Annotated in this window: 117 protein-coding genes, 2 tRNA genes and 2 pseudogenes; 59 read left to right on the plus strand and 62 right to left on the minus strand. The window is 72.5% G+C overall.

All coding sequences use genetic code 11. The features are described from left to right. Positions 1-302: 302 nt before the first annotated feature. From NMK34_RS03710 to NMK34_RS03720, 3 genes are read right to left on the minus strand one after another with little or no spacing between them, the layout of a single operon-like run. Positions 303-950: a nucleotidyl transferase AbiEii/AbiGii toxin family protein gene (locus NMK34_RS03710; protein WP_318332209.1), complete on the minus strand. Its 648-nt coding sequence runs from the start codon at positions 948-950 to the stop codon at positions 303-305. 2 nt (positions 951-952) lie between these two features. After that, positions 953-1,519: a hypothetical protein gene (locus NMK34_RS03715; RefSeq protein ID WP_318332210.1), complete on the minus strand. Its 567-nt coding sequence runs from the start codon at positions 1,517-1,519 to the stop codon at positions 953-955. 56 nt (positions 1,520-1,575) lie between these two features. Next, positions 1,576-3,924 (minus strand): TOTE conflict system archaeo-eukaryotic primase domain-containing protein, encoded by a 2,349-nt coding sequence (locus NMK34_RS03720; RefSeq protein WP_318332211.1) that lies wholly within the window; start codon positions 3,922-3,924, stop codon positions 1,576-1,578. Positions 3,925-3,985: 61 nt separating this feature from the next. Between NMK34_RS03720 and NMK34_RS03725 the strand changes: the two genes are divergently transcribed. Further along, a complete protein-coding gene (locus tag NMK34_RS03725; protein ID WP_318332212.1) occupies positions 3,986-4,297 on the plus strand; it encodes a hypothetical protein in 312 nt (103 codons plus the stop codon). 362 nt (positions 4,298-4,659) lie between these two features. After that, positions 4,660-5,454 carry a hypothetical protein gene (locus tag NMK34_RS03730; protein ID WP_318332213.1) on the plus strand — a complete coding sequence of 265 codons (795 nt, stop codon included), beginning with the start codon at positions 4,660-4,662 and terminating at the stop codon, positions 5,452-5,454. Positions 5,455-5,494: 40 nt separating this feature from the next. Here the strand turns inward: NMK34_RS03730 and NMK34_RS03735 are convergent, their stop codons facing one another. The 3 genes from NMK34_RS03735 to NMK34_RS03745 are packed head-to-tail and all read right to left on the minus strand — an operon-like array spanning position 5,495 to position 8,293. After that, positions 5,495-6,031, minus strand: a complete 537-nt coding sequence (locus tag NMK34_RS03735) for a NifU family protein (RefSeq protein ID WP_318332214.1) — start codon at positions 6,029-6,031, stop codon at positions 5,495-5,497. Positions 6,032-6,035: 4 nt separating this feature from the next. Further along, positions 6,036-7,988 (minus strand): ferrous iron transporter B, encoded by a 1,953-nt coding sequence (gene feoB, locus NMK34_RS03740; protein WP_318332215.1) that lies wholly within the window; start codon positions 7,986-7,988, stop codon positions 6,036-6,038. Further along, a complete protein-coding gene (locus NMK34_RS03745) occupies positions 7,985-8,293 on the minus strand; it encodes a FeoA family protein (protein ID WP_318332216.1) in 309 nt (102 codons plus the stop codon). Before NMK34_RS03745 ends, feoB begins: the two co-directional genes overlap by 4 nt. A gap of 128 nt (positions 8,294-8,421) precedes the next feature. Between NMK34_RS03745 and NMK34_RS03750 the strand changes: the two genes are divergently transcribed. From NMK34_RS03750 to NMK34_RS03770, 5 genes are all read left to right on the plus strand, one after another. Beyond that, positions 8,422-9,099, plus strand: a complete 678-nt coding sequence (locus tag NMK34_RS03750) for a response regulator transcription factor (protein ID WP_318332217.1) — start codon at positions 8,422-8,424, stop codon at positions 9,097-9,099. A 2-nt stretch (positions 9,100-9,101) separates the two neighbouring features. Beyond that, a complete protein-coding gene (locus NMK34_RS03755) occupies positions 9,102-10,487 on the plus strand; it encodes a HAMP domain-containing sensor histidine kinase (RefSeq protein ID WP_318332218.1) in 1,386 nt (461 codons plus the stop codon). Positions 10,488-10,589: 102 nt separating this feature from the next. Then, complete coding sequence (locus NMK34_RS03760; RefSeq protein ID WP_318332219.1) at positions 10,590-11,132, plus strand: phosphatase PAP2 family protein; 543 nt, start codon at positions 10,590-10,592, stop codon at positions 11,130-11,132. 33 nt (positions 11,133-11,165) lie between these two features. Further along, entirely contained in the window at positions 11,166-11,855 is a 690-nt protein-coding gene (locus NMK34_RS03765; protein WP_318332220.1) for a DedA family protein, read from the plus strand. A gap of 26 nt (positions 11,856-11,881) precedes the next feature. Further along, a complete protein-coding gene (locus NMK34_RS03770) occupies positions 11,882-12,628 on the plus strand; it encodes an ABC transporter permease (RefSeq protein ID WP_318332221.1) in 747 nt (248 codons plus the stop codon). Here NMK34_RS03770 and NMK34_RS03775 read toward each other — a convergent pair. Continuing rightward, the gene (locus tag NMK34_RS03775; protein WP_318332222.1) at positions 12,621-13,913 is read right to left on the minus strand and encodes a hypothetical protein; all 1,293 of its coding nucleotides are present in this window, start codon (positions 13,911-13,913) and stop codon (positions 12,621-12,623) included. The two genes, NMK34_RS03770 and NMK34_RS03775, sit on opposite strands and share 8 nt — an antisense overlap. A gap of 439 nt (positions 13,914-14,352) precedes the next feature. Here NMK34_RS03775 and NMK34_RS03780 point away from each other — a divergent pair, with 439 nt between their 5' ends. After that, positions 14,353-15,558: an IS110 family transposase gene (locus tag NMK34_RS03780; protein ID WP_318332223.1), complete on the plus strand. Its 1,206-nt coding sequence runs from the start codon at positions 14,353-14,355 to the stop codon at positions 15,556-15,558. Positions 15,559-15,758: 200 nt separating this feature from the next. Beyond that, positions 15,759-15,834, plus strand: a tRNA-Arg gene (locus tag NMK34_RS03785). 8 nt (positions 15,835-15,842) lie between these two features. On the opposite strand, the gene NMK34_RS03790 is transcribed toward NMK34_RS03785, so the two are convergent. Both NMK34_RS03790 and NMK34_RS03795 read right to left on the minus strand, forming a co-directional pair. Continuing rightward, positions 15,843-16,505, minus strand: coding sequence for a DUF6882 domain-containing protein (locus tag NMK34_RS03790; protein ID WP_318332224.1), 663 nt, complete (start codon positions 16,503-16,505; stop codon positions 15,843-15,845). Between the two features lie 108 nt (positions 16,506-16,613). Then, positions 16,614-16,892 carry a hypothetical protein gene (locus NMK34_RS03795; protein WP_318332225.1) on the minus strand — a complete coding sequence of 93 codons (279 nt, stop codon included), beginning with the start codon at positions 16,890-16,892 and terminating at the stop codon, positions 16,614-16,616. 431 nt (positions 16,893-17,323) lie between these two features. Between NMK34_RS03795 and NMK34_RS03800 the strand changes: the two genes are divergently transcribed. Then, positions 17,324-18,100 carry an HAD-IIB family hydrolase gene (locus NMK34_RS03800; protein ID WP_318332226.1) on the plus strand — a complete coding sequence of 259 codons (777 nt, stop codon included), beginning with the start codon at positions 17,324-17,326 and terminating at the stop codon, positions 18,098-18,100. Between the two features lie 120 nt (positions 18,101-18,220). Continuing rightward, positions 18,221-20,020, plus strand: coding sequence for an adenylyl cyclase (locus NMK34_RS03805; RefSeq protein ID WP_318332227.1), 1,800 nt, complete (start codon positions 18,221-18,223; stop codon positions 20,018-20,020). 48 nt (positions 20,021-20,068) lie between these two features. On the opposite strand, the gene NMK34_RS03810 is transcribed toward NMK34_RS03805, so the two are convergent. The 3 genes from NMK34_RS03810 to NMK34_RS03820 form a co-directional block, all read right to left on the minus strand. After that, a complete protein-coding gene (locus NMK34_RS03810) occupies positions 20,069-20,659 on the minus strand; it encodes an ATP-dependent Clp protease proteolytic subunit (RefSeq protein ID WP_318332228.1) in 591 nt (196 codons plus the stop codon). Between the two features lie 125 nt (positions 20,660-20,784). Then, complete coding sequence (locus tag NMK34_RS03815) at positions 20,785-21,426, minus strand: helix-turn-helix transcriptional regulator (RefSeq protein ID WP_318332229.1); 642 nt, start codon at positions 21,424-21,426, stop codon at positions 20,785-20,787. A 106-nt stretch (positions 21,427-21,532) separates the two neighbouring features. After that, positions 21,533-22,714: a hypothetical protein gene (locus tag NMK34_RS03820; protein ID WP_318332230.1), complete on the minus strand. Its 1,182-nt coding sequence runs from the start codon at positions 22,712-22,714 to the stop codon at positions 21,533-21,535. Positions 22,715-22,888: 174 nt separating this feature from the next. Here NMK34_RS03820 and NMK34_RS03825 point away from each other — a divergent pair, with 174 nt between their 5' ends. Beyond that, the gene (locus NMK34_RS03825) at positions 22,889-23,902 is read left to right on the plus strand and encodes a potassium channel family protein (protein WP_013473883.1); all 1,014 of its coding nucleotides are present in this window, start codon (positions 22,889-22,891) and stop codon (positions 23,900-23,902) included. A 25-nt stretch (positions 23,903-23,927) separates the two neighbouring features. Here NMK34_RS03825 and NMK34_RS03830 read toward each other — a convergent pair whose 3' ends face one another. After that, positions 23,928-24,410 carry a MarR family winged helix-turn-helix transcriptional regulator gene (locus NMK34_RS03830; RefSeq protein ID WP_318332231.1) on the minus strand — a complete coding sequence of 161 codons (483 nt, stop codon included), beginning with the start codon at positions 24,408-24,410 and terminating at the stop codon, positions 23,928-23,930. Between the two features lie 83 nt (positions 24,411-24,493). Between NMK34_RS03830 and NMK34_RS03835 the strand changes: the two genes are divergently transcribed. Further along, a complete protein-coding gene (locus NMK34_RS03835) occupies positions 24,494-25,141 on the plus strand; it encodes an FMN-dependent NADH-azoreductase (protein WP_318332232.1) in 648 nt (215 codons plus the stop codon). An 80-nt stretch (positions 25,142-25,221) separates the two neighbouring features. Here the strand turns inward: NMK34_RS03835 and NMK34_RS03840 are convergent, their stop codons facing one another. From NMK34_RS03840 to NMK34_RS03850, 3 genes are all read right to left on the minus strand, one after another. Then, positions 25,222-26,256: a 2-oxoacid:ferredoxin oxidoreductase subunit beta gene (locus NMK34_RS03840; RefSeq protein WP_318332233.1), complete on the minus strand. Its 1,035-nt coding sequence runs from the start codon at positions 26,254-26,256 to the stop codon at positions 25,222-25,224. Next, positions 26,249-28,096 (minus strand): 2-oxoacid:acceptor oxidoreductase subunit alpha, encoded by a 1,848-nt coding sequence (locus NMK34_RS03845; protein ID WP_318332234.1) that lies wholly within the window; start codon positions 28,094-28,096, stop codon positions 26,249-26,251. Before NMK34_RS03845 ends, NMK34_RS03840 begins: the two co-directional genes overlap by 8 nt. A gap of 196 nt (positions 28,097-28,292) precedes the next feature. Next, the gene (locus tag NMK34_RS03850; protein ID WP_318332235.1) at positions 28,293-29,705 is read right to left on the minus strand and encodes a hypothetical protein; all 1,413 of its coding nucleotides are present in this window, start codon (positions 29,703-29,705) and stop codon (positions 28,293-28,295) included. A 125-nt stretch (positions 29,706-29,830) separates the two neighbouring features. Here NMK34_RS03850 and NMK34_RS03855 point away from each other — a divergent pair, with 125 nt between their 5' ends. Beyond that, entirely contained in the window at positions 29,831-30,208 is a 378-nt protein-coding gene (locus NMK34_RS03855) for an NADH-quinone oxidoreductase subunit A (protein ID WP_030273665.1), read from the plus strand. 3 nt (positions 30,209-30,211) lie between these two features. Here the strand turns inward: NMK34_RS03855 and folP are convergent, their stop codons facing one another. Next, positions 30,212-31,081, minus strand: a complete 870-nt coding sequence (folP, locus tag NMK34_RS03860; RefSeq protein WP_318332236.1) for a dihydropteroate synthase — start codon at positions 31,079-31,081, stop codon at positions 30,212-30,214. 152 nt (positions 31,082-31,233) lie between these two features. Between folP and NMK34_RS03865 the strand changes: the two genes are divergently transcribed. The 5 genes from NMK34_RS03865 to NMK34_RS03885 all read left to right on the plus strand — a co-directional run bounded on the left by NMK34_RS03865 (position 31,234) and on the right by NMK34_RS03885 (position 34,483). Further along, the gene (locus NMK34_RS03865) at positions 31,234-31,872 is read left to right on the plus strand and encodes a DivIVA domain-containing protein (protein WP_318332237.1); all 639 of its coding nucleotides are present in this window, start codon (positions 31,234-31,236) and stop codon (positions 31,870-31,872) included. Then, positions 31,869-32,369: an SRPBCC family protein gene (locus NMK34_RS03870; protein WP_318332238.1), complete on the plus strand. Its 501-nt coding sequence runs from the start codon at positions 31,869-31,871 to the stop codon at positions 32,367-32,369. The genes NMK34_RS03865 and NMK34_RS03870 overlap by 4 nt, the downstream gene beginning before the upstream one ends. A 51-nt stretch (positions 32,370-32,420) precedes the next feature. Continuing rightward, the gene (locus tag NMK34_RS03875) at positions 32,421-33,005 is read left to right on the plus strand and encodes a DNA-3-methyladenine glycosylase I (RefSeq protein WP_318332239.1); all 585 of its coding nucleotides are present in this window, start codon (positions 32,421-32,423) and stop codon (positions 33,003-33,005) included. 34 nt (positions 33,006-33,039) lie between these two features. Further along, positions 33,040-33,663 (plus strand): hypothetical protein, encoded by a 624-nt coding sequence (locus NMK34_RS03880; RefSeq protein ID WP_318332240.1) that lies wholly within the window; start codon positions 33,040-33,042, stop codon positions 33,661-33,663. Positions 33,664-33,730: 67 nt separating this feature from the next. Then, complete coding sequence (locus NMK34_RS03885; RefSeq protein WP_318332241.1) at positions 33,731-34,483, plus strand: SDR family oxidoreductase; 753 nt, start codon at positions 33,731-33,733, stop codon at positions 34,481-34,483. Between the two features lie 28 nt (positions 34,484-34,511). Here the strand turns inward: NMK34_RS03885 and NMK34_RS03890 are convergent, their stop codons facing one another. After that, positions 34,512-35,303, minus strand: coding sequence for an enoyl-CoA hydratase/isomerase family protein (locus NMK34_RS03890; RefSeq protein WP_318332242.1), 792 nt, complete (start codon positions 35,301-35,303; stop codon positions 34,512-34,514). A 3-nt stretch (positions 35,304-35,306) separates the two neighbouring features. Further along, on the minus strand, positions 35,307-36,125 hold the full coding sequence (locus tag NMK34_RS03895; RefSeq protein ID WP_318332243.1) for a PaaX family transcriptional regulator C-terminal domain-containing protein: 819 nt from the start codon (positions 36,123-36,125) through the stop codon (positions 35,307-35,309). A gap of 190 nt (positions 36,126-36,315) precedes the next feature. Between NMK34_RS03895 and NMK34_RS03900 the strand changes: the two genes are divergently transcribed. Both NMK34_RS03900 and NMK34_RS03905 read left to right on the plus strand, forming a co-directional pair. Further along, positions 36,316-36,483: a DUF3117 domain-containing protein gene (locus NMK34_RS03900; RefSeq protein WP_013283866.1), complete on the plus strand. Its 168-nt coding sequence runs from the start codon at positions 36,316-36,318 to the stop codon at positions 36,481-36,483. Positions 36,484-36,628: 145 nt separating this feature from the next. Continuing rightward, the gene (locus NMK34_RS03905; RefSeq protein WP_318332244.1) at positions 36,629-38,137 is read left to right on the plus strand and encodes a leucyl aminopeptidase family protein; all 1,509 of its coding nucleotides are present in this window, start codon (positions 36,629-36,631) and stop codon (positions 38,135-38,137) included. Positions 38,138-38,147: 10 nt separating this feature from the next. Here the strand turns inward: NMK34_RS03905 and NMK34_RS03910 are convergent, their stop codons facing one another. Next, complete coding sequence (locus NMK34_RS03910) at positions 38,148-38,798, minus strand: O-methyltransferase (RefSeq protein WP_082171245.1); 651 nt, start codon at positions 38,796-38,798, stop codon at positions 38,148-38,150. A 212-nt stretch (positions 38,799-39,010) separates the two neighbouring features. Between NMK34_RS03910 and NMK34_RS03915 the strand changes: the two genes are divergently transcribed. Together NMK34_RS03915 and NMK34_RS03920 are read left to right on the plus strand one after the other, a co-directional pair. Next, on the plus strand, positions 39,011-40,315 hold the full coding sequence (locus tag NMK34_RS03915) for a S1C family serine protease (protein WP_318332245.1): 1,305 nt from the start codon (positions 39,011-39,013) through the stop codon (positions 40,313-40,315). 72 nt (positions 40,316-40,387) lie between these two features. After that, positions 40,388-40,804, plus strand: coding sequence for a preprotein translocase subunit TatB (locus NMK34_RS03920; protein WP_318332246.1), 417 nt, complete (start codon positions 40,388-40,390; stop codon positions 40,802-40,804). A 190-nt stretch (positions 40,805-40,994) separates the two neighbouring features. On the opposite strand, the gene NMK34_RS03925 is transcribed toward NMK34_RS03920, so the two are convergent. The 3 genes from NMK34_RS03925 to NMK34_RS03935 form a co-directional block, all read right to left on the minus strand. Then, complete coding sequence (locus NMK34_RS03925; RefSeq protein WP_318332247.1) at positions 40,995-42,143, minus strand: Mrp/NBP35 family ATP-binding protein; 1,149 nt, start codon at positions 42,141-42,143, stop codon at positions 40,995-40,997. 73 nt (positions 42,144-42,216) lie between these two features. Further along, positions 42,217-42,825 carry a DUF1003 domain-containing protein gene (locus tag NMK34_RS03930; RefSeq protein ID WP_318332248.1) on the minus strand — a complete coding sequence of 203 codons (609 nt, stop codon included), beginning with the start codon at positions 42,823-42,825 and terminating at the stop codon, positions 42,217-42,219. Further along, positions 42,818-44,104 carry a magnesium transporter MgtE N-terminal domain-containing protein gene (locus NMK34_RS03935; RefSeq protein WP_318332249.1) on the minus strand — a complete coding sequence of 429 codons (1,287 nt, stop codon included), beginning with the start codon at positions 44,102-44,104 and terminating at the stop codon, positions 42,818-42,820. The genes NMK34_RS03930 and NMK34_RS03935 overlap by 8 nt, the downstream gene beginning before the upstream one ends. A gap of 33 nt (positions 44,105-44,137) precedes the next feature. Here NMK34_RS03935 and NMK34_RS03940 point away from each other — a divergent pair, with 33 nt between their 5' ends. Both NMK34_RS03940 and NMK34_RS03945 read left to right on the plus strand, forming a co-directional pair. After that, positions 44,138-45,007, plus strand: coding sequence for a PhzF family phenazine biosynthesis protein (locus NMK34_RS03940; RefSeq protein WP_194798732.1), 870 nt, complete (start codon positions 44,138-44,140; stop codon positions 45,005-45,007). Positions 45,008-45,017: 10 nt separating this feature from the next. After that, a complete protein-coding gene (locus NMK34_RS03945) occupies positions 45,018-45,551 on the plus strand; it encodes a hypothetical protein (protein ID WP_318332250.1) in 534 nt (177 codons plus the stop codon). A 94-nt stretch (positions 45,552-45,645) separates the two neighbouring features. Here NMK34_RS03945 and NMK34_RS03950 read toward each other — a convergent pair whose 3' ends face one another. After that, complete coding sequence (locus tag NMK34_RS03950) at positions 45,646-46,341, minus strand: HAD family hydrolase (protein WP_194798730.1); 696 nt, start codon at positions 46,339-46,341, stop codon at positions 45,646-45,648. Between the two features lie 109 nt (positions 46,342-46,450). Between NMK34_RS03950 and NMK34_RS03955 the strand changes: the two genes are divergently transcribed. Then, on the plus strand, positions 46,451-47,407 hold the full coding sequence (locus NMK34_RS03955; RefSeq protein WP_318332251.1) for a DMT family transporter: 957 nt from the start codon (positions 46,451-46,453) through the stop codon (positions 47,405-47,407). Between the two features lie 114 nt (positions 47,408-47,521). Further along, positions 47,522-49,657: an APC family permease gene (locus NMK34_RS03960; RefSeq protein ID WP_318332252.1), complete on the plus strand. Its 2,136-nt coding sequence runs from the start codon at positions 47,522-47,524 to the stop codon at positions 49,655-49,657. A 3-nt stretch (positions 49,658-49,660) separates the two neighbouring features. Here NMK34_RS03960 and NMK34_RS03965 read toward each other — a convergent pair whose 3' ends face one another. The 3 genes from NMK34_RS03965 to NMK34_RS03975 form a co-directional block, all read right to left on the minus strand. Next, a complete protein-coding gene (locus tag NMK34_RS03965; RefSeq protein WP_318332253.1) occupies positions 49,661-50,305 on the minus strand; it encodes a hypothetical protein in 645 nt (214 codons plus the stop codon). 84 nt (positions 50,306-50,389) lie between these two features. Beyond that, a complete protein-coding gene (locus NMK34_RS03970) occupies positions 50,390-50,677 on the minus strand; it encodes a hypothetical protein (RefSeq protein WP_318332254.1) in 288 nt (95 codons plus the stop codon). Between the two features lie 17 nt (positions 50,678-50,694). After that, the gene (locus NMK34_RS03975) at positions 50,695-51,519 is read right to left on the minus strand and encodes an SDR family NAD(P)-dependent oxidoreductase (RefSeq protein WP_269696076.1); all 825 of its coding nucleotides are present in this window, start codon (positions 51,517-51,519) and stop codon (positions 50,695-50,697) included. A 124-nt stretch (positions 51,520-51,643) separates the two neighbouring features. Between NMK34_RS03975 and NMK34_RS03980 the strand changes: the two genes are divergently transcribed. Next, positions 51,644-52,600 (plus strand): HpcH/HpaI aldolase/citrate lyase family protein, encoded by a 957-nt coding sequence (locus NMK34_RS03980; protein WP_135243191.1) that lies wholly within the window; start codon positions 51,644-51,646, stop codon positions 52,598-52,600. Positions 52,601-52,643: 43 nt separating this feature from the next. On the opposite strand, the gene NMK34_RS03985 is transcribed toward NMK34_RS03980, so the two are convergent. Then, a complete protein-coding gene (locus tag NMK34_RS03985) occupies positions 52,644-53,168 on the minus strand; it encodes a DUF4190 domain-containing protein (RefSeq protein WP_318332255.1) in 525 nt (174 codons plus the stop codon). A gap of 116 nt (positions 53,169-53,284) precedes the next feature. On the opposite strand from NMK34_RS03985, the gene NMK34_RS03990 reads away from it, so the two are divergent. Beyond that, on the plus strand, positions 53,285-54,175 hold the full coding sequence (locus tag NMK34_RS03990) for an SDR family NAD(P)-dependent oxidoreductase (protein WP_036311415.1): 891 nt from the start codon (positions 53,285-53,287) through the stop codon (positions 54,173-54,175). A 4-nt stretch (positions 54,176-54,179) separates the two neighbouring features. On the opposite strand, the gene NMK34_RS03995 is transcribed toward NMK34_RS03990, so the two are convergent. Further along, a complete protein-coding gene (locus NMK34_RS03995; protein ID WP_318332256.1) occupies positions 54,180-54,581 on the minus strand; it encodes a DUF4190 domain-containing protein in 402 nt (133 codons plus the stop codon). A gap of 172 nt (positions 54,582-54,753) precedes the next feature. On the opposite strand from NMK34_RS03995, the gene NMK34_RS04000 reads away from it, so the two are divergent. Beyond that, positions 54,754-55,950 carry an acyl-CoA dehydrogenase family protein gene (locus NMK34_RS04000; RefSeq protein WP_194798722.1) on the plus strand — a complete coding sequence of 399 codons (1,197 nt, stop codon included), beginning with the start codon at positions 54,754-54,756 and terminating at the stop codon, positions 55,948-55,950. Between the two features lie 3 nt (positions 55,951-55,953). Here NMK34_RS04000 and NMK34_RS04005 read toward each other — a convergent pair whose 3' ends face one another. The 7 genes and pseudogenes from NMK34_RS04005 to trxA all read right to left on the minus strand — a co-directional run bounded on the left by NMK34_RS04005 (position 55,954) and on the right by trxA (position 61,969). Further along, complete coding sequence (locus NMK34_RS04005; protein WP_318332257.1) at positions 55,954-56,700, minus strand: hypothetical protein; 747 nt, start codon at positions 56,698-56,700, stop codon at positions 55,954-55,956. A gap of 31 nt (positions 56,701-56,731) precedes the next feature. After that, complete coding sequence (locus NMK34_RS04010; protein WP_318332258.1) at positions 56,732-57,154, minus strand: CoA-binding protein; 423 nt, start codon at positions 57,152-57,154, stop codon at positions 56,732-56,734. Between the two features lie 144 nt (positions 57,155-57,298). Next, positions 57,299-57,523, minus strand: a pseudogene (locus NMK34_RS04015) (IS481 family transposase); the annotation flags it as partial. 10 nt (positions 57,524-57,533) lie between these two features. Beyond that, positions 57,534-58,082 (minus strand): hypothetical protein, encoded by a 549-nt coding sequence (locus NMK34_RS04020; RefSeq protein ID WP_318336470.1) that lies wholly within the window; start codon positions 58,080-58,082, stop codon positions 57,534-57,536. Beyond that, positions 58,079-59,176 (minus strand): XRE family transcriptional regulator, encoded by a 1,098-nt coding sequence (locus NMK34_RS04025; protein WP_318332259.1) that lies wholly within the window; start codon positions 59,174-59,176, stop codon positions 58,079-58,081. The genes NMK34_RS04020 and NMK34_RS04025 overlap by 4 nt, the downstream gene beginning before the upstream one ends. 276 nt (positions 59,177-59,452) lie before the next feature. Further along, positions 59,453-61,507, minus strand: a complete 2,055-nt coding sequence (locus NMK34_RS04030; RefSeq protein ID WP_318332260.1) for an intein-containing Rv2578c family radical SAM protein — start codon at positions 61,505-61,507, stop codon at positions 59,453-59,455. A 99-nt stretch (positions 61,508-61,606) separates the two neighbouring features. After that, positions 61,607-61,969, minus strand: a complete 363-nt coding sequence (gene trxA, locus NMK34_RS04035) for a thioredoxin (protein WP_135243197.1) — start codon at positions 61,967-61,969, stop codon at positions 61,607-61,609. A gap of 548 nt (positions 61,970-62,517) precedes the next feature. On the opposite strand from trxA, the gene NMK34_RS04040 reads away from it, so the two are divergent. The 11 genes from NMK34_RS04040 (at position 62,518) to NMK34_RS04090 (ending at position 70,756) form a co-directional block, all read left to right on the plus strand. Beyond that, positions 62,518-63,033: a MaoC family dehydratase gene (locus NMK34_RS04040; RefSeq protein ID WP_013283894.1), complete on the plus strand. Its 516-nt coding sequence runs from the start codon at positions 62,518-62,520 to the stop codon at positions 63,031-63,033. Positions 63,034-63,129: 96 nt separating this feature from the next. Continuing rightward, positions 63,130-63,621 (plus strand): hypothetical protein, encoded by a 492-nt coding sequence (locus tag NMK34_RS04045; protein ID WP_318332261.1) that lies wholly within the window; start codon positions 63,130-63,132, stop codon positions 63,619-63,621. Between the two features lie 34 nt (positions 63,622-63,655). Then, positions 63,656-64,279, plus strand: coding sequence for a TrmH family RNA methyltransferase (locus tag NMK34_RS04050; RefSeq protein WP_194798715.1), 624 nt, complete (start codon positions 63,656-63,658; stop codon positions 64,277-64,279). 90 nt (positions 64,280-64,369) lie between these two features. Further along, positions 64,370-65,068 (plus strand): DUF6758 family protein, encoded by a 699-nt coding sequence (locus tag NMK34_RS04055; RefSeq protein WP_318332262.1) that lies wholly within the window; start codon positions 64,370-64,372, stop codon positions 65,066-65,068. 118 nt (positions 65,069-65,186) lie between these two features. After that, a complete protein-coding gene (locus tag NMK34_RS04060) occupies positions 65,187-65,345 on the plus strand; it encodes a hypothetical protein (RefSeq protein ID WP_013283898.1) in 159 nt (52 codons plus the stop codon). 6 nt (positions 65,346-65,351) lie between these two features. Next, positions 65,352-66,203 carry a PH domain-containing protein gene (locus tag NMK34_RS04065; protein ID WP_318332263.1) on the plus strand — a complete coding sequence of 284 codons (852 nt, stop codon included), beginning with the start codon at positions 65,352-65,354 and terminating at the stop codon, positions 66,201-66,203. Positions 66,204-66,308: 105 nt separating this feature from the next. Next, positions 66,309-67,001, plus strand: coding sequence for a SigE family RNA polymerase sigma factor (locus tag NMK34_RS04070; protein ID WP_318332264.1), 693 nt, complete (start codon positions 66,309-66,311; stop codon positions 66,999-67,001). Between the two features lie 56 nt (positions 67,002-67,057). Then, positions 67,058-68,275 (plus strand): hypothetical protein, encoded by a 1,218-nt coding sequence (locus NMK34_RS04075; protein WP_318332265.1) that lies wholly within the window; start codon positions 67,058-67,060, stop codon positions 68,273-68,275. Between the two features lie 10 nt (positions 68,276-68,285). Then, positions 68,286-69,152, plus strand: coding sequence for a PHP domain-containing protein (locus NMK34_RS04080; RefSeq protein WP_318332266.1), 867 nt, complete (start codon positions 68,286-68,288; stop codon positions 69,150-69,152). A 31-nt stretch (positions 69,153-69,183) separates the two neighbouring features. Next, positions 69,184-69,798, plus strand: a complete 615-nt coding sequence (locus NMK34_RS04085) for a MarC family protein (protein WP_013283903.1) — start codon at positions 69,184-69,186, stop codon at positions 69,796-69,798. A gap of 124 nt (positions 69,799-69,922) precedes the next feature. Beyond that, a complete protein-coding gene (locus NMK34_RS04090; protein ID WP_318336265.1) occupies positions 69,923-70,756 on the plus strand; it encodes a PD-(D/E)XK nuclease family protein in 834 nt (277 codons plus the stop codon). Positions 70,757-70,769: 13 nt separating this feature from the next. Here NMK34_RS04090 and NMK34_RS04095 read toward each other — a convergent pair whose 3' ends face one another. Next, entirely contained in the window at positions 70,770-71,621 is an 852-nt protein-coding gene (locus tag NMK34_RS04095) for an oxygenase MpaB family protein (RefSeq protein ID WP_318332267.1), read from the minus strand. Positions 71,622-71,697: 76 nt separating this feature from the next. Next, complete coding sequence (locus NMK34_RS04100) at positions 71,698-72,126, minus strand: Fur family transcriptional regulator (protein WP_194798708.1); 429 nt, start codon at positions 72,124-72,126, stop codon at positions 71,698-71,700. Between the two features lie 162 nt (positions 72,127-72,288). Between NMK34_RS04100 and NMK34_RS04105 the strand changes: the two genes are divergently transcribed. Continuing rightward, positions 72,289-72,771, plus strand: a complete 483-nt coding sequence (locus NMK34_RS04105; protein WP_318332268.1) for a DUF2231 domain-containing protein — start codon at positions 72,289-72,291, stop codon at positions 72,769-72,771. A gap of 10 nt (positions 72,772-72,781) precedes the next feature. Here NMK34_RS04105 and NMK34_RS04110 read toward each other — a convergent pair whose 3' ends face one another. After that, positions 72,782-73,378, minus strand: coding sequence for a hypothetical protein (locus NMK34_RS04110; protein WP_318332269.1), 597 nt, complete (start codon positions 73,376-73,378; stop codon positions 72,782-72,784). 186 nt (positions 73,379-73,564) lie between these two features. Here NMK34_RS04110 and NMK34_RS04115 point away from each other — a divergent pair, with 186 nt between their 5' ends. Continuing rightward, a complete protein-coding gene (locus tag NMK34_RS04115; protein ID WP_318332270.1) occupies positions 73,565-73,741 on the plus strand; it encodes a hypothetical protein in 177 nt (58 codons plus the stop codon). 5 nt (positions 73,742-73,746) lie between these two features. Here NMK34_RS04115 and NMK34_RS04120 read toward each other — a convergent pair whose 3' ends face one another. After that, on the minus strand, positions 73,747-74,250 hold the full coding sequence (locus NMK34_RS04120) for a flagellar biosynthesis protein FlgA (protein WP_318332271.1): 504 nt from the start codon (positions 74,248-74,250) through the stop codon (positions 73,747-73,749). Between the two features lie 290 nt (positions 74,251-74,540). Between NMK34_RS04120 and NMK34_RS04125 the strand changes: the two genes are divergently transcribed. After that, entirely contained in the window at positions 74,541-74,750 is a 210-nt protein-coding gene (locus NMK34_RS04125; protein ID WP_318336471.1) for a hypothetical protein, read from the plus strand. A 62-nt stretch (positions 74,751-74,812) separates the two neighbouring features. Here the strand turns inward: NMK34_RS04125 and NMK34_RS04130 are convergent. After that, positions 74,813-74,941: pseudogene (locus NMK34_RS04130) on the minus strand (FmdB family zinc ribbon protein); the annotation flags it as partial. A gap of 27 nt (positions 74,942-74,968) precedes the next feature. Next, positions 74,969-75,616 (minus strand): 5-formyltetrahydrofolate cyclo-ligase, encoded by a 648-nt coding sequence (locus NMK34_RS04135; protein ID WP_412098847.1) that lies wholly within the window; start codon positions 75,614-75,616, stop codon positions 74,969-74,971. An 82-nt stretch (positions 75,617-75,698) separates the two neighbouring features. Here NMK34_RS04135 and NMK34_RS04140 point away from each other — a divergent pair, with 82 nt between their 5' ends. The 7 genes from NMK34_RS04140 to NMK34_RS04170 all read left to right on the plus strand — a co-directional run bounded on the left by NMK34_RS04140 (position 75,699) and on the right by NMK34_RS04170 (position 82,848). Then, a complete protein-coding gene (locus tag NMK34_RS04140) occupies positions 75,699-77,888 on the plus strand; it encodes a diguanylate cyclase (protein WP_318332273.1) in 2,190 nt (729 codons plus the stop codon). Positions 77,889-77,897: 9 nt separating this feature from the next. Further along, positions 77,898-78,887 carry a UTP--glucose-1-phosphate uridylyltransferase gene (locus tag NMK34_RS04145; RefSeq protein WP_318332274.1) on the plus strand — a complete coding sequence of 330 codons (990 nt, stop codon included), beginning with the start codon at positions 77,898-77,900 and terminating at the stop codon, positions 78,885-78,887. Beyond that, the gene (gene glp / locus NMK34_RS04150; RefSeq protein WP_135243213.1) at positions 78,884-80,197 is read left to right on the plus strand and encodes a gephyrin-like molybdotransferase Glp; all 1,314 of its coding nucleotides are present in this window, start codon (positions 78,884-78,886) and stop codon (positions 80,195-80,197) included. Before NMK34_RS04145 ends, glp begins: the two co-directional genes overlap by 4 nt. Positions 80,198-80,306: 109 nt before the next feature. Next, positions 80,307-80,891, plus strand: coding sequence for a GNAT family protein (locus NMK34_RS04155; protein WP_318336266.1), 585 nt, complete (start codon positions 80,307-80,309; stop codon positions 80,889-80,891). 169 nt (positions 80,892-81,060) lie between these two features. Further along, entirely contained in the window at positions 81,061-81,843 is a 783-nt protein-coding gene (locus NMK34_RS04160) for a hypothetical protein (RefSeq protein ID WP_269696085.1), read from the plus strand. A 180-nt stretch (positions 81,844-82,023) separates the two neighbouring features. Further along, a tRNA-Ala gene (locus NMK34_RS04165) sits at positions 82,024-82,097 on the plus strand. Positions 82,098-82,260: 163 nt separating this feature from the next. Beyond that, positions 82,261-82,848 carry a nucleoside monophosphate kinase gene (locus NMK34_RS04170; protein ID WP_318332275.1) on the plus strand — a complete coding sequence of 196 codons (588 nt, stop codon included), beginning with the start codon at positions 82,261-82,263 and terminating at the stop codon, positions 82,846-82,848. Positions 82,849-82,999: 151 nt separating this feature from the next. Here the strand turns inward: NMK34_RS04170 and NMK34_RS04175 are convergent, their stop codons facing one another. The 5 genes from NMK34_RS04175 to NMK34_RS04195 form a co-directional block, all read right to left on the minus strand. Continuing rightward, on the minus strand, positions 83,000-83,695 hold the full coding sequence (locus tag NMK34_RS04175) for a proteasome protein (protein WP_318332276.1): 696 nt from the start codon (positions 83,693-83,695) through the stop codon (positions 83,000-83,002). Between the two features lie 153 nt (positions 83,696-83,848). Then, entirely contained in the window at positions 83,849-84,067 is a 219-nt protein-coding gene (locus NMK34_RS04180; RefSeq protein WP_318332277.1) for a hypothetical protein, read from the minus strand. A gap of 78 nt (positions 84,068-84,145) precedes the next feature. Beyond that, positions 84,146-84,625 (minus strand): SRPBCC family protein, encoded by a 480-nt coding sequence (locus tag NMK34_RS04185; RefSeq protein ID WP_318332278.1) that lies wholly within the window; start codon positions 84,623-84,625, stop codon positions 84,146-84,148. Further along, on the minus strand, positions 84,622-84,969 hold the full coding sequence (locus NMK34_RS04190; RefSeq protein ID WP_318332279.1) for a metalloregulator ArsR/SmtB family transcription factor: 348 nt from the start codon (positions 84,967-84,969) through the stop codon (positions 84,622-84,624). Before NMK34_RS04190 ends, NMK34_RS04185 begins: the two co-directional genes overlap by 4 nt. A 27-nt stretch (positions 84,970-84,996) precedes the next feature. Further along, positions 84,997-85,623: a DUF1963 domain-containing protein gene (locus NMK34_RS04195; RefSeq protein WP_318332280.1), complete on the minus strand. Its 627-nt coding sequence runs from the start codon at positions 85,621-85,623 to the stop codon at positions 84,997-84,999. Between the two features lie 392 nt (positions 85,624-86,015). On the opposite strand from NMK34_RS04195, the gene NMK34_RS04200 reads away from it, so the two are divergent. Continuing rightward, on the plus strand, positions 86,016-86,528 hold the full coding sequence (locus tag NMK34_RS04200; protein ID WP_318332281.1) for a hypothetical protein: 513 nt from the start codon (positions 86,016-86,018) through the stop codon (positions 86,526-86,528). Positions 86,529-86,553: 25 nt separating this feature from the next. Here the strand turns inward: NMK34_RS04200 and rox are convergent, their stop codons facing one another. The 3 genes from rox to NMK34_RS04215 all read right to left on the minus strand — a co-directional run bounded on the left by rox (position 86,554) and on the right by NMK34_RS04215 (position 89,338). Beyond that, the gene (gene rox, locus NMK34_RS04205; protein WP_318332282.1) at positions 86,554-87,981 is read right to left on the minus strand and encodes a rifampin monooxygenase; all 1,428 of its coding nucleotides are present in this window, start codon (positions 87,979-87,981) and stop codon (positions 86,554-86,556) included. A 112-nt stretch (positions 87,982-88,093) separates the two neighbouring features. Further along, positions 88,094-88,360, minus strand: coding sequence for a hypothetical protein (locus tag NMK34_RS04210; protein ID WP_318332283.1), 267 nt, complete (start codon positions 88,358-88,360; stop codon positions 88,094-88,096). Between the two features lie 39 nt (positions 88,361-88,399). Further along, positions 88,400-89,338: a helix-turn-helix domain-containing protein gene (locus tag NMK34_RS04215; protein WP_318332284.1), complete on the minus strand. Its 939-nt coding sequence runs from the start codon at positions 89,336-89,338 to the stop codon at positions 88,400-88,402. 94 nt (positions 89,339-89,432) lie between these two features. Between NMK34_RS04215 and NMK34_RS04220 the strand changes: the two genes are divergently transcribed. The 3 genes from NMK34_RS04220 (at position 89,433) to NMK34_RS04230 (ending at position 93,660) form a co-directional block, all read left to right on the plus strand. Further along, positions 89,433-90,473, plus strand: coding sequence for a saccharopine dehydrogenase NADP-binding domain-containing protein (locus tag NMK34_RS04220; RefSeq protein WP_318332285.1), 1,041 nt, complete (start codon positions 89,433-89,435; stop codon positions 90,471-90,473). Positions 90,474-90,565: 92 nt separating this feature from the next. Beyond that, a complete protein-coding gene (locus NMK34_RS04225; RefSeq protein ID WP_184977385.1) occupies positions 90,566-92,686 on the plus strand; it encodes a cellulase family glycosylhydrolase in 2,121 nt (706 codons plus the stop codon). A gap of 110 nt (positions 92,687-92,796) precedes the next feature. After that, entirely contained in the window at positions 92,797-93,660 is an 864-nt protein-coding gene (locus tag NMK34_RS04230) for an alpha/beta hydrolase (protein WP_318332286.1), read from the plus strand. A gap of 6 nt (positions 93,661-93,666) precedes the next feature. Here the strand turns inward: NMK34_RS04230 and NMK34_RS04235 are convergent, their stop codons facing one another. The 5 genes from NMK34_RS04235 to NMK34_RS04255 all read right to left on the minus strand — a co-directional run bounded on the left by NMK34_RS04235 (position 93,667) and on the right by NMK34_RS04255 (position 97,204). Beyond that, a complete protein-coding gene (locus NMK34_RS04235; protein ID WP_318332287.1) occupies positions 93,667-94,131 on the minus strand; it encodes a hypothetical protein in 465 nt (154 codons plus the stop codon). A gap of 75 nt (positions 94,132-94,206) precedes the next feature. After that, positions 94,207-94,398, minus strand: coding sequence for a general stress protein CsbD (locus NMK34_RS04240; protein ID WP_318332288.1), 192 nt, complete (start codon positions 94,396-94,398; stop codon positions 94,207-94,209). A 99-nt stretch (positions 94,399-94,497) separates the two neighbouring features. Continuing rightward, entirely contained in the window at positions 94,498-95,214 is a 717-nt protein-coding gene (locus NMK34_RS04245; protein WP_318332289.1) for a VOC family protein, read from the minus strand. A gap of 123 nt (positions 95,215-95,337) precedes the next feature. Further along, positions 95,338-96,471 carry a hypothetical protein gene (locus NMK34_RS04250; protein ID WP_318332290.1) on the minus strand — a complete coding sequence of 378 codons (1,134 nt, stop codon included), beginning with the start codon at positions 96,469-96,471 and terminating at the stop codon, positions 95,338-95,340. Between the two features lie 76 nt (positions 96,472-96,547). Continuing rightward, on the minus strand, positions 96,548-97,204 hold the full coding sequence (locus NMK34_RS04255) for a 4'-phosphopantetheinyl transferase family protein (protein WP_318332291.1): 657 nt from the start codon (positions 97,202-97,204) through the stop codon (positions 96,548-96,550). A gap of 127 nt (positions 97,205-97,331) precedes the next feature. Between NMK34_RS04255 and NMK34_RS04260 the strand changes: the two genes are divergently transcribed. Continuing rightward, complete coding sequence (locus NMK34_RS04260; RefSeq protein ID WP_318332292.1) at positions 97,332-97,607, plus strand: hypothetical protein; 276 nt, start codon at positions 97,332-97,334, stop codon at positions 97,605-97,607. An 84-nt stretch (positions 97,608-97,691) separates the two neighbouring features. Here the strand turns inward: NMK34_RS04260 and NMK34_RS04265 are convergent, their stop codons facing one another. The 3 genes from NMK34_RS04265 to NMK34_RS04275 form a co-directional block, all read right to left on the minus strand. After that, a complete protein-coding gene (locus tag NMK34_RS04265; protein ID WP_318336267.1) occupies positions 97,692-98,465 on the minus strand; it encodes a peptidase in 774 nt (257 codons plus the stop codon). A 2-nt stretch (positions 98,466-98,467) separates the two neighbouring features. Next, complete coding sequence (locus NMK34_RS04270) at positions 98,468-99,760, minus strand: VWA domain-containing protein (RefSeq protein ID WP_318332293.1); 1,293 nt, start codon at positions 99,758-99,760, stop codon at positions 98,468-98,470. A gap of 339 nt (positions 99,761-100,099) precedes the next feature. Beyond that, positions 100,100-101,770 carry a dolichyl-phosphate-mannose--protein mannosyltransferase gene (locus NMK34_RS04275; protein ID WP_318332294.1) on the minus strand — a complete coding sequence of 557 codons (1,671 nt, stop codon included), beginning with the start codon at positions 101,768-101,770 and terminating at the stop codon, positions 100,100-100,102. Positions 101,771-101,862: 92 nt separating this feature from the next. Between NMK34_RS04275 and rsmI the strand changes: the two genes are divergently transcribed. Then, on the plus strand, positions 101,863-102,702 hold the full coding sequence (gene rsmI, locus NMK34_RS04280; RefSeq protein ID WP_412098942.1) for a 16S rRNA (cytidine(1402)-2'-O)-methyltransferase: 840 nt from the start codon (positions 101,863-101,865) through the stop codon (positions 102,700-102,702). A gap of 60 nt (positions 102,703-102,762) precedes the next feature. On the opposite strand, the gene NMK34_RS04285 is transcribed toward rsmI, so the two are convergent. After that, positions 102,763-103,593, minus strand: coding sequence for a hypothetical protein (locus NMK34_RS04285; protein WP_318332296.1), 831 nt, complete (start codon positions 103,591-103,593; stop codon positions 102,763-102,765). A gap of 127 nt (positions 103,594-103,720) precedes the next feature. Between NMK34_RS04285 and metG the strand changes: the two genes are divergently transcribed. Further along, complete coding sequence (metG, locus tag NMK34_RS04290) at positions 103,721-105,523, plus strand: methionine--tRNA ligase (protein ID WP_318332297.1); 1,803 nt, start codon at positions 103,721-103,723, stop codon at positions 105,521-105,523. Between the two features lie 58 nt (positions 105,524-105,581). On the opposite strand, the gene NMK34_RS04295 is transcribed toward metG, so the two are convergent. Continuing rightward, the gene (locus NMK34_RS04295) at positions 105,582-106,433 is read right to left on the minus strand and encodes an alpha/beta hydrolase (protein WP_318332298.1); all 852 of its coding nucleotides are present in this window, start codon (positions 106,431-106,433) and stop codon (positions 105,582-105,584) included. A 60-nt stretch (positions 106,434-106,493) separates the two neighbouring features. Further along, on the minus strand, positions 106,494-107,738 hold the full coding sequence (locus NMK34_RS04300; RefSeq protein ID WP_318332299.1) for a hypothetical protein: 1,245 nt from the start codon (positions 107,736-107,738) through the stop codon (positions 106,494-106,496). Positions 107,739-107,819: 81 nt separating this feature from the next. Between NMK34_RS04300 and NMK34_RS04305 the strand changes: the two genes are divergently transcribed. Beyond that, on the plus strand, positions 107,820-108,725 hold the full coding sequence (locus NMK34_RS04305; RefSeq protein ID WP_318336268.1) for a TatD family hydrolase: 906 nt from the start codon (positions 107,820-107,822) through the stop codon (positions 108,723-108,725). Between the two features lie 802 nt (positions 108,726-109,527). Here the strand turns inward: NMK34_RS04305 and NMK34_RS04310 are convergent. Next, on the minus strand, positions 109,528-109,866 hold the full coding sequence (locus tag NMK34_RS04310; protein WP_318332300.1) for a hypothetical protein: 339 nt from the start codon (positions 109,864-109,866) through the stop codon (positions 109,528-109,530). Positions 109,867-109,907: the final 41 nt, after the last annotated feature.

Genomic DNA, 109,907 nt, shown 5'->3' on the forward strand with positions numbered 1-109,907 from the left:
CAAGGTCTACGCTGTGGCACGCGGCCACCGCACGATCTTCGGTTGTCCTCACAAACCATCGATGATCAACGCGGTGGCCGTCTTCATGCCCACACCACGCCCAACGCCGAAGCCAAGTGACGTTGGAGTACTAACCCGACGCTCTGCGGGTGCCCACAGGCCGACGACCTGCTGCTTTCTATCTGCCGTTGCGTGCCGGTCGCTTCGTGGGCTCGCTGCGATCGCTTGCCGAAGATCAGCTGAAACGCTGTGGCTCCTGCGGGTGCAGGCTTAATTAACGCTGCCGCGAGTCGGGAGCCGAGTCATCCGTCCGTGTCGTCGAGCAGGTCGCGGCGCCACTCCGCGAATCGGCTTCGGAGGTCGTCGAGCGCTGGGCCGGTGACGCCGTACTGGGCGAAGTCGTCGGGATCGAGCTGGGTGGCTTGTCCGAGGGCGTCGGCGAAGATGCGCGGGTCGAAGCCGCGGTCGGCGCGCTGCGCGAGGGCGAGAAGGGCGTCGCGGGTGTAGCGGCCGGATCGTAGGGTGGCGTCGATGTCGATGAAGTCCCGGGCGAACGCTCGTCCGTAGAGGGCGCTCATCTTGTTCGCTACCGCGTCGTCGGGGTGGAGGACCGGTCCGATCGCCATGAGGATCGGTTCGTTGGCGCGCCAGTCCACGCCGAGTTCGACCTTGGAGATCCGCATGCCGTCGGTGACGGCCAGTCGGGCGAAGGTGTCGTACTGGCGCTCGGTCTCGACGGTGAGGCCGTCGTCTCGGTAGGCGTGCACGACGGCGGTGACCGCGGCGGTGAATTCGTCGCGGCGGTCCCAGGCGGTGAACAGGTCGACGTCCTCGCTGGGTCGCTCCAGGAGTCCGGCGGCCTGGACCGCGTAGCCGCCGGCCAGCGCGAAGCCGTATCGATGGGCCGCGCCGAGCCCGGTCCGGGCGAGGCGTTCGTGGAAGGGGTCCACCGCTACGCCGCGTTGCTGCGGGTCGCGGCGAGTTCGGGGAAGGCGTCCTCCCAGCGCCGGCGAAGCTGGGGCGGCAGCCAGAGAGTGGGCCAGAGCCGCCGGAGGAGGTCGGCATCGAGCCAGGTGTTCAGATCCTCGACCGTACTGGCTTCGGTGAGCACCACCTTGTACATGCTGGCCAGGCGCGCGGGCCGGTTCAGGTCGTACTCGGCGTGCCTCGACCAGTCGAGATGACGCGGAAGCGTCACCATGCCCTTGGTGGGGCCGTGCAGCGCGGCGAGGGTTTCGGCGATCACATAAGGCTTCCGGTCACCATATGGCCGGTAGTCCGCTGGCGGCTGGGGTGATGTCCTGCGCCGGCTGATGTTGGTCGCCCGCCGGACTTCCGGTCGGAGTGCCTGGCGGATCGTCTCCCGGCTGTATCCGGTGACCCGCTGCAGATCCACCGGCCGCCAGCCGGCCGCGTGAAACGCCCGCAGTTGCTCATCCCGCTCGATCAACGCCTGCGCCCGCGTCGCCTCGTACCGGGAGACGACCGCGTGTAGCTCATCCTCGGAGAACCGGCCCATACCCACCAGCCTACTACGCTAGGCCCAGCACGCTTGGCGTCTCTGCCGTTCGGGGCTTATGTTCTTGCGAAGCCGAGTGCCCGGTATCCGGGCATGCGGCGTGGAAGTGAGGCGGCGAGGATAGGTGTGGCTGGGTCGTGGTAGTCGTGGACCTCGGCGACATCCTTGCCGGGCGCGGCGCGGATGACGCGGCCGGCGCACTGGACGAGTAGGCCGTCGTAGGAGATCGGGCCGGCGAGGAAGAGCGTGTCGAGGGCGGGGGCGTCGAAGCCCTCACCGATGAACGGTGTGGTACCGATGACGAGCAGGCCGTCGCCGGCCTTCGCGCCGTCGAGCCGGTCAACAATGATCCGCCGTTCGCGGGTGCTCATCGCGCCCTGAAGCACGAACGCCTGGTGCCCGCGTGCGGCGAGCAGAGCGGTGAGTGCCTCGACCTGGGCGACCCGTCGGGTCAGCACGAGACAGTTGCGACCGCGGGTCAGGGCCGCGGCGACATCGTCGGCGATCTGGGTGTTGCGGGGCTCGTCGAGGGCCAGTCGCCGGTGTACCTCGGCGAGCGCGCCCGGGGCGTCAAGGTCGATGTCGCCGGGCTGGAATGTGGTCTCGTGGATAAACAGCGCTCGACGGGGTCCGGCGTCGGTGTGCATCGCTGCGGCGAGGGTGCCTTGTTCCTCGTCGGTGAGGGTGTGGCGGACGGGTCCGAGTTGCCAGGTGACGAGTTGGCCGAGTCCGTCGCGTCGGGTGGGGGTGGCGGTGAGGCCGAGCCAGAACTGCGCGGCGATCCGTTTGACCGAGTGCTCGTAGGCTGCGGCGCCGAGGTGGTGGCATTCGTCGACGATGACGTGCCCGTACTCCTGGGTCAGGGTGGCGACGTCGTCGCGCCGGGCGAGGGAGGGCAGCAGCGCGATGTCTACCGTGCCGGTGAGCTTGCGTCGGCCGCCGCCGAGTTGACCGGGCTTGATGTCGAGGAACTGTTGGATGCGGGTGCGCCACTGGTCGGCGAGGGCTTTGCGGTCGACGAGGACGAGGGTGGAGGTGTTGCGTTCGGCGATGACGGCGCAGGCCATGACGGTCTTGCCGGAGCCCGGTGGGGCGACCAGGATCCCGTCGTCGTGGGCGAGAAGCGCGCCGACCGCGTCGGCCTGCTTGCCGGTGAGTTCGGCGGTGAACGCGGTGTCGATCTCGGCCCCGGGGTTTCGTGCGTCCGTGACGGCCAGCCGCGACCCGGCGCGCTCGACGATGGCGGCGATGGAGTGCCGCAGGGCCCGCGGGAGGATCAGGCGGTCGTCGAGGGTGAGGTCGTAGCCCTGGATGAAGCGTGGGGTGTCCCAGGTGGACTTGCGGAGTCGCTGCAACTCGTAGAATTTCGGGTTGGCCATGGCGGCGGCGTGCTTGAACGTCGCCAGCGCGGCGGGCGTGAGCTGCCTGGCGTCGATGCTCAGCCCGGCACCGGCCTCCGCGTGGAGCACCGGAGGTAGCGGAGGGTGGACCTGGGTCGCGGCGGACCGGCTCATGGTGGCGACGTCGGCACCGGTTACGGCTTGCTTGGCCTGCCGGGCGATGTGTTCGGCGTCGCCGGGGCTGAGGCGGTCCAGCGTCGACAGGAATGCCCACTGGTCGGCGTGCGGCTCGAGGGTGCCGAGGTCGAGGAAGGTGGTCAGTCCGTCCTTGCGGCGGCGGCCCTGCAGGGGTGCGGCGATGAGGTTGCCGAAGCCACCCTCAGGCAGGACGTCCTGGTTGGGGAACAGCCGGTCGTACGAGCGCAGGTCCATCGACCCGCGCAGCACCATCGCCTCACGCAGCAGGACGGTGCCGACGGCCCGCCCGGTGGCCGCGGGAACAGCGCCGGTGAAGAAGACCCACACGTGGGCGCCGCGGCCTGACTGGGAGATCTCCAACGCGGCCGGCACCGCGCTGGCGCGTGCCGCCTTCACGTACGCGAGGGCGTCGAGCATCGCCGTCGGCCCGTCGAAGTCGGCCACGACGAAGTGGCAGGTGTTGCCGGGCATCAGCGGGTACAGGCCCATGAACACGTCGCCGACCAGATGCGCCGCGACGACCTCCGTCGTGCGGGGCAGGTAGGTGGCACCCCGCCGGTCCATACCCTTGCGCCAACCGCCGGCGACCGCGGGCATCCAGCCGGCAGCGCCGGTACGGGTGTTGTCCCACCGCACGGCGTACACGTCGGCCCGGGCCCGGAACCGGTCGGCGAACAACGCCAGCTTGTCCCGAGTCGGCGAAGCCATGGTGACCAGCCCTGGCGGCTCAACCGGCGCGGACAACTGCTCCGGCGCCGCAGCCGTGTCCTGACCGCGCAACTCCAGCAGGCGCGCCAGCCGGGCGTTCTCCGCCCGTAACCGCTCGACCTCCCGCCGAAGATCGACGAACTCGGCCACCGAACCCATGCCGACCATCCTCGCGCATCAGGCGCCGAGCACCACGGCACCGGTCCGCTATCCTCCGCCGATGGCATCGAAGGGCAGCGCCGCGCTGGAGGCGATGATCGAGGAAGCAACCGTCGACACGGACGGTCACGAGGACGAGCGTGCCGGCCTGTTCGCCATGATCGAGGAGCATCTGGCGGTGCCGTTCACCACGACCGTCCTCGGCGTCGAGGTCACCGTAGGCAAGATCGAGCTGGCAGCGGACAGCATCGTCGCGGTCTGCGTCCAAGGCCGCCACCGGCAACGGGTCGGCCTTCTCGACCTGCCGCTACCCACCCCGCCACCGAACGGCGCCGCGTGGATCGACGCCTACCGGCACTGGGCCGGAAGGTAGGCCACGGTGAGCGAGTACCAGTACTACGAATTCACCGCCGTCGACCGACCCCTCACTGCTCGGGAGCGGGCCGAGCTGCGGTCGCTGTCGACCCGGGCCGACATCACCGCCACCAGCCTCGTCAACACCTACGAGTGGGGCAACTTCAAGGGCAACCCACGTACGCTGATGGAACGATACTTCGACGCGCACCTGTACCTGGCGAACTGGGGCACCCACCAGCTCATGCTCCGGCTACCGAAACACGTGCTCGCCCCCGCCACCGTCGCCCAGTACTGCCAGGGTGACAGTGCATCCGCGTGGACGGCCGGCAAGCACGTCATTATCGACCTGCATGACGAGGACGAGGACGGCACCGACGAGTGGACCTCGACGGCCATGGCCTGCTCGCCTCGATCGTCCCGGTCCGGGCCGGCCTCGCAGGCGGGGACCTGCGCCTGCTGTACCTGGCCTGGCTGCGCTGCGTACAGTCCGAGGAGATCGCCGACGACGAGCCCGAACCGCCCGTCCCCGCCGGACTGGGCACCCTCGACGCGCCCCTCACCGCCGTCGCCGAGTTCCTGCGCATCGACCCCGACCTGATCGCGGCTGCGGCGGCCGGGTCGGCACCGCCCGCCTCTGGTGAACCGACCGCCGCGCAACTACGCACCTGGGTCGTCGGGCTGCCCGCCCGGGACAAGGACACCATCCTGACCGACCTGATCACCCGAGGCGACAGCCACCTGCGCAGCCGACTGCTGCGCCGCTACCGCGACGCACACCGCGCCGATACCCCGGCCGCGACAGCCCTCCGCACCGCCGGGGAACTGCTCGCCACCGCTGCGGAGTTGCGCGCCCAGCGGGAACGACGGGACGCCGAGCAGCGTGAACGCGACCGGGTCCGCCGGGAACGGTCCGCCGCAGCAGCCCGGCAACGGCACCTCGACACCCTCGCAGTCGACCAACCCGCCACCTGGCAACGGGTCGGCGAACTCATCGCCACGAAGAAACCCCGCGAGTACGACACCGCCGTTCAACTCCTCATCGACCTGCGTGATCTCGGCGAGCGCGACGGGGACAGCTCATCGTTCCGAGACCGGCTGGCCGAGCTACGGGCGGTGCACGCCCGCAAGCCCAGCCTGCTCGAACGGCTCAACCTCGCGGGCCTCGACACCTGACGCACGGTTCCACCCGCGCGGGCATGCGGATCGGCTCGTGTCAGCCGCGGCCCGGGTCAGCGGTGACGGCGCGCAGTTGCGGGTGGTGCCTGCGAAGTTGGTCCTCAAGTCCTTGGCGGAGGGTGTTGCGGGCGGCGGGGCAGCCGTGGCAGGCGCCGGTGAGCTTGACGGTGACGGTGCTGTCGCGGACGTCGACGAGTTCGATGTGGCCGCCGTGGGAGCGGGCGAGGTCGCCGACGGGCCCGTCGAGCAACTTCCGGGCGGCCTCCCGCAGCGGCGTGTCGTCGGGCTCGCCGCTGGCGTCGGCCGGGCTCCAGCCGGATGGGTCGGCGAGGGCGGCATGTAGCGCCGTGCGGACCCGGGCGCCGTCGCGGGACCACTGCCGACCGGCATGCAGCGTGGTGACGATCGCTGCCGGTTCGACGCGGACCTGGGCGAGGATGCCGTCGTCGCGTAGGGCGGCGAGCGGGGCGGGCAGGGTAGCGGCGACGCCGGTGAAGGGCAGCACGTCGGCGTGGGTGATCCAGCGCAGTTGCTCGGGGCGGCCCGCGACAGGTTGGGGATGGATGGGAATCATGACGTCATCCCGCCAGCAGCGCGGTGATCGTCCTGGCCGCGTAGGCCATGATCCAGGCCAGCGCCGTCAGGTAGCCGAACGCGATCAGGGGCCACTTCCAGCCGCCGGTCTCGCGGCGGATGATGCCGACGGTGGCCATGCACTGCAACGCGAAGGCGAAGTAGACCAGCAGCGCCGCGATGGTGGGCGCGGTGAACAGCGGCTGCCCGGCGTGTGGTCCGTCGGTGTAGGTCATCGCCTGGAGCGCCTTGGACGGTTCGTCGGGGTTTTCCGCGGCGGCTACCTGGCCGAGGGTGGCGACGAACGTCTCGCGTGCCGATTGCGCCGACAGCACGCCGATGTTGATGCGCCAGTCGAAGCCGAGCGGGTCGAAGACGGGCGCGACGAGGTGGCCCAGGCCGGCAGCGTAGCTGTGGTCGGCGACGTACGCCGAGACCGCGGTGGCGTTGCTGGGGTCGACGCCGTGGGCGCGCAGCTCGGCAGTCGAGTGCAGGGGCAGGTTCAGCAGCAACCACAGGCTGACGGTGGTGACCGCGATGATGGTGGTGCACTTGCGCAGGAACGACTTGGCCGAGTCGCCGACCGCGATCAGCACCGAGCGGGCCGAGGGGATCCGGTACGGGGGCATCTCCATGTAGAACGGCAGCAGCGGGCCGCTGCGCTCGCCGAGTTTCTTGAACACCCAGGCGGCGGTCATCGCGGAGACCGCGCCGAGCAGGTACATGCCGAACATGACCAGGCCCTGCGCCCCGAAGGGTCCCCAGCGGGCGTCGGGGTCGACGAGCAGGCCGATCAGCAGCACGTACACCGGCAGCCGGGCCGAGCAGGTCATCAGCGGCGCGGCCATCATGGTGGCCAGGCGGTCCTTGGCCGACGGCAGGGTGCGGGTGGCCATGATGCCCGGGATCGCGCACGCGAAGGACGACAGCAGCGCCACGAACGCGCGGCCTTCCAGGCCCGCGCGGGCCATCACCCGGTCCATCAGGAACGCCGCGCGGGACATGTAGCCGACGCCCTCGAGCAGGGAGATCAGCAGGAACAGCAGCATGATCTGCGGTACGAACACGAGCACCGCGCCGATGCCGCCGATGATCGCGTCGCCGAGCAGTCCGGCCAGCCACGGGTTGCCGACGTGGGTGGCCACCAGCCCGGACAGCCATCCGAAGAACGTCTCCACGTAGCCCTGCAGGGGTGCGGCGAGGGTGAACACGGTCTGGAAGAAGGCCACCATCACGGCGAGGAACACGATCGTGCCCCACAGCGGGTGCAGCAGTACGGCATCGACGCGCTGGGTGATGCGGTGGCGTTCCGGGGCCCGGTAACGGGCGAAGCTCAACACCGACTCCGCCCAGGCATCCGCCTCGGCCGGGTCTTCCGGTGGCGGCAGGGCCGGTGCCGACCACGTCGACCACCGCTCGATCTGGTCACGTAGCTGGTCGATGCCCTGGCCGCGATTGCCGAGCACCCGCACCACCGGCACGCCCAGCGCCTGCTGCAACGCCGACAGGTCCAGGTGGCCCTGCCGTACGGTCATCTCGTCGGTGAAGGTCACCACCAGGCAGGTGGGCAGGCCGCGACGCAACACCTGCGCGACGAACCGCAGCGAGCGGCGCAGCGTGGTGGCGTCCACCACGACCAGCAGCGCGTCCGGCGGCGCCTCGCCGTCGAGGCGGCCGTCGAGCACGTCGACCATGATCTGCTCGTCGGGGCTGATCGGGTCGAGGCTGTAAGTGCCCGGCAGGTCCTCGATCAGGTACCGCCGGTCACCCGCCTGCATGGTGCCGACGAATCGGGACACCGTCACACCGGGGTAGTTGCCCGTCTTGGCGTGCAGACCGGTCAGAGCGTTGAAGATGCTCGTCTTGCCGGCGTTCGGGCTGCCCGCCAGGGCCAGGCGCGGCAGTGCCGTGTCAACGGAGCCGCCCCCGGCCTCAGCGTGGCATCCCGCGTCCTTCACCGCGCGTCCCGAATCAGCACGTGCGCGGCCTGCGCGCGGCGCAGGCACAGGTCGTAGTCCTTGACCCGGTACACCACCGGATCCCGCAGGGGCGCGCGACGGACGGCCTGCACCGGCGTCCCGGCGGTGAACCCAAGGTCCACGAGCCGGCGCGCCGTCGAAGGGGGCGTCCCGTCGGCCAGTCCCACGATCGTGGCCCGGCTGCCCGGGGGCAGGTCGGAGAGCCGACCCGCTGACCCGGCCGCCGGCTCGACGCCACGCATTGCGGGGCCGGCGTAGGCGACAGCAGGACGTCTCAGCAGCACCAGCTCACCATAAGGTAAGGCTCGCCTCACCTGCCAGGGCGTGTGACGAAATCCGACGGGCGGTGCCCCGTCCGACCTCGGCGACGTACCGTGCGTGCGGGTGTCGACGTTCGGAAGGGGGTGGGCGGGTGCGGGTGCTGGTCGTCGAGGACGAGACCGCCCTGGCGCAGGTGCTGCGCGCCGGCCTGACTGACGAGGGTTTCGCCGTGGACGTGCAGCACACCGGCACCGACGGGCTGTGGGCGGCCACCGAGAACCCGTACGACGTGATCGTGCTGGACATCATGCTGCCCGGCCTGAGCGGTTACGAGGTGTGCCGGCGGCTGCGGTCACGCGGCGTGTGGACGCCGGTGTTGATGCTGACCGCGAAGGACGGGGAGTACGACCAGGCGGACGCCTTCGACCTCGGGGCCGACGACTATCTGGTCAAGCCGTTCTCGTTCGTGGTGCTGGTGGCCCGGCTGCGGGCTCTGGTGCGCCGGGGCGCGCCCGCCCGGCCGGTCGTGTTGACCGCCGGGGACCTGAGCGTGGATCCGGCGCGGCGGCAGGTCAGCCGGGCCGGTCAGGCCGTTCGGGTCACCGCGCGGGAGTTCGCGCTGCTGGAGTTCCTGATGCGTCACCGCGGTGACGTGGTGTCGAAACGGCAGATCATCGACAACGTCTGGGACGCCCACTTCGACGGCGACCCGAACATTGTCGAGGTGTACGTCGGCTACCTCCGCCGCAAGATCGACCAACCGTTCGGGCGCCGAGCCATCCAGACCGAGCGGGGCATGGGCTACCGCCTGGCAGCCGACGGCGGCTGAGCGTGGCCATCGGATGGATCCGCCGGTACCTGGGAGTACGGCTGCGCTCGGCGCTGGCCGCCGCCACGGTCGTGGCGGCGGCCTTCGCCGTCGGCGCGGCGGCGTTCGTCCTCATCGCCCGCGCGGATCTCGCCAGCAACGTGGACGCCACGGCGAGGCAGCGGGCGGCCGAGGTGGTCGCGGCAGTGGCTGCCGGCGACCGGGACGCGCTCGCCCAGACGCTGAAGCCCAGTCCGGGTGAACAGACGTTGGTGCAGGTCCTCGACCCGTCGGGGCGGGTCGAGGCGGCGTCGGCGGCGCTCGGTGGCGCCGCGCCGCTGTCCCCGCTACGACCCCGGCCCGGTGAACTGCTGCGCGAGCAGCGGCTGCTGCCGTTCGCCGACGAGGACCCCTTCCGGATCGCCGCCGAAGGGGTGGCCACCGGCTCCGGCACCCGCACGGTGCTGGTCGCGCAGTCGCTGCGGCCGGTCAACGAGAGCACCGAGGCGGTCGCGGCGATCCTGGCCGCCGGGCTGGCGCCCATGCTGCTGGTCGTCGGCGCGGCGGTGTTCTGGTTCGTCGGACGGTCCCTGCGCCCGGTCGAGGCAATCCGCCGACGGGTCGCCGGCATAACCGCCCGCGACCTACACGCCCGCGTGCCCGTGCCGGCCGCCCGAGACGAGGTCGCGGCGCTCGCCGAGACGATGAACCTGATGCTCGAGCGCCTGGAGACCGCCGCGGCGAGCCAGCGCCGGTTCGTCGCCGACGCCAGCCACGAACTGCGCAGCCCCCTGGCCACCCTGCGCGCTGGCCTCGACCGCCTGGCGCTGGCCGCCGTACCGAAGGGGCACGGCGAACTGGTCGAGTTGCTGCGCCGCGAGACCAGCCGGCTCGGTGATCTCGTCGCGGACCTGCTGCTGCTCGCGCGCATCGACGAGCGGGGCGCCACCGGGCGCCGCGACGACGTCGACCTCGACGATCTCGCCTACACCGAGCGGGAGCGGCTCGCCGGGCAGCACCCGGATCTCATCGTCCGGGTCGACCTCACCCCGGTGCGGGTGACCGGGGACGCCCACGACCTGGGCCGGGCGTTGCGGAATCTGGCCGACAACGCCGCCCGGCACGCCCGTACCCAGGTGACCCTGCGCGTGTCGGTATGCGACGGGTGGGGGTGCGTCGAGGTCACCGACGACGGGCCCGGTGTCCCCGACGCCGACCGGGAGCGCATCTTCGACCGGTTCGTCCGTCTCGACGACAGCCGCACCCGCCCGGAGGGCGGCACCGGCCTGGGCCTCGCCATCACCCGCCAGGTCGTCGCGGCGCACGGCGGCCAGGTGCAGGTGCTGCCCGGACCGGGCATGACCGTCCGGATCCGGCTGCCCCACCACGTCGCTTCCGAAGATCACTGAACCCCCGACTTCGGCGATTTCAGGCTCCTCTCAGGTGGCTGGCGGCACCCTTGGCCTGATCGGCGCCTGCATGAACCGGAACCCGTCAGCCACGGGGGAGCGATGAACTATCACCTGTTCCAGATCGTCAACGCCGCAGCCGGCCGCAGCGACCCCGTCGACGACGTCTTCGAATGGTCGGCGAGGTGGCTGATCTACGTCCTTGCTGCCACGGCGGCCGTACCCGTGCTGACCCACCTGCGGCACCGGCGCGCCGCCCTGGTGCGCGTCGTCGTCTCCCTCGGGCTGGCCTTCACCGTCGGGCAGGCCATCGCCGCGCTCAGCACCGAAGTCCGGCCCTTCCAGACCCACCCAGTGCACCAGCTGATCCCGCACGCCGCCGGAGCGTCGCTGCCCAGCGACCACGCCACCGCGGCGTTCGCGGTGGCTTTCGCCGTCGGGGCGTTTCTGTCCCGCCGGTGGGGGGTAGCGCTGAGCGTGCTCGCCACCATCATCGGTTTTGCCCGTGTCTGGACCGGAGTGCACTACCCCGGCGACATCCTCGCCGGTGCGCTCGTCGCCGCCGGGGCGGTCACCGCCGTCGACCTCGGTGGACGCGCATGCGACCGCCTGTTCAGCCGCCGCCACTCCGACCCCACCGCCTGAGATCCCCCGCCCCCTCGCTCCGGAGGTCCCGCCATGTCCCCGCCTCAAGCGCTGCTCGCCGCGGGCCCCAGCTTCATCGACCCGGAATGGCTGATCTCCACCTTCGGGCTGATCGGCATCCTCGCGATCATCTTCGCCGAGTCCGGGGTGCTGATCGGCCTGTTCCTGCCCGGCGACTCGCTGCTGTTCACCGCCGGACTCCTCGTCGCCGACGGCCGCTACCTGCACCAGCCGCTCTGGCTGGTCTGCCTCCTCGTCGCCGTCGCCGCCATCGCCGGAGACCAGGTCGGCTACCTGTTCGGCAAGCGCGTCGGCCCGAGCCTGTTCCGTCGCCCCAACTCCCGGCTGTTCAAGCAGGAGAACGTGCAGCGGGCCAACTCGTTCTTCGCCCGCTACGGCGCCCGCTCGATCGTGCTGGCCCGCTTCGTGCCGGTCGTGCGGACCTTCACCCCCGTCGTCGCCGGGGTCAGCCGGATGCACTACCGCACCTTCGTCACCTACAACGTCCTCGGCGGCCTGCTGTGGGGAACCGGCGTCACCGTGCTCGGCTACTTCCTCGGGCAGATCAGCTTCGTCACGTCGAACATCGAGTTCATTCTGATCGCCATCGTGCTGATCTCCGTCCTGCCGATCGGCATCCAGCTCCTGCGCGCCCGCCGCCGCTCGGCAACCCCGGCCACCACCGGGGCGACGGTGTCCAGAAACGCCTCCCGTAGGGACTGAACGACCGCTGAGGCGACACCGACCGGATGACCTCGACGATGCTAGTGCTCGGGCCGAGACTCGCCGTCGCGCTGGTGCTGCTGACCGCCGCCGCGGCCGCCATCGCCACCGTCGGACGGCTCGGGCACGGCCGCCAGATCGCCGTCGCCGCCGCCCGCGCCGCGCTGCAACTTGCCGCCGTGTCCCTGGTGATCACCGCGATCGTCGGCTCGCTGTGGGCCACCGCCGCGTTCGTCCTGCTCATGTGCGCGGTCGCCGCCGGCACCTCCGGCCGGCGGATCACCGCCGGCCCGTACGGCTGGTGGGCGGGCGTCCCGATCGCCACCGCCAGCCTGACCGTCGTCGCCGCGCTGCTCCTGGCGGGCCTGGTGCCCCTGCGCGGCATCGCGATCATCCCGATCGCCGGCATCCTGACCGGCGGCGCGATGACCGCGACCAGCCTCGCCGGGCGGCGCTTCAACGACGATCTGCGGGCCCGGCGCGGCGAGGTCGAAGCGGCGCTCGCGCTGGGACTGCCTCCCCGCGACGCCGTGCTGCTCGTCTGCCGCCCCGCCGCGAGCCAGGCACTCATCCCCGCCCTGGACCAGACCCGCACCGTCGGCCTGGTCACCCTCCCCGGTGCCTTCGTCGGCGTCCTGCTCGGCGGCGCCAGCCCGCTCACCGCGGGCATCACCCAACTGTTCGTCCTCGTCGGCCTCCTCGCCGTCGAAGCCGCCGCCATCGTCCTCACCATTGAGGTGATGGCCCGAGGGCGGCTCCGCCCGGTCAGCTGACGCCGTCGTACTGATTCAGGGTCGCCAACAGGGTGTCCACCGCCGAGGCGCAGTCGCCCCGCACCGGGCTCGACGCCCGCAGGGCCGTCAGGACCGCATCGATCTGGTCGTCGAGCTGGTGCCACCTCGCCGAATCACGGGGTTTCAGCCCCGCCTCGGCGTCGTCCCAGGCGACCTCGAGATCCTTTACCCGGGCCTTCCCGTCCGCCAGGTCGTTCTGCGCGACTTTCTCCTTGACGTCGGTGACGATCACCGCGAACTTGCCCAGGTTGCCTAGCTTCGTGGTCGGATGAGCCTGCTGCGGGAGGGCCGCGGGGGCGCCGTGCTCGGCTCCGGCCTGCGCGGTCGTCACGGGCGCAGGCTCGGCGGTGGGCGTCGTGTCCGCAGCCGGGCGCAGCACCCACCCGGCCATCGCGACAGCTACGACGGCCACGCCGGCCCACAGGTAGTCCTGCCGGTAGCCGCCCAGCGGCCCCGCGCCCTTGACTGCCACCCCGTGCCGACTGACCAGAACCTGTTCACGGATGACCAGGACCACGATCGTGCCGAAGAACAGCAGACTGGTCACGCTCGCGCCCAGCCCCAGACCACCGAATTCCTTGTCCTGCGTCAGCAGGTCACCGAGCGAGGCGCCGAGCGGGCGGGTGAGCACGTAGGCGATCCAGAACGTCAGCACCTGCCCAGCGCCCAGCCGGTAGGCCACCCACGTCGCTGCGATCAGGCCCCCGAAGATCAGCACCCCGTTGCGGAAACCTAGGTTGAGTGCCTCGGTGGCGAGGTCACCGGCGGCGGTGCCGAGCGCGAACGTGGTGAGGATCGCGCCCCAGTAGAACGCCTCCCGGCGCGGGGTGTCGATGGAGGTGATCGCGAGAGTGCGTTCCTGCCGGTACCAGACGGCGAACACGACCGCGAGGACCACCGTGAAGACAGCGGTGCTCACATACAGGCTCACGCCCAGCGTGTCGGTGAACAGGTCGGTCAACTGCGTACCGACGATGCTCACCAACACCACACACAGCCAGTAGATCCACGGCGTGTACGCGCGGGTCCGGAACTGGATGACAAGCGCGACCACCAGCGCGACGATCATGACCGCGTCGGTGACGGCAGGACCCAGCCCGACGTTCACGGCCAGATAATCGGCGAACGTCTCCCCGATCGTCGTCGACAACACCTTGATGACCCAGAACGTCGCAGTGATCGCCGGGACCTTCGTCAACCACCCGCGCGTACCCACCAGCCGGTCAGTGGCAACAGACACAACTCTTCCCATCGTCGAGGACACTGACGGGAGCATGGAACGCCGACCCTGAGATCTCGCTGAAGAGTCCCCGCCGCTCCTCGACCTCAGCCACCCACCCCGCATGCGGCCCTCGCCGCCCGATCACCAACACCGAGGCGCACAAGATCGTGGACTGCCTCGGCGTCCCCGGCCCGACGCCCCGGACGTCCGCGGCGGTGGCTCCGGTTGTCCCGTCGGAACCCGCAACCAGACATCGAGCTGTGTCGTTTGCCGGGATGGACCCGGAGGGTCGGGTGACTGTCTGGGTGTGTGCTGCCGATGTCATGGCCAGCTAGGAGTAGGACGCCCCGGCCCTCGCTGACGACCGCTGTATCAGCACTGGATGGAGACTTGCGACCGATCGCCCTTTCCGAAGTTGTGGCTACTGAACCGCGGCGGGTCCACGCCCCTTGACCAGCACGAGCGAAGAGGGTGATGCCCGGTGGGCAGCCTGTGGGCCGGCGTCGACGTCGGCAAGACCCACCACCACGTGTGCGTCGTCGACGACGACGGCACCGTGGTCGTGTCCGAGAAGATCCCCAACGACCAGCAGGCCATCTCCGGCATCGTCGGGCGACTCGGCAAACGCCGTAAGCCGATCCGCTGGGCCGTCGACCTGCGGGGCGGACCCGCCGCACTGCTGCTGGCGGTCCTGTTCGACCGCGGCGCCGATGTGCGCTACGTCAGCGGCACGGTCACCTCGCGGATGGCGGAGGCGTTCCACGGCGAACGCAAGACCGACGCCCACGACGCCTACGTCATCGCTCAGACCCTGCGCATGCGCGCCGACCTACCGACCCTCACTGTGGCCGAGGGGGTGCAGCAGCAGCTGAAGCTGCTCGTCTCCCGCCGCCTCGACCTGGTCGCCGACCGGGTCCGCCTCACCGCCCGCATCCAGGACCTCCTGACGATGATCAGCCCCGCCCTGGAGAAGACGCTGAACCTGCGCAGTAAGGGCGCGCTGCGGCTCCTCGCGCAGTGGCAGACCCCCGCCGGACTGCGGCGCGCCGGTGAAGTTCGCATCCTGGACTACCTGCGCCAGCACGGCGTGCGGGCCGCCAAGGCGCTCACCGCCAAGGTTCTCACCGCCGCGCGGACGCAGACCGTCGCTGTCGCCGGGGAGGCCACCGCGGCCGGGATCGTGGCGCAGATGGCCACCGACCTGGAAGCGGTCAACGACCGGATCACCGCCATCGAGGAAACCATCGCCGGCATCATCGCCGAGCACGAACTGGGCGAGATCGTCACCAGCCTGCCCGGCATCGGCACCACCCTCGCCGCCGAGTTCCTCGCCCACGCCGGCACCCTCACCACCTACCCCAGCGCCGCCGCACTCGCCGCGCACGCCGGCCTCGCGCCGATCGCCCGGGACTCCGGGCGACGGCAGGGTCACCAGGTTCGGCCGCACCGCTACCACCGGGGTCTGCGCCGGGTGTTCAGCATGTCCAGCTTCACCGCCCTGACCCACTGCCCACGATCACGCGCCTACTACGACAAGAAGAGAGCCGAAGGGAAGACCCACCGCCAAGCCACCGCCGCCCTGTCCAGACAACGCCTCAACGTCCTCTGGGCCTGCATCCGCGACAAGACCCCCTACCAGCCCAAACAACCAAGATCAGCGGAGGTGGCGCTGTGCGAACTCGCGTAGAGACTCCTCCAACGGATGCCAACCGGGGTGAACCGGTGCCAACGCGGGTCACCGTGGCCGACCGCCGGTCGCAAACCGGGGTTCGTGTGCTCCGGGTGTGGTCCTGGGCTGGGAGAACGGGGGTCCGGGGAATGTGGGTGAACGTGGGCCACTCCCTGCCACCCCAGGTGAACCCCCAGGTCGCTAGACTAGGCCCTCGCGCCCTCGTAGCTCAGGGGATAGAGCATCGGTTTCCTAAACCGTGTGTCGCAGGTTCGAATCCTGCCGGGGGCACCACATTCCGCCTACGGGCTGACCGTTCCCGACAGGTTGCTGACCCGACCCATCGCGTCGAAGTCGACACGCAGAACCGACCCACTCCGATCCTGCGCCGTCACCGACATCGGCGCCCGATCCAGCCGCCACCCCTGCTGGTGCAGGAACGACTCGACGGCGACGCGGTGCTCCACCCGGAAGGACTGAAGGACCTGCGTCAGAACGGTCAGCACCCGTTCCGGCCGGACCGGCGCGGTGATCTGCGGCGGGGCGTCGTCGAGGTGGAAGAAGACGGCGCCGCCGTCGTACGGCCCGCGGTAGTAGCAGCGGCCGGTCAGGCCGGACGCCAGCATGGCGAGGCGGTGTCCGTCGGCGCGCTGGAGCGGGAACGTGGGTTCGGTGAGTTCGGCGACCCCCTGTCGGTGCCCGTACTCGCGCAGCCAGCCGGCCAGATGCAGCACCGACGGCGGGATGTTGCTGGCCTCGTTGGCCCAGGCCCAGAGCCAGGTGCCGTCGAGGTGGCTCTCGGTGCCGAGGAGCTGGACGCGGTACCGCAGGTCGGTTCCGAACGTCGCGATGCCGTCGGGCACGTCGAGCTGCCAGTCACGCTCGCCGAGCAGGTCGGCCAGCGCCATCTGGCGGGCCAGGCCCGTGCCGACATGTTCGGCGAAGAGTCGATCAAACGTCGGCATCGCCGCAGTGTGCCAGACCGTTCAGCGGGTGACGGCCCCGCGTCCGGCCAGACCTTTCGGACGGGACGGCCCCGCGTCCGGCCGGAGCCGGAGCACGGGGCCGGCGGGTCAGCGAACCAGCGTTGCCACCAGCGTCCCGATGCAGGCGACGACGGCGGCGATGATCGGACTGAGCGTCTTGATGTACGCCAGGATGAGCCGGTGCCGGTCGGGCGGCTCGGCAACGGTTTCGTCCTCGTCCTCTGGTGTCTCGAAGTCTGACCCGTGAGGGATTACAGTCAACGTGACTCCTTCCGTTGCAGCGGTGGAGTCGAATGCGGCGTCCGGTGGCAGCCGGGCGCCGCCCTCTGTGCGAGGCGACGCAGTGCCGTTCGACCGTTCGAGCATCCTCCCGGCGGACAGCTAGCACAAGAGTGGGCAATTCACTGTCGGGTACCTGACAAGCAGATGCATCGCATCGAGAAAATTTCGGTGCCATCTCTTGCCAAATGCAATTTTCCGTGAAGCAGTTCAACTCAGCGTGACCACATCAAAGCTCATGGTGAGCAGGAGTGCCGTCAGGCGCGCCGAGTCACGGGTCCGGCCCATCGGCGATCGTGGACGAGTCCGCCGGTGTGGTGGCCGCGAACGTTATCGACCGCCGACGATCCCGTCAACGGGGGGCCGCGGGTGCCGGGAGCGGGAAGCGGGGCCGCCCGGAGATCCGCCGGGTTACGCTCCGTCGAGGGGGCGTGTCACCCGCCGGGCCCTCAGGTCGGTGCCAGGAACCGTCGGTACCCTGGCAGGTCCTGGCCTGTCCGCGACAACATGAGGTATTCGTGAACGATCTTCGAGTGGTGGCGTTCGATCTCGACGACACCCTGGCGATTTCCAAGTCCCAGATCGATCGTCGGATGGCGGAGTTGCTCGGCCACCTGCTCACCGAGGTGGACGTACTGGTCATCTCCGGTGGCCGGTTCGAGCAGTTCCAGTCGCAGGTGCTCGCCCACCTCGACCTCACCGAGGAGCAGCGCGACCGGCTGCACCTGATGCCGACCTGCGGCACCCGCTACTACCGCTGGTCCGACGGGGACTGGCGGCAGGTCTACGCGGAGGATCTCACCGAGGCCGACAAGGCCCGCGTCGTCACCGCGCTGACCGAGTCGGCGCAGGCGCTGGGCCTGTGGGAGGCGAAGACCTGGGGCGACATCATCGAGGACCGGGGCAGCCAGATCACGTTCTCCGCGCTGGGGCAGTCCGCCCCGCCGGCCGAGAAGTACGGCTGGGATCCGGGCGGCGACAAGAAGCGGCGCCTGCGGGACGCGGTCGCGGCGAAACTGCCCGACCTGGAGGTCCGTGGTGGCGGCTCGACCTCGATCGACGTCACCCGCAAGGGCGTGGACAAGGCGTACGGCATGCGGAAGCTGCTGGAGCACCTGGACCTGAAGATCGACAACGTGCTCTTCGTGGGTGACCGGCTGGACGTTGGCGGCAACGACTACCCGGTCAAGGCGATGGGCATCCGCTGCGTCGCTGTCACCCGCTGGGAGGAGACCGCCGACTACGTCGAGAAGCTCGTCGACGACCTGGTGAAGCAGCGCGCCGAGCGCGCCTGACCGACGTACGACCCAGAGCCCGCCGGTTCCGGAACCGGCGGGCTCTGGCGGTATCGACGGTGATGAGGTAGGAACAGCCGAGAGAGCGCTCTCCCGTCCCATCACCGAACAGGCAGGCAGATGCGATCACCCGACCCCTCCCGCCGCCGTTTCCTCACGCTCACCGCCTCCGCGGCCTCGCTCACCGCCCTCGGCCTCCCGGCCGGCGCCGCCGCCGCGTCCCCGGCCGCATCGCCGGCCGCGCGACCCGCCCGCGAGCCCGACTTCGGCCCGAACGTCTTCGTGTACGACCCGAGCACGCCGGTCGAGGAGATCCAGTCCACGCTGGACCGGCTGTTCACCGCCCAGGAACGCAACGAGATGGGCTTCGACAGGTACGCCGTGCTGTTCAAGCCCGGCCGCTACGAGGTGGACGCCCGGCTCGGCTACTACACGACTGTCGCCGGTCTCGGCGCGCACCCGGACGACGTGGAGATCCACGGCGCGGTCCGGGTGGTCGGGCAGCCGGACCCGAACTCGCCCGCCGGCATCTCCGCGCTCACCAACTTCTGGCGTTCGGCGGAGAACCTCGCTGTCACCCCGACCGACTGGTCGAACCAATGGGCCGTCTCGCAGGCGTCACCGATGCGCCGGGTGCACGTCAAGGGCGTGCTGTGGCTGGAACCCGGCAACGGCGGCTACTCCAGCGGCGGTTACATCGCCGACTCCAAGGTGGACGGCATCACCATCAACGGCTCCCAGCAGCAGTGGCTCACCCGGGACAGCGAACTCGGCGGCGAGTGGACGAACGGCGTGTGGAACCAGGTCTTCTCCGGCGTGATCGGCGCGCCCGCGCAGGGCTTCCCCGACCCGCCGTACACCACGCTGCCGACCAGCCCGGTGACCCGCGAGAAGCCATACCTGTTCGTCGACGCCCGGGGCGCCTGGCGGGTGGCCGTACCGCGCCTGCGCCGCGACACCGCCGGCACCACCTGGGCCACCGGCGGCGCGCCGGTGCCGTCGCTGCCGCTGTCCGCGTTCTACCTGGCCCGGCCGACCGACTCGGCCAAGCGCCTCAACGCCGAACTGGCACGGGGCAAGCACCTGCTATTCACCCCCGGCGTCTACCACCTGGACCGGGCCCTGCGGGTACGCCGCCCGGACACCGTGGTGCTCGGCCTCGGAATGCCGAGCCTGGTGCCGGACCGCGGGGACGCGGCGCTGCGCATCGAGGATGTGGACGGGGTCCGCATCGCCGGGGTGCTCGTGGACGCCGGGCCGGTCGAGTCGCCGGTGCTGGTCGAGGTCGGTACGCGGCACTGCCACCGGTCGCACGCCGCGAACCCGATCTCGCTGCAGGACGTCTTCTTCCGCATCGGCGGCCCGTACGCCGGGCGGGCGGCGACCAGTCTGGTGGTGCACAGCCGGCACACGCTCATCGACAACATCTGGGCCTGGCGCGGCGACCACGGCCGGGCCGGCACCATCGGCTGGACCGTGAACACCGCCGCCACCGGCGTGATCGTCAACGGCGACGACGTGACCGCGTACGGGCTGTTCGTCGAGCACTACCAGCGGTGGCAGACGATCTGGAACGGCGAGCGCGGCCGGACCGTGTTCTACCAGAGCGAGCTGCCCTACGACCCGCCGAGCCAGGCGGCCTGGCGCAGCCCGACCGGCAACGGCTGGGCCTCGTACAAGGTGGCCGACCACGTCCGCACGCACGAGGCGTGGGGGCTGGGCGTGTACTCGTACTTCAACCAGGGCGTGGACATCCGCTGCGACCGGGCGATCGAGGCGCCGCGCCGGGCCGGGGTGCGGTTCCACGACGCGATCACCGTGTTCCTGGACGGCAGCGGCGGCATCGAGCGCACGATCAACGAGGTCGGCACCCCTGTCGTCGGCTCGTACGGCACCAGCCCGGTGATCAGCTACCCCTGACCGCGAGGCGCGGCCCGGCCCGTGCGGGACCGGCCGGGCCGCGCCCGCTCACGCCGCGAGCTGGTCGACGCGGGTGAGCACCTGGTCGACGAGGCCGTACTCGCGGGCCTGCTCGGCGGTGAACCAGCGGTCGCGGTCCCAGTCGCGCTGGATCTCCTCCAGCGTCCGCCCGCTGTGCTGGGCGATCAGCTCCTGCATGCTGCGCTTCACGTGCAGCATGTTCTCGGCCTGGATGGTGATGTCCGCGGCGGTGCCGCCCATCCCGCCGGACGGCTGGTGCATCATGATCCGCGAGTGCGGCAGCGCGAACCGCTTGCCCGCCGCCCCGGCGCAGAGCAGGAACTGCCCCATCGAGCCGGCCATCCCGAGCGCCAGCGTCGCCACGTCGTTCTTGACGTACCGCATCGTGTCGTAGACGGCCATGCCGGCGCTGACCGAGCCGCCCGGCGAGTTGATGTAGAGGAAGATGTCGCGTTCCGCGTCCTCGGCCGCGAGGAGCAGGATCTGCGCGCAGATCTGGTTGGCCGACGCGTCGGTGACCTCGGTGCCGAGGAAGATGATCCGCTCCTTCAGCAGCCGTTCGAAGACCCGGTCGCCGAACGCCGGCTGCCCCTCGTCGAGCATCCAGATGCCACTCATCGCCGCCCACCTCCGTACGCCGGTGGGCGGGGGACCGCCCGGGAACCCGGCGGTCTCCAGCGTCCGCCGGGCGCACCCACGCGGCCCAGGCTTTCTGCCGGCGGCAGATTCGCCCTGGGCAGAAGCTACGCGGCGACCGGCCGCCGCCGGCCGGCGCGGGCTCGGCGCCGGGCGACAGTGACGGAGGTACGCGGACGGGCGCGGACGGCCGGGGCGGAGGGAGCCGGCCAGAGCCGGATGCCGCCGGAGAACCCGATCGGCGTGGCGGCGTCGAGGGCCGCGCCGAGCGGCGCCGGCACCAGGCCGAAGGGCCGCAGCGCGCCGCCCAGCAGCGGCGTGGCGGTGACCGGTCGGCGGGCGACATGCGGCCGGAGCGAGACGGCGGGCCGGCGGGTCACGGGCGGGCGGGGCGACACGGCCGGGCGGCGCGTGACGGACAGCCGCGGCGGGCCGACCCGCAGCTGCGGCCCGGTGCGAGCGGTCGGCACCCGGTCGAAGCGGGCCGCCGAGACCCCGGGGCCGACCGGGGCCGGACGCTCCCGGCGCAGCTCGTCGCGGGCCTCTTCGAGCAGGTCGGCGAGGTGGATGCCGAGCGCGCGGCAGATCGCGGCGAGCACCTCGGAGGAGGCCTCCTTACGGCCGCGTTCGACCTCGGAGAGATAGGGCAGGGAGACGCCGGCGGCCTGGGCCACCTCGCGCAGTGTGCGGCCCTGGCGCAGGCGGATGCGCCGGAGAACCCCGCCGATCACGCGTCGCAGCAACGACATGCCGGCCTCCTCGCGGTCGGGCGTCCCGGACTTCCCCATCATGCCCCGTCCACGCGCCCGGCACCTGCCCGGTCGGCCCCCGTGGTACCGGCCGGGCAGGTGCGGATCAACGCCAGACGACCGCTCGGAGCTGCCAGCTCGGCGAGGTGAAGGACACGTGACCGACGATCAGGCCGCTGTCGTTGACGTTGATCGCGACGCTGCTCCCCGCCCCGTCCGGCAGGGGCAGCAGCTGGGAGGCCGCGGTGGGTGAGGGCCAGATCATCGCGCGGCCGTCGGTGCCGTCGGTGCCGATCACCAGACCCGAGTCGTTCACGGCCTGCGCAGTCGGGGAGGCCGAAGCGGTGGCCAGCCGGCGCATCGTCGTACCGTCCCAGAAGAAGGCGGCGAACCGGCCGTCCGCGGTCCAGCTCGTGCCGACCACCTGACCGAGGTCGTTGATGCCGGTCGCGTCGCTCGTGGGTCCGCCCAGCGTGCCCAGCGACCGCAGGACGCCGTCGCGCCAGACGAATGCCTGGTTGACGAACGGTGGATCGGTCCAGTCCTTGTAGCCGTAGGTGCCCGCGACGGTGCCGGCCTCGTTCACCGCGAGCGCGCTCGCACCAGGCGGGGCGTCGATGGTGATCTCGGTGTTCCCGGTCCGGACGAACGCCCGCCGCCCGGAGAAGCTGTCGGTGACATGGTAGACGCCGACCACCCGGTCGCCCGCGGTGTCGTACGCGATGGAGAAGATGCCCCCGGTCAGGCCGAGATCCTGGATCTTCCCGCCCACCCAGGCCACGGCGTGGCTGCTGCCGTCGGCCGCCTGGGCGGTGCCGACGATGCGTCCCCGCTCGTCGATCGCCTGGGCCTGGCTGTTCGGCCCGCCGAGCGTCCCCAGGTCCTCGATCCGCCCGTCCACCCAGCGCACCGCGTGCCAGTAGCCGCCGGCCACCTCCGCCGCTCCGACCACCACCCCGGCCGTGTTGACGTCGTACGCGATGCTGCCCCGGCCGTCCAGCGACGGCAGCACCACGGCGGTCCGTTTCGCCGTCGGCATCGGCGCCGGGGTGGTGGCGGTCGGCGTACCGGTGGGCGAGACGGTCGGCGTCGGGGAGGTGGTCGGTGTCGGTGTGGTGGTGGGTCGTGGGGAGAAGGTCGGCGACGGGACGACGGTGGGCTTCGGCCGGGTGGGCCGGGCCGTCCCGGGCGGGCGGTCCCCGGGCCGGTTCGCCACTGCGGGCGGCGCTCCGGCGACCACCATCCCGACTGCCACCGCAAGCGCGGTCAATGCCATGCGTGCACGCATCCCGACGTCCCCTCGTCACGATCGGTGAGTCATCAGTCTCACCCGCAGGCGCGTCGATGGATGTGACGAAATCCTTACCGCTGGTGGCCACGAGGGCGGGCGTCCGGCCCAGCCAGCCGGCTCGCGGCGTAACCGCTATCTTGAGGGCGTGCAGGTGGCGGAGCAGGACCGACGGTGATCCATTTTCCCGCGCAACGGCGGGGGCCGCTGAGCGCGCTGAGTCTGCGCCTGCTCGCCGCCCTCGGCCTGGTCTTCGCCACGGTGGCGGTGGTCTGGCTGGATCGCGACGGCTACCGCGACGTGGACGAGAGCGGCCTGAGCCTGCTCGACTGCTTCTACTACGTGGTGGTCTCGCTCTCCACCACCGGGTACGGCGACATCACCCCGGTCAGTTCGTCGGCGCGGCTGGCGAACGTCCTGTTCATCACCCCCGCCCGGGTGCTGTTCCTGATCATCCTGGTCGGCACCACCCTGGAAGTCCTGACCGAGCAGTACCGCACCGGCCGTCGCCTGTCGCGGTGGAGGAGAACCGTGAAGGACCACGTCATCATCTGCGGCTACGGCACCAAGGGCCGCAGTGCGGTCTCGGCCCTGCTGGAGAACGGCACGGACAAGTCCAAGATCGTGGTGGTCGAGCGGAGCGGGCCGGCGCTGCGGCAGGCCACCTCCAACGGGCTGGTGACGATCGAGGGCTCGGCGACCCGCTCGTCGGTGCTGGAACAGGCGCACGTGCGTACCGCGAAGTCGGTCATCATCGCGACGGACAGCGACGACGCGTCGGTGCTGGTGGCGCTCACGGTCCGGCAGCTCACCGCCGGTCAGGTACGCATCATCGCGGCGGTCCGGGAGGCGGAGAACGCGCCGCTGCTCAAGCAGAGCGGCGCACACCACGTGATCGTCTCGTCGGCCACTGCCGGGCGGCTGCTCGGCCTGTCCACCTCGGCCCCGCCCCTGATCGACGTGGTGGAGGATCTGCTCACCCCGGGTCAGGGCATGGCGCTGGCGATGCGGTCGGCCGAGCGCGACGAGGTGGGCCGCTCCCCGCGTGAGCTGGAGTCGCTGGTCATCGCGCTGGTCCGCCGGGGCAAGGTGGTCACGCTGAACGACCGCGCCGGCGCGGTGATCGAGACCGGCGACATGCTGGTCCACGTCCGGGACGACCGGCCGCAGGCCACCACCGCGATCTGACCCTCGCCCCGCCGGGCGCCCGCGGTCAGCAGGCGGCCGGGCCGCCCTCCGCGATCACCTCACCGCAGGTCGACGACCGGCCCTGGGTGGCCCGTCGCAACAGGTCGTAGAGCAGATCCCGCTCGCCCGGTGCCAGCGCGCCGAGGATCTCCTCCTCCGCCCCGGCGAGCGCGCACTCCGCCTCGCGTAGCCGCTTCGTGCCCGCCTCGGTGAGGCGTACCTCGTGCCGGCGGCGGTCCTCCGGGGAGCGGCGGCGCTCGGCCAGGCCGTCCGCCTCCAGGTCGTTGAGCAGCCCGACCACGTTCGTGCTGTCGATCTGGAGCGTGCCGGCGAGCGCCTGCTGGCTGATTCCGCCGGCGTCGCGTAGCACGGTGAGCGCCACCAGGTGACGGGGGCGCAGGCCCAGCGGGGCCAGCACCGACTCCGAGCGCAGCCGCATCCGCCGGGCCAGGTGGTCGAGCAGGGGCCCGGAGCGGCGCTCGGACTCCTCGACCGGTGCGGCGGACATGTGACCCAGTTTACGCGGCCCGGGGAACATCGGCCTGCTATAAATAGTTGGTCCTACGCGAACGATCGATGGAGGAGGAAGAAATGGCTCACCTGTTGCACATCGACTCGAGCATCACCGGGGAGCGGTCGGTCAGCCGGCGGCTCACCTCGCGCGCCGCCGCCGCGTGGCGCGCCGCCCACCCGGACGGCACCGTCACCTACCGCGACCTTGGTCGGAACCCCCTTCCGCACCTCGACACGGCGAGCGGCCTCGCGCGCATGGTGCCGCCGGATCAGCACACGCCCGAGCAGCAGGCGTCCTGGCGGCTGACCGAGGAGGTGGTGGCCGAGGTGAAGCAGGCCGACACCGTCCTGCTCGGGCTCCCGCTCTACAACTACGGCCCGCCCAGCAGCGTGAAGTCCTGGGTCGACCACCTGATCGCCCCCGGCATCGCGTACGACCCGGTCACGAACGCCGGGCTGCTCGGCGACCGCCAGTTCGTCGTCCTGGTCAGCCGCGGTGGCGGGTACGGCCCGGGCACCCCGCGGGAGGGCTGGGACCACGCCGAGCCGTGGCTGCCGCACGGTTTGTCCCTGACCGGCCTGGAGCCGCGGTTCATCTGCGCCGAGCTGACCCTGGCCCCGGTCAACCCGGCCATGGCCGAGCTGATCCCGCTGTTCGAGCAGAGCCTCGCCGCGGCCGAGCGGGCCGTCGACGAGCTGTGGGTGCCCGCCTCGGCGGCCGCCTGACCGGGCCGGCACACACGCGAAGGGCGGGCCGTTCCGCGGGGGAACGGCCCGCCCTTCGGCATGACGGGGTCAGCGGCGGATCAGAGGATCGTCCAGGTGTCGCCGCTGCCGAGCAGCGCGGCGAGCTGCTGCTCCGGGGTCTTGTCGACGGTGGCCTTTGCGGCCGCGACCTGCTCCTGCACCACGCTGTCGTAGGAGGGGCGGCCGACCGACCGGAACACCCCGATCGGGGTGTTGCTCAGGTCCAGGCCGGGCAGGCGGGACAGCGCGAACGCGTACGCCGGGTCGGCCACGCCCGCGTCGTGCACCACGATCTCCTCGGCCGGGGTGTTCGCGGTCTCCCGGACCTCCAGCCCGAAACCGCCCGGCGGGTGGACGACGCAGAACTGCCCGTCCTTGCCGAACGTGATCGGCTGCCCGTGCTCCAGCCGGATCAGGAAGTCGTCCCGGGTGGCCGGCTCCTTCAGCGGGTCGAACGCGCCGTCGTTGAAGATGTTGCAGTTCTGGTAGATCTCCACGAACGCCGAACCCTCGTGCTGGGCGGCGGCCCGCAGCACCGACTGGAGGTGCTTGCGGTCCGAGTCGATCGTCCGGGCAACGAACGTGGCCTCGGCGCCGAGCGCCAGCGACAGCGGGTTGAACGGGGCGTCCGCCGAGCCGGCAGGCGTCGACTTGGTGATCTTGCCGACCTCGGAGGTGGGCGAGTACTGGCCCTTGGTGAGCCCGTAGATCCGGTTGTTGAACAGCAGGATCTTCAGGTTCACGTTGCGGCGCAGCGCGTGGATCAGGTGGTTGCCGCCGATGGAGAGCGCGTCGCCGTCACCGGTGACCACCCAGACCGACAGGTCCGGCCGGGACACCGACAGGCCGGTGGCGATCGCCGGGGCGCGGCCGTGGATCGAGTGCATGCCGTACGTGTTCATGTAGTACGGGAAACGCGACGAGCAGCCGATGCCCGAGACGAAGACGATGTTCTCCCGGGGGATGTTCAGCTCCGGCATGAAGCCCTGCACGGCCGCCAGGATGGCGTAGTCGCCGCAACCGGGGCACCAGCGCACCTCCTGGTCGGACTTGAAGTCCTTGGCGGTGAGCTTGAGGGCGACGGGCTCAGACATTCTTCAGGACCTCTTCCAGCATCGTCTCCAGCTCGGCGGCGGTGAACGGCAGGCCGCGGACCTGGTTGTAGCCGATCGCGTCGACCAGGTACTTCGCCCGGATCACGTGGGCGAGCTGGCCGAGGTTCATCTCCGGCACGACCACCTTGTCGTAGCGGCCCAGCACCTCGCCGAGGTTGGCCGGCATCGGGGCCAGGTGCCGCAGGTGGGCCTGGGCCACCGAGAGCCCGCGCTGGCGCAGGCCACGGCAGGCCGCGCCGATCGGCCCGTACGTCGAGCCCCAGCCCAGCACCAGCACCCGGGCGTCACCGTCCGGGTCCTCCACCTCGACGTCGGGCACCGGGATGGTCTCGATGCGGGCCGCCCGGGTCCGCACCATGAAGTCGTGGTTCGCCGGGTCGTACGAGATGTCGCCGGTCTTGTCGGCCTTCTCCAAGCCGCCGATCCGGTGCTCCAGACCGGCCGTGCCGGGCACCGCCCACGGGCGGGCCAGCGTCTGCGGATCCCGCAGGTACGGCAGGAACGTGGTGCCGTCCTCGCCGTTGGGCTTCGTGGCGAACTCGACCCGCAGGTCGGGCAGCGACTCGACGTCGGGCAGCAGCCACGGCTCGGAGCCGTTGGCGACGTAGTTGTCCGACAGCAGGATCACCGGGGTGCGGTAGGTCAGCGCGATCCGGGCCGCCTCCAGCGCCGCGTGGAAGCAGTCCGACGGCGACTTCGGCGCGATCACCGCAACCGGGGCCTCGCCGTGCCGGCCGTACAGGGCCATGTTCAGGTCGGCCTGCTCGGTCTTCGTGGGCATGCCGGTGGACGGACCGGCCCGCTGCACGTCGACGATGACCAGCGGCAGCTCCAGCGCCACCGCCAGGGAGATCGTCTCGCTCTTGAGCGCCACGCCCGGACCGCTCGTGGTGGTCACACCGAGCGAGCCGCCGTACGACGCGCCCAGCGCCGCGCCGACCGCGGCGATCTCGTCCTCGGCCTGCATGGTGACCACGCCGAACTTCTTGTGCTTGCTCAGCTCGTGCAGGATGTCCGAGGCCGGCGTGATCGGGTACGCGCCGAGGAACACCGGCAGCCCGGAGCGCACCCCGGCGGCCACCAGGCCCAGCGACAGCGCCGCGTTGCCGGTGATGTTCCGGTAGGTGCCCGGCAGCATCTTGGCCGGCTTGACCTCGTACCGGACGGAGAAGTCCTCGGTGGTCTCGCCGAAGTTCCAGCCGGCCCGGAACGCCGCCACGTTCGCCGCCACCAGCTCGGGGCGGGCCGCGAACTTGCGCTCCAGGAAGCGCAGCGTGGACTCGTACGGGCGGGAGTACATCCAGCTCAGCAGCCCGAGCGCGAACATGTTCTTGGCCCGCTCGGCGTCCTTCTTGGACACGTCGTGCTCGGCCAGCGCCCCGATCGTCATCGAGGTGAGCGCCACCGGGTGCACCGCGTACCCGGCGAGCGAGTCGTCGTCGAGCGGGCTGGCCGCGTAGCCCACCTTGGCCAGGTTGCGCCGGGTGAACTCGTCGGTGTTGACGATGATGTCCGCCCCGCGCGGCAGGTCGGCCAGGTTGGCCTTCAGCGCGGCCGGGTTCATCGCCACCAGCACGTTCGGCGCGTCACCCGGGGTCAGGATGTCGTAGTCGGCGAAGTGCACCTGGAAGCTCGACACGCCGGGCAGGGTCCCGGCGGGAGCGCGGATCTCGGCGGGGAAGTTGGGCAACGTGGAGATGTCGTTGCCCAGCTGCGCCGTCTCCGAGGTGAACCGGTCGCCGGTGAGCTGCATGCCGTCGCCGGAGTCACCGGCGAACCGGATGACCACCCGGTCCAGTTGACGGATCTGCTTGGTCACACCCGCACCTCGCTTAACTGAGCGCCGTCGCCCTCGCCGGCCCGGCCCGCTCCGATTCTCACGTCAGAGCCTACGTCGCCACGTTAGGGCCACCTTGGTCGAGGTCCGACGTATGGGACTGGATCGGGCCGCTGTATGCCCTGCTTTGCAGCGTTTAGTACCTGGGCCCGTAACCCAGATCACCACATATCCATGATCACCGGTCGGTGATCGGACGCTCCGGCACGGTGATGTCGCTGCGGCGGCGCAGCGAACGGGTCGCCAGCGTCAGCGCGAGCACGACCAGGAGACCGGACACGGCGATGAGCGCGATGGCGGTCCCCCGGACCGAGGAGTCGTCGCGGTCCCGTTCGCCGGCGGCGACGAGCACGCCCTGCGAACCGGTCGGAGCCGGCGCCCCACCGGGCGGGACGGCGTCCGCCGCCGCCGCGCTGATCCGGAAGCTCATCTGCACCTGCCGGTCCCGCCCGCTACGCGGATCCAGCCGGCCGATCACCGCGCCGGACAGCGGCGCCCGACGCTGCGCCTCCGCCGAGGCGGCGAGCGTCAGCCGTACGGTGGCGGTCCGCCCGGCCGCCAGCACGCCCAGCTCGCAGCGGGTCCGGTCGGCCGACACCGGGGCGCAGCCGCTCTCGGTGCCGGCCACGGTCACCCCTTCGGGCAGGAGCACCTCGATCCGGCCCGCGGCGTCGACCTTGCCGGTGTTGCCGAGCCGGACGGTGAGCGTGCTGGGGGCGCCGCTGATGTCGAACAGCACCTCGTCGGCGCGCAGCGAGATGCCGGGCACCGGTGGCCCGGGCGGGAACAGCACCGCGAAGCCCTCGTCGTCGTACGCCGCGCCGGTCACACCGGGCGCGACGGCGGTGACCTGGACCGATCCGGCCAGCGGCATGGTCCGCCAGGCGTCGCCGTCGACCCGGACCCGGATGGTCGCGCTGAACCGGGCACCCGGCTCGGCGTCCCACCCGACGCAGCGGTGGTTGCCGTCGCCGGCCGGCTCGCAACCCGGGTTGCCCGCGTCGGTCAGCCCCGGCGGCAGCGTGTAGCCGAGGCTGATCCGCTCCGCCCGTCCGCCCGTGTTGGCCACCGTCACCCGCAGCGTGGCCACCGTGGCGTCGGCGTTCCAGTAGGCCGGCGGGAGGACCACGTCCTCGGTGGTCACGCGTACCCCCAGGGGCCCGCCGGCCGGCTGCGGCGGTGGTGGCGGCGGGGTCTTGACCGGCGGCACGACCGGCGGGGGCGCCGGTGCCGTGGTGGCCGGCGCGGCGGTCGTCGGCGCCGGTTCGGCGGGAGCGCTCGTCGGCGGCGGGGCCGGCGAGGTGGTGACCGGCGCCGGGGGCGTGGTCGGAGGCGGCGGCGGTTCGGTGGGCGGCGGGGCCGTCGCGGTGGCCGTCGGCTCGCCGGTGGGCGCGGGCTCGGTCGGCTCGCCGCCGGGGTCGCCGCCCGGCTCGACGGGCTCGATCACCCGGAGCGCGGCGGCCGGTCCCGGGTGAGCGACGGCCCCGGCCGGCGCCATCGCCACCAGCGCCGCGACGAGCGCGGGCGCCAGGAGCGCGAGGGTACGACGGAGCGCGACCCGCCGAACGGGCGCAACGCGGGGGCGGGGCATCTGTCCTCCGGGACGATCAATGAGATCCCATTATTCGGTGATACTTGCCATCAAGCACTAGTCCTGCGAGGAAACGAATTCGTAACGTGTCCGGGACATCTGGACGGGACCGGTACGCTCCGGTCGTGACCGGATATCTCGGCTCGTACGCCACGCTCGGTCTGCTGCTGCTCGCCGCCGTGCTCTTCTTCGTGACGGCGTTCTCGGCGAACCGGGTGTTACGCCCGAGCCGGCCGGCCGAGCCGTGGGGCAAGCGGGCCTCGTACGAGTGCGGTCTCGACCCGGTCGGCGGCGACTGGGCCCAGATGCAGATCCGTTACTACGTCTACGCGTATCTCTACGTGCTCTTCGCGGTCGAGGCGGTGTTCCTGTTCCCGTGGGCGCTGGTCTTCGACCGGCCCGGCTTCGGCGCCACCACGGTCGTGGAGATGGGCGTCTTCGTCGCGATCGTCGCGCTCGGCATCCTCTACGCCTGGCGGCGTGGCGTCCTGCGCTGGACCTGACCGCTAGGCCAGCCCTCGCCGGGTCGCCGCCGGCGGCCGGTCGCCTCGGATCGACGCCACCATGTCCAGCACCCGGCGGGTCTCGCGGACCTGGTGGGCGCGGAACACCCGGGCGCCGAGCCAGGCCGAGACCGCCGTGGCGGCGAGCGTGCCCTCCAAGCGCTCGGGCACCGGCAGGTCGAGCGTCTCGCCGATGAAGTCCTTGTTCGACAGGGCCACCAGCAGCGGCCAGCCGGTGTCGGTCAGCTCCGCCAGCCGCCTGGTGATCTCCAGCGAGTGCCGGGTGTTCTTGCCGAAGTCGTGCGCCGGGTCGATCAGGATGCCGTCCCGGCGCACACCCAGCCCCGCCGCGCGTTCGGCCAGCCCGGTGACGGTGCCCACCACGTCGGCCACCACGTCGTCGAAGGCGGCCCGGTGCGGCCGGGTACGCGGGGCGAGCCCGCCCGCGTGCGAGCAGACCAGTCCGGCGCCGGTCGCCGCGGCGACCCGGGCCAGCGCCGGGTCCGCCCCCGACCAGGTGTCGTTCAGCAGGTCCGCGCCGGCCGCCACCGCCTCCACGGCCACCTCGGCCCGCCAGGTGTCGATGGAGATGACCACATCCGGGAAGGCGGACCGGACCGCCGCGATCGTGTCCACCGTCCGCCGGATCTCCTCGGCCACGTCCACCTCGTCGCCCGGTCCGGCCTTCACCCCGCCGATGTCGATGATCTCCGCGCCCTCGCTTACCGCGCGTTCCACCGCGCGCAGCGCGCTGTCCTGGGCGAAGGTGGCACCCCGGTCGAAGAACGAGTCCGGCGTGCGGTTGACGATCGCCATCACCACCAGCTCACCGGGGGTGAACGTCCGTCCGCCAAGCCGCAACGCCCCGGTCATGCCCGCCTCCTCGCCGCCGGACCGCACCGGCCGGTCCGACGCTATCCGGTCCCGCCCGCGCCGCCCGTGCCGGTCCTGTGCGCCGGACGCATTTACCGACCGGACGTCCCGGAGGGCTCGCCCGATCCCGGCCCGCATGCCACGATCTGTGCATGGGTGAGGTTCTGCTCCTCTTGGTCGTCGCGCTGACCGTCGCGGCTGTGGTGTTCGGGGTGACGGTGCTGGTCTCCGGCAAGGATCCGGGCCTCACACCGGCCGAGCCGGACGGGCGGGCCGTGCCCCTGCCCGGCAGCCGCCCGCTCGACGAGTCGGACGTGTCCGACGTCCGCTTCGACACGGCGCTGCGCGGCTACCGGATGAGCCAGGTCGACGCGGCACTGCGCCGGGCGGCGTACGACATCGGCTACAAGACCGAGTTGATCGGCGTCCTGGAGGCCGAGAACGCGGCCCTGCGGGACGGCCGTACCGAGGACGCCGACGCGCTGCGCCGGGCGCGCGAGGAGGCGGCGGCGACCCGACCCGAGACCGAGCCGGCGCCCGGCCCGTCCACCGCCGAGCCGGCGGTGATCGACCTGTCCGCGCCGGAGCAGCCGGCCCGGGCCGACACCGACCGGCAGCCGGGCCGGACCGACGCCGACGCGCAGCCGGGACGCGCCCCGGCCGAGGCGGGCGTGGCGGAGGCTCCCGCCGCGGCGGCGACCGAGGACACCGTCTCCCCGGCGAACGGGATCGCGGCCGGGCCGGCCGACGACCGGGAGCGCGGTCCGGTGGTCCGCTCGGAGTCGGCGTGACCGGCGCCGGCCGGCCGGCCGACGACTTCGCCGAGGCGTCCCGCCGGGGCGCCGCCGAGGTCACCGCCACGGTGATCGTCGAGGCGCCGGCCGACCGGGTGTTCGCCGCGCTCACCGCGTGGGAGCGGCAGTCGGACTGGATCCCGCTGACCCGGGTCCGGGTGGTCGAGGGCGACGGCGGCGAGGGCAGCCTGGTCGAGGCGGTCACCGCGCTGGGCCCGGCCGTGCTCCGCGACGAGATGCGTGTGGTCCGGGTCGACGCGCCGTACGAGGTCGGGGTGGTGCACTGCGGCAAGCTGCTGCGCGGCCCCGGCGTGCTGCGCTGCACCCCGATGGACCGCGACCGCACGCAGGTGGTCTGGCACGAGTGGTTCCACCTGCCGGGCGGGAAGGCCGGCCGGGTGGCGTGGCCGGTGCTCTGGCCCGGCTCGAAGTTCAGCCTGACCCAGGCGCTGAAGAAGTTCGCCCGGCTGGTCGAGCAGGGCCGCCTGCCCTGACCGGCGGTCGGCGCGGCGGGGCTGTCGGTGGCCCGGCCTATCGTGGACGCCGTGACTGACCTGGTGACCGGCGCGGACGGGCTGCCGCGCTGTGCGTGGGGGGCGAGCACCCCCGACTACGCCGTCTACCACGACGAGGAGTGGGGCCGGCCGCTGCGCGGTGACGACGCGCTCTACGAGCGGCTGACGCTGGAGGCGTTCCAGTCCGGCCTGTCCTGGCTGACCATCCTGCGCAAACGGCAGGCGTTCCGGGACGCCTTCGCCGGCTTCCGGATCGAGTCGGTGGCCCGCTACGGCGAGGCCGACGTGACCCGGCTGATGGCCGACGCCGGCATCGTCCGCAACCGGGCCAAGATCGATGCGGCGATCGCCAACGCCCGGGCCGCGTCGGAGCTGCCCGAGGGCCTCTCCGCGCTGCTCTGGTCGTTCGCGCCCCCGCCCCGGGCCGCGCGTCCCCGGTCCTTCGCCGAGGTGCCGGCCACCAGCCCCGAGTCCGTGGCGATGGCCAAGACGCTCAAGAAGCGGGGCTTCCGGTTCGTCGGCCCCACGACCGCCTACGCGCTGATGCAGGCCACCGGCATGGTCGACGACCACCTGGCCGACTGCCACGTGAGCGGTGACCGGGCCGGGGTGTGACGGAGCGCCACCTCCGGCGTGATGGGATTGGGGCATGACCGACACCGAGCCGCGTACGAGCGGGACGACAGACGGTGCGACCACTACCGGGGCCTGGGCGGTGCTGCTGCCCGCCGAGCGCTTCGAGGCCGAGCGGCTGGTGCACCACGACCTGCTGGAGCTGACCGGGCTGTCCGAGGCGGCCCGCCCCCGGCCCGGCGACCGGGTGGCGGTGCTGGTCGACGAGCCGCTGCGGCTGGTCGCGCTCGGCCGGGTCGCGCCCGCGTCGTCCGAGACCGCCGAGGACCCGGACGATCCGCAGTCCGACGCGGTGGCCGGGCCGCTCGTGGTCACGTACACCCGGCGGGTGCTCGACGAGCCGGTGCCGGTCGACGGCCCGGCGCCGGACGGACCGGTTGCGGCGCTCGACCCGGCCCGCTGGCGGTCGCTGGCCGACCGGCTCGGCCCGCCACCCGCCCGCAGCACCTGGCTGGTCAGCCTGGACCTGCCGATCGAGGCCGCGTCGCGCGCCGAGGCGGTCCGGATCTTCTGGTCCTACGTGCAGGAGCTGGGCCCGCGGGAGCTGCCGGCGTTCGTCTCGCCGTACGGCGACGAGCTGGCCATGCAGGCGTTCGTACTGGGCGTCGAGGCCAACCAGGATCCGGAAGAGGACGACTGACCCCCCGCCACGGGCGGTAGCGTCCGGGGCAGGGGCCGGCGCCGGCCGGCGTGGTGGAGGGGGTGCCATGCGGTTCCGGGACAAGGTCGTGCTGGTGACCGGTGGGGCGTCCGGCCTGGGCGAGGCGACGGCACGCCGGTTCGCCGCCGAGGGCGCCAAGCTGGTGATCGCCGACATCAACACCGAGGGCGCCGAGCGGGTGGCGGCGAGCCTGCCGGACGCGCTCGCGGTGACCGTGGACACCGGCGACGCCACCTCGGTCGAGCGCGGCATCGCCGAGGCGGTCAGCCGGTACGGCCGGCTCGACGTCGTCTTCAACAACGCCGGCATCGACGGGCAGCAGCAGGCGCTGCACGAGATGGACCTGGCGAACTGGGAGAAGGTGCGCCGGATCAACGGCGACGGGGTGTTCTACGTGCTGCGGTACGCCATCGACGCGATGCTGCGTACCGGCGGCGGCGCGATCGTCAACACCTCGTCCACTGCCGGGCTGACCGCGCAGGACAACATCTCGCCGTACACGTTCACCAAGGCCGGCATCGTCGGGCTGACCCGTTCCGCGGCGGTCGAGTACGCCGCCCGGGGGATTCGGGTCAACGCGGTCGCCCCGACCGTGGTGATGACCCCGCTCGTGGAGCACTTCATCGAGAACGCGCCGGACCCGGAGCAGATGCGCCGGCAGATGGAGTCGTTCAACCCGAAGCCCGGCATCCCCACCGCTGACGACGTGGCGGGCGTGGTCCTGTTCCTCGCCTCCGACGACGCGGCCTGGGTCACCGGGCACACCATCCCGATCGATGGCGGCTACGTGGCCCGCTGAGCGGGTGCGCGGCGCGTTCCCGGTGCGGTCAGCGTCCCTCGAAGACCGGCTTCTGCTTGGCGACGAACGCCATCGTCGCGGCCCGGTGGTCGGCGGTGGCGCCGCAGATCGCCTGCGCCTGCGCCTCGGCGGCCAGCGCGTCGGCGAGCGTGCCCGCGTCGGCGATGGAGAGCTGGCGCTTGATCGCCCCGTACGCAACGGTCGGCCCGGCGGCGAGCCGGGCGGCCAGATCCTGCGCGGTCGGGAGCACCTGCTCGTCGTCGTCCACCAGCTTGGTCAGCAGGCCCAGCCGGCAGGCGTCGTCGGCGCCGACCGGCTCGGCGAGCATCAGCAGCTCGACGGCCTTGGCGTGGCCGACCAGCCGGGGCAGCGTCCAGGACGCGCCGGTGTCGGCGGCGAGCCCCACGCCGGCGAACGCCATCAGGAACCGGGTCTTCGGGCCGCCGATGCGGAAGTCGGCCAGGAACGCCAGCGAGGCGCCGGCCCCGGCGGCCATCCCACGCACCGCGGCGACGACCGGCTTGGGCAGGTTGGCCAGCCGGGCGGCGATCGGGTTGTAGTGCGCCCGCACCGTGCCCAGCGGGTCGGCGTCCGAGGCCTCCAGCGTCCGCACGTGCTCGCGCAGGTCCTGCCCGGCGCTGAACGAGCCGCCCGCGCCGGCGAGCACGACCGCCCGGCAGGACCTGTCGGTCTCCAGCTCGGCCAGCGTGTCCCGGAGCGCCTCCTTGAGCGCCACGTCGAGCGAGTTCATCGCCGTGGGGCGGTTCAGCGTCAGGGTGACGACGGCGTCGGTGCGGTCGACGAGCAGCGGCTCGGTCACGTTCTAACGACCCTTCTGTCGGGCGAGGCGGTTGCCGGCGTCGAGGCACTGCTCGACGTACCGGTCGGCGGCCGGCCGGAGCCGGGCCGCGTGCCGGTCGAAGAAACTGGCCGCGCTGGTGCCGGGCCAGCGCTCGGGCAGCAGTGCCGGGGGCAGTTGCGGATCCCGGAACAGGAACGTACGCCACGCGTGCACGAGCCGGAACCGGGCCGCGTACGCGTCCTCGTCGCTGCTGCGCACCGTGACGCCGGAGAGCAGCGGCTTCTGCTCGGACACGAAGCGCTCGTACGCCCGTCCGATCTCGGCCAGGTCCCACGCGCGGCGGACCACGCCCATCGCGCCCGGGGTGCCGGCCGCGTGCGCGGCGGTGAACCGCTCGTAGCGCACGCCCGCCTCGTCGAGCAGCAGGTCGACGTCCTCACCCGGGCGGGTGGCCACCCAGGTGCAGTCGTCGAGCGTGCCGTACCCGAGGAAGGCGAGGTTCGCGGCGAGCCGCTGCCGGTCCCGGCGGGAGGAGGGCGCGGTGAGCACCAGGAGATCGAACCGCCCGTCCCAGCTGTGCCGTCCGGTCCGGTAGATCCGGGACGCCGCCTCGTCGAGTCGACGAGCCGCCTTCGGGGTGATCGAATATCCCGGTCCGGACGCGAGCCGGAGTGGTTCCAGCCAGCCCTGACGGACCATCCGGGAGACCGCGGTGCGTACCGCCGGTGGGGCGATCCCGAGCGGGGCGAGCAGCTTGACCAGGGCGGCGACGGGTGCGCGGCCACCCCGGGCCCGGAGGTGGTCGCCGTACAGGTCGAAGAGTGCCGACCGTGCCTGCATGACCGCACATTGTGACAGGCCTATCCAAGATAAGCTAGATGCTGTTACATCAATGCTGCTTCGGTTTGGGTCCGGCGGTGTTCATCAGGGAAAATCGTTGGTCGAGCCTTCCGCGATGGTTGCGGATGGCGATGGCGAAGTGGCTGTGGGGCAACTCACCGACCCTGGTGTAGGTCTGAGGGGAGACAACATGGCGGCGATGAAGCCGCGGACGGGCGACGGTCCGCTGGAAGTCACCAAGGAGGGCCGGGGCATCGTCATGCGAGTCCCGCTGGAGGGTGGTGGCCGGCTCGTCGTCGAGATGACTCCCGACGAGGCCACCGCGCTCGGTGACGCGCTGAAGGCGGCCGCGGGCTGATTCGAGGAGTGTCCCGCACGGCGTCCGCCGTGCGGGCGGTTCGTCCTACCCTGAGCCACCGGCGTGCCCGGTGGCTCAGGGTCTTTCCTCGGCGGGCGCGTCGTGAAATGTGCCTGTTCAACCCATCTCGGAGGTACGGTCCAGCGTGCTGGTCATTCGTCTGGTGAGTGGGCCCGCGGGGCCCGACGCTCTCGTCCTGCCCGTCCGTCCCGGAGGGCCGGGCTCCCCGGACTCGCCGGGCTCCCTGACCTCGCCGGACTCCACCGCCTCGCCCGAACCCGGACTGGTCCCGACCGCCGTGCCGATCGGCGACGACGTCCGGGCCGAGGCCGCCGCCGTACTCCCCGCCACCCGGCTCACCGGCGCGGCCGGTGAGGTACGCGAGCACCTGCGCCCCGGTGGCTCCCCGGCGCGGCTGTGGCTGCTCGGCGTCGGCGACGGCGACGAGCGCGACTGGCGTACCGCAGGCGCGGCCCTGGCCCGCGCGGCGAAGGATGAGACGCAGATCACCATCGCGCTTCCCGCCGACGCGACGGCGGCGCTGCGGGGCCTCGCCGAGGGGCTGCTGCTCGGCTCGTACCGCTTCCGCCTCACCGAGGCCGGCAAGCGGCCCGCCCTGGCCGAGGTGTCGGTGCTCGTCGACGACCCGGACGCGCTCGCCGGCACGCTCGACGCCGCCCGGGCCACCGCCGAGACGACGCGGCTCGCCCGGGACCTGACGAACATGCCCTCGTCCACCAAGAACCCGGAGTGGTTCGCCGCCCAGGTGGCCGAGGCCACGTCCGGGCGCCCCGGCCTGCACCTGCGGGTACGCGGCCCGGAGGAACTGGCGGCCGAGGGCTTCGGCGGTCTGCTGGCCGTCGGCGGCGGCTCCGCGAGCGGCCCGCGCCTGGTGGAGCTGGACTGGCGGCCCGAGGGCGCGCGGACCCACGTGGTGCTCGTCGGCAAGGGCATCACGTTCGACACCGGCGGCATCTCGATCAAGCCGGTGCCGGCCATGAAGCTCATGCGCAAGGACATGGCCGGCGCCGCCGCGGTGATCGCCGCGACGCTCGGCGCCGCCGACCTGGGCCTGCCGGTCCGGGTCACCACGCTCGCCCCGCTCGCCGAGAACTCGGTCAGCGGCTCGGCGTTCCGCCCCGGCGACGTGATCCGGCACTACGGCGGGCTGACCAGCGAGAGCACCAACTCCGACGCCGAGGGCCGGCTGGTGCTCGCCGACGCGCTGGCGTACGCGGTCCGCGAGCTGAAGCCCGACCTGCTGATCGACCTGGCGACGCTGACCGGCGCGAACGCCGTCGCCCTGGGCAAGCGGCACGCCGCGCTCTACAGCGAGAACGACGCGCTCGCGGCCGGCCTGCTCGACGCGATCACCGCAGCCGGCGAGCGGGCCTGGCGGATGCCGCTCGCCGACGACTACGTGGAATACCTGGCCAGCGAGATCGCCGACCTGCACAGCTCCCCGGCGCAGGGCGCCGGCTCGGTGGTCGCCGCGCTGTTCCTGCGGGAGTTCACCGGCGACCTGCGGGACCGGTGGGCGCACCTGGACATGTCCGCGCCGTCGTGGTCCGACGACACGCACGGCGAACTGGTCAAGGGCGCCACCGGCTGGGGTGTGCGCGGGCTGCTGCGCTGGCTGGCGACGCTGGGCTGAGCCGGCCTGGTCAGGCCTTCACGGCGGCGAGCAGGCCGTGGCCGACCGGCAGCAGCGCGGGCACCCAGTGCTCCGACTCGCGGATCGCCTTGATGGTCTCCCGCACGGTGACCGTCTCGGCGTCCCGCGCGGCCGGGTCGCCGATCCGGCCGGCCGCCAGCGCGCCGTTGAGTGCCAGCACCCCGCCGGGTCGCAGCAGCCGCAGCGCCGCGTCCACGTACGCGGCGAAGCCGGTCGCCACCGCGTCCACGAAGACCAGGTCGTAGGCACCGTCCGCGAGCCGCGGCAGCACGTCGAGGGCCCGCCCGGTGATGATCCGGGTACGCCCCGACGGAAAGCCCGCCTCCTGGAACAGCCGCCGGGCGATGCGCTGGTATTCGACCTCGACGTCGATCGTGGTGAGCACACCGTCGGGGCGCATGCCGCGCAGCAGCCACACGCCGCTCACCCCGGTGCCGGTGCCGATCTCCACCACCGCCCGGGCGTTGCCGGCGGCGGCGAGCAGCCGCAGCGCGGCACCCGACCCGGGCGTGACCGCCTCCACCCCCACCTCGTGGGCGAGGGCGCGGGCCGTGCGCAGCACGAGATCCTCGGTGACGAAAGACTCGGCGAAGTGGAGCGCCTGGGCCGTCGAACTGCCGTGACCGGCGACCGTGGCGATGGGACACCTCCGAGGGGCGGACTGGTGCGAGGGGCGGTATGCACTGTGAGCGTAGAGGCGGGCCGGTAGCGGCGCAGCCGCGAGTCCGCGGTGGAGTGCTCACGGAGGGCAACCCCTGACCCCGTTCGCGTCATCCGTGTAATCCTGGATGGGTCCCGCGCGTCACTGTCGTCCGGCTCCGTCGGCCGCCGGCGCGGGGCCAGCGGGACGGAGTGGGAGGCACCGACGTGACCGACGGCTGGGACTGGCGGCGGCCCGGCGGATCGCCGGTGCCGGGTGGGCCGGCGTCCGGACGACCGCCGCAGGACGCGTCGGGTCAGACGGCGTCGCCGTGGTGGTCCGACGCGCTGGCCGATCCGTGGCGGGATCCGTACGCGCCCGCCGCCGTGGTGGTCCCGGCGGCGCCGGCACCGGGTGCGGGGGAGCCGGAACCGGTCACCGACCCGGACCTGCCGGCCCGGCCGGGGATACGCCAGGTGGTTCTGATCTCCCTGGTCACGGCCCTGCTGGCCGGTTCGCTGGGCAGCGCCCTGACGTACGCCTTCCTGCGCGGCGGTGACGTGCCGACGATCGGCGCGCAGTCCGGGCAGGCCCCGGCACTGGCCCAGCGCAAGCCCGAGTCGCTGGCCGGGGTGGCCGAGCGGGTTCTGCCCAGCGTGGTCACCATCCGGGTGGTCAGCCTCGGCGGCACCAGCGAGGGCTCCGGCTTCGTGGTGACCAGCGAGGGCCACATCGTCACCAACGACCACGTGGTCGCCGACGGCCCCGGCAAGGCCACCGTCGTGTTCAACGACGGCAGCACCGCCGCCGGCACCGTGGTCGGGCAGGATCCGGAGTCGGACCTCGCCGTGATCAAGGTCTCGCGCAGCGGGCTGACCCCGGTGCAGTTCGGCGACTCCGACGCGCTCGCCGTCGGTGACCCGGTGCTCGCCATCGGGTCGCCGTTGTCGCTCGCCAACACCGTCACCGCCGGCATCGTGAGCGCGCTGGACCGGACCATGCAGGCCGGCGAGCCGGGCGGGCCGACCCGCTACTACGCGGCGATCCAGACCGACGCCGCCGTCAACCACGGCAACTCCGGCGGCCCGCTGGTGGACGGCGCCGGGCGGGTGGTCGGCGTGAACTCGACGATCAAGTCGCTGGTGGCCGACGGGCAGGAGGCGGGCAACATCGGCCTCGCCTTCGCCATCCCGATCAACCAGGCGAAGCGGATCACCGAGGACATCATCGGCACCGGCAAGGCCCGGCGTACGGTGATCGGCGCCCAGGTGGGCGGCACCGGCGCCACCGGCGGCGGGGTACGCCTCAACGCGGTCGAGCCGGCCGGCCCGGCGGCGGCGGCCGGACTGCGCACCGGGGACGTGGTGCTCCGGCTGGACGGCCATCCGATGACCGATCCGACCGACCTGGTGGCCCTGGTGCGCAAGTACGCGCCCGGTTCGGTGGTGACAGTCGAGTACCGGCGCGGGTCGGCGCGGCAGAACGCGTCGGTGACGCTCGCCGCGGATGCGAAGTGAGGACCCGTCACCCCCTCCCCGATGGTCACCTGACGTGCGTAGTCTGGCCCTGACACGGACGAGGAGGCCGCGGTGTTCGAGAACCTGAACTGGTGGGAGATCGGCGTCCTGCTGCTCCTGGCGCTGTTGATCTTCGGCGATCGGCTGCCCAACGTGATCAGCGACGGCCTCCGCATGGTCCGCAACCTGCGCAACATGGCGCGCAACGCGACCGGTGACCTGAGCCGCGAGCTGGGTACGGACATCCAGCTGGAGGATCTGCACCCCAAGGCGTTCATCCGCAAGCATCTGCTCAGCGAGGAAGACGAGCAGGCGATCCGCAAGCCGCTCCAGGGCATGTACGACAACCTGCGCTCGGACGTCACAGGTGTGCACGACGAGCTGAAGGACGTCGCCAAGGCCGCCGACCTGCGTACCCCGAGGGTGGCGACCAGCACCCCCACCCCCGCGCCGCCGGCCCCCCGCCCGTCCTACGACGACGCCACCTGATCGCGCGCCCTCCCGCTGATCGCGCCGTCGATCATGAAGTTGACGGCGCGACACGCCGCCCCGGCGACCGCCAACCTCATGATCGACCCCGGGGACGGGGGCGGGGACGGGGGCGGGGACGGGGACGGGACCGCCCCCTCCCGCGTCGGCGGGAAGGGGCGGTGGGGAGCGGTGGGAGCGGAGGTGGGATCTAGCGGCCTGCCGGCTTGAGGCCCAGGGGCTTGCCGAGCAGCGACTCGCGGCGCACGGCCAGGCGGTCGGCGACCTCGAACAGGGCCTTCGCGGCAGGGGCGTCCGGCTGCGCCAGCACGATCGGCTGACCGGCGTCGCCACCCTCGCGGACCCGGGTGTCCAGCGGGATCTGCCCCAGCACCGGCACCTGCGCGCCGATCGTGCGGGTCAGCGACTCGGCCACCGCCGCGCCGCCACCGGCCCCGAAGACCTCCATCCGGGAGCCGTCCGGCATCTCCAGCCAGGACATGTTCTCGATCACGCCGACCACCCGCTGGTGGGTCTGCAGCGAGATCGCGCCGGCCCGCTCGGCCACCTCGGCGGCGGCTGCCTGCGGCGTGGTGACGACGAGGATCTCCGCGTTCGGCAGCAACTGGGCCACCGAGATCGCGATGTCGCCGGTGCCCGGCGGCAGGTCGAGCAGGAGGACGTCCAGGTCACCCCAGTAGACGTCGGCGAGGAACTGCTGAAGGGCCCGGTGCAGCATCGGCCCGCGCCAGACCACTGCGGCGTTGCCGGGGGTGAACATGCCGATCGAGATGACCTTCACGCCGTGCGACTGCGGCGGCATGATCATGTCTTCGACGCGGGTCGGCGCACCGTCGGCGCCGAGCATCCGGGGCACCGAGTGGCCGTAGATGTCCGCGTCCACCACGCCCACCGACAGGCCCCGCGAGGCCAGCGCGGCGGCCAGGTTGACGGTGACGCTGGACTTGCCGACACCGCCCTTGCCGCTGGCGACCGCGTAGACGCGGGTCCGCGAGCCGGGCTGGGCGAACGGGATCACCGGCTCGGCCGTGGCACCGCCGCCGCGCAGCTTCGACTGGAGCTCCTGGCGCTGCTCCGGGCTCATCACACCGAAGGTGATCTCGACACCGCTCACGCCGGGCACGGCGGCCACAGCGGCGGTGATGTCACTGCGCAGCTTGTCCTTCAGCGGGCAGCCGGCCACGGTGAGCAGCAGCTCCACCCGGACCACGCCGTCCTCGCCACACTCGGCGGACTGGACCATGCCGAGTTCGGTGATCGGCCGGCGGATCTCCGGGTCGTTGACGGTGGCCAGGGCGGCCTGGATCGCGTCGGAGACGGTGCTGACGGGTGCTGACATGCCCGCAATGCTACGTCGCGGGTCATCGGCCACCGCCGCTGGCGGGGGCGGTGTGAGCGATTCGATGGCCGGGTCAGCCCTCGTAGCGGCCGTCCCGCGCGTAGTCGCCGTCCAGCTCGTCCCGGGGCTCGTCCAGCGGCTCGCCGCCGCCGATCCGGCGGCCCTCCCGCTCCTGCTGCCGCCGCTCCAGCTTGCGCCGCCGCTCGGCCGCCTCGTCCAGCTCCTCACCCAGCCGGGTCAGCTCCGAGCGCAGGAAGTCCCGGGTCGCCACGTCACCCATCGCGATCCGCAGCGCGGCTATCTCCCGGGCCAGGTACTCCGTGTCGGCCTTCTGCAGCGTGGCCCGCCGCCGGTCCTCGTCCAGCGCGATCCGGTCCCGGTCCGCCTGCCGGTTCTGCGCGAGCAGGATCAGCGGCGCCGCGTACGACGCCTGCAACGACAGGATCAAGGTCAGGAACGTGAAGGTGTACGGGTCGAAGCGCAGACTCGCCGGCGCCAGCGTGTTCCACAGGAACCAGGCCACCAGGATGAGCGTCATGTAGACGAGGAAGTTCGCCGTACCCATGCCCCGGGCGATGCCCTCGGCCCAGCGGCCGAACGTCTCCGCGTCGATCCGCGGCAGGTGCAGGCTCCGCGGGGCACGCGGCTGGTCGAGCCGGTCGCCGCGTCGCTGATCACTCATCGTCGCCGTCCAGGGTGCCGTCGTCGGTGGCGGACGAGGTGGAGGCCGCGTCCCGGTCCCGCCAGTCGCGCGGCAGGGAGTGGTCCAGCACGTCGTCCACGGTCACCGCGCCGACCAGCCGGTTGTTCCGGTCCACCACCGGCATGCCGACCATGTCGTACGTGGCCATCCGGCGGGTGATCTCGGGCAGCGGGGTCGACGTGCGCAGCGGGTCGATGTCGTTCACCACGATGCCGCCGAGCAGGTCGGCCGGCGGTTCGCGGAGCAACCGCTGGAAGTGCACCATACCCAGGTAGCGGCCGGTCGGCGTGGTCAGCGGGGCACGGGCCACGAAGACCTGGGCCGCCACCGCGGGCGACAGTTGAGCCTCCCGGATCCGGGCCAGCGCCTCGGCCACCGTGGCGTCCGGCGGGAGGATCACCGGCTCCGAGGTCATCACGCTGCCGGCGGTGCCGGAGGCGTAGCGCAGCAACTGACGTACCGGGTCGGCCTCGTCCGGCTCCATCAGGTCCAGCAGCACGTCCTGCTCCGGCGGGGGCAGCTCGTTGAGCAGGTCGGCCGCGTCGTCCGGCTCCATCTCCTCCAGCACGTCGGCGGCGCGCTGGCGGTCCAGCGCGGCCAGGATCTCCACCTGGTCGCGCTCGGGCAGCTCGCTCAGCACGTCGGCGAGGCGTTCGTCGTCGAGCGCGGCGGCCACCTCGTTGCGCCGGGCGTCGGGCAGATCCTGGAGGGCGTTCGCCAGGTCGGCCGGGCGCATGTCCTCCAGGACGGCGAGCAGGTTCGCCGTACCCCGGTTGTCGCCGACCGCGCCCAGCCCGCGGACCCGGTCCCAGTCGACCTGGTGGAGGTGGCCGCGGCGGGTGAGCCGGCCGGTGTGCTCGCGCACGGCGACGCGGCTCAGCGCCCACTCGCCGCCGCGGCTGGACTCCATCGCCACGTCCACCACCGAGCCGGCCTGCCCGCTGTCGAGCTGGACCCGGCGGTCCAGCAGTTCCTGGAGCACCAGCAGCTCGTTCGGGCGCTTCTCGAAGCGACGCAGGTTGAGCGTGCCGCTGCCGAGCACCACCGCGTCCGTGTCGATGGAGGTGATCCGGTTGATGGACAGGAAGATGCGCCGCCGCATCGGCATCTCGGCGACCAGACCGACCACCTCCGGCGGTCGCTGGGTCGCCCGCATCCGGGCCACCGCGTCGCGGACGCGGCCGACCTGGTCGCCGTTCGGGTCGAAAACGGCGACTCCGGCGAGTCGAGCGAGGTAGACCCGGTTCGGCGTGCTCACGGCCACCAGCCTAAGGGCCTAGTCTCTAACAACATGTCGACCTTGGGCTACGAGATCGTGGACGTCTTCACCGACCGCCCGTTCGCCGGCAACCCGCTGGCCGTGGTGTTCGGCGCGGAAGGGCTGGCCACCGAGCAGATGCAGGCGCTCGCGCTGGAGTTCAACCTGTCCGAGACGGTCTTCGTGCTGCCGCCGACGCAGGTGGGCGCCACCTACCGGGCCCGGATCTTCACTCCGGCCGACGAGCTGCCCTTCGCCGGGCACCCGAGCGTCGGCGCGGCGGTGACCGCGAGCCGGCGCGGCGTCTTCGGCGCCGGCCGGATCACCCAGGAGTGCGGCGCCGGAGTCCTGCCGATCGAGGTGACCGCCACCGGCGCGACGCTCACCGGCGGCACGCCCACGCTCGGCCCGGAACTCGACCCGGAGCCGCTGCTGGAGATGGTCGGCCTGACCGGCCCCGACCACGTCGGCCCGCCACCGCGGGTCGCCGGGTGCGGCCTCGAATTCCCCTACCTTCCGGTACGCCCGGACGCGGTGGCCCGGGCACGGTTGAACACGACGGCGGCGCAGCGGTACGGAGTGGAGCACGTCAGCCTCTTCTCCTGGGAGCCCGATTCGCAAACCGCGCACGCCCGGGTCTTCGTGCCGGGGCTCGGCGTACCGGAGGATCCGGCGACCGGCTCGGCCGCCCTGGGACTGGGCGTGTGGCTGGTCGCCAGCGGCCTGCTGCCCGGCGAGGGCCGCGCGGAGTACACGGTCCGGCAGGGCATCGAGATCAACCGCCCGTCGACGCTCGCCTGCACGGTGACCGCGTCCGGCGGGCTGGCGGTGGGCGCGACCGTCTCCGGCCAGGTCATGCCGGTGGCCCGAGGCGAGATCACCGTCCCCCCGTTCATCGGCTGACCCGCGGGGGATGGGGCAGGATGGCGGGGTGAGTGACGAGGTGGACGAGCGGGTGACGCCGCCGCTTGTGGACGAGGCGGTGAAGAAGGCCGCGGTCTGCTGGGTGAGCACCGCCGGAGGTCCGGCCTACGCGCTGTGGTGCCTGCCGTTGGAGGGCACCCTGCTCGTGGTCACCGGCCCCGGCGAGCAGACCGCGCCCGGGCTGGCCGACAGCGACACGGCCGACGTGACGCTGCGCGGCGACCACGGCGGGCGGATCGTCACCTGGCCGGCGCAGGTGACCCGGCTGCGACCCGGCACCGAGGAGTGGAACACCGTCGCGCCGCTGGTCGCGGCGAAGCGGCTCAACGCCTCCGGCTCCGCCGCCGAGCTGGTGGAGCGGTGGGCGGCGCAGGGGTGCGCGCTCAACCGGCTCGCGCCCGCCGGCACCGCGGTGAGCGGCGCCGACCTGCCGGACGGATCGCTGAGTGAGCAGCCCCGACCGGCCCCTGTGGTGCGGGCCGTCCGCAAGCCGTTCCGCCTGCACCGCGTCCGCCGCCGCTGACCGCGCGAATCCGGCGACGCCGGGGCGCCGGACGGCCGGCGCCGCCGACACGACTCGGCCGCCACCGGGCCAGGCCGCGCCGAGACGGGCCGGGTCAGGCGACGGGGACCGGGTCGAGCAGGTCGAGCACGTCCGTCAGTGAGGTAAGCGACGGCCCGTCGAAGCCGTGGTCGGCGTTGAGGACCACGTGGTCGGCGAGATCCGGTGCGGCCAGCCGGACCGCGCTCAGCCCCGCCCGCTCCGCACCGGTCAGTTCCTGGCTGTCGCCGTCCCCGACGTAGAGGCAGTCGGCCGGGGACTGGCCGAGCCGGTAACACGCGGCCAGGTAGAGCGCCGGGTCCGGTTTGCAGCGTCCGAGGCGTACCGAGAAGACCTGCGCGTCGAGCAGCGGCGCGACGGCGAGCTGCGGCAGGAACGCCGGCAGCTCGTGCGTGCAGTCGCTGACCAGCCCGGTACGGACGCCCCGGTGGCGCAACGCGGCCAGCACCGGTACCGCCTCCGCGCGCAGCCGGGTGTCGGCGCGTACGGCCCGGTGCCGGGTGGCGACGGCGGCGCGCACGGTTGCGTCGGACGGGTGTACGCCGAGCCGGGCGCACACCCAGCGCATCGTCGACTCGGCGTTGCCGAAGGAGCCGCTGGCCCGTTCGTAGAAGCTGCTGTCCAGCACCTCCACCAGGGCCTCGGTGGAGCAGCCGAGCATGTCGGCGGTGGCGCGGTGGGCGGCTCCGCGCCGTACGCCGTGGGTCAGGGTGCCGAAGAAGTCGAACAGCACCGCCTGGAATCGGAGCATGAGGGAACGCCTCCGGACGTCGAGGGGGGAGGATCGCCGGGACGCGCATGATCGTAACGGAGTGCTGACGTTCCGTGTCGGTCGGGTGCCCGTGTGAGGATTACCGTTCGTGCCCACCGTTCCGCATCGCCCGCCGCTCGACGCGCTGACGGTCGGCGCGCTCGCCCTGGCCGTCGCCTCGGTCTCGTCCTCGGCGCCGCTCGTGGCGTTCGCCGCCGCGTCGGCGCTGGCGGTGGCGTTCTGGCGTACCGCGTTGTCGGCGGCGGTCCTCGGCCCGGTCGCGTTGATCCGGCGGCGCGCCGAGCTCCGCGCGCTGACCGTCGGCCCGGGCCGGCGCGAGGGGCTCTACTGCGTACTCTCCGGGGTCGCCCTGGCCGCCCACTTCGCCACCTGGATGCCGAGCGCGCAGCTCACCTCGGTGGCGGCCGCGACCGCGCTCGGCGCGACGCAGCCGGTGTGGCAGGGCCTGATCGCCCGCGGACAGGGGCGGCGGCTGCCGAGGGCGGTGTGGGCCGGCATCGGGGTGGCGGTGCTCGGCGCGGTGCTCGCCACCGGCGCCGACTTCGGCGCCTCCGGCCGGGCGTTCGCCGGTGACCTGCTCGCGGTGGTCGGCGGCCTGTTCGCGGCCGTCTACACCGCGTTCGGCGAGCGGGCCCGGGCCAGCATCAGCACCACCACCTACACCACCGTCTGCTACGGCGTCTGTGCGGCGATCCTGCTCGTGGTGTGCCTGGTCGGCGGCGTACGCCTGCACGGCTTCGACGGCCCGACCTGGCTGGCGATCCTCGGCCTGGTGGCCGGCGCCCAACTGCTCGGCCACTCGATGTTCAACTACGCCCTGCACCGGGTCTCGGCGACCACTGTGAGCGTGCTGATCCTGCTGGAGGCGCCCGGCGCGGCGCTGATCGGCTGGGTGTGGCTGGGGCAGTTGCCCCGGCCGCTGGCGCTGCCGGGCCTGGCGCTGCTGCTGGCCGGCGTGGCGGTGGTGGTGCTCGGCGGGGCGCGGGCCGGTCGCCGTGCCGCGCCGGTCGCGGCCCCCGTCGACCCGACCCCGCTCGGCGACTGAGCGACGCGCCTCGACCGCAGCCGTCGCGGCTCCGAGCGCAGCCGCCGCGCCGGTCGGGGCGAAGTCGCGCCGTTCCGGCCACCGGGCCGTCCGGTTTGCACGAAAGTGCTCAGAGTGGGGGCGGACCGGGACGACGCGGCGGAGACGGGCACCGTCGTCACGCCCTCGGCCGAGTTCCCGCCGCTCAGCGACGAGGAACGCGCGGCGCTCGGCCGGATCGGCGAGCGCTGGCGCGGCCCGCGCCGCGCCGACGACCTGCCGGTCGACCCGACGCTCGGGCGGCACGACCACCACCCGGTGCCGACCCGGTTCGGGCGGCTGACGCCGATCGACATGTTCACCGTGGCGCAGCCGGACGAACTGGTCGCCACCGGTGCGGCCGACCTGCCCGGCGACCGGACCGGCCGGGCCGCCGCCCGGGCCCGCCGGGCGCTGCTCGGGCCACCGCTGTCCAGCGCGTCGGTGCTGTACGAGCGGATGCGCAAACTGGTAGCGCTGCCGGTGCTCTCGTCGGACCTGCTCAGTTCCGTGGCGTACGGGCCGGAGGCGATGCTCGCGGTGCTGGTGCTGGCCGGGAGCGCCGCGCTCGGACTGGCCCTGCCGCTCGCCGCCGTGCTCGTGCTGCTGATGGTCGCTGTCGGCCTCTCCTACCGGCAGACCATCCCGGCCTACCCGCACGGCGCCGGCTCGTACATCGTCGCGGGGGACAACCTCGGGCGTACGCCGGGACTCGCCGCCGCGGCCGGGCTGATGCTCGACTACGTGCTGACCGTGTCGGTGTCGGTTGCGGCCGGCGTGCACGCGGTCACCTCGGCGCTACCCGGGCTCGATCCGTGGGCGGTGCCGCTCGGGGTGCTGGTGATCGTCGTGCTGCTCGCCGGGAACCTGCGCGGCGTACGCACCGCGGGGAACATCTTCGTGCTGCCCACGTACGCGTTCGTGGTGGTGCTGGTAGCGGTGCTGGCGATCGGTTACGCGAAGGCCGCCTCGCGGGGTTTCGCGCCGGTGCCGCCGCCCTCGGTGCCCGCCGCCGAGGGCCTGGGCCTGCTGCTGGTGCTGCGGGCGTTCTCCTCCGGCGCGGTGTCGATGACCGGCATCGAGGCGGTCTCCAACGCGGTGCCCGCGTTCCGCCCGACCGAGTGGCGCAACGCCCGCACCACGCTCGGCTGGATGGTCGCCATGCTGGTGACGCTGTTCGCGGGCCTGATCGGGCTGATCCACCTCGACGGACTGGTGCCCCGGGCGGACGAGACGCTGCTGTCCCAGCTCGGCCGGGTCACGTTCCCGAGCGGACCCTGGTACGCGATCCTCCAGGCCACCACCGCGCTGATCCTGCTGCTCGCCGCGAACACGGCGTTCAACGACTTCCCCCGGCTGTTGTTCTTCATGGCCCGGGACGGGCACGCGCCGCGTCGGTTCCTGCACATGGGCGACCGGCTGGCGTTCAGCAACGGGCTGGTGGCGCTGGCGCTGACCGCAGCGGTCGTGTTCGTCGCGTTCGGCGGGCACACCGAGCGGCTGATCCCGCTCTACGCGGTGGGCGTGTTCCTCGCCTTCACGCTGTCCCAGACCGGGATGGTGGTGCACTGGCGGCGCCGGCGGGGGGCGGGGTGGCGCCGCCGGCTCGCCGTCAACGCAGTCGGCGCGGCGCTGTCCGGGCTGGTGCTGCTGACCGCGGCGGTCGCCAAGTTCACCGAGGGCGCCTGGGTGGTGGTGCTCGCCGTACCGCTGCTGGTGCTGTTGTTCCGCCGGATCCACGGCCACTACGCACGGCTGCACCGCGCGCTGGCGCTGCACCCGCCGCCGTCCGCGCCGCCCGCCGAGTGCGACGAACTGCCCCAGCAGGTACGCCACCTGGTGATCGTGCCGGTGGCCCGGCTGAACCGGGCGTCGCTGCGCGCGCTGGCGTACGCGACGTCACTCGGACGGCCCACGCTCGCCGTGCACCTCGCGCCCGAGGAGGCCGAGGCGGACCGGTTCCGGGAGCAGTGGCGGGCCTGGGGAGACCACCTGCGGCTGGAGACGATCGTGTCGCCGTACCGGTCGGTGATCGGGCCGCTGGCGCACTACCTGGAGGCGCTGCACGCCGCGAGCCCGGACCTGACGCTCACCGTGATCGTGCCGGAGGTGGTGCTGCGCCGGCGGCGGTACCGGCTGCTGCACAGCCGCGCCGAGCAGCGGCTACGGGCGGCGTTGCGCGCGCTGCCCGGCGTGGTGGTCACGAGCGTCCCGGTGCACGTGTCGCGGTGACGCTCAGAGGTATCCGGCGAAGTGGTCGGCGACCAGCGCGGCGACCGCCTCGGCGTCCCGGCCCAGGTCCACCTCGATCACGCGTATCCCGAGCGCCCGGGCGCCGGCGACCGCGTCGGCGGCGACCAGCTCGTCGCGCGCGATCCGGTGACGCCACGCCCGCTCCGGGTCGCTCACACCGGGGTGGCGGGCCGTCGCCCGCGGCAGCCGTTCCACCTGGTACGCGCGGAACTCCGGCGTCGGCACCAGCACCACCATCTGCCCTGTCGACTCGACGACCGGGGCGACCAGTTCGGGCCGCAGCCCCCAGCCTTCGGCGACCACCCGGCGGCCGCTCACCAGCGCGCTCAGGTCGTCCAGCACCCACTCGAAGCGGCGCGGAAACCCGGCGAGGGTCTCGGCGGCCATCCGCTCCGGGTCCGTCGTCACCCAGGTCGCCTCCGCGTCGGGGCCGTCCGGCGGCTCACCCCGTCGGATCCGGTCGGCGATCCGCCGGTCGTCGTGCCCTCGCGCGTCGTGACGGTCGTAGAGGTACGCGGTCAGCCCGTACCGCAGTGCCAACGTGACCGCGAGTGTCGTCTTGCCGGCCCACTGCGCGCCGCCGATCCAGAGCGCCCGGCGGGCGGTGGCCAGGGGATCGAAGTCCATGCCCCGACCCTGCGCCCCGCCAGCCCCAAGATCAAGTCTTGTTCTCGGCGTCCCCACGTGATGAAGTGAGGGAGAAGACGCAGCTCAGACGTCGCGTACCTCCAGCACCCGGGTGGCGGGCGCGGCGTCGCCGAGCTCGGCGCGCAACGCGACGCGCTCCGGGTCGACGAGGAACGCGTCCAGCCCGGCGCGGGTGGCGAACCGGATCACGTGCACCTCGGTCTCCCCGGCCCCGGTGCGCAGCCGCCGTTCCAACTCGCCGCCGTGCCGGCCGAGCAGCGCCAGCACCGCGTCCTCGTAGCGCCGCCCGGCGTCCACGTCGGTGCTCAGGTCGACGAGCGCGACCAGCAGGATCTCTTGCTCCGTGGTCATGTGTCCCCTCGGTGTCGTCAGGCGTCGAGTCCGACGGCCTTCGCGCTGGCCGTCCAGAGCCGCGCGGCGAGCGCCGGGTCGGCCGCCTTGGGCCGGGGCCGGTGCGGCTTGCGGTCGGCGTAGTAGCCGCCGTCGGTCAGCCGGGACGGATCCTGGCAGGCCAGCCACACCAGCGTCTCCGCGCCCTTCTCCGGGCTGCGGAACGGCAGCAGCCGCATGCCGAGCGCCACGATCCGGCTCTCGTTGCCGAAGCGGGTGCGCACCACGCCAGGGTGGAACGCGTGCGCCGGCACCTCCGGCCAGCGCCGCGCGGCCTCGGCGGTGAACAGGATGTTCGCCTGCTTGCTGGTGCCGTACGCGCGGAACGGCCGGTACGAGCGCAGCGCGGAATTGAGGTCGTCCGGGTCCAGCACGCCGCTGCGGTGCGCGTCCGAGGCGGTGACCACCATCCGCCCGATCCGATCTCGCAGCAGGTTGCTGAGCAGGAACGGGGCGAGGTGGTTGGCCTGCATGCTCAGCTCGAAACCGTCGACCGTGGTGATCGGCTCCAGCACGATCGCGCCGGCGTTGTTGGCGAGCACGTCGATCCGGTCGTACCGCTCGCGCAGCCGCTCGGCGAGCCCGCGCACGTCGTCGAGCACCGCGAAGTCGGCGCGGAACAGCTCCGGCTGCTCGCCGCAGCACTCGCGTACCCGCTCGCCCGCGGCGCGCAGCCGGGCCGGGTCGCGGCCGACCAGCACGACCTGGTCGCCGCGGCGCGCCAGCTCCTCGGCGGCAGCCAGCCCGATGCCGGAGCTGGCGCCGGTCAGCACCACGATCCGACGCTCAGTGAGATCTTCCACAGGTCCATTCACCCCGGTCACGGCACGAGGTTACCGTGGCGTCACCACGCCCTTTGGGATCGTTAAGTTCTCGAAATCCACCGCTGCGCCGGCACCCGCGCCGGACGCTGGAAGGAGCGCATCCATGACCGCTGTCGGTCGTCCCCGCCGATCCTGCCTGGCGGTGCCCGGCTCCAGCGTCAAAATGCTCGGCAAGGCCCAGGGCCTTCCCGCCGACCAGGTCTTCCTGGACCTGGAGGACGCGGTCGCCCCGCTGGCCAAGCCGGACGCGCGCAAGAACATCGTGGCCGCGCTGAACGAGGGCGACTGGACGGGCAAGACCCGCGTGGTGCGGGTGAACGACCTGACCACGCCGTGGACCTACCGGGACGTCATCGAGGTGGTCGAGGGCGCCGGGGCGAACCTGGACTGCATCATGCTGCCGAAGGTGCAGAACGCCGAGCAGGTGCACTGGCTGGACCTGCTGCTCACCCAGATCGAGAAGACGCTCGGCCTGGAGGTGGGCCGCATCGGCATCGAGGCGCAGATCGAGAACGCGGCCGGGCTGGTGAACGTGGACGCCATCGCCGGCGCCTCGCCCCGGGTCGAGACGATCATCTTCGGCCCGGCCGACTTCATGGCCTCGATCAACATGAAGTCGCTGGTGGTCGGCGCGCTGATCCCGGACTACCCGGGTGACCCGTACCACTACATCCTGATGCGCATCCTGATGGCCGCCCGGATGCACGACAAGCAGGCCATCGACGGCCCGTTCCTGCAGATCCGGGACGTGGACGCGTTCCGCGAGGTGGCGAAGCGGTCGGCGGCGCTGGGCTTCGACGGCAAGTGGGTGCTGCACCCCGGCCAGATCGACGCCGCGAACGAGGTCTACTCCCCGGCGCAGGCCGACTACGACCACGCCGAGCTGATCCTCGACGCGTACGACTACTACACCTCGGAGGCCGGCGGGAAGCTCGGCGCGGTGATGCTCGGCGACGAGATGATCGACGAGGCGTCCCGCAAGATGGCCCTCGTCATCGCCGCCAAGGGCCGCGCCGCCGGCATGTCCCGCACGTCCACGTTCACGCCGCCCGCGTCCTGACCGCGCGCCGGGCCGCCTCCCAGCCGGGGGCGGCCCGATCGCGTCAGTAACTGCTGCTGGTGCTGCTGGCGCCGACCGCGATCACGATCATCACGATGTAGAAGATGATGAAGGCGATCAGCAGGGCGGTCAGGATCCAGCCGACGATGATGGCGGCCTTCGCCATGCCCTCACCCTGCTCACCGGTCTCCCGGATCTGCTTGCGGGCGACGTGGCCCATGATCGCGCCGATCGGCGCGGTGATGCACGAGGTGAAGCCGACGAGCGACAGCACCAGCGCCACGATGGCGAGCGTGTTCGTGCGCGACGCCGGCACCGCATAACCGGGATAGGCGCCGGGCGGGGGGTAGGCACCCGGATAGCCGGGCATCGGCGCCGCGTACTGCTCGCCGCCGGGCGGGGCGTAGGGCGACTTCGCGCCCGCGTACGGGTCCGCGGCCTGCGCGTACGGGTCGGCCTGCGCGTACGGGTCGGCCGGGCCCGGCTGACCCGGCACGCCCGGCGGGCTCGACTGCTGCCCGGCCGCCAAGGGATCCTGCCAGCCACCGGGCGGTGGGGGATAGGTCATCTGATCATCTCCAGGTACGTGGTCGCGCTCAGGGTAGCCACCCCGTGCGCGACACGGACGTCCCCTTTCCGGCCACCGCGTTGCCCGTGGGGTCGGCACCGGGCAGGATCCTCGGCATGGCACTTGACGCGCGTGGGGGTCGGTCGCGACGGGACATGAGCCGGCCGGGGTCGGTGCGGCGCCCGCGCGGCGGCGAGCCGGTCGGCGCCGCCGACTCCGAACGGCCGGCACCGCTGCCGGAACCGGCCACCATGCGCCTGGACGGCCGGGTCGCGCTGGTCACCGGCGCGGGCAGCCCGGACGGCATCGGGTACGCGACCGCGCGCCGGTTGTCCGACCTGGGCGCCCGGGTGGCGATCGTGTCCACCACGAGGCGCATCCACGAACGCGCGGGCGAGCTGGGCGTCACCGGCTTCGTCGCCGACCTCACCGACGAGTCGGAGGTGGGCGCGCTCGCCGACGCGGTGGCCGAGCAGCTCGGCGACGTCGAGGTGCTGGTGAACAACGCGGGCCTGGCCAGCCGGGCCAGCCCGGAGGTGCTGCGGCCGGTGGCGCAGCTGACGTACGACGAGTGGCGCGGCGAGATCGACCGCAACCTGACCACCGCGTTCCTGTGCAGCCGCGCGTTCATCGGCGGCATGGCCGAGCGGGGCTGGGGCCGGATCGTCAACCTGGCCGCCACCGCCGGGCCGGTGAACGCGTTGCCCACCGAGGCGGCCTACGCGGCGGCCAAGGCCGGCGTGGTCGGGCTGACCCGGGCGCTGGCGATGGAGATGATCGCCGACGGGGTGACGGTGAACGCGGTCGCGCCGGGCATCATCCACACCGCGGCGTCCACCATGGCCGAGATCAAGCAGGGTCTGGGTACGCCGGTCGGGCGTCCCGGCACACCGGACGAGGTGGCCGCGGCGATCGCGTTCCTCTGCTCGCCGGCCGCGTCGTACATCACCGGGCAGATGCTGGTGGTCGACGGCGGGAACAGCGTCCGGGAGGCGCAGTTCCGCTGAGGCGTCAGTAGGTGCTGTTGTCGGAGTTGGCCCAGATCGCCAGCCCGATCCAGCCGCAGCAGACCAGGATGCCGATCGCGGTGAAGATGTAGCTGAGGATCAGGCCCCAGGTGGCGAGCTGGTCGCCGTCCTCGCCGGTCTGCCGGATCTGCCGCTTGGCCAGGTGGCCGCAGACGATGCCGGCGGGCGCGAAGACGAACGCGAAGACGAGCGACAGGATGGCGAGCACGTTCGTGCCACGGGGGCCTGGCCCCTGGCCGGGCGGCCCGTACTGGCCGTAGGGCGGCTGCGGGGCGTACGGGGGCTGGTGGCCGTACTGCGGATGCTGCTGGCCGTACTGCGGCTGCCCGTACGGCTGGCCGTGCGACGGCGGCTCGTACGGCGACGGTGGCTGCTCGTCTGTCACAAGCGCCCCTTCCCCCAGGTCAACGGCCCTCTTACTTGCGGACGCTACCCGCAGCGGTGAACCTTTTCACAGCGGTTGTGTGGACTGGTCACCTTGGCGCGGCCGGTCCCGGGGCCGATACTGACCGAGCGTTCAGTTACCCATGAGTAAGGCGCCGACCCCGGAGGCTGAGATGGCCCGACTCGCCCAGACACCCGGACTGACCGACGTGCAGCGGTCGATCCTGGAAACCGTCCGGGAGTTCGCCGACAAGGAGATCATCCCGCACGCGCAGCGGCTGGAGCACGCCGACGAGTACCCGAGCGACATCCTCGACGGCATGCGCGAGATGGGGCTGTTCGGCCTCACCATCGACGAGGAGTACGGCGGCCTGGGCGAGTCCCTGCTGACCTACGCCCTGGTCGTCGAGGAGCTGTCCCGGGGCTGGATGTCGATCTCCGGCATCGTCAACACCCACTTCATCGTGGCGTACCTGATCTCCCAGCACGGCTCGGCGGACCAGAAGGCCCGGCTGCTGCCCCGGATGGCCACCGGCGAGGTGCGCGGCGCGTTCTCGATGTCGGAGCCGGAGTGCGGCTCGGACGTCTCGGCGATCAAGTCGAAGGCCGTCCGCGACGGCGACGACTACGTCCTCAACGGCCAGAAGATGTGGCTCACCAACGGGGCGTACTCCTCGGTGGTCGCCACCCTGGTCAAGACCGACACCGGGGCCGACTCGGTCTACGGCAACATGAGCACCTTCCTGCTGGAGAAGGAGCCCGGCTTCGGCGAGACCGCGCCCGGCCTCACCATCCCCGGCAAGATCGACAAGATGGGCTACAAGGGCGTCGAGACCACCGAGATGGTGCTCGACGGCGTCACGGTGCCCGCCTCCGCCGTGCTCGGCGGCGAGGAGAAGGTCGGCCGCGGCTTCTACCAGATGATGGACGGCATCGAGGTCGGCCGGGTCAACGTCGCGGCCCGCGCCTGCGGCATCTCGATCCGGGCGTTCGAACTCGCGGTCGCGTACGCCCAGCAGCGCCACACCTTCGGCCAGCCGCTCGCCAAGCACCAGGCCGTCGCGTTCAAGCTCGCCGAGATGGGTACGAAGATCGAGGCCGCGCACGCGCTCATGGTCAACGCGGCCCGGCTCAAGGACGCCGGCCAGCGCAACGACGTCGAGGCGGGCATGGCGAAGCTGCTCGCGTCCGAGTACTGCGCCGAGGTGGTCCAGGAGGCGTTCCGGATCCACGGCGGCTACGGCTACTCCAAGGAGTACGAGATCGAGCGCCTGATGCGCGAGGCGCCGTTCCTGCTGATCGGCGAGGGCACCTCGGAGATCCAGAAGACGATCATCTCGCGCGGCCTGCTCAAGCAGTACAAGCAGTAGGGCTCAGCGTTCCGCCACGCCGGGGGCCGGTTCCGGGGGAGCCACCGGCAACCCCACCGCCAGTGCCTCCGGCGTGGTCCGGAACTGCTCGATCGCTGCGATCAGCCGCTCGTCCGGCACGGCCAGGTCGCGCCCGCCGATCATCGGCCGGGGCAGTTGTTCCGGTTCCAGACGGAGGTGCACTCCGCCGCCGCGCTCGCCGGACCGTTGCACGCCACGGATCCCGGACCACGGATACCAGTCCCCGTCGTACCGGAGTCCGCCGCCGGTCAACGCCAGCCGGCCGGTGAACCGCACCTCGCCGTAGACGACCCAGCCCAGGCCGATGGCCACTGCGGCCAGCACCAGTGGTCGCCACGGCTCGACCTGCGGCCAGCGCTCGGTCAGGAACGAGAACCCGCCGAGCGCCACCACGACACCCGCTGTCACGTCCGCGGTCAGCCCCAGCCATCCCGCCGCCGACCGCCGGGCCATCAGCGCCGGTTCGGCGCCGTGCGGCCCGGCCAGCCGGGGCCGCCAGATCAGCCGGCCGGTCCGACGTGGCCGCCAGTACCGCTGCGCCAGATGCCCCAGCATCACCAGCCACACCATGCCGCGAACGTCGCTGAGGTGCGACGGATCCAGCGCGAGGAGAATCCGGCTGCTCACCGCGGCCACCGTCATAGCGGCGAGGAGCGCGAGCAGCCTGCGGGACCAGAGCCCGTCGCGGTCGGGCACCGCGGCAGCCGCCATCGGGCCGGGACCGGACATGCCCGAAGGGTACGCGCCGCGCGCAGCGTCGTCAGCCGGACGTTCCGCCGGATGTACGAGTCAGGCCGGCGGCAGCCCGCTCGACGATGAGGCACCTGTCCTCGACGTAGTCGAGGCCGGCCTGCTCGGCGATCCGGCGCGCCTCGTCCGAGAAGATCCCGAGCTGCAACCACACCGCCGGGGCGCCGATCGCCACCGCCTGCCGGACCACGTCGACCGCGTCGCGGGCCGGGCGGAACACGTCGACCAGGTCGACCGGGTGCGGGATGTCGGCGAGCGTCGGGTACGCCTTCTCGCCGAACAACTCGTCCACGGTCGGGTTGACCGGGATGATCCGCCAGCCGTGCCGTTGCATCTCCAGCGGTACGCGGTGCGCGGCCTTGCCCGGGTCACGGGAGGCGCCCACGACGGCGATCACGGCGGAGTCGGCGAGGATCTGCTGAGCGGAACGCATCCCCCGAGACTAGCCCCGCCGGTGCGGGTTCCCCCGGTCGCTAGACGTCAGGGTCTGGTGCCAGGCTCGGCTGCGGCGGTAGGCCAATGCGTTGTCGGTCATGACGCGGCCGGCGGTGCGGGCACGGCGGTGTTCCAGGCTGTCGCGGCCCAAGATGCGCCAGCCGCCGCCGTCGCGAACCCGGCCGAGTCTCTTCACGTCGACGTGGATCAGCTCGCCGTGCCGGTCGCGCTCGTAGCGGCGGATGAGCTGACCGGTGGGCCGGTCGAGCCAGGCCAGGCGGTGCAGACCGTGCCGCGTCAGAACGGCGTGCACCGTCGAGGCCGGCATCCCGAGCAACGGTCCGAGCCGGCGAGCCCCGAGTTTGCGTTCCTGGCGACTACAGGAGGTTGTGCCTTCGGGCAAAGGCGGGAAACTCAGCTCCAGAGCAGGGTAGACGAGCATCAGTTGCTCTCAGTACCTCAATGAGGTTCCCCGCAGCCGTAAGGGTTTGTTTGCCGTCCCGGCAGGCCCCGGCGAGAAGCCAGATGGTGCCGTGCACCCGGGCGCCGTGGGCACGGGCGACCTGCGTCGCGTTCCTGTCGTCCGTGATGGCCACCCCATCCCGCAGTTCGGCGGCCGCGAGGACGGACGCCTCCCCGAGGTCGCGCTCACCCGAGCCGAGCCGCGCGGCCCATTTGGTAAAGCACCGCACCTCATCGAGGGTGTCTAGCTGGGCAGTGGTGAGCCAGTCCGCCTCGCAAGCGACGGCCAGTTCACGATGATCCTCAGATCCCGCCCGCAACTCCTCCCGAACCACTTGAGTCGTCCAACAATCGGCGTCGAGCAGCAGATCCCGCAAGACGTCCAGCCGGTCAGCGAGAGTGAAGTGGCTGAGAACCATCGTGTCGAGTACAAGGACGGGGGTAGCTTGCGCCGACAGGCTCACGGCGCGACCTCCAGGTCGTCCTCCTGCGGCAGATCCGCGTCGGCGATGTGGCCATGCATCAACTCCAGAGCCCTCGCCCGGGTGATACGCCTGTTCCGCCACGCTTCCATCACGGCCTGTGCGTAGGCGGGCGGTACCCGCACCGACTCGAGGTCGGGCTGCGGCGCCCAGCCCAATGCCTCCATGAACTCCACGTGCGTGGGCCGAACCTGGCTCCAGGATCTACGCGTCTCTGCGTCGATGGTCCCTGCCTGCTCTGCCTGCCGCAACGCCAGCAACCAAGAGGTACGGTATCGAGCCGCATAGCTCACGATCTGGTCCCGGCTCACCGTCCCGGGGGCTCCGGCTGCGGCAATCGCTTGCACGGGCAGCAGCAGTTCTGCGGCGAAGGCATCAATCACCGCCTCCCGTTCTGCACGTGAGGCACTCACGCCGAGGTCGGCGGAATACTCATCACCAATGATGAGATGCCCCAACTCGTGTGCAGCGGTAGCCCGACGGCGGCCAGGATCGCCCGTAGTGCTCACGACAGCAACCGCGATGTCGCCCTCGACGAGCGATGCCCCGTCGCCTGGAAGGTCGGTGACCAGCACCCACTGACCTGCGCGCTCACAGACGTCCATGATGCTGCCGATCGGTGCATCGCCGAGCCCGAACCGCTGTCGCAGCCACCGGGCTGTCTGACGCGCATCATCCTCGGATTCCACTGAGTGCGGGTAGTGAAGCAGCGGACGGGTACGCAAGACGCCAAGATCCAGCAACTGCTGGACGTTGCGCAGCCACTCAACCATGGCAATTTCGAGGCGTTCCGACGAGCGTGCTGTCTCAGTGTCCGTTTCCTCGGTCAACGGGGCCGCTCGTCGGGACAACACCGCTGGCGGCGGCTGAATCAAGTACTCCATCGACACTCTTAGTGCCCTGGAAAGCCGAGCCAGCTCCATGCCGTCCAAACGGCGGCTGCCAGCCTCAACCTTGGCCAGCATTGTGCGGTCCAGCCCTACCATCGCCGCGAGATCCTGCTGCGAGATCCCCAACGACAACCGGGCTTGCCGTACCTGCTCACCGACGAGGGGCCAGTCCCAACCATCAGCCATGGTGCGATAATCGCACACTCGGCGCCGGAAGGGGTCAACACACGAGAACCCTCGCCGCCCGGCGCAGCCGTCCGGGTAAGGTCAGCCCCGACACCTACGAGAAGATCCACCGAGACTCCCGGACACACATCGAGGTGGTCAACCAGGGGCAGGCCAAGGTGTCCGGCCGCCTATGAGACCTCCGATTCCGTGTAGCCGTCAGCACCTCACACCTCGCCAGAGGTCCCGCCTCGTCTCAAACCGTCACGCCGTCAACAACCCTCCTGGGCTCTACCGCTAGAGCAGGGAGAGCTGTTCGGCGGCCGGCGCGGGCGGCGGGGTCTCGGGCAGCCGGCGATTGTCGCCGGTCTCGCCGCGGTTCAGCCCATGCCGGCGTGCCGCCATCCGCACCCGCGCTGTCACCTCCCGCTGGTACGCCTGCGGCGCGTACGAGCCGGCCTGGTAGAGCTGCCGATAACGGGGCACCAGGTGGGGGAACTCCCGGGCGAGCCAGCGGGCGTACCACTCCCGGGCGCCGGGCCGAAGATGCAGCGGCAGCGGCGTCACGCTGGCCGCCCCGGAGGCGGCGATCGCCGCGACCGTGGCGTCGATGGACTCCTCGTCGTCGCTGAGGCCGGGCAGGATCGGCGCCATCAGCACGCCGACGGAGAAGCCGGCGTCGGTGAGGGTGCGGACCGCGTCGAGGCGGCGGCGCGGGCTCGGCGTACCAGGCTCGGCCGCCCGCCAGAGCGCCTCGTCGACGAACCCCACCGAGTACGACACACCGACCCGTGTCACCTCGGCGGCCTGGCGCAGCAGCGGCAGGTCGCGCAGCAGCAGCGTGCCCTTGGTCAGGATGGAGAACGGGTTCGCGAAGTCCCGCAGCGCCTCGATGATCGGCGGCATCAGGCGATAGCGGCCCTCGGCCCGCTGGTAACAGTCCACGTTGGTGCCCATGGCGACGTGCGCGCCGCGCCAGCGCGGGGCGGCCAGCTCGCGGCGTACCAGCTCGCCCGCGTTGACCTTGACGATCACCTTGCGGTCGAAGTCGGCGCCCGGGTCCAGGTCGAGGTAGGTGTGGGTGTTGCGGGCGAAGCAGTTGTGGCTGACCACGCCATTGGCGATGAAGTCGCCGGTGCCGGTGGTGATGTCCCACAGCGGAAGCTCCAGGCCGAGATCCTCGACGGCTGTCACCTGGAGTCGCGCCGCGCACTTGAGCGCCATGCCCTCGATCGAGCGCCGGGCCGTGACGGCCGGGTCGGTGAGGTGGAAGAAGCGCAGCCGCTCCGGTAGCCCACCGGTCAGCCGGAGCTGACGCGCCGCTCCCGGTGCGCCGGGCACGTCGAGCGCCCACCGGAAGCCGAACCGGTCCAGCGCGCCGGCCGCGCGGGTCCGGCTCTCGTCGTCGGCGACGCTTATCCGGAACACGCCCCGGTGGCAGGTGCCGACGGCGTCGAACATGCCGGCCAGGTAGCCCAGCGCCCAGTCGTCAGTCGCCTCGTCGGGTGGCGTGAACAGCCCGGTGACGACGTCGGCCGGGCCGGCTGTGCGTACCACTGTGGTCGTCGCCCGGCGGCCCACCCGGGCGGTGGTGGCCCTCTCGACGGTGACGCCCGCGTCGGTCAGGTACCGCTCGGCCCGGTCGAGCGCCTCCGCCTCGGCGGTGGCCAGCCGGAACCGGGTGTCACGCCGGTGGCCGGCGGGGTCGTCGTCGCGGACCAGGGCGTGCAGGTAGCCCCGGCGGTAGTCGGCCGAGCGCTTCGGCGCCACCACGAACCCGCCGGTGCCGAGCAGGCGGTTGCGGGTGGTCAGGTGCGGACGGCGTCCGCCGCCGCGCATGGTCCCCGTGACGTGCTTCCAGCCGCGTTCGGTGAGGAACCGGTGGTCGCCGCTGGCGACGAGCGTGGTGCCGTCGGCCAGGGTGATCCGGTGGGCCCGCTTCACCGTTGACCACTTGTCGAGCACCGTGGTGACGACGTAGTGGCGGTAGGCGCCGCTGCGCCGGGTGCCGTAGATCCGGTCGCCGGGCTCCAGCTCGCTGATCGCCCTGGTGCGGCCGTCGGCCATCAGGATCGGAGTGTCGCCGCCCAGGCAGTAGACGCAGGCGTGCGAGCAGCCCCGGTAGGGGTTGATGGTCCACTCGAACGGCACGCGTGACCGGCCGGGCACCCGGTTGATGATCGACTTGGCGTGGACCTCGTAGAAGGTCATGCCGGCGAAGTCGGGGGTGTCGAACGTGCGGGTGACGGCGCCGGGCAGCGCCAGCGGCAGGGGTGGAGCCGCCGGCGCCGCCCGATCGGGAGTCCCCTCGTCCGGGGGAGCGGAGAGGTTGTCCCAGCGCATGGAGTTCATTCGAACACGTGTTCGAACAAAGCGCAAGCGAGCCGCGCCGGGACGGGACACGCCGCCGGCCGGCACCCCGGGGGGCGCCGGCCGGCGGCGTGCGGAACGTCAGTGGTTGTGCTCGGCCAGCTTCTTGCGGACGTCGTCCATGTCCAGCGCCTGGACCTGCTCGATGAGGTTCTCCAGTGCCGACTCCGGCAGCGCGCCCGGCTGGGCGAAGACGATCACGCCGTCACGGATCGCCATGATCGTCGGGATGGAGCTGATGTTGAACTTGGCCGCCAGCTCCTGCTGCGCCTCGGTGTCGACCTTGCCGAAGGCGATCTCCGGGTGCTTCTCCGACGAGCGCTCGTAGACCGGGGCGAAGCGCTTGCACGGGCCGCACCAGTCCGCCCAGAAGTCGAGCAGGACGATCCCGTCGCGCCCGGTCACCTCGTCAAAGTTGGCCGTGGTCAGCTCAACCGTTGCCATTTGCTCTCTCCGATCACCGCGGATTGTCGTACGTCCGGTGGAACCAGGGTCAGTCCGTCCGAATTCCCGTCGCGCGGGTGACGAAACGCTGAGCGCCCGGACGGTGACCCTGGGCACATCGAACACCATCTGTTCGCCCAGTTCGTGCGGAACGCAAATGCACGCCGCACTTGCGTGACGGGACGTGATGGGAGCGTTTCCAAGGAGATCACGCTCAGTTGCGGCTACGTATCGGTAACTTTGGGCTTGACGAGCATCTATCCGGCCTGCGGAGATCGCTTACCGACCTCGCGTCGGTTACTTTGAGTAGTGTTACGAAAAGGTAAATGTGACCTCCGTCTCTGTCGGCGACGGGTGGTCGTACGGCAGAATTCTTCGCATCAGAGCGTGGGCGGCGGGTGCCGGGGAGGGCCCCGCCGCTCATTGCGTCCGGACCTCGGTGGCGCCCCGGTGTGACATTTCCGCCGGGCGAGCGCCCCGCCCCTCGCCTTAACAAGCGATAAGGCATGCTGTGCCGAACTCCATCGCCGCCCGTGAAGGGGACAAGGATGCAGTTCGGCCGCTACTACGAGGAGTTCGAGGTCGGCGCGGTCTACCGGCACTGGCCGGGCAAGACGGTCACCGAGTACGACGACCACCTCTTCTGCCTGCTCACCATGAACCACCACCCGCTGCACATGGACGCGCACTACGCCGAGTCCGCCTCGCAGTTCAAGCGCAACGTGGTGGTCGGCAACTACATCTACTCGCTGTTGCTGGGCATGTCCGTGCCGGACGTCAGCGGCAAGGCGATCGCCAACCTGGAGATCGAGTCGCTGCGGCACGTCGCGCCGACGTTCCACGGCGACACCATCTACGGCGAGACGACGGTGCTGGACAAGCGCGAGTCGGCCTCGAAGCCCGACCGCGGCGTGGTCGCGGTCGAGACCCGCGGCTACAACCAGGACGGCACGCTCGTCTGCGTGTTCCGCCGCAAGGTCATGGTCCCCAAGAAGGAGTACGCGGCCGCCGCCGTCCCGGACGGCGTCGACCCGGAGCGTCCCAGCTTCCCCGAGCCGCGCTGACCTCGCGTTCCGTCCGGCCACCGGGCCTCGTTCTCCGTTCGGCGGGGACGGGGCCCGGACCTCGTCCGGGGGCTTATGCTCGGGCTGGAGGTGCCCATGAGCCACTCCGTAGCCGGAGAGCCGCCTTCCGCCGGTCGCCGCGCCGCACCGCTCACCACCGCCGCCTACTCCGCGGCGGAGTGGGACCTGCTGACCGACCTGCCGGGCCGCGTCCTCGTCGCCGCCGCCGCACCCGGCCCCGGCCGGCCGCCGCGCGGCGTCGCCGCCGGACTGGCCGGCCTGGACGCGGTGGCCGCCGGCCGGGCCTTCGACAGCGATCTCGTCCGCGCCGTGGTGGCCGCCATCTACGCCCGCCACGACGGCGTCACCGAGCGGGACGAACGCCTGACCGACATGGTCGACCTCCTGGCCGCCGCCCGGGCGGCGGTACGGGTGCTGCGCCGCCGCGCGGATCCGGCCGACTCGGCGGCGTACCGGCAGTGGGTGGAGTCGGTCGCCGCCCGGGTGTGCCGGGCCGGGCAGACCACGCCGAGCCCCGCCGACACGCGCTTCCTCGACCGGCTGGGCGGCGCGCTCGACCTGCGCTGACCGGGGACGCCGCCGGGCCGTACCCTCGGCAACCGTGACCGACGACCAGCTCGACGTGGGTGTGGGGCCGTGGCCCGGTGACCCGCCGGACGACCCGCGCTACGACCCGGAGCTGCTCACCGCCGGGGACCGGCGCAACGTGGTGGACCGCTACCGCTACTGGCGGCGCGAGGCGGTGGTGGCCGACCTGGACCGGCGCCGGCACGACTTCCACGTGGCGATCGAGAACTGGCAGCACGACTTCAACATCGGCACCGTGGTCCGCAACGCCAACGCCTTCCTCGCCGCCGAGGTGCACATCGTCGGGCGGCGGCGATGGAACCGGCGGGGCGCCATGGTGACCGACCGCTACCAGCACGTCCGGCACCACGCGACGATCGAGGAGTTCGTCGCGTGGGCGCGCGACGAGCGGTTGCCGGTGGTCGGGATCGACAACCTGCCCGGCTCCCGGCCGATGGAGACGGCGGTGCTGCCGCGCCGCTGCGTGCTCCTGTTCGGCCAGGAAGGGCCGGGACTGTCGGCGGTGGCCCGGTCGGCCTGCGACGCGCTGTTCTCCATCGCCCAGTACGGCTCGACCCGGTCCATCAACGCGGGCGTGGCCAGCGGCATCGCCATGCACGCCTGGATCCGGTCGTACGCCGGGCCGCCGCCGGACTGAACGGCGCGTGGGTCCACCACCGGACGGAAATCCCACGCTCGTCGGCCCGCCCCGCTTGACGCCTCGCGGGTCCGGGGCGACGGTGAGGGTGTGACTGTCGCGGTGAGTTGTCCGAAGTGCGCGGGCCCGGTGCGCGAGCCGGATCTGATGCACCCCGAGCACCGGTGCGTGCGCTGCGGCCCGGTCGCGCCGCTGCACGTGCCGGAGCACATCAGTGCCGAGATCATGGCCAGCGTGGTGGAACGGATGGCCGCCGACCCCGACCCGGCCGGCCGGCTCCGGATGCCGCTGTGGTGCCCGTGGCCGCTCCCGCCGGGCTGGACGCTCACCGGCGTGGCCTGGGCGGGCGACGACCGGGCGGGCGTACGGGCCACGCTCGTCGCCTGCGCCGGACCGGCCCCCCTGGACGGTGGGCCGGCCGACCTGATCTTCGTCGCCGAGGAACCCGGCGTCGGTCTCGGATCCCGCTTCGCGGGACTGCCCGGACCCGACCCCGGCCCACAGGTGGAGGAGGCACTCACCGATCCCGGCCCTGGTCATCCCGAGCGGCTGCCGCACGCGAAGATCCGGGTGGGCGGCCATCCGACTCCACTGTGGCTCGTCCGCTCCGAAACGGATCGAAGCGCGTACGCCGGCGAGGCTCGGGGAATGTGGCTCCATGCGATAGCCTGGCCGGCGAGTGCGGGTCACCTCCTCGCGGAAGAAGTCGTGCTGCACGACCTCACCGAGTGGACACCGCCCGAACTCGTGTACGGCGCACCATCTCCGTACCTGCACGGGCGGGCCTGACCGGCTCACCACGGCGAGTCGGAGAGCGGACGCAGATATTCACGGTAAGACACCATGCTGATACTCTGGGTGCCGCTGCGGTAAACGGACCCGGCGCCGCGCGAGAGGATGGCCCGCTATGGTCAAGAAGGTCCTCACCTGGGCCGGCATCGCATTCTTGATCTTCTTTGTTGCGTACCGGCCCAACTCCGCCGCCGACGTCTTCAAGTCTCTCGGCGGCGGCATCATGGACATCGCGCAGGGCTTCGGCGACTTCTTCACCAACCTCGTCGCCTAGCCGCCGATGGGAAGCCCCTCCGGTCCACCCTTCGACCCGGACGACCCCGACCGGGCACGCCGGGAACGCGACACCGAGCCGATCCCCCGGATCGACCCGGACGACCCGGCCGGTTACGGCCCCGGCCCGTACGCGGACGCGGACGACGCCGGCTACGGCAGCGCGTACACGGGCGAGGGGCGGTCCGGCCGGGCCTGGGCACGGGATCCGGACGGCTTCCCGGACCAGCCGATCTCCGAGGAGGAGCTGGCCGGGCTGCGGTCCGACGCCACCGGCATGGCACCCCGCCGGGTGCTGCCGCTGGAGGACGAGCCCAGTTCGCTCGTGGCCCGTTACCTCTTCCCCACCGAGCGCTACCGGGGCGAGTGGAAGCGGCACTGGATCCACCTCACCACCCCGATCATCGTCGGCGTGGCGGCCACGTTCGTGCTCGGCTACCTCTCCGGCTTCCTCGCCGGGCGGGACGTCGGCGCGTTGACCACCGTCGCCGTGCTGCTCTGGTTCGCCGTGATGGGCTGGGTGGCCTGGAAGGTCGCCGACTGGTGGTACGACCGCTTCATCCTGACCAACAAGCGGGTGATGGTGGTCAACGGCATCATCACCCGCCAGGTCGCGATGATGCCGCTCACCCGGGTCACCGACATGAAGTACGAGCAGAGCCCGACCGGCCGTGCCCTCAACTACGGCACGTTCGTGCTGGAGTCCGCCGGTCAGGAACAGGCACTCCGGGTGATCAAGAACCTGCCCAACCCGAACGAGCTCTACCTGCGTGTGGTCGAGGAGATGTACGAGCCGCAGGCGGTCGAGGCGCGGCTCGGCAAGGAGGCCGACGAGGCCAAGGCCGACGACGGAGCCTGAAACTTTTCGTCCGAACATCGGATGAACTGCACACCTTCCGCCATCGACCCGGGCGACCCGGCCGTGGCATCCTGCCAGGCAGGACGGGGGGAGATGAGTGTGGTGGTGAGCAGAGATCCGCTGGAGGAGGAGTTCCGCGAATTCGTCGCGGCCCGGTCCGGCGCACTGCTGCGCACCGCCTACCTGCTCGCCGGTGACTGGGCCACCGCCGAGGATCTGCTCCAGACCGCGCTGACGAAGACCTACCTGGCCTGGAAGCGGCTCGGCGGGATCGAGGCCATCGAGCCGTACGCCCGCCGCGTCATGGTCAACACGTCCACCAGCTGGTGGCGGCGCCGCTGGCACGGCGAGCGCCCCACCGAGGTGCTGCCGGAGCGCGCCGGTGTCGACGAGATCGAGCAGCAGCTCGACCGGGACGCGCTCTGGCGGCACCTCCAGGCGCTGCCGGCCCGGCAGCGGGCGGTGCTGGTGCTGCGCTTCTACGAGGACATGTCCGAGGCGCAGACCGCCGCGCTGCTGGAGATCTCCCCGGGCACCGTCAAGAGCCAGACCTCCCGGGCGCTCAACACGCTGCGCCGCCGGCTCGGCTCCCAGGCAGCCCTGGGCCTGCCCGCGCCCGCCGATGCGCCCGCCGCGAAACCGTCCGCCCCCGCCGCGGCCGGCCGGTCCGTCCCGCCGGCCCGGAGCGCCGAGCCGGCCCGTACCGCGGCGCGGCAGCCCGCCGCCCGCGTGCCGCGACCGGCCCCACCCGCGGCTCCGGTCCGCCCCGCCGTCCCGATCCCGGCGAAGAGCCGATGAGCGGCACCCGGCAGCACGGCGACAACCGAACGGGCAGCCCCGAGCGTCCATTCCCCGTGAGCGACGACGAGCTGGAGCGGGCGCTGCGGGAGACCCTGTCCCGCCGCGTCGAGACGTCCCGCCCGCTGCCCGCCGACCCGGCCGGGGAGATCCTGCGCCGGGCGCGGCGCACGGGCCGGCGGCGTACGCTCACCGGCCTGGCCCTGGCCGGTGTCGCCACCGTTGTCGTCACCACCGGGGTGGCCCAGTTCAGCGCGCCCGGCGGCGACGGCGGCACGCCGACAGTGGTGCTCGGCGACCCGCCCGTCCTCTTCCCGTCCCCGCAGACCTCCGAGCCGTCCTCGGTCACCCGCTTCGGGCCGGTCCGCGCCGAACTCGACCTGCTCGTCGGTGACCGGCTGGACACCAGCGGCGGCGAACGGCGGCAGCTGACCGGGGTCAGCGGCGTCGAACGGGCGCAGCGGATCCACGAGCAGGAGGGCTGGCTGCTCACCTCGGCGGCCACCGTCGCCGGCCGTACCCTCTGGTGGGTTCCGGTCGGTGGCACCGCGCCGCAGGTCATGCTCGCCGCCGCGGACGCGGTGGCGGTCTCCCCGGACGGACGCCAGGTCGCCTGGCGGGACGGCACGGACCTGATCGCCGCCGGTGTGGTCGCCGGCCAGCTCATCGCGCCGGTCCGGATCGCCGCGCCGGAGGGCGCCGTGCCGGTCGGCTTCACCGGCGACGCGGTGCTGATCCAGCAGCCCGGCGACGGCGGGATGAGCGTCTGGAACCGCGCGCTGGGCGGGCAGCCGGGCCCGGTGAACCCGGACGTGCGCACCGTCTACGGCACCCGGCCCGACGGCCGGGTGGTCGGCCTGGTCGCCGCCGGGCGGGACGAGGAGCACTGCCTGGCCCTGCTCGACCCGGCCCGCGACCTCGCCCCGGTGCGTACCGGATGCGGTCTGAAGCTTGCCACCGACGGACTCGGCGCCGTCTCCTTCGACGGCCGGTGGCTGCTCGCCAACGGCACGTCGCGCACCGCCCTCCTGGTCGACCTGCGCGACCCGGCCAGCCCGGTCACCCACCCGGCCGGCCCGCTGCTGGCCGGCGGTGTGTCCTGGACCCGGGCCGGGGTGGCGCTGCACGTGGACGCGACCGGCGGGCTGGTCCGGGTCAAGCCCGAGCGGGTGCTGGCCGGTGACCGGCCCACGGCCTCGAAGGTCGAGGGGCTGGCGCCGGAGGACCGCCCGGTGGTGGTGGCCGACGTCCCCACGGTGCCGGACGGGGCGTAGCGTCGGGCGGGTGAGCGTCCCCGCCCGCATCGACCTGCACACCCACTCCACCGCCAGCGACGGCACCCTGACCCCCGCCGACCTGGTCCGGGCCGCCGCCGAGGCCGGGCTCGACGTGGTGGCACTCACCGACCACGACACCACCGCCGGCTGGGCACCCGCCGTCGCCGCCCTGCCGCCCGGGCTCACCCTGATCCGCGGCGCGGAGATCTCCTGCCGGTGGTTCGGCGCCGAACCGGCGATCCCGCTGCACCTGCTCGCGTACCTGTTCGACCCGGCCGAGCCGCACCTGGCCGCGGAACTGGCCCGGGTCCGCCGGGCCCGCGAGGAACGCGGGGAGCGCATCGTCCGGCTGCTCCAGGCCGACGGCATCCCGGTGAGCTGGACGGAGATCCTGACCGGCGCGGGCGGCGGCACCGTCGGCCGCCCGCACATCGCGCAGGCGCTGATCCGGGCCGGTCTGGTCGCCACCACCAGCGAGGCGTTCGGGCCGGACTGGCTCGGCGAGCGGTACCGGCTACCGAAGGACGACATCGAGGTGTTCCAGGCGGTGGCGCTGGTGCGGGCGGCCGGCGGCGTGCCCGTCTTCGCCCACCCGAAGGCCAGCCGGCGCGGCCGGATCGTGCCCGACGAGCTGATCGCGGACCTGGCGGCGGCCGGCCTGGCCGGGCTGGAGGCCGACCACGAGGACCACGACCCGGCCGAACGGGAGCACGTCCGCGGGCTCGCCGCCGACCTGGGACTGCTGGTCACCGGCTCGTCCGACTTCCACGGCTCGCACAAGACCGTGCGGCTCGGCGCGCACACCACAGGGCCCGAGGCGTACGAGCGGATCGTCGCGCTGGCCCGCGGGGTGACCCCTGTCGCTTCGAGCTGAACCGATCCGGCGGCACGGCTACCGTGTCCGCGTGGATCTCAAGCTCTTCGGCGAGGTCTTCGTGACCCTGCTGGTGATCGTCGACCCGCCCGGAATGATGCCCATCTTCCTCGCGCTGACCGGGCCGCTGCCCGCGCGCGACCGGAACCGGGCCGCCTGGCAGGCCGTGGCGCTGGCGCTCGGGGTCATCGTGATCTTCGCGGTGGCGGGGCAGACGATCCTGGCGTACCTGCACGTCGACCTGCCCGCCCTTCAGGCGGCGGGCGGCCTGCTGCTGATCCTGGTCGCGCTGGAGTTGCTGACCGGCAAGGCGGACGACCCGAGCAACCAGGTCACCTCGAACATCGCGCTGGTGCCGCTCGGCACCCCGCTGCTGGCCGGGCCGGGCGCCATCGTGGCGACCATGCTGTTCGTGCAGCAGGCCGGCGGCGCCGTCGACTACCTCGCCATCGGGCTCGCCATCGTCGCAGTGATGGTGACCGTGTGGGTGGTGCTGCGCTTCTCCGGCGGCATCGTGAAGGTGCTGCGCCCCGGCGGCATCGAGGTGCTGACCCGGATCGCCGGCCTGCTGCTGGCCGCCATCGCCGTGCAGCTCATCGCCGACGCGATCGCCGCCTTCGTGACCCAGTACCTCAACAACGCCTGAGCGGGTCCGTCCGGTGTCGTACCCGGATGGCAGGATTCTCCGTGTGCGACGACAGTCAGCAGCCAGCGGCTCCCGGGCTCCCCGGCCCCGCGCCGAGCAGTCCGAGCAGCTCGGCTTCGAGGGCATGCCGGAGCGCCTGTTCGTCTGCACACCGAGCAAACTCGGCGCGTACGCGGACTGTCCCCGCCGCTACCGCTACGCCTACGTGGACCGGCCCGCGCCGCCCAAGGGCCCGCCGTGGGCGCACAACTCGCTCGGCGCGAGCGTCCACACCGCGCTGAAGAACTGGTACGCGCTGGCCCCCGACCGCCGCCGCCCCGAGGTGCTCGGCACCCTGCTCAAGGGCACCTGGGTCCGCGAGGGCTACCGCGACGACGAGCAGGAGCGCGACGCCTTCCGGCGGGCGCTGACGTGGCTGGAGAGCTACGTGGCGGGCCTCGACCCGGCCGACGAGCCGGTCGGCGTGGAACGGGTGGTCGCGGTCAAGACGGGGGTGCTCGCGTTCAACGGCCGCACCGACCGGATCGACTCGCGCCCCGGCCCGGACGGGCGGCCCGAGCTGGTCATCGTCGACTACAAGACCGGCCGCACCGGCCTCGACACCGACGACGCGCGTGGCTCGCAGGCGCTCGCGCTGTATGCGTACGCGGCCGAGCGGGTGTTCCGCAAGCCGTGCCGCCGGGTCGAGCTGCACCACCTGCCCACCGGCACCGTCGCCGCCCACGAGCACACGCCGGAGTCCCTGCACCGGCAGCTCACCCGCGCCGAGGACACCGCCCGCGACATCATGGCCGCCGAGCGCGCGGTGGCCGACGGCACCGACCCCGACGCGGCGTTCCCGGCCGAGCCGGGCCCGCGGTGCGGCTGGTGCGACTACCGGCGTACGTGCCCGACCGGCGCGCAGACCCCCGGCAAGAACCCCTGGTCGGCGGTCGAGCGGTTCGCCGACGCGGAGTGAGCGCGGGGCGCCGTCAGGCCGCGGTCAGGCGGGCGGCGCGTTCCTTGGCGGCCTGCTGTAACGGGCCCTCCCGGTAGCGCCGGGGCACCGCGGCCAGCGCCAGTCGCAGCGCCCGCGCGCTCAGGTCCGCCGACAGGGCGGTGGTGGGCAGGCCCAGCCCGCCGTAGAGCCGCAACGCCCACGGCGGCAGCATCCCCAGCGCGGTGGCGGCGATTCCGAAGTACGCCCAGCGCGGCGGCCCCAGGTTCAGTCCGACCCGCGCCGGCAGGCTGAGCTTCCACGGGATCGGCGGCGCGGTCAGGAACACCGCCGTCTCGGCCGCCTCCCGGGTCATCCGCAACTGCGGGCGTACGTCCCGGTAGTAGTCCGCCACCTCGGCGGCGGTACCCGGCACGTCGTCCGGGTCCAGCCCGACCAGGGCCGCCGACCGGCGCTGCTCGGTGTAATAGCCGTCCACCTCGTCGTCGGTGAGCGCCAGCCCGGCCCGCCGGGCGGTGCTCACGAACGACTCGACCTCGGTGACGTGCACCCAGCGCAGCAGGTCCGGCTCGTCGACGCGGAACTCCTCACCGGTGAACGGGTCGGTGGCGCGCATCCGGGCGTGCCGCACGCGCAGCCGTCGCCCGGCCGCCTCCGCCTCGGCGGTGGTGCCGTAGATCGTCGTCCCCACGTACGTCGCCGTGCGGACCAGCCGCCCCCAGGCGTCGGTGCGGTAGTTGCTGTTCTGTGCGACGCCGGCCATCGCGCGGGGATGCAGCGCCTGGAGATACAGGGAGCGCAGGCCGGCGACGATCAGGATCGGTTCCTCGTGCACCTTCCACGTGACCGATCCCGGACCGAAGAGGCCGAGGTCTTCGGTGTCCACCGATCAAGAGTGCCACGCCTCGTCGCCGGCCGTCCCCGGTGCGGCGGCCCGGTGGCGGCCGTCCTCGGCCCTCCGGTCAGTCGTCGGCGGAGCGGCGGGACTGGCAGGCCGGGCAGAGGCCCCAGAAGGTCACTTCCGCCTCGTCCAGCTCGAAGCCGTGCGCCACGTTCGGGTCCAGGCAGGGGGCGCTGCCGACCGCGCAGTCCACGTCGGCGATCTCGCCGCAGCCCCGGCACACCACGTGGTGGTGGTTGTCGCCGACCCGGGCCTCGTACCGCGCGGGACTGCCGGCCGGCTCGATCCGGCGGGACAGGCCGGCCCGGGACAGGGCGCCGAGCACGTCGTAGACGGCCTGGGTGGAGACCGAGTCGATCCGCCGGCGGACCCGCCGGGTGATCTCGTCGACCTCCAGGTGACCGCCGGCGGAGAGCACGTCCAGCACGGCGAGACGCGGCCGGGTGACCCGTAGGCCCCTCGACCGGAGCAGCTCCTCACCTGTGGACATGGATCCATGACAGCACGGGCCCGGGCGGGCCGACAAGCGAGCGTTGTTCACCCGTGGCCGGGGCCACAGGTGAACCGGCGCCGCCACGCGTTCGTGTATCGAGGAAGACGGCCTCACGCCGTACGCTGAGCGCGCCAAACCACCCACTCGCCGGAGGTGTCGGTGTTCAGGGAAATCAACGGTCTGCCGGTCCACGTGCTCGTCATCCACGCGGCGGTGGTGCTGGTGCCGCTGCTGGCACTGCTCGCCGTCGCCTACGGGGTGCTGCCCCGCTGGCGGCCCCGCCTCGGCTGGGCGGTCGCAGCGCTCGCCGTGGTCACCCCGATCGTCGCCTTCGTGGCGACCGAGTCCGGGGAGGAACTGGAGGAGGCCCTTCGGGCGAAGGGCTACCCGCCGGACCGGCTGCAGCAGATCCACGAGCACGCCGAGTACGGCGACACGCTGTTCTGGTTCGCGCTCGGGCTCGGCGTCGTGGCGCTGCTGCTCGTGCTGTCGACGAGCCGCTTCGTCGCGGGCCGGAACCTGCCCCGCTGGCTCCCGATCGTGCTCACCGTCGTGGTGGCGGTGCTCGCGGTCTTCGCGCTCGTGTACGTCTACCTGACCGGGGACAGCGGCGCCAAGATGGTCTGGGACGGGGTCGTCTGACCGCTGCGGGTCAGAACAGCACCCGCGAGCAGAGCAGGCAGGTGAGCAGCACCAGCACCACCGCCACGGCCGCCCCGATGCCGTAGGTGAGCCGCTGCGCGCGCTGCTCCGCCTGGTCCATCGCGGCCATGTCCTGCGGCGGGAGCCGGCGGGGCGGTGACGGCTGCACGTGTACCGGTGGCCGCCAGCCGGGCGGCGGAGGCGTGCTCGGCGGCGGTCCCGCGTACCCCGAGGGCGGCGGGCCACCCCCGAACTGTGGGCCGGCGGGCGCGCCGCCCCCGAACTGTGGACCAACGGCGGGCGGGCCGGCACCGGGCGTGCCCGGCCACGCGCCGCCGGCCACCGTCCAGCCGCCTGCCGCCTCCGGCCGGGCCCACGGGCTCTCGGTGGCCGCCTCGCGCGACCACGGGCTGGCGTTCCCGGCCGCCTCGGGGCTGTCGGCGGCTGTACCGGTCGTCTCGACGCCCTCGGCGACGGCCGGCTCTGCCGTGGGGGCGGCCGGCTCTGCCGGGAGAGCGGCCGGCTCGGGCTGCCCGGCGGTCCCGGCCGGTTGGTCCGGGCGTCGCCAGGTCTCGTCGTCGGGGCTGCCACCGCTCGGCGTCGTCACGCCGTCCGACGCTACCAACGCCCCGGGCCGGTCGGCCGCCCGACGCGTCGATCACCGTCACCCCGGCCCGTCGCGCCCGGTCTGTGGCGTTCGGACGGCTCCCGGCCCGGTACGGCCGGGCTCGGGACGATCCGGCTGGTTCCGGGGATCGAGCCGGCGGCCCGTTCGGCGGTATCGTTGCTGATCGTGACCGAACCCGCCATCCGGGCACCGCGCGACGACGACGACCGCGTGGTCGACCTCAGCGACGACTTCGTGGTGCTGCCCGAGCAGACCAGCGACGACACCGACCGTGGCTGGGGCGAGCGCCCCGGCGGCAACGACGACTGGCTGCTCGCGGAGCGTCCCCCGCACTGGGGCTGATCGCCTCAGCCGCGTACCACCACGGCGAAGCGGCTGCCCTCCGGCAACCCGACGGCCCGCCGGGCCTGTTCCGGCGGCAGCGCCAGGTAGAGCGCCGAGGAACCGTCGACCGCCCCGGTGGCGCCGACCACGTCGAGCACCAAGGCGCGTGGCGCCAGCAGCGTGGGGTCGGGCGTACCCTCGGCCGGCACGACGAGCAGGTCGACCCGGGCACCCGGGCGCAGCACCGCGAGGGCGGCCGGTTCGGCCAGCCGGATCGGTACGCCGACCGCACCGGCCGGCAGCGCGGGGATGTCGCCGGACGGCGACGCCGTCGCCGAGGTGGCCGGCAGGACGCGGGGTGGTGGGCAGGACGGCGGCGTCTGCAGCACCGCGGCGGCCAGCCCCAGCAGCACCGCGACGAGCGTCACCCGCAGCAGCGTCCGGCGCCGGGGCAGCCCGCGCCAGCGGACCGGACGCAACGTCGTCTCGCCATCCGCCACCACTGCCTCCCGCCGCCGGCCAACCATCCGACCCGCAGGCTAGGCCCGGCCTCCCGGCGCGCGCCGCCCCAACGCCCGCCCCTGTGGATAACCCGCCCGCTTGTGGAAAACCGTTCCCCGGAACCAGCGCGGAGGCCCGACGCGGCCGGGACCGCCGGCTCGGGGAGCCTGCTGCTTCCGAGCCGGCCGATGCAGCAACCTCGCCGGGGTGGCGAGCATCCGCCGGGAACGGCGAGCATCCGCCGGGAACGGCGAGCATCCGCCGGGAACGGAACGTGGCCGCCCCCGAACGGGAACGGCCACGTGTCGCGTGCGCAGTGGTTCAGGACGAGCTGGACGCCGCCGGTGCCTTGCTCGCCGTCGACCCGGAACCGGACGAAGAAGACGACCCGGACGAGGGAGACGAGCCGGACGACGAGGACGAGGAGTCCGACGACGACGAGGACGAGGACGACTCGGACTTGGCCGGCTTGCCCGTGGTCGAGGAGCCGTTGTCGGACCCGGACGAACGGGAGTCCGTACGGTAGAAGCCGGAGCCCTTGAACACGATGCCCACCGAGTTGAAGAGCTTTCGCAGCCGCCCCTCACACGCCGGGCACTCGGTCAGCGGCTCGTCCGAGAAGGACTGCACCGCCTCGAGCTGGTGGCCGCACGCGGTGCAGGCGTACTGGTACGTGGGCACGTTCTCCTCCGGATCTTCGGCACGGCCTTCTGGCACTCGTGGTCTTCGAGTGCCAATGGTGCGTCATGACCCCCGGGTTCGTCCAGCGGAAGCGCCCGGGCCCACACCCGGGACCGCCACCAGCCCGTCCGCCGGAGTGATCACACAGTGCACCGGGCGGTCGTGCGGCAGGGCGGGCACCGCCTCCACCAGCTCGCCGTCGTGCAGCAGCGCCACCGTCGGCACCGTGGCGGGCACCCGGGCCAGTGCGCGGTCGTACGAGCCGCCGCCGCGGCCCAGCCGGACGCCCCGGCGGTCCACCGCCACCGCCGGCACCACGACCAGGGCGGCTCCGGCCACCGCGGTCCGCCCCCGGGGCGGTGCGGTCGGCTCGCGCAGACCCCGGCCGGCGGCGCGCAACGACTCCGGGCCGGTGTACGGGGCCCAGTCCAGGTCCAGGTCCTCGCGCAGCACCGGCAGCAGCAGCTCGGCGTCGGGCGGCAGCGCGGCCCGCAGCACGTCCGGCAGGTCGTGTCCGCCGGGCTCGGAGGCGACCGGCACGTACGCGCTCATCCTGGCCGGTCGCAGCCGGCGTACCAACGTCACCAGCTCGGCCTGGACGGCGGCCGCCGCCACCGCGCGGTCGGCCGCGGACAGCGACCGGCGCGCGGCGAGTAGCGCGATGCGCATCTCCCGCTTCGCATCGTGCGCTTCATCCGAAAATTCCGGCACGCAACACTCCTGACGCAACGCTTGCCTAATGGTCGCTCTGTGTCAGCATCGCACCAAGGGAGCGGAACTTCCGGGGGGAAGATTGACGCTACGCGGGCGGTTGACGGCGGCTTTCCTCGCGGTGGTCCTCGGCCCCGTCCTGCTCGGCGCGTTCTTCGTCGGGGCCACGCTCAGCGCCGTCGACCGCAGCCGCGCCACCGAACGGCTGGGCCTGGCCGCAGCCGGTGTGCGTACCTCGATCGACGCGCTCTGCCAGCAACTCCGCGCGGCGGCCGACGCGGTCGCGCTGGTCGGCGACCCGGTCGTCCGCTCGCGTGCGGCCGACCAGGTGGTCGCCCGAGGGCTGGCCGCCGCCGTGCTGATCGCGGACGCCGCCGGCCGCACCACCTACACCACGCCGGACGGGCCGGCCGGGCGCTGGCAGGACTGCGCCGGCGCGCCCGCCACCGGAGTCGCGGCGCTCTCCGCCCAGGTCCGGCTCCGCGATCCGGCCGGCACCGACCTGGGCGCGGTCGCCGCCGCCCAGCCCGTCGACCGGGCCTTCGTGGCGCGGCTCGCCGCCGTGACCGGCGTCGGGATCACCCTCCTCGACGACCCCGGCGGCATCACCCACACGACCGAGGACCAGAGGGTACGCGCAGCGGTGCTGGCCGCCGCCGGCAAAGCGGACGGGAACCGGGTGACAGGCACCGGCGACGGCCGGTACGTGCGGCGGGTCGGTCCGTCTCCCGGTCAGCCACTGCCACTGGTGCTGTCGGTGCCGGGGGAGCGCGCGCCCGGCCTGTACGGGGCGCTGATCGCCGCCGTCGCGCTCGCCGCCCTGCTCGCCGTGCTGGCGGCGTGGCGGCTGGCCCGGGTGACCACCCGGCCGCTCGGTGAGCTGGCCGGCGCGGTGGACCGGGTGGCACGCGGCGACCTGAGCGCCCGGGTGCCGGTGCGCAGCCGCGACGAGATCGGGCGGCTCGCCAGCGCGTTCAACCGGATGACCCGGGAGACCGGCACCTACGTGACGGCGCTGACCAGCAGCCGCGACCAGCTCCGCAACCACCTCGCGGTGCTCGGCGACACGCTCGCCAGCACGCACGACCTGCAACGCATCCTGCGGGTGATCCTGGACAGCGCGATCGCCGCCACCGGCGCCCGGGCCGGCGCGGTGCTGCTCGTCGACGGCGACGGCGTCCTCGTCGGCCGGTGCGTGGAAGGGCTGACCGGGCGCTGGCCGACGAGCGACCCGGCCGATCCGGCGACGCTGCGCGTCGCGGTCGGTGCCGGGGTGCTCGGCGCGGTGGCCGCCACCGGCGAACCGCTGCGCGGACGGTGGGCGCCGCCGGACACGCCGACCGGGGAGCCGACCTGCGAGACGTACGTGGCGGTGCCGTTCGCCACCCCCGGCGGCGCCGAGCCGCGCGGCCCGGACCGGCCCGGCCACCCGCCCGCCGACGGCGATCCGCCCGGCTCGGCCTGCGCGGCGCTCGGCGTCCTCGTGCTCTACGACCGGCTCGGCGGGCACGGGTTCCACGACGACGACGTGGTGACGCTGCGGACGTTCGCCGGGCACGCGGCGGTCGCGGTGGAGAACGTCCGGGTGCACGAGGAGGCGCAGCGGCTCTCCCTCACCGACCCGCTGACCGGGCTGTGGAACTACCGCTACCTGCGTGAGTCGATCCGCCGCGAGGTGGAGCGGGCGAACCGGTTCGGCCGGATGCTCAGCGTCCTCGCGCTCGACCTGGACCGGTTCAAGAACGTCAACGACACCTGGGGCCACGCCGCCGGGGACGCCGTGCTGGTCGAGTTCGCCCGCCGGGTACGCGGCGTGATCCGCGAGGTGGACCTGGCGTTCCGGCAGGGCGGCGAGGAGTTCGTGGTGCTGTTGCCGGAGACCGACGCCCGGGGCGCCACGATCGTCGCCGAGCGGCTCGGCGCGGTGGTACGCGACCAGCCGGTGACAGTCGAGGGGAGCGGCGACGAGCCGGTGCGGGTGCCGGTGACCGTCTCCATCGGCATCGCCGTCTACCCGGACCACGCCGCCGGCGGCCAGCAGGTGCTCGACGCCGCCGACGACGCGTTGTACGCGGCGAAGGCCGCCGGACGCGACGGCTACCGGCTCGCCCCGGCGCCCGATCCGCTGCCCACCCGGGAGATCCCGGTGGTGGCCGCCGGTGCCGGCCCGCCGGACGGGCTGCCCCGGGCCGGCGCGGCGGACCCGGCGGGCACCGCCCAGGGCGGCGCGTCTTCCGGTCCTCACCCGCCGCGGCAGAGCCGTGGCCGATAGTCTCGCGACATGTCGGAGCACTCAGCGAACCCCTCAGCGACCCCCGGTCGCTCCCGCGCGGTCAAGGCCGTGATCCCGGCCGCCGGCCTGGCCACCCGGTTCCTGCCGGCCACCAAGGCGGTTCCCAAGGAACTGCTGCCGGTCGTCGACCGCCCGGTCCTGCAGTACATCGTCGAGGAGGCCGCCCACGCCGGCATCGACGACATCCTGCTGATCACCGGTCGCGGCAAGACCTCGATGGTGGACCACTTCGACCGCCGGCCGGACCTGGAGGAACGGCTCGCCAAGAAGCCCGAGCTGCTGGCCGAGGTCAAGCGCACCGAGGAACTCGCCGCGATCTACACGGTCCGCCAGCCGGAACAGCTCGGTCTCGGCCATGCCGTCGGGTACGCCGAGTCGCACGTCGGCGACGCGCCCTTCGCGGTGCTGCTCGGCGACGAGTTCGTCAAGCCGTCCGAGCCGCTGCTGCCGGCCATGCTGGAGCTTCAGGCCCGCACCGGCGGCGTGGTGCTCGCGTTCTTCGAGGTCGACCCGGCCGAGACCAGCCGGTACGGCATCGCGTCGGTCGAGCCGGCCGAGTCGGAGTACGCCGACATCGCCGAGGTCGTCAAGGTCACCGGCATGGTGGAGAAGCCCAGCCCGGAGGACGCCCCCAGCAACCTCGCCGTCCTCGGCCGGTACGTGCTCCCCGGGAGGATCTTCGACGCGATCCGGCGTACCCAGCCGGGCAGCGGCGGCGAGATCCAGCTGACCGACGCGATGGAGCTGCTGCGTACCGAGGGGGTGCCGGTGCACGCCATCGTCTACCGGGGCACCCGCTACGACACCGGCATGCCGCTCGGCTACCTCCAGACCGTGGTGCAGATCGCCGCCGAGCGGGACGACCTGGGCGCCGAGTTCCGCAAGTGGCTGACCGAGTTCGTCAACAACGGCGACGAGACAGTCACCGCCGCCGTCCTCAACGGCATCCGCGACGCGTCCGGCGGTGCCGATACATGACCGCGACGGCCGACGCCGAGGCGGCCGCGAACGAGTTGACGCCGCTCGCCGACTACCTGGGCAGTGTGCTGCGCAGGTTACGCGCGCTGCCTCCACTCGACCTCGACCTGACCCAGGCGTACGGCAACGTGCTCGCCGAGGACGTGGTCGCCCCGCACTCGTACCCCGCCTTCGACCAGGCGGCGGTGGACGGGTACGCCGCGCGCTGGGAGGACATCTCCGGTGGGAGTCGGGGGCCGGGCTACGTCCCGGCCCCCTCCGGTATGCCCGGCGGCCGCAGCATCCGCCTCAACGTGGTGGGTGACCTGGGCGCGGCGAGCTGGCGGCCGGTCCGGCTCACCCCCGGCTCCTGCTTCTCGGTGGCGGCGGGCGCGCCGCTGCCGATCGGCGCGGACGTGGTCGTCCCGGTGGAGTGGACCGACCAGGGCATGGCCGCCGTCGAGATCTTCCGCGCCCCCAAACGGGGGTACGGCCTGCGCCGCGCCGGGGAGGAACTGGTCGCCGGCACGCTGCTCGCCCGCGCCGGCGCGTACGTGTCACCGGCCCTGGTCGCGGTGTTCGCCGCCACCGGCATCGGGCACGTGGTGGTGCGGCCCAGCCCGCGCGTGGTCATCGTGGCCACCGGTGACGAACTGGTGGACGTGGGCCGGGGCAGCCAGCCCGGGCAGGTGGTGGACACCAACTCACACGCGCTGACCGCGGCGGCGGCGGAGGCGGGCGCGCTCGCGTACCGGGTGGGGATCTGCGACGACGACCCGGAGGCACTGCGCGGCCTGCTGGAGGACCAGACGCTGCGCGCCGACCTGATCATCACGACCGGCGGCACCGGCACCGGCCCCGGTGACATGGTCCGCCGCATCCTGTCCCGCCGCGACGGCGGCCGGGCCGGGCCGGTCACCTTCACAGAGGTGGCCCTCTATCCCGGAACGGCCCTCGGGTTCGGTACGGTCGGCGCCGAGGAGGTGCCGGTGGTGTGTCTTCCCGGTGAGCCCGGCGCGGCGCTGATCGGCTTCGAGGTGCTGGCCCGGCCGGCCATCCAATTGCTGGCCGGGGCCGAGCCGGTGTTCCGGCCGAGCGTCCGCGCACACCTGCTGGAGACGGTCTCGTCCCCGGTGGGGCTGCGCGAGTTCCGGCCCGCGCACGTGGCCGAGCGGCGTGGCGGCGGGTACACGGTGCAGCCGCTCGCCGGTGGCCCGTACACGCTCTCCGGCCTGTCCGATGCGAACGGCCTGCTGGTGCTCGGCGAGCGGGTCACCACCGCTGCTGCGGGGTCTACCGTGGATGTTCTCCTGCTGGACCGGCGCCGGTGAGCGCGAGGAGTGAGCTTGCGAGCCCCGCAGTCGCGAGCGAAAGGCCGGCTCGGTGAGGTTCCGGCGGGCGCCGGGGTGGCCGGCGGTGCTGGTGGACGGTCCGGTGGTGATGCGGCCGTACCGGCGCTCGGACGCCGGAGCCTGGTCGGAGATCCGGCGCGCGAACCGGGAGTGGCTGGCGCCGTGGGAGTCCCATGTGCCCGGCGGCTGGTACGAGACGAACTCGCCCGCCGCGTTCCGCCTGGTGCACGCCGACCAGCGCAAGTCCGCGCGTACCGGTGAGGGCATGCCGTTCGCGGTCTGCCTGCGCGAGAACGGGCAGGAGCGGCTGGTCGGCCACGTGAACGTGGGCAGCATCGTCCGGCGCGCGTTCTGCTCCGGGTACGTGGGCTACTGGGTGGACTCCCGGGTGGCCGGTCGCGGCGTGATCCCGACCGCTGTGGCGCTCGCCGTGGACCACGCGTTCGGGCCGGGCGGGCTGCACCGGATCGAGGTGAACATCCGGCCGGAGAACGTGCCGTCCCGGCGGGTGGTGGAGAAACTCGGCTTCCGCGAGGAGGCCTATCACGTGCGCTACATGCACATCGACGGCGCGTGGCGAGACCACATCGGATACGCGATGACGGGCGAGGAAGTCGTAGCCGAGGGCGGCTTGCTGGCGCGGTGGCACCGCGTACGTGACAACCGCCGCTGAGGCGAACGCCCGGCGCGGCGCACTGTGAACCGGGTCGGCGGCCCGTAACCTCAAGTAACTGCAAGCTGTGGCAAGCGCTGCCCGCCCGCACGAAGTGCGCCGTAAACGACGGTCGACGGAAGAAGTTGCGGCGGCGCGGCGCTCGTCCCGAACTTTGGTGACGGGAGGGGTGAGGGTGCCCACGTCGGTGCTCCTCGCCGTCCTCGCCGCCGCCGGTCTGCTCGCCCTCGCTCCGGCGCTGGTCCGCCGGTACGACGCCACCGAGCGGCTGGTGGCGGAGCGGGCGCAGTCGACGGCGCGGGTGCTCCAGCGCCGGCGTCGACGGCGCACTGTGCCCGGGCGGCGACCGCTGCACCCGCCGCGCTCCCTCGTCGTGACCCTCAGTGAAGACTCCGACACGGGTAGTCTTGCCCGCCCGGTCTCCGCGCCACCGCTGCGCCGGCGTTCCGGGCGGCTCCGGCCCGTGTCCGCGGTGCCGGCCCAGTCCCGCCGACGGCACCCGCCCCGCCGGCGGCACACCCCGGCGATCTACCGCCGGCGCCGGGTGCTGGCCGCGCTGCTGCTGCTCAACCTGGTCGAGCTGGGCGGCGTGGTGCTCGTCGGACCCGGGTTCTGGATCAGCGTCTCGGTCACCGGCACACTGCTCGTCGCGTACGTCGTACACCTGCGGCAGCGCGCCCTGGCCGAGCGCCGGCGGCGGCGTGCGGACGCCCGCGAGGCGGCCTGGCTGGCCGCCCGCCAGGCCGAGGTACGCCGCGAGCAGGCCCGGCGCGCGGCGGCCCGGCGAGAGGCGCAGCGCCGGCTGGCCGCCCAGCGCGAGGCGGTCCGGCGTACGGCGATGGGGCTGGACCGTCCCGCGGACCTGCCACCGGCGGCGAGCGGCGGCTCGGTGTCCTACCGGCGGGCGGGTGGCCTGCGCGGACGTCCCTACCAGTCCGGCCGAGGCGCCTGACCGCCGTGCCGGCGCCCTGCTGGTGGTGATCTTGGAAGGTTTGGGCCCCTCCGGGGGCCTTTTCCTTCCAAGATCTACGGGGCGGCGGGGCGGTTCGCGTCGTGGGGGCGCGACCTGTTAGCCTTGTCGTCGGCCCGCCCGGTGAGAGCCGGGTGGGACCGACGCTGGTTCGCCGGCGGAGGGGCTGTGGCGCAGACCGGTAGCGCACCTCGTTCGCATCGAGGGGGTCAGGGGTTCAAATCCCCTCAGCTCCACCCAGTTCAAAGGCCGTTTCCGCCAGTCGGAGACGGCCTTTTTCGATCTTGTGCGGGACGGCTCACCGGACTGCTCGCCCAGCCGCACGTCGCCTCCGCGTCTCACGTGAGGTGTCGCGCGTACTGCTAGCTTGGCTCTTCGGTGCACAACATGGGAGCGCACATGCCCAACGTGGCCCTCATCGGCGGGCCGGTCGTCGATCTGGCTTCCGCTGCGTCGGCTCTGGCAGACGCCTGCGGCCTGCAGGTCGTCAGCGCAGGCAATGTCTTCCGCCAGCACGTGCAGCAGCGGACTCCGCTGGGCGAAGAGGCGAACGGATTTATGCAGGCCGGACAGCTCGTCACCGATGAGCTGATGGTCAGAGCCGTCGCCGACGCGCTAGCCGACGTCGACGGTGGCTGGGTGCTGTACGACTTCCCTCGCAAGATCCGTCAGGCCGAGTTGCTGACCGGGAGCGGCCATGTTCCCGACACGGTGATCGAACTCGTCCTGACCGAGGACCAACTCCGCCTCGCCGTTCAGCGCCGGGCAGAGCGACGGATCGAACTTGATCCCGAGGTCGCCGTGCGACGCCAGGAACTCCTACTCATGTACACGCATTCACAGGAGAACCACCAGGCGCAGATCGAGCCGTTGCGCGCCTACTACCGGGCCCGTGGCCTGCTGCAAACCGTCAGCGGCTTCGGCGATCTCGCGGACGTGGCAGCCAGATTGATCCCTCTGGCCTCCCGAGACCAACGCCGCCCGTGAGATTGAGCAGGTAGGCCGGCTCCAGGTCGACGGCCGAGGGGCTTCGTCACGTTGTCAAGGCGGCCCTGAACGGCCGCACGCATCACCACCTGGGCGCGCGCGGCCGTTCCTCCGCCGGCGTTCCGGCTCCGGCCACCCAACACGCCCGGCGTCAGTCGAACAGGCCGTCGAGCGCCTTCTGTTCGAGGTCGCGCCAGCGCTCGGCGTCCTTCAGCGCCTTGGCGATCTCCTTCTCGTCGAGGTGGTGGGCGCCCTCCTCGCGGATGCACGCGACGCTGAACGGGCCGCCGACCGACGGTGAGGTCCGCTCCAGCGCCTCCAGTACCCGTACCACGCCCACCACGCCGTACTCGACGGTGCGCGTGGTCATCCGGAAGTGGGACAGCAGCGCGCCGGCCTGCTGGGCCATGGGCGCGCCGGAGCCGATGGCGTGGAAACCCACGTCCTCGTAGCGGCCGATCAGCCCGTTGGGGTTGATCTCCACGATCCACGGCCCGCCCTGGCTGTAGCCGGCCGCGAGCAGGTACGCCGACACCCCACCGCCGCTGCCCTCGCCCGGTACGTCCGGGATGTAGTTCTCGTAGTGCTTCTTGAGGACGGGCAGGACGCGTTCCTGCAACTCGTCGCCGATGTCCGGTGCTTCGAGGATGGCGGTGGCCGAGTCCTGGAGCAGGGGGCGCAGGTCGTTGAGCACCCCCCGCGCGCCGCTGCCGCCCCAGGCGGCGCAGTCGCCCAGCGGGTGCAGCTTCTGGGCGGGGAAGCTCAGACCGCGGTCGCTCTCGGTGATCTGGGAGTCTGCGCCGATCACCACTCCGTCTTTGCAGACAACGGCGAGTACGACGGTCATAGCGTCCTCCTGAGCAGGGGTAAGGGGTAGGGCGCGACGTACCCGGCATCCCGCCTGCCTACACCCCGACGAGTGTTGGCCCACTCGTGGCCGGACTACGGGAAGGCTGCCGCTAGTCGGCGGCGACGCGGTCGAGCGGCCGGCCGGGATGCGTTACGGCGACGGCTCGTGGAAGTAGACGGTGGCCGACCACCAGTCACCGTCGGCAGTGATCTCGCTTTGAATGACGACGTCCTGCACCTCGATACCGGGCCGTTGCTCGATGCTGTCGGCGATGCGGCGTAGCAAGGCCGGGACACTGTCCTGACCCGGTCCCGCCGGGTTGGCCCGCGAGAAGTGCTTGATTGTCCACGACGGCGGCTCGGACGGCATGGCGGCAGTCTGCCAGTGCCTCTTTCCGAGCCTTTCGAGGCTCGTGAACAATCGTGCCGGCGGTTGCCGAGACACGTGCTATCCGGCCTCGGTGAACAGTCCCGCGAAGCGGGCCAGGTACAGCGGCCAGCCCTCGTCGTGGCCGACGCCGTCACGAACCGACTCCCACCCCGGACCGTGCCGGTCCAGGTTGCGGTGCTCCAACTCGACCCGGGTGCGCTGCGGTGTCTCGGCGACGAACCGGACCTCGACCTCGCTGGCATTCTCCAGATCCTGTTCGAGCTGCCAAGCCGGGCTGATGTCCCAGCTGAAGACGAGCCGGTCCGGCGGCTCGAAGACGAGGATCCGTGCCCAGGCGCACTCACTGCCGTCCTCGGCGCGGTCGACGATGTGCCCACCGGCCTTCGCCTCGAACACCGTCTCGGTGATCGGCGACGACAGCAGGTTGTGCTCCTTCGGCTTGAAGTCGCCGAACCGCTTCGTGAACACCGCGAAGGCCCGCTCCACCGGCGCGTCGACCACGATCTGCCGTCGCACCACCGCATCCGCTCCGCTCATGATTCCTCCTCGTCAGGACGCTCGGCGACGTCCTTGAAGCCGTCCAACGCGCGGCTCCAGTAGGTGTCGAGCTGATCTCGTAAGGCGGCCACGCCGGCGGGATCGAGCCGGTAGACACGCTTCGTGCCCGCCGTGCGGTCCGTCACCAGGCCGGCGTCCTTCAGCACCCGCAGATGCTGCGACACCGCCGGCCGGCTGACCGGCAGCACCGCGGCCAGCTCGCCGACCGCCCGCGGCCGCTCCGCGAGACACGCGATGATCGCCCGCCGCGTCGGGTCGCCCAGGGCGTCCCATCCGTCCTCGGTTCGGTAAGTGGCCACGAACGGTAAGCTATGACTTACCAATGCCGTTCGTCAAGCCTGAGAAGCAGGTCACTGTTGCCACAGGAACGCGGCCGTCGAGCACGGCCGGCAGCGGAATCCGTACCCGCAGCCACCGCCGCCGAAGTTGAAGCCGGTGCGGTGATCGTGGCCCTCCTCGAGCTGGACGACGAACGACATGGGCAGGGCGCAGGCGGGACAGGTGGGCGTCTGGTCGAACTGGAGCCACGCCGGCAGTCCGCCGAGTTGCCCGAGGACGTCTCGCAGCGGCCGGCCGGACTCACCGCGCCAGCGTTCGCGCGCCTCGTCGTAGCCGTCGGAGTCCTGCATCGGCACGTACGTGACGGCGGACGTCTCGGCCAGCAGGACGGTGTCGCCGGAGGGCACGGCGGACGGAGCCAGCGCCCCGGAAGGGAAGACGAACGCGCGATTGCCGCCGGCTGTCGCGTCCCACTCGTCGCACAGGCCCGGATCGTTCTGGCACATGAAGATCGACAAGAGGGTGGCGTCGGCCGCGTCGATGTCGTCGAGTCGGACCTGGGCCAGGAACTGCATCGGTCCGTCGCACTCGTCGCACACCGGCCACTCGAAGCCCGTAGGCACGAGCGGAACACCGCCGGTACGCGTGCCGGGGGCGTCCGGCGCCGTGTCACCGTTGTAGATCATCAGAACCGTCATGCGGCGCAGCGTAGGGGAGTCGACGATCTCTCGCAGCGCGCAGATGTGCCCGGGTCCGTCCGGCACCCGGCCCTCAGCCGGGCGGCCGATCGGAGTCACGTCCGTTGGTAGCCTGACGCGTCCGTACGACAGATGGAGTCTGCCCGGTGCTCAGGACGGTGCTGCGGAGGTTGGGCGCGGCGGGCGCGGTCTGCGTGGTGGCCGCGTGCGGACCCTCGACCGCTGATCCGGCGGATAGTTCGGCGGGCGACGCCGGCCGTTCCACGGCCCAGGCGACCGGCACGCCCACCACCCGGAAGCCGTCCGCGATTCCGGCGACCGGCGGAGCCGGCTACTCCCCGGCACTGTCGGCGCGGCTGGTGACCACGGACGCGTTGCCACCAGGTTTCACTGTGGACATCGCGACGGTCATGGCTCCGGATGCGGGTCGGCAGCGCCCCGGCCCCGAGGTGCCCTGTACGGACATGATTCCGCTGTTGTCGGCCAACCGGCTGACCGGTACTCCGTCGGCGATGGCCGCCGCCACCGTCAGTTCCGCCGACGGCTCCGGCTACTCGTGGGTGGCGAGCGAAGTGCTCAGGACGTACGCCGACGACGGCGCCCGAGAGGCGATGGCGGACCTGCGGGCGTTCATCGGCCGGTGCCCTACCGTCGCGTCACCGGGCCAGGACGGAGGCGGCTACCGTTTCGCGGTGGTACCGGGGCCGCGACTGGGCGACGAGAGCATGCGCGTCGACGCCAGCACGACTTCCGGATCGATCAAGCTGGAATGGGACAGCATCCTCGTCCGGATCGGCACCACCCTGGTGATCGTTCATGAGCAGGGCAACGAGCCCGGCGGCGACGATCACCTCCCCCGGCTCGCCGAAGCCGCGCTCCGCGGCTACCGGACGACCGGACCCTGAACGCCCTCGGGCGATCGGCGGCAGCTCACCTCGTCGCGCTACCGAACCACCTGGTCAGCGCATCCTCTAGCGTCTGCTGGTCGTCACCCACCCAGACCACGTGCCCGTCCGGCCGCAACAACACCGCCGGCACGTCCAGCTCGTCGCCGGTGCCGGCGACGAACCCGACCCGGTCGGCCCAGCCGTCCACCGACAGCTTCCCGGTCCCGTCGATCAACAACCCGCCGCCGGTACGCATCAGCTCGTACAGGCGTCCCTCCCGCAGCGGTACGTCGCGCAGCCGCCGCCCGAGCAGGGCGTGCCCCTCGCCGGCGTCGTACCGCACGCTGATCGCGGTGACCTTCTCGATCAGGAAGCGGTTGACCTCGTCGAAGTCCATGAGCTGCGCCAGCACCTGACGCACGGCCTGGGGTCCGGGTTCGTTCGTGGTCAGCAGCATCTGCGCGCGGGTGTTCGTCAGCACGTCGGCGGCGACCGGGCGCCGCTCGGACTCGTAGGTGTCCAGCAGGCCGTCCGGCGCCCAGCCCTTCACCGTCGCCGCCAGCTTCCAGCCCAGGTTGAACGCGTCCTGGATGCCCAGGTTGAGCCCCTGCCCGCCGAGCGGCGGATGGACGTGCGCGGCGTCGCCGGCCAGGAAGACCCGCCCGACCCGGTAGTGCTCGGCCAGGCGGGTCGCGTCGCCGAACCTCGACAGCCAGCGGGGGGAGTGCACGCCGAAGTCGGTGCCGGCGTACGCGGTCAGTTGCCGACTGAAGTCGTCGAGCGTCGGCGGCACCGAGGCGACCTCGGCCGCCGGTACGACCACCCGGAACACGCCCGGCTCGCCGGACGGCCCGAGCCCGAACCGCTTCTCGGTGCGGCGTACCTCGGTCATGATCGCGGTGATCTCGTCCGGCGGCGCTGTCACCTCCATCTCGCCGAGCAGCGTGTCGATCGTCGACGGCTCGCCGGGGAAGCCGACGCCGAGCAGCTTGCGGACGGTGCTGCGCCCGCCGTCGCAGCCGGCGACGAACCGCGCCCGCAGTGGCGGCACGCCGGCGTCGCCGAGGTGGACCGTCACGCCGTCGTCGTCCTGCTCCAGCCCGGTCACCGCACTGCCGCGCCGGATCTCGGCGCCCACCTCGGCGGCGTGGTCGGCGAGCAGCCGGTCGGTGAGCGTCTGCGGGATGCCGAGGACGTACGGGTGGGCAGTGTCCAGGTCGGCGGGGGCGGGCTTGTCGATGCCGGCGAAGAATCCCCGGATCGGGTGCGTGCCGCCGTGTTCCAGGAACCGCTCCAGCAGGCCGCGCTGGTCCATCACCTCGATGCTGCGGACGTGCAGCCCGAGCGAGCGCACGTACGGCGGCGGCTCGGCGTCGCGCTCCAGCACGAGCACGCCGACGCCCTGAAGGCGCAACTCGCTCGCCAGCATCATGCCGGTCGGCCCACCGCCGACCACGATCACGTCGAACACATCTGCCCCCGTGCCGAGTGTCAGGCGACCGTCCCCGTGGGCGGCACGAACCGACCATAGCCTCAGTGCCGGAACGTCCGGGCCCCGAAGAAGGGGAAGGCGCGCAACTCGTTCAGACCGACCGGCGACCGCCGCGTTCGGCGAGCTTCGCCAGCAGGACGAGGGCGCCACCGCCGATGACGAGGCCGACGACGGCGAAGGCGAGCGTCTGGAGCAGCCAGTGGGTTCCGCTCAGCAGCGACGTGGCCAGCCACACGCAGAGCAGGCCGGCCGGCGCCGAGAGGACCAGGGCCACGACGACGGCCGTCGTCCACTGCCCGGTCGTGGCCTCCGGATAGGTGTTCCACCAACGCTGTTTCGACCCCGTGATCCGATCCATGATGGATCGATTACCCGGGCCGACGCGCCGGCAACCCGGTCAGCCGCGGCGGAACGTGCGGCGGTAGGTGTCCGGGGGTACGCCGACGGTGCGCTGGAAGTGCCGGCGCAGCGTCGTCGCCGTACCCATGCCTGATGCCTCGGCGACGGCGTCGATGCCGTCGTCGGTGTTCTCCAGCAGCTCCTGCGCCCGCCGGATGCGCTGCGTGGCCAGCCACTGCGACGGGGTGGCGCCGGTCGCGGCGGTGAAGTGCCGGACCAGGTTGCGGGTGCTCATGGCGGCCTGGCGGGCGAGGTCGGCGACCGTCAGCGGGCGGTCCAGCCGCGCCATCGCCCAGGGGAGCAGCGCGGCGAGCGGGTGGTCCTCGCGGGCCGGGACCGGGGTGGTGACGTACTGGGCCTGGCCGCCCGCGCGGTGCGGCGGCACCACCAGGCGGCGGGCGACGGCGTTGGCGACTGTCGAGCCGTGGTCGCGGCGGATCAGGTGCAGGCACAGGTCGATCGCGGCGGCCTTGCCGGCGGAGGCGAGTACGTCGCCGTTGTCCACGTAGAGCACGTCCGGGTCGACCTGGACGCGCGGGTAGCGGGCGGCGAGCGCGTCGGTGTGCGCCCAGTGGGTGGTGGCGCGCAGCCCGTCGAGGATGCCGGCGGCGGCGAGCACGAACGCGCCGGTGCAGAACGAGACGATCCGGGCGCCCGCCTCGTGCGCGGCGCGGACCCCGTCGACCAGGTCGGACGGCGGCTCGGCGTCGGTGTCCTCGATCGCCGGGACGATCACCGTGTGGGCGCGGGCGAGGTGGTCCAGCCCGTGGTCGGGTGTGACCGCGAACCGGCCGACGCCGACCGGGCCGGGACCGCAGACCACCATGTCGTACCAGGGGTCGGCCAGGCCGGTCGGGTCGCGCACGAAGATCTCGCACGCCGCCGCCAGCTCGAAGTGCAGCATCCCGTCGGTGGCGGCGAGCGCGATCAGGGTCATGTCCGCAACTGTACGGGCATTGGCGTTTGCGCCACTGTCCCGGCTCTCGGATTCCGGCGAGGATCATTCCAGTCGATCTTCGAGGGGGAACGTCATGCAGGTGGCGGTGTTCGGGGCGTACGGGCACACCGGACGGTTCGTGGTGGCGGAGCTGCGCGAGCGGGGCTACGAGCCGCTGCCGGTGGGACGCGACGCCGGGAAGCTGGCGGCCGCTTTCCCGGGGGTGGCGCAGCGGGTGGCGTCGGTCGACGACCCGGGCTCGCTGGACCGGGCGCTGGCCGGGGCGGCGGCGGTGGTCAACTGCGCCGGGCCGTTCGCCTCGACCGCCGGCCCGTTGATCGAGGCCGCGTTGCGGGCCGGAATCCCCTACGTCGACGTGGCGGCCGAGATCGAGGCGAACCGGGACACGTTCGCCCACTACGCCGAGCGTGCCGAGGCCGCCGGAGTCGCGGTGGTGCCCGCCATGGCGTTCTTCGGCGGGCTCGGCGACCTGCTGGTCACCGCCGCGACGGGGGGCTGGGCGGCGGCCGACGAGGCGCACGTCGCGTACGGGCTGAGCAGCTGGCACCCGACGGCCGGGACGGTCGCCTCCGGCGTCGTCTCGCGCGAGCGCCGCGACGGCCGGCGGGTCCGCTTCACCGACGGGCGCCTGGTGTACGCCGACGGCGACCTGCCCCGGCGGGACTGGGAGTTCCCGGCACCGCTGGGTGTGCGGCCGGTGCTGGGCGAGTTCACCATGGCCGACGTGGTGACCGTGCCGAGTCACCTGGACATCCCGGAGGTGTGCACGTACATGACCGTGAACGCGGCGGGGGACCTGGCAGCCGGGGAGGCGCCGGCCGCTGTGGACGAGCGTGGCCGGTCGGCGCAGACGTTCACCGTCGACGTGGTGGTGCGGTCGGGCGACGTCCGCCGGCGGGTGGTGGCCCACGGGCAGGACATCTACGCGATCAGCGCGCCGCTCGCGGTCGAGGCGGTCCACCGGATCCTGACCGGGCGGACGCGGGCGACCGGTGTCGCGTCGGCCGGGCGGATCTTCGACGCGCCGGACTTCCTGGGCGCGCTGTCGGCGCACCTCACTGTCGAGGCGCTGCCGACCGCCTCATGTGCTCCCGTATCCACGTCTGCCGATTGACAATGTTTGGATTCCAAACTTACTCTCGCGCTGGGCGGGTGCGCGCCCCGCCTTCCCCGTCCACGCGCCCCACCCACCACGAAGGAACCACCATGTTCCGCTCTCCCCGTACCGCCCGATTGCGGGTCGGCCTGGTCGCCGCGACCGCCGCGGCACTCGTGACAGGCACCGCCGTGATGGCGACGAACGCCCAGGCGGCGGCCGGCTGCCGCGTCACCTACACGACCGCCAGCCAGTGGCCCGGCGGCTTCACCGCGAACGTCGACGTGACCAACCTCGGTGACCCGATAAGCGGCTGGAACCTGCGCTGGACGTTCCCGTCCGGCCAGCGGGTCACCCAGGCGTGGAGCGCCACGGTCACCTCCTCCGGCGCCGACGTCACCGCCACGAACGTCGGCTACAACGGCGCCATCGCCACGAACGGCAGCGTCTCGTTCGGCTTCAACGGCTCCTGGTCCGGCGCGAACACCGCGCCCACCGCGTTCTCGCTCAACGGTGTGGCCTGCACCGGCGGCGTCGGCGGAACCACCCCGCCGCCGAGCACCACGCCACCGCCGACGACCCCGCCCCCGACCACCCCGCCGCCCACCACGCCACCGCCCACGACCCCGCCGCCCGCAGGCAACGCGATGGCCGCCGTCGCCGCCATGCAGCCCGGCTGGAACCTCGGCAACTCCTTCGACGCGGTCGGCGCGGACGAGACCGCGTGGGGCAACCCGCGGGTCACCGAGGCGCTGCTCGACAACGTCCGGGCGCAGGGCTTCAACAGCATCCGCATCCCGGTGACCTGGAGCAACCACCACGGCGCCGCGCCGAACTACACCATCGACGCGGCCTGGCTGAACCGGGTACGCGAGGTGGTCGGCTGGGCGCTCGCCGACGGCTTCTACGTGGTGCTCAACATCCACCACGACTCGTGGCAGTGGATCAACACGATGCCCACCGACCGCACAGGCGTGCTGAACCGCTACAACGCGCTCTGGACCCAGATCGCCGCCGCGTTCAAGGACTCCTCGCCGAAGCTGACCTTCGAGAGCGTCAACGAGCCGCAGTTCACCGGCAGCTCCGGCGACGCCCAGAACGCCACGCTGCTCAACGAGCTGAACACCTCGTTCCACCGCATCGTCCGTCAGTCCGGCGGCGGCAACGCCACCCGGCTGCTGGTCCTGCCGACCCTGCACACCTCCGCCGAGCAGGCCCGGGTGGACGAGCTGGTCAGCACGTTCAACACGCTCAACGACCCGAACCTGATCGCCACCGTGCACTTCTACGGGTACTGGCCGTTCAGCGTGAACGTCGCCGGCGGCACCCGGTTCGACGCGACGGTCCAGCAGGACCTGACCGACCAGTTCGACCGCGTCTACAACGCCTTCGTCACCCGCAACATCCCGGTGATCATCGGTGAGTACGGGCTGCTCGGCTTCGACCGGCACACCGGCACCATCGAGCAGGGCGAGAAGCTGAAGTTCTTCGAGTTCCTCGGCCACTACGCGCGCAGCCGCAAACTGACCACCCAGCTCTGGGACAACGGCCAGCACTTCGACCGGACGTCGTTCGTGTGGAAGGACCCCGAGCTGTTCGCGCAGATCAAGTCGAGCTGGACGACCCGCTCCGGCACCGCGTCCAGCGACCAGGTGTACGTGCCGCGCACCGGCACGATCACCGCCAAGAGCCTGACGCTCAACCTGAACGGCACCACGTTCCAGGGGCTGCGCCAGGGCACCACCGACCTGGTGAACGGCACCGACTACACGGTCTCCGGCAGCACCCTGACGCTCACCGCGTCGGCGCTGACCCGGCTGGTCGGCTCCCGCGCGTACGGGGTGAACGCCAACCTGACAGCCCGCTTCTCCGCCGGTGTGCCGTGGCGGATCAGCATCATCACGTACGACCCGCCGGTGCTCTCCAACGCGACAGGAACCACCGCCGCGTTCACGCTCCCGGCGCAGTTCCGCGGCGACCAGCTCGCCACGATGGAGGCGAAGTACGCCGACGGCAGCAACGCCGGACCGCACAACTGGACCTCGTACAAGGAGTTCGACGTGACGTTCGCGCCGAACTACACCGGCAACACGATCGCGCTGAAGCCGGAGTTCTTCGCCGAAGTCAACGACGGCCAGCGGGTCACGCTGACGTTCCACTTCTGGAGCGGCACGAAGCTGACCTACTACGTCACCAAGTCCGGCAGCACCGTCACCGGCACGGTGAGCTGACCCCGACGGCACGGCTCGCGGCGGTGGGCGTCGACACCGCCGCGAGCCGCGCCCGGCACCGGTTTGCGCCGGACCGATGATTTCCGGGGCCGGCGCCAGTCGACAGAGGCATGAAGACGCTCACTCTCCAGACGCCCGAGGTCGACCTGGTCTACGACGTACACGCCCCCGAGGCGGCCGAGGCCGGGCACCGCCCTCTGTTCATGATCGGCCAGCCCATGTGCGCCGACGGCTTCACCACGCTCGCGTCGTACTTCCCGGACCGCACCGTCATCACGTACGACCCGCGCGGGCTCGGCCGCAGCGTCCGCAAGGACGGCCGGAACGACTCGCGGCCCGAGGTGCAGGCCCGGGACGTCCGCGACATCGTCGACGCCCTCGGCGTGGGCCCGGTCGACATGTTCGCCAGCAGCGGCGGCGCGGTGACCGCGCTCGCCCTGGTGGCCGCGTACCCGGACGTGGTGACCACGCTGGTGGCGCACGAGCCGCCGCTGACCGCGCTGCTCCCCGACGCCGAAGCGGCCGGCCGGGCCATGGCCGCCTGCCAGGAGGCGTACCGGAGGAACGGCTGGGGCGCCGGCATGGCGGCGTTCATCGGCCTGACGTCGTGGCGGGGCGAGTTCACAGGCGACTACTTCGCCCAGCCCGCGCCGGACCCGGCCGCGTTCGGGCTGCCGGCCGAGGACGACGGCAGCCGCGACGACCCGCTGCTCTCCGACCGGTCCGCGGCGGTCACCGTCTTCCGGCCGGACGCCGACGCGCTGCGCGCCGCGCCCACCCGCGTGGTGATCGCGGTGGGCGAGGAGTCGGCGGAGACGCTCACCGCGCGGACGTCGGTGGCCACCGCCGAGCTGCTCGGCGGACAGCCCGCGGTCTTCCCGAGCCACCACGGCGGGTTCCTCGGCGAGGGGATGGGCCAGGCCGGGCAGCCGGAGGCGTTCGCGCGCCGGCTGCGGGAGATCCTCGACGCCTGATCGGGCTCAGGCCCGGCGCACCTCGGTGAGCATCGCGGGATAGGGCCCGGCCGGTGTGCCGGGCCCGGCCTGGTCGGCGGGGACCACGTTCTCCATCCGCAGCCGCAGGACGGCCGGGTCGGCGGTGTCGAGGACGATCCGCCACTCCCAGCCGCCGCCGTACCCGGCGGTCAGCTCGACCGCCGCCGCTCCGCCGGTCGCGCCGGTGAGCGTCATCGGCGTCGGCTGCTGGTGCCACGAGTCGCCCCACCAGGCGACGAGCGAGCCCGGCCGGTCACCGGCGGCGATCACCAGCAGGCCGTCCTGCGGGCCGTCGCCGGGATGGCTCCACGAGTACGACACGGTGGTCAGGTGCCCGCCCGCCGCGGTGGCGACGGTGAGCGCGGCCGGCGACTCGGCGAGCGGGTCGGCGGGCATCAACCGGAAGCCGTTTGTGCCCGCCCAGGACCCGGTGACGTCGGTGAGAAGCATCGCCCCAGGATAGGAACCACCCCCGACAACGCACGCTCGCCGATCGTCCGGCCTCAGATCCCCGGCGGGACGGGGTCAGGCGGAGAAGTCGTCGTCGGCGTCGCGGGCGTCCGCCTGGATGTGCTCGCCGGGACGCTTGCCCCGGATCTCGTCCTGTTCGCGTACCCGGTCCGCTTCGGCGTGTTCGTCCTGGTTCAGGTCACCGAGCCGCGCCCGGGCCGGACCGGCCAGGTCCTCCAGGTCGTTCCTCGCGCGCTCGACGCTCATGCCGCCTCCCCGGATCGTCGCGTGGCGGCGCTCGCCGCCTGCCGCGTCGCGTCCCCGCTGGCCGGGACGGCAAACCGCCGCCACCGGACCGTCCTGCTGTCACGCGGGCGGCAGGGCGGTGAGCAGATCCTCGGCGTGCCGCATCGTGTCGGCCAGCGCGTCACGTGAACCGTCGTCCAGCGGGATCGAGCGCGCCTGCCGCACCAGCTCCCGCGCGGACTCCGGCTCGTCGAGTTGCAGTGCCAGCTCCGCCCGGTAGACCAGTGCCTCCACGTGGACGGCCGGATCGTCGGCGGCCTCCGGGCGGGCGAGCGCGCCGTCGAGGATCCGCGCGGCCTGCGTCGGATTGCCGCGCGAGTCGGCCTGCACCACCGCGTTGCGCAGCGTACGGGCCAGCCCACCCCTGTCGTCGGTCTCCGGCGGGGTGGCCCGGCCGACGAACCGGATCCAGTTGCCGCCGGGGTCGACGATGCTGAACCCGAAGTGACCCTCCTGGTTGCGGCGGGGCCGGGGCCGGGTCATCCGGGGTACGCCGGAGACGAGCACCTTGCCGTATGTGGACCGCATGCCGTCGGCGAAGGCGCGGTGGATGTCGACCAGGTCGTCCACCACGACGAGGCAGGAGCCGTACGAGTCGGCGGGATCGAACTGCGGCATCCCGAAGAAGTGCAGTTGGAGATCCTCCCGCCGCAGCGTCAGGTACGGGTTCGGGCGCTCCTGCCGGTACGTGACCTCGAAGCCGAGGGCCTGGTAGAAGGGCGCCACGTCGTCCAGGGACCGGCACGGCAGCAGCGGGATCGTCGTCTCGTTCGCCATGCTCCAAGACTGGCGACCCGAGCCGTCACGCGCAGGGAAACGCCGCAACGACCCGCCGGTGTCGTCAGAGTGATCGCGGGGCCGGTCCGACGTGGACCGGCCCCGCAGCACGCCACAGGCGGGTCAGGGCTTCCAGGATCCGGCGGGACGGAAGAGGTGCCGGTACTCGACGACGCCGTTCTGATCCTTCACGTCGAAGATGAGCTGGCCGGTGCGCTTGGAACCCACGGGCAGGTTGGTGCCCGAGGTCATCAGCTTGCCGCAACCGGAGAAGGCGCCGCCGATGCCGCTCTCCTCGGTGCCGTCCGCGGCGACCCAGGTGAAGTAGAACGGGTTGATCGAGCCGGTGCCCTTGGTGATCTCGGCGGTCACGTCGGCGATCAGGAACATGCCGTTCTTCGGTCCGGGCATGACCTCGCTGCAGGCGGCGTTCCGGGTCCGGAAGTTGCCGACGGTGATCTCGATGGTGCCGCGGTCGTCGTTGACGACCAGTTTGTCGCCGGCCGGCATGTTGAACGTCTTGTCGTCGGTGTTGCCCGGCTGCGGCGTGTCGGCGGGAGCACCCGTCGGGGCGTCAGCCGTCGGCTGGCCGTAGGTGACGCCCGGGGTGGGCAGCGAGTCGATCGCATCCTTCGTCTTCTGCGCGCCGCTGTAGACGGCGAAGATGCCGCCACCGCAGCACAGCAGCAGCAGGACCACGGCGACGATGCCGATCGTGATCCAGACGTTCTTGTTCGACTTCTTCGCCGGCGGCCCGAACGGCGCTCCCGGCGGAGGCGGGTACGCCCCACCACCCGGCGGCGGATAACCGCCCGGCGGCGGATAGGCCCCAGGCTGCTGGTACGCCCCACCCGGCGGCTGGTACTCGGAGCCCGGCGGCGGGTACGCGGCACCCGGCGGCTGGTATTCGGAGCCCGGCTGTTGGTACGCGCCGCCCGGGGGCTGGTACTCGCTGCCCGGCGGCGGGTACGGCGCGCCCGAGGTGGGCGGCGCGGGCGGGAACGCCTCGGTGGGAGCGGGCGTGTGCGGGTACTGCTCGCCCGGACCCGGCTGCGGCGGATACGGCACCCCGGAGGCCGGCGGCTGCGGCGCGCCGGACACGGGCGGCTGCGGCGCGCCGGAGGTCGGAGCGGGCGGCGGCGCGTACGGGCTGTCCGGCACCGGCGGCATCGGTGCGGTGGGGAACGCCTGAGTCGGCGGTTCCGGTGGCTGCTGGTTCGGGTCCGGTGAACCGGACGGAGGCTGAGGGTGGCTCACCGTACTCCTTGGGGCGCCTTCGGGATTTTCCGTCGCAACGACGGTACAAGCCGGGCACAAGCCGGCCGGCAGTGCCTCATCGACGTGGCAGGACGGCCGCGGTGCGGACCAGGTCGTCGTCCACGGCGAACCGTCCGGTGACCGCCGACGGCGGATCGGGCACCGGGGCGGCGGCGAGCCGGGCCGGCACGATCTCGGCGTGGAACGTACCCGCGTCCGGGTCCAGCGTGACGCGCGCGTCGGCGAAGCCCAGCCACGTACCGACCAGTGGGTGCCAGACCTTGTAGACGGTCTCCTTCGCGCTGAACAACACCGTCGGCCAGGGCGTGCCGGCCGGCAGCCGGGCCAGGTCCGCCTCCTCGTCGGGACGGCACACCTTCCGGCGTACCCCCGGAGAGAGTGGCCGGTCGCGTTCGGCGTCGATGCCGACGGCCCGCACGTCGGCGGCCCGGGCGGCGGCTGCGGCGCAGTAGTCCCGGGTGTGGGTGATCGCGCCGACCACGCCGGGCGGCCAGATCGGAGCCCGGTCGGCGCCGGCGGGTACCGGCGTGGCGGGCAGGCCGAGCGCGGCGAGCGCCCGGCGGGCGCAGACGCGCCCGGCGGTGAAGTCGCGGCGGCGGCCGGGGACCGCGCGTTCGCCGAGGGCGCTCAGTTCGGCCGGGAGCAGCTCACCGGTCCAGTCGGCCGGGCCGGCCACCGCGACGGCGACAGTGGCCGGGAGCAGATCACGCACGAGTGGTGGATGACGGGGACACGCGGTGAACGTACCGTAACGCTTGGGCGTGCCGCGGCGCTGAAGGAACGTTGCGGGGAGGCAACCGGTCCATCACCACCCATTCCTGACCCGGAAGGAGCGGCCGATGACGCCTGGCGCGGAGGTTTCGGGGAGTGCCGGCGGCGAACACGTGCCGGTGACCCCCGGCTGGACCTGCGGCTCGTGCGGTGACGACTGGCCCTGCGCCACGAAACGTCACCACCTGCTGCGTGAGTACCAGGTGGACCGGGCGTCGTTGAGCGTCTATCTCGGATCCTGCCTCGCCGCGGCGACGCAGGATCTGCGCTCCGTGCCGGTCACCGCGCTCCAGGACCGGTTCATCGGCTGGGTGCCCCGCGGCCCGCGTACCGCTGAGGCGTGAGCGCGTCCGGTGGCCGCCGCGTCGGGTTCGCGGCGGCCACCGGCTGCGGTCTCAGAGGGCTGCGGTCTCAGAGGGCTGCGGTTTTCAGGGGCGGCGGGACCGCCGGGTGAGCCCGAAGCCGACCACGCCGGCCACGGCGGCGAGCACGCCGCCCACAGTGGTCCACACCCAGCGCGATCCGGCCTCGGGGAGCCAGCCGGTCAGGTCGGTCTCCTCCTCGGCCACCGGCTCGGGCGTCGGCTCGGTGCTGAGCACCGTGCCGGCCTTGGTGTTCGGCACCAGCGGCGCGGCCAGTTCGCCGTCGTCGCCGGACGCGCCACCCTCGTCGGTCGCGCCGACAAGCATCTCCACCTCGATCGGCAGGCCGAGGTCCGGTTCGGGCAGGTCGGTGACGGAGAGCCGGATGTAGTAGGTGCCGGGCAGCGGGTCGCCCGACCAGGGTTCGGCCCACGGCCGTACCCGGCGCAGCGTGCAGCCGAGCGCGACGCTCGTCGCCGACGCGCCGGCGGTCGGGGTCTGCGCGCCCGCGGTGCACGCCTGCCGGCGGCGCAGCCCGTCGAAGACGTCGACGGTCCAGGTGGACGCGCCGCTGCGTGACTTCGGGAAGGTGACGGTGGCGGTGATCTCGTGCACCTGCCCGGCGTCGGCGCGGAACGACCAGTACAGGTGGTCGCCCGTCGACGCGCCCACCTGCACCGGCTGACCGGCGGTGACTGTGGTGGCGGTGAGGAACGAGGTGCCGGCCTTGGTCACCGTGGTCGCGCCCGGTGACGGGCTGGGCGCGGCCAGGGCCGCCGCCGGGGTGAGGGCGAGTCCGACGGCGGTGGTCGCCGCTGCGGCGCGGATCAGCGTACGCATGCTCAGTTCGTCCTCCACGTGTGCACCCACCAGCGGGTGAGCAGTCCGGCGAGCAGCCCGGTGAGCAGTCCGGCCAGCGTGAGCAGGAGCAGCAGCACCCAGCCGCGGCCGAGGTCCGGCCCGTCCGGCGCGGGGGAGGCGGCCACCACGTCGACTGTCAGCTCGACCGGCATGCCGGGACGGGCCTGGGTGCCGGGCTTGGCCGCGAACGAGTTGCTGACCACCAGGCAGACGGTCCGTACGGACTGCTCCGTGCCGGCGCTCGGCTCCGGGCTCGGGCCGTCCTCCTCCTCTTCGGCGGCCGACCAGCGCAGTCCGGCGGAGACCACGTCGGTACGCCCGCTGCCCGCGTCGACGCCCCGGACCAGTTCCCGCCCGTCCGGCGCGGTGGCGCGCAGCAGCACGCCGTAGTCCGGGTTGACCGGGCGGTCCAGCGCCACGCTGACCGAGGCGCGGAGTTCCTGCCCGGGGCGCACCGGCACCCGGTACCAGCGGTGCTCGGAGAACGCCTCCCGGTCGCTGTAGACGCCGGGGGCGAGCAGCGGCGCGCCCTCGCAGGCCGAGCCGCCGCCGACCACCGCCGGGGCGGCGGTGTACGTGTCCCGGGCGCGGTCGACGAGCTGCTTGATCCGGCCGGTCAGCTCGTCGGCGCTCTGCGCGGCGGTGTAGGTGCCCCCTGTCGCGCCGGCGATGCAGAGCAGCTGTTTGCGGACCTTCTCGTCCGGCGCCAGGCCGAGCGTGTCGACGACCAGGCGGGTGCCCTGGGCGGCCAGCTCGCGTGCCACCTCGCACGGATCGGGCGGGGCGCAGGTGTCCTCACCGTCGGTGATCAGCACGATCCGGCGGGCGGTGCTGCCGGTACCGAGATCCTGCGCGGCGGAGCGCAGCGCCAGCCCGACCGGGGTGAAACCGGTCGGGCGCAGCCCGGCGACGGCGGCCTTGGCCTGGGGACGGTCCACCGGGCCGACCGGCACGATCTGCTGGGTGTCCAGGCAGCCCTGCTTCTTGTCCTTGCCCCGGTAGGTGGCGCCGAGCACCCGGATGCCGAGCTGTGTCTCGTCCGGCAGGCCGTCGACGACCTCGTTGAACGCCTGCTGCGCGACGGAGATCCGGCTGCGGCCGTCGATGTCGCGGGCCCGCATCGATCCGCTGACGTCGAGGACCAGCTCGACCTTGGGTGGTTCGGCGACGGGTTCGGTGGTCTCGTCGTCGGCCCCGGCGGGGCTCGGCCCGATCATCGCGGCCGCCGCCAGCAGTCCGATGAGGACGGCCGTCGATCGTCTCTTGTTGATCACCGGGCGAAGTGTAGTGAGATCCACTTTGGAAGATCATCCGGGTCGCGGGTGCCCACCGGAGGCCCGTTTCCGGCGTCCGCCGGAGCCGTCACTGTCGCGCTCGGCCACCCACCGTTAGCTGCACCATGTAAACCTTTCGGCCGGTGGTGCACTCGTCGGAAATCTGACCGGCCCGCACCCGTTGTGCCGTTGCCGGAGTGTGGTTAAGCTCTGTCTTGCGCGCCCCAATCGCCCGCTTCCCCCGTGGCAGGCGATCGGGGCGCGCTTCTTTGCGTCAGGCGCCGCGCAGCGCCGCGTCGCGCCGTGCCGGGCGCCACGCAGGCGCCCGGCCCCCCCGCCTCAGATCCAGCGGCCGTCCAGCCACATCCGGGCCGACCAGTCCGCGTACGGCAGCACCCGGCCCACGAAGATCGGGTAGAAGTAGGCGAAACAGAGCGCCACGAGCAACACGTACGCGCCCGCGATGATCCCGCCCACCAGCCGCCTGTCGTGGACCTGTTGCGGGTCCGGTGGCGCGGCCGTGTTCGACACCGGCTCGGGAGTGGCGATCGCGCCGAGCACGTAGACCACCGCCAGCACCAGGAACGGCACCGCCGGCGCGGCGTAGAAGGAGAACATCGTCCGGCCGTCGAGAGCGAACCAGAACCACGGCAGCAGGCCGGCCGCGGCGCTGAGCAGGATCGCGCCCGCCCGCCAGTCGCGCCGGGCCAGGCCGAGCCAGGCGGTCGCGGCGATCGCCGGCAGGAACGACCACCACAGCAGCGGCGTGCCCAGCAGCAGCACCTCCGAGGCGCAGCTCGGCGCGCCGCAACTGCCGTCCCCGGACCAGTGGAACGCCACCGGGCGGCCGAGCAGCAGCCACTGCCAGGGCCAGGACTGGTACTTGTGCGGGTCGTCGAGCTGGGTGTGGAAGCCGTACGCCGCCTTGTGGTACTCCCACAGGTTGATCAGCGCCCCGATGAACGGGGTGTCGCTCAGCTCCGGGTTGTTCGGGTAGCGCTCCGCCAGGCGGTAGTAGCCCTCCTGCCCGAGCAGCCAGCCCGACCAGGTCGCCACGTAGGTCACGACCATCAGCACGCCGGCGGCGAGCAGCCACGGCAGCTCGTCGAGCACGGCGTCGCGCCACGGCCGGCGTACCCCGGACGAGCGGCGGACGCCCACCTCCCAGAGCAGCACCAGCAACGCGAACGCCGGTACGAAGTAGAGCGCGCTCCACTTCACCGAGCAGGCGCAGCCGAGCAGCACACCTGCTGCCAGCCGCCACCACGGCCAGTCCCGCCAGCCCGACGACGGCCGGCCGGCCCGGCCCGGCTGCGTCGGGTCGAGCCCGCCCTCGAGCGCCCGCGCCCAGCGCCGCCGCCGGGCGTCCCGGTCGAGCACCAGCGCGCCGAACGCGGCGAGCACGAACAGCAGCAGGAAGATGTCGAGGATGGCCGTGCGGGACAGCACCAGGTGGTATCCGTCGAGCGCGAGCAGCAGGCCGGCCGCGCAGCCGAGCACCGTGGAGCGGAACATCCGGCGCCCGATGCGGACCAGCAGCAGCACCGACAGGGTGCCCGCCACGGCCGCGCCGAACCGCCAGCCGAACTCCGGCGAGGTGGTGATCAGGTGGCCCGGCACCGAGACGCCGCTGTCCGCGTCCTGGTAGCCGAAGGCCCACTCGCCGATGCCGATCATCCACTTGCCCAGCGGCGGATGCACCACGTACGAGGGGCCGTTGTCCTTGTAGTTCCACTCGAAGCCGCGGTCGATCAGCCCGTACGCGTCCTTGGCGTAGTAGGTCTCGTCGAAGATCTTCCCGGGCGGGAAACTGAGCCCCACGAAGCGCAGGATCGCCGCGACGGCCACCACCACCGCTGTCGCCAGCCACGCCTGACCTCGGCCGATGCGGTCGTCGACGGTGGCGAGCCGGCGCCGTACGGCGGCGGGAAGCCCGCGCCCGGCGCCGTCGCCCCGGTCGGTGGTGGAAGGGTCCGGGTTCGCGCTCTGTGCTGTCGACGCACTCGTCACCCGGCGATCGTAGGCTGCGAGGGTGCCCGGTGGCGTCTGTCGTCTCCGAAATTGGTACGACCTTCGATGAAGGAGCACACGCCGTGGGGGAAATGTCCGAGGTCGGGCGGCTCGTGCTGCTCGGTGCGCCGCTCGGTAATCCGGCCGACGCGTCCGCCCGGTTCCGCGAGGTGCTGGCCGCCGCCGACGTGGTCGCCGCCGAGGACACCCGGCGGCTCACCCGGCTGGCCCGCGACCTGGACGTGACGGTGCCCGGCCGGATCGTCTCGTACTTCGAGGGCAACGAGGAGCGGCGCACCCCCGAACTGGCCGAGGTGCTCGCCGCCGGCTACACGGTCGCGCTGGTCACGGACGGCGGCATGCCGAGCGTCTCCGACCCCGGGTACCGGCTGGTGCGGGCCGCGCTGGACGCCGGTGTGCCGGTCACCGCCGCGCCCGGGCCGAGCGCCGTCACCACCGCGCTGGCGCTGTCCGGGCTGCCCTGCGACAGGTTCTGCTTCGAGGGGTTCCTGCCGCGTACCCCCGGGGCCCGCCGTTCCCGGCTGCGCGGGCTCGCCGCCGAGGACCGCACGCTGGTGTTCTTCGAGGCGCCGCACCGCATCACCGGTGCGCTCGCCGATCTGGCCGAGGCGTTCGGTCCGGACCGGCCCGCCGCGCTGTGCCGCGAGCTGACCAAGACGTACGAGGAAGTGGTCCGCCGGCCGCTCGGCGAACTGGCCGAGTGGGCCGCCGAGGGCGACCCGCGGGGTGAGATCACGCTCGTCGTGGCCGGCGCACCGGCCACGCCCGCGGTCCGGCCGGACGACGAGACGCTGCGCGCGGCGGTGGCCGAGCGCGAGGCGGCCGGGCTGTCCCGGCGGGACGCGATCACCGAGGTCGCCACCGCGTACGGGCTGCGGCGGCGCGAGGTGTACGCCGTCGTGCACAGCTGAAAGGAAGGGCCCCTTCTTAACGCCTGCGGTAGAGGAAGGGCCCCCTCTTAACGCCTCACCTCACCAGGCGGCGGCCAGGAAACCGACGGTGATCAACGCGGGCCCGGCCAGCGCCAGGCCGACCGCCCAGCGCCGCTGCCGTTCGTCAGCGAGCCGTGTCGCCCCGGTCCACCTGGCGATTCCGGCGGCGCAGCCGGCCACCAGGGCCAGCCCCAGCAGCCAGCGCAGGTGCCGTCCGACCCCGGTGTCCGCGTAGGCGGTGGACCCGTCCGGCCCGGTCATCCGCGCCCGCAGCGAACTGCCGGTGTCGGTGCGTCCGGCCGGTACGCCGCTGACCCGTACCCCGTGGGCCTGGAACCGGTCGCCGTCGGCCAAGAAGATGCCCCGGCAGCGCTGGGTGAGCCCGCCGCCCGCGCACTGCGTGATCATCACGGTGCCGCCGGTCGAGTGCCCCACCGCCAGCCAGAACGGCCCGGCGCTCACCCAGGCGAAGAACGCGGCGAGCAGGCTCAGCGTCAGCAGTACGGCCAGCCCGGCGGGCGGACTCGGCGGCGCGACCGGGCGGGCGCGTTCCCGCCGCGCCGGGTGCCGGGCGGGACGCGGGCGCGGCTCGTCACGCAGTGGCGTGCCGTCCCAGTGCACCTCCTCGATCGGCGCCCAGCCGCCGGACGAGGCGGCCTCGCGCTGCCAGCGCGGCTGACGTACCGGCACGCGGTTCGGCACCGCGTCCACCGGCGCTCCGGTGGTCGGCTCCACCTCCACCGGCGGGTCCGCCGGGTCGAGCCGCGGCTGCGGGGCGACGGGTCCGCCGGGCGGCGCGGGCCGCGCCGCACGCCGGGTGGCGGCGGCCGACGGCTCGGGCGCCGCTGGTCTACTGGTCACGATGTTCATTTCACACCGGTACGTCGAGCTTGTCGGGCAGCTCACGCCGCGTGTCGGCGACAAATCGGACGTACGGTCGGAGCGCGCACCCCATTGGTTCGCGGCGCACCCACGTCAATCACTAGGCTTGCTGCTCATGAGTCACGTTCTCGCCGCGGTCGCCTGGCCCTACGCCAACGGCCCGCGCCACATCGGCCACGTATCCGGATTCGGCGTTCCCTCCGACGTCTTCGCCCGGTACATGCGGATGGCCGGTCACGACGTGCTCATGGTCTCCGGCACCGACGAACACGGCACCCCGATCCAGGTGCAGGCCGACGCCGAGGGGGTCACCCCGCGCGAGCTGGCCGACCGCTACAACCGGGTGATCGCCGAGGACCTGCGGGCGCTGGGCCTGTCGTACGACCTGTTCACCCGCACCACCACGCGCAACCACTACGCGGTGGTGCAGGAGCTGTTCACCGGTCTCTACCGCAACGGCTACATCGTCCCCAAGGTCACCACGGGCGCGATCTCCCCGTCCACCGGCCGGACGCTGCCCGACCGCTACATCGAGGGCACCTGCCCGATCTGCGGCTACGACAGCGCGCGCGGCGACCAGTGCGACAACTGCGGCAACCAGCTCGACCCGATCGACCTGATCGACCCCAAGTCGAAGATCAACGGGGAGACGCCGGAGTTCGTCGAGACCGAGCACTTCTTCCTCGACCTGCCCGCCCTGGCCGACGCGCTGCGGCAGTGGCTGGACACCCGCGACGGCTGGCGCCCGAACGTCCTGCGGTTCTCCCGCAACCTGCTCGACGACCTCCAGCCCCGGGCCATCACCCGCGACCTGGAGTGGGGCGTGCCGATCCCGCTCGACGACTGGCGCGACCGCCCGGACAAGCGGATCTACGTCTGGTTCGACGCGGTCATCGGCTACCTGTCCGCGTCCATCGAGTGGGCGCGCCGCACCGGCGACCCGGAGGCCTGGCGCAAGTGGTGGTCGGCGGACGGGGAAGGGAAGGATGCCCGCTCCTACTACTTCATGGGCAAGGACAACATCGTCTTCCACTCGGTGATCTGGCCGGCGCTGCTCGGCGGCTACTCCGGTGAGGGCGCCCGCGACGGCGAGCCGGGCGAACTGGGCCGGCTCAACCTGCCCACCGAGGTCGTGTCCAGCGAGTACCTGACCATGGAGGGGCGGAAGTTCTCCTCCTCCCGCAAGGTGGTCATCTACGTCCGGGACTTCCTGGAGCGCTACGACGCCGACGCGCTGCGCTACTTCATCGCGGTGGCCGGCCCGGAGAGCAACGACACCGACTTCACCTGGGCCGAGTTCCTCCGCCGCAACAACGACGAACTGGTCGCCGGCTGGGGCAACCTGGTCAACCGGTCGGTGTCGATGGCGGCGAAGAACTTCGGCGCGATCCCGCCGGTCGACCCGGCCGGGCTCACCGAGGCCGACCGGGCGCTGCTCGACACCGCGAGGGCCGGCTTCGGCCTGGTCGGCGACCTGATCGCCCGGCACCGGCAGAAGCAGGCCATCGGCGAGGCCATGAAGGTCGTCGCCGAGGCCAACAAGTACCTCTCCGAGCAGGCGCCGTGGAAGCTCAAGGGCGAGGACGACAAGCCCCGCATGGGCACCATCCTGCACGTCGCGCTCCAGGTGGTCAGCGACGCCAACACGCTGCTCACCCCGTTCCTGCCGCACTCCGCCCAGAAGATCCACGAGCTGCTCGGCGGCACCGGCGTGCACGCGCCGATGCCGGTGATCGAGGAGGTCGACGACCTCGACGGCGGGCCGTCGTACCCGGTGCTGACCGGTGACTACACGGTCGGGGCGCGCTGGGAGTCCGTACCCCTGGAAGTGGGCCGGCCGCTCGCGGCGCCGAAGCCGGTGTTCCGCAAGCTCGACCCGTCCATCGTCGAGGAGGAGCTGGCCCGCCTGGCCGGCTGAACACGCGCGCGAACCGCGGCCCCCGGGGATCTCCCCGGGGCCGCGGTCATCCGCCGGGTCAGGCGGTCGCCATGCTCGGCTTGCCGATGAACTCCATGATGGCCTTGTTGACCTCGGTGGGATGGGTCCACGGCGTGCCGTGCGGCGCACCCTTCAGCGTGACCAGCTTGGCGTCGGACAGCATGTTCACCAGCCGCTGGCCCGTCACCGGGAACGGCAGCACGTTGTCCTTGTCGCCCTGGATGATCAGCACCGGCACGTTGATGTTCGGCAGGTCGGCGCGGAAGTCGGTCTGCCAGGCGTCCACCGAGTCGTGGGTGCCCTTGGCCGACGCCTGCGCGCCGATCTGCCAGTGCGCGTGGTACGCCTCGTCGCTGACCAGCGTCCCCCGGTTCTCGCTGGCGTTGAAGAACGCGTCGCAGAACTGGGTCAGGTAGGCGAACCGGTCCTGGATGATCGCCTTCTGGAACCCGTCGAACATGCTCTTGTCGACGCCCTCCGGGTCGTCGGGCGCCTTCAGCAGGTACGGCGCCAACGGGGCCATCAGGACCGCCCGGTCCACCCGATCCGACCCGTACGCGCCCAGGTAGCGGGTCACCTCACCGGTCCCCATGGAGTGCCCGACCAGGATCGCGTTGCGCAGGTCCAGCTCGGTCATCAACACGTCCAGGTCCGCGGCGAACGTGTCGTAGTCGTAGCCCATGGCCGGCTGGGCGGAGTTGCCGAACCCCCGCCGGTCGTACGTGATCACCCGGTATCCGGCGTTCAGCAGCGGACCGCTCATCTTCTCCCAGGTCGCCCCGTTGAACGGGAAACCGTGGATCAGCACGATCGGCTGACCGGAACCGTGATCCTCGTAGTACAGGTCGATGGGTGCGGAGTTCTCCGTACCGACGGTGACGAAAGGCATGTCGGGATTCCCCCTCGCGCGGGTTCTCGGACCCCCCACGCCTTCCCGACCTGCCCTCGTCTATTCGTGGCGGCCCGGATAGGGCAGGTCCACCACCCGGTCGTCGGTCAGCTCGGCGCCGGGCGCCCAGACCTCGTACACGCCGCGTTCCAGACACTGCGCGCCCGTCGCCGCCACCGCGTCCGGATCGGGGCGGCGCAGCCGCAACCGCAGCCAGCCGCCCTCCTCCCGCAGCACCAGGCACGGCACCCCGCGCCAGGCCGCCGTGCGTACCCGGCGGGCCGGCGCGTCCACCGGGTACCGGGCCGCCCGGGTCATCGCCAGCACCCGGAACCCGCCCGGCTGGTCGGCCACCGCCTCGTACTCCGAACCCGCGTACGTGCCGACCAGCCGGGTGGAGCGCGGCGCCTCGCCGGTCGGCACGTACTCCTGGTCGGCGGCCAGGCCGGGCACCGCGGCGAGCAGGTGCCGCCACTGCGGACCGGCCAGGCGCAGCCAGCCCCGCTGCTCCGCCTGGTAGGTGTAGAGCACCACCTCCACCCCCTCGGCCGGGTAGGCCAGCAGCGTGGCGTTCGCCGGCATCGGCAGGTCGGCGAACTCCCGGGTGACGAACTCCGGTACGAGCTGCGCGCTGCTCGGCACGAACCCGGTACCCAGCACCGGCGGCCCGAGCCGATCCCGGGGCGGCAACGCCGTGAGCCCCCGGTGCGCCGCACCCACCGGCACGTCGTAGTCGGCCGGGTCGGCGGCCCGCCAGCGCAGCGCGTACGCCACGTCGCCGCCCTCCGAGTCGCCCCGCAGCACCGCCATCCCGGCCGGCGTCCGCAGGTGCGCCACGTCGTGCTCCCGGTAGCAGAAGCCGTGCGGCAGCACGCCCCGCACGTAGCCGGCGAGCTGCCGCGCGGAGAGCACCTTGACCATCCGGGTGCCGGGCCGGATCACCGCCGACGCCCGCACTGCGGCCAGCGTCGGGTCACCCGCCGCCCCCGGCTGCTGGCTGAGCCGGTGTACGTACTCCCAGCCCCGGTCCCGGTGCACCGGCATCAGCAGCGGCGCGTCCGTGTCGTCCGCCGACCCCGCGCCGCCGTGCACCGCGTCCACCTCGGTCGCGTGCACGAACCGCCGCCACGGATAGCCGGTGCCGGGCCGGGGACACCACTCGAACCCGGGCGCCTCGTCGGCGCTGAACAACTCGTACGCCGCGCCCCGGGCGATCTCCTCCGCCGGATGCACCCGGCCGCCGTACGTCACGCGCAACCCGGCCCGGTCGGAGGCGGGCCCGCCGGCCTGGTCGGTGATTGTCACTCCAGGACGCTAAGCCCGCCAGATGTGGGGCATGTGAACAGCCGGTGGCGGTCCGGGAACGCCGCACCGGGCCGGTGTGTGATGCTGGCCGCGATGACCGAGCAGACCGAGACCCGCAAGCAGCGCGCCGCCCGCCGGGCCGGGGAGTTCCCGCCCGCCCCCGAGCCGCTGCCCGTACCCGTGCCGGACAGCCACACCCACCTCGACATCACCGTCGGCGAATTCGGCCCCCCGCCGGGCGGTGCCCCCGGCGACGACCCGGTGGCCGCCGCGATCGACGTCGCCGCCCGGGCCGGCGTGGACCGGCTCGTCCAGGTCGGGGTCGACGTCGACTCGTCCCGGTGGGGCGCCGACGTCGCCGACCGGTACGCCCCGGTGCTCGCCACCGTCGCGCTGCACCCGAACGAGGCGCCCCGGCTGGCCGACCTGGACGAGGCGCTGCGCGAGATCGAGACGCTCGCCGGCCGGGACCGGGTCCGCGGCGTCGGCGAGACCGGGATGGACTTCTTCCGTACCGGCGACGACGGGCGGGCCGCGCAGGAGGAGAGCTTCCGGGTGCACATCGCCATCGCCAAGCGGCACGGCAAGGCGCTGGTCATCCACGACCGGGACGCGCACGCCGACGTGCTGCGCATCGTCGACGACGAGGGCGCCCCGGACACCGTGGTCATGCACTGCTTCTCCGGCGACGCCGACTTCGCCCGCGAGTGCGTCCGGCGCGGCTTCCTGCTCAGCTTCGCCGGCACCGTCACGTTCGGCAGCGCCGCCGCGCTGCGCGAGGCCGCCGCCGTCACGCCGCCGGAGCAGATGCTCGTCGAGACCGACGCGCCCTACCTCACCCCCATGCCGTACCGGGGACGGCCCAACGCGTCGTACCTGATCCCGCTGACGGCCCGCTTCCTCGCCGAGACCACCGGCACCGACGTGGACGCCCTCTGCGCCGCCCTCTCCACGAACGGTGAGCGCGCGTTCGGGCCGTGGCGTTAAGTGAGCGTTTGAGAAGTGGTGGGGTTGGGCGGCGTGTCGTGTTGGAGGTGAGGGAAGGCCCTCGGTAGGTCCGGTGGTGTCGAGCCAACCGTTTCCGTGCCGAGGGCCTTCTGATGTCGTTGTACCCGATCGTCGATGCGCAGTCCGCTTCGCCCCGCCGTTATCCGCCGCAGCGGGTTCGGCGGGAGCGGGAACGGGCGGCGCGGCGGCGGTATCCCGGTGATTGGTCGATTGCTGTCTTACCGGGAGCCTCGTCCTACCTGGACACCGGCCTCCCACACCGCCCGTGACCTGCGCCGTCACGATGAAAATGGCTCAGTACTGGCCAGCCCGCCAAGGGTCGGCCACCGTTGCGGAACGCCCTGCTCCCAATCTGCTCCCAATTTAAGGGGCAACAGCGGAGAAGCCCGTTACCGATGGTTTCGGCAACGGGCTTCTGACCTGCGTACATCTACGGTGGGCGATACTGGGATCGAACCAGTGACCTCTTCGGTGTGAACTGTCGGCGAGCCGGTCGGACCGGGTGTCATGCGAGGTCATCCGGCGTGTTGGGGCCGTTCGTGGGTGGGTTCGGTGGGTGGGGTTGCTGTACTTCGTTGCTGTACCGCCCGTCGACGAGGAACCGCCCGAAGTGGGCACGCATCCGTAGCCAGTGTTGGCGGTCGTCGCAGGGATGGAGTCGACCACAGCGGCACAGGCTCAGGGCCGATTCGGAGTGCTTGGTCAACAGGATGTCCGCGTGGGCCACCTGCGCCCTGGCGTACTCACGGAAGGCTGTCGAGGTGTAGATGACTCCCATCGGTCACCGCCCCGGCCTGCGGGTGTGGCGGTGGTGCCAGAGGGCTTCGGCGACGGCATCCACGGGGTCGATGTCTCCGGCCGCCAGGCGTTCTCGGGTGACGACGATCCAGGGCGGCGAGGCCGGGGTGGCTTCGCCGCAGGCGGTTCGCATCCCCTCCCGGGCGAGTTGGGCCAGCCGACAGGGGTCGCGTTGGTTGGTGTGCCAGCAGCCGGTGGCCACGCAGAAGCCGGCGCTGTCGGGTCGGTGGGCCTCCCACAGTGCGCGGGCCAGTCGCCACAGCAGACGGTGCTGACACCCGGCAGGCGGCTCCACGGGCGGGTTCTCGACATCGAAGGACATGCGCCGACGATCGCGTCCGACCGGGGGCCCGTTCCATGGCC

The sequence above is a fragment of the Micromonospora sp. BRA006-A genome (genome assembly GCF_033433935.1).
Taxonomy (GTDB): Bacteria; Actinomycetota; Actinomycetes; order Mycobacteriales; family Micromonosporaceae; genus Micromonospora; species Micromonospora aurantiaca.

What these genes read in the sequence shown, in the direction of transcription:
- NMK34_RS03715 (WP_318332210.1), bottom strand. Translation starts at nt 1,519, where the DNA reads ATGGGCCGGTTCTCCGAGGATGAGCTACACGCGGTCGTCTCCCGGTAC.
- NMK34_RS03720 (WP_318332211.1), bottom strand. Translation starts at nt 3,924, where the DNA reads ATGGGTTCGGTGGCCGAGTTCGTCGATCTTCGGCGGGAGGTCGAGCGG.
- NMK34_RS03725 (WP_318332212.1), top strand. Translation starts at nt 3,986, where the DNA reads ATGGCATCGAAGGGCAGCGCCGCGCTGGAGGCGATGATCGAGGAAGCA.
- NMK34_RS03735 (WP_318332214.1), bottom strand. Translation starts at nt 6,031, where the DNA reads ATGATTCCCATCCATCCCCAACCTGTCGCGGGCCGCCCCGAGCAACTG.
- NMK34_RS03760 (WP_318332219.1), top strand. Translation starts at nt 10,590, where the DNA reads ATGAACTATCACCTGTTCCAGATCGTCAACGCCGCAGCCGGCCGCAGC.
- NMK34_RS03765 (WP_318332220.1), top strand. Translation starts at nt 11,166, where the DNA reads ATGTCCCCGCCTCAAGCGCTGCTCGCCGCGGGCCCCAGCTTCATCGAC.
- NMK34_RS03770 (WP_318332221.1), top strand. Translation starts at nt 11,882, where the DNA reads ATGACCTCGACGATGCTAGTGCTCGGGCCGAGACTCGCCGTCGCGCTG.
- NMK34_RS03790 (WP_318332224.1), bottom strand. Translation starts at nt 16,505, where the DNA reads ATGCCGACGTTTGATCGACTCTTCGCCGAACATGTCGGCACGGGCCTG.
- NMK34_RS03795 (WP_318332225.1), bottom strand. Translation starts at nt 16,892, where the DNA reads ATGCTCGAACGGTCGAACGGCACTGCGTCGCCTCGCACAGAGGGCGGC.
- NMK34_RS03805 (WP_318332227.1), top strand. Translation starts at nt 18,221, where the DNA reads ATGCGATCACCCGACCCCTCCCGCCGCCGTTTCCTCACGCTCACCGCC.
- NMK34_RS03810 (WP_318332228.1), bottom strand. Translation starts at nt 20,659, where the DNA reads ATGAGTGGCATCTGGATGCTCGACGAGGGGCAGCCGGCGTTCGGCGAC.
- NMK34_RS03815 (WP_318332229.1), bottom strand. Translation starts at nt 21,426, where the DNA reads ATGTCGTTGCTGCGACGCGTGATCGGCGGGGTTCTCCGGCGCATCCGC.
- NMK34_RS03820 (WP_318332230.1), bottom strand. Translation starts at nt 22,714, where the DNA reads ATGCGTGCACGCATGGCATTGACCGCGCTTGCGGTGGCAGTCGGGATG.
- NMK34_RS03830 (WP_318332231.1), bottom strand. Translation starts at nt 24,410, where the DNA reads ATGTCCGCCGCACCGGTCGAGGAGTCCGAGCGCCGCTCCGGGCCCCTG.
- NMK34_RS03835 (WP_318332232.1), top strand. Translation starts at nt 24,494, where the DNA reads ATGGCTCACCTGTTGCACATCGACTCGAGCATCACCGGGGAGCGGTCG.
- NMK34_RS03840 (WP_318332233.1), bottom strand. Translation starts at nt 26,256, where the DNA reads ATGTCTGAGCCCGTCGCCCTCAAGCTCACCGCCAAGGACTTCAAGTCC.
- NMK34_RS03850 (WP_318332235.1), bottom strand. Translation starts at nt 29,705, where the DNA reads ATGCCCCGCCCCCGCGTTGCGCCCGTTCGGCGGGTCGCGCTCCGTCGT.
- folP (WP_318332236.1), bottom strand. Translation starts at nt 31,081, where the DNA reads ATGACCGGGGCGTTGCGGCTTGGCGGACGGACGTTCACCCCCGGTGAG.
- NMK34_RS03865 (WP_318332237.1), top strand. Translation starts at nt 31,234, where the DNA reads ATGGGTGAGGTTCTGCTCCTCTTGGTCGTCGCGCTGACCGTCGCGGCT.
- NMK34_RS03880 (WP_318332240.1), top strand. Translation starts at nt 33,040, where the DNA reads ATGACCGACACCGAGCCGCGTACGAGCGGGACGACAGACGGTGCGACC.
- NMK34_RS03885 (WP_318332241.1), top strand. Translation starts at nt 33,731, where the DNA reads ATGCGGTTCCGGGACAAGGTCGTGCTGGTGACCGGTGGGGCGTCCGGC.
- NMK34_RS03895 (WP_318332243.1), bottom strand. Translation starts at nt 36,125, where the DNA reads ATGCAGGCACGGTCGGCACTCTTCGACCTGTACGGCGACCACCTCCGG.
- NMK34_RS03900 (WP_013283866.1), top strand. Translation starts at nt 36,316, where the DNA reads ATGGCGGCGATGAAGCCGCGGACGGGCGACGGTCCGCTGGAAGTCACC.
- NMK34_RS03925 (WP_318332247.1), bottom strand. Translation starts at nt 42,143, where the DNA reads ATGTCAGCACCCGTCAGCACCGTCTCCGACGCGATCCAGGCCGCCCTG.
- NMK34_RS03930 (WP_318332248.1), bottom strand. Translation starts at nt 42,825, where the DNA reads ATGAGTGATCAGCGACGCGGCGACCGGCTCGACCAGCCGCGTGCCCCG.
- NMK34_RS03940 (WP_194798732.1), top strand. Translation starts at nt 44,138, where the DNA reads ATGTCGACCTTGGGCTACGAGATCGTGGACGTCTTCACCGACCGCCCG.
- NMK34_RS03945 (WP_318332250.1), top strand. Translation starts at nt 45,018, where the DNA reads ATGGGGCAGGATGGCGGGGTGAGTGACGAGGTGGACGAGCGGGTGACG.
- NMK34_RS03950 (WP_194798730.1), bottom strand. Translation starts at nt 46,341, where the DNA reads ATGCTCCGATTCCAGGCGGTGCTGTTCGACTTCTTCGGCACCCTGACC.
- NMK34_RS03965 (WP_318332253.1), bottom strand. Translation starts at nt 50,305, where the DNA reads ATGGACTTCGATCCCCTGGCCACCGCCCGCCGGGCGCTCTGGATCGGC.
- NMK34_RS03970 (WP_318332254.1), bottom strand. Translation starts at nt 50,677, where the DNA reads ATGACCACGGAGCAAGAGATCCTGCTGGTCGCGCTCGTCGACCTGAGC.
- NMK34_RS03980 (WP_135243191.1), top strand. Translation starts at nt 51,644, where the DNA reads ATGACCGCTGTCGGTCGTCCCCGCCGATCCTGCCTGGCGGTGCCCGGC.
- NMK34_RS03985 (WP_318332255.1), bottom strand. Translation starts at nt 53,168, where the DNA reads ATGACCTATCCCCCACCGCCCGGTGGCTGGCAGGATCCCTTGGCGGCC.
- NMK34_RS03990 (WP_036311415.1), top strand. Translation starts at nt 53,285, where the DNA reads ATGGCACTTGACGCGCGTGGGGGTCGGTCGCGACGGGACATGAGCCGG.
- NMK34_RS04000 (WP_194798722.1), top strand. Translation starts at nt 54,754, where the DNA reads ATGGCCCGACTCGCCCAGACACCCGGACTGACCGACGTGCAGCGGTCG.
- NMK34_RS04005 (WP_318332257.1), bottom strand. Translation starts at nt 56,700, where the DNA reads ATGTCCGGTCCCGGCCCGATGGCGGCTGCCGCGGTGCCCGACCGCGAC.
- NMK34_RS04010 (WP_318332258.1), bottom strand. Translation starts at nt 57,154, where the DNA reads ATGCGTTCCGCTCAGCAGATCCTCGCCGACTCCGCCGTGATCGCCGTC.
- NMK34_RS04025 (WP_318332259.1), bottom strand. Translation starts at nt 59,176, where the DNA reads ATGGCTGATGGTTGGGACTGGCCCCTCGTCGGTGAGCAGGTACGGCAA.
- NMK34_RS04030 (WP_318332260.1), bottom strand. Translation starts at nt 61,507, where the DNA reads ATGAACTCCATGCGCTGGGACAACCTCTCCGCTCCCCCGGACGAGGGG.
- trxA (WP_135243197.1), bottom strand. Translation starts at nt 61,969, where the DNA reads ATGGCAACGGTTGAGCTGACCACGGCCAACTTTGACGAGGTGACCGGG.
- NMK34_RS04040 (WP_013283894.1), top strand. Translation starts at nt 62,518, where the DNA reads ATGCAGTTCGGCCGCTACTACGAGGAGTTCGAGGTCGGCGCGGTCTAC.
- NMK34_RS04045 (WP_318332261.1), top strand. Translation starts at nt 63,130, where the DNA reads ATGAGCCACTCCGTAGCCGGAGAGCCGCCTTCCGCCGGTCGCCGCGCC.
- NMK34_RS04060 (WP_013283898.1), top strand. Translation starts at nt 65,187, where the DNA reads ATGGTCAAGAAGGTCCTCACCTGGGCCGGCATCGCATTCTTGATCTTC.
- NMK34_RS04065 (WP_318332263.1), top strand. Translation starts at nt 65,352, where the DNA reads ATGGGAAGCCCCTCCGGTCCACCCTTCGACCCGGACGACCCCGACCGG.
- NMK34_RS04090 (WP_318336265.1), top strand. Translation starts at nt 69,923, where the DNA reads ATGCCGGAGCGCCTGTTCGTCTGCACACCGAGCAAACTCGGCGCGTAC.
- NMK34_RS04100 (WP_194798708.1), bottom strand. Translation starts at nt 72,126, where the DNA reads ATGTCCACAGGTGAGGAGCTGCTCCGGTCGAGGGGCCTACGGGTCACC.
- NMK34_RS04120 (WP_318332271.1), bottom strand. Translation starts at nt 74,250, where the DNA reads ATGGTTGGCCGGCGGCGGGAGGCAGTGGTGGCGGATGGCGAGACGACG.
- NMK34_RS04145 (WP_318332274.1), top strand. Translation starts at nt 77,898, where the DNA reads ATGTCGGAGCACTCAGCGAACCCCTCAGCGACCCCCGGTCGCTCCCGC.
- glp (WP_135243213.1), top strand. Translation starts at nt 78,884, where the DNA reads ATGACCGCGACGGCCGACGCCGAGGCGGCCGCGAACGAGTTGACGCCG.
- NMK34_RS04155 (WP_318336266.1), top strand. Translation starts at nt 80,307, where the DNA reads ATGCGGCCGTACCGGCGCTCGGACGCCGGAGCCTGGTCGGAGATCCGG.
- NMK34_RS04170 (WP_318332275.1), top strand. Translation starts at nt 82,261, where the DNA reads ATGCCCAACGTGGCCCTCATCGGCGGGCCGGTCGTCGATCTGGCTTCC.
- NMK34_RS04175 (WP_318332276.1), bottom strand. Translation starts at nt 83,695, where the DNA reads ATGACCGTCGTACTCGCCGTTGTCTGCAAAGACGGAGTGGTGATCGGC.
- NMK34_RS04180 (WP_318332277.1), bottom strand. Translation starts at nt 84,067, where the DNA reads ATGCCGTCCGAGCCGCCGTCGTGGACAATCAAGCACTTCTCGCGGGCC.
- NMK34_RS04185 (WP_318332278.1), bottom strand. Translation starts at nt 84,625, where the DNA reads ATGAGCGGAGCGGATGCGGTGGTGCGACGGCAGATCGTGGTCGACGCG.
- NMK34_RS04195 (WP_318332280.1), bottom strand. Translation starts at nt 85,623, where the DNA reads ATGACGGTTCTGATGATCTACAACGGTGACACGGCGCCGGACGCCCCC.
- NMK34_RS04210 (WP_318332283.1), bottom strand. Translation starts at nt 88,360, where the DNA reads ATGGATCGGATCACGGGGTCGAAACAGCGTTGGTGGAACACCTATCCG.
- NMK34_RS04215 (WP_318332284.1), bottom strand. Translation starts at nt 89,338, where the DNA reads ATGACCCTGATCGCGCTCGCCGCCACCGACGGGATGCTGCACTTCGAG.
- NMK34_RS04220 (WP_318332285.1), top strand. Translation starts at nt 89,433, where the DNA reads ATGCAGGTGGCGGTGTTCGGGGCGTACGGGCACACCGGACGGTTCGTG.
- NMK34_RS04225 (WP_184977385.1), top strand. Translation starts at nt 90,566, where the DNA reads ATGTTCCGCTCTCCCCGTACCGCCCGATTGCGGGTCGGCCTGGTCGCC.
- NMK34_RS04230 (WP_318332286.1), top strand. Translation starts at nt 92,797, where the DNA reads ATGAAGACGCTCACTCTCCAGACGCCCGAGGTCGACCTGGTCTACGAC.
- NMK34_RS04235 (WP_318332287.1), bottom strand. Translation starts at nt 94,131, where the DNA reads ATGCTTCTCACCGACGTCACCGGGTCCTGGGCGGGCACAAACGGCTTC.
- NMK34_RS04240 (WP_318332288.1), bottom strand. Translation starts at nt 94,398, where the DNA reads ATGAGCGTCGAGCGCGCGAGGAACGACCTGGAGGACCTGGCCGGTCCG.
- NMK34_RS04245 (WP_318332289.1), bottom strand. Translation starts at nt 95,214, where the DNA reads ATGGCGAACGAGACGACGATCCCGCTGCTGCCGTGCCGGTCCCTGGAC.
- NMK34_RS04260 (WP_318332292.1), top strand. Translation starts at nt 97,332, where the DNA reads ATGACGCCTGGCGCGGAGGTTTCGGGGAGTGCCGGCGGCGAACACGTG.
- NMK34_RS04265 (WP_318336267.1), bottom strand. Translation starts at nt 98,465, where the DNA reads ATGCGTACGCTGATCCGCGCCGCAGCGGCGACCACCGCCGTCGGACTC.
- rsmI (WP_412098942.1), top strand. Translation starts at nt 101,863, where the DNA reads ATGTCCGAGGTCGGGCGGCTCGTGCTGCTCGGTGCGCCGCTCGGTAAT.
- NMK34_RS04285 (WP_318332296.1), bottom strand. Translation starts at nt 103,593, where the DNA reads ATGAACATCGTGACCAGTAGACCAGCGGCGCCCGAGCCGTCGGCCGCC.
- metG (WP_318332297.1), top strand. Translation starts at nt 103,721, where the DNA reads ATGAGTCACGTTCTCGCCGCGGTCGCCTGGCCCTACGCCAACGGCCCG.
- NMK34_RS04295 (WP_318332298.1), bottom strand. Translation starts at nt 106,433, where the DNA reads ATGCCTTTCGTCACCGTCGGTACGGAGAACTCCGCACCCATCGACCTG.
- NMK34_RS04305 (WP_318336268.1), top strand. Translation starts at nt 107,820, where the DNA reads ATGCTGGCCGCGATGACCGAGCAGACCGAGACCCGCAAGCAGCGCGCC.
- NMK34_RS04310 (WP_318332300.1), bottom strand. Translation starts at nt 109,866, where the DNA reads ATGTCCTTCGATGTCGAGAACCCGCCCGTGGAGCCGCCTGCCGGGTGT.